The sequence below is a fragment of the uncultured Oscillibacter sp. genome (assembly GCF_910584465.1).
Lineage (GTDB): Bacteria > Bacillota > Clostridia > Oscillospirales > Oscillospiraceae > Oscillibacter.
The window spans coordinates 53353-162585 of sequence record NZ_CAJUBK010000001.1; the positions used below are offsets into that span (position 1 = coordinate 53353).

The following is a 109233-nucleotide window of genomic DNA, read 5'->3' on the forward strand; positions in this document are numbered from 1 at the left end:
GCCCCTGGCCCTGCCGCCGGGCATGGAGGAGGCGGTCCCTCCGGGCGTGGACCGGGGCCAGCTGCTGGCGGTCCTCCGGGAGGCGGGGGCCCTCAAGCGGGAGCAGATCGCCCTGGGCGGATAAAATGACCCGGCCGGGAGGCTTGACATTCGGAGGGTCCTTCTATATAATATCGATTTGTGAAATCACGCCGCAGGGGGGACCCTCCGGCGTGAAGCATATCGAAGGAAGGGACTACCGAACATGGCAAAAGGGTATAAGATGAGTCAGGCTCGCTATGACGAGCTGCAGGAGGAACTGAATTACCTCAAGACCACCCGTTCCGACGAGGTGGCGGAGCAGATCAAGGTCGCCCGGGGCTTCGGCGATCTGAGCGAGAACAGCGAATACGACGAGGCCAAGAACGAGCAGGGCAAGCTGTATTCCCACATCGCCGAGGTGGAGGAGATCTTGCAGCATGCGGTCATCGTGGACGAGAGCAGCAGCACGGACGTGGTGGCGATCGGCTGCAAGGTGACGGTGGCCGGGGCGGACGGGAAGGCCCTGCCGGTCTACACCATCGTGGGCTCTCAGGAGTCCGACCCCATGCACGGCATCATCTCGGAGGAATCCCCCTTCGGCAAGGCCCTGATCGGCGCGAAGGAAGGGGATGCCGTCACCGTGGAGGCGCCCAGGGGGAACATCCGCTACACCGTTTTGAAGATCGAGCGCTGAGCCGCTCCCCCTCCGGGGGAGCGGCCGGGAGAGCGCCCGGGCCCTCGGCCGGAGCGGCGGCGGAATGCTTACGATAAGGAGAGAGAGCATGGCTGAACGAATGAAGGACCAGCAGCCCGAGCAGGATCTGAGCCAGCAGACGAAGGTCCGCCGGGAGAAGCTGGCGGAGCTCCAGGCGGCGGGGGAGGACCCCTTCCAGCGGACCCGGTTCGATTGGGACGCCACGTCCCGTCAGATCAAGGACGACTTCGACGCCATGGAGGGCAGGCCCGTCAAGGTGGCGGGCCGCCTCATGAGCAAGCGGGGCATGGGCAAGGTGAGCTTCTGCGACCTCCAGGACCGGGACGGCCGCATCCAGCTCTACGCCCGGCAGGACGAGATGGACGAGGCGGTCTATAAGAAGTTCAAGAAGTTCGACATCGGCGACATCGTCGGCGTGGACGGCGAGGTCTTCCGCACCCAGCGGGGGGAGATGAGCGTCCGGGCGAAAAACATCACCCTGCTGAGCAAGTCCCTGCTGCCCCTGCCGGAGAAGTTCCACGGCCTCCGGGACAAGGAGCTCCGTTACCGCCAGCGGTATGTGGATCTGATGATGGACCCGGACGTGAAGCGGAACTTCCAGATCCGCTCCCGGTTCATCCAGTCCATGCGCCGCTACCTGGACGAGCGGGGCTATATCGAGGTGGAGACCCCCGTGCTGAACACCCTGGCGGGCGGCGCGGCGGCCCGGCCCTTCGTCACCCACCACAACACGCTGGACATCGATATGTACATGCGCATCGCCACGGAGCTGCCGCTGAAGCGGCTGATCGTGGGCGGCATGGACCGGGTGTACGAGATCGGCCGCATCTTCCGCAACGAGGGCATGGATCCCAAGCATAACCCGGAGTTCACCACCGTGGAGCTGTATCAGGCGTACACGGACTTCCACGGCATGATGGACGTGGCGGAGGGCATCCTCTCCGGCGCGGCCAAGGAGATCCTGGGGACTTATCAGGTGGAGTGGCTGGGCCAGCAGATCGACCTGTCCCCCGGCTGGCGGCGGCTGACCATGATCGACGCCGTGCGGGAGTACGCGGGGGTGGACTTCGGCGCCGTCTCCGACGACGCTGGGGCCGTGGCCGCCGCCAAGGCCATCGGCGTGGAGCTGGCGGACACGGCGGACAAGACCTGGGGCAATGCCCTGTATGCCTGTTTCGACCAGAAGGTGGAGGGGAAGCTGATCCAGCCCACCTTCATCACCATGTATCCGGTGGAGGTCTCCCCGCTGACCAAGCGGAGCCCCAAGGACCCCCGCCTGACGGAGCGCTTCGAGCTGTTCATCTGCTGCAGTGAGCTGGCCAACGCCTATTCGGAGCTGAACGATCCCATCGACCAGCGCCGCCGCTTCGAGAAGCAGGCGGAGCTCCGGGACCGGGGCGACGACGAGACGGAGATGCTGGACGAGGATTTCCTCACCGCCCTGGAGTACGGCATGCCCCCTACCGGCGGCATGGGCATGGGCATCGACCGCTGCGTCATGCTGCTGACCGGAGCGGACAGCATCCGGGACGTGATCTTGTTCCCCACGATGAAGCCGCTGGACTGACCCTGGAGATAGGGGAGGGCCCCGCCGCATGCAGCGGCGGGGCCTGCTGTCCCCCGGGCCGGGAGATCTTCCCCATGGCGGCGCGGCTCCCCGGGGAGCGGGGGATGTTTTCCGGCGGTCCGTATTGACGATCCCGTCCGCATCTGCTAGAATACTCATTACAGTGATGAAAAGGACCAGTACCCGTCACGATCCCCCCTCAAGAGAGCTCCCGGCTGGTGGAAGGGAGCGGGAGGCGGACGGCGAATACCCCTTGGAGCTGGCGCCCGAACGGGAGGGAGATCCCCAGTAGGCGCGCACCGGGTGCGCCCGTTACCGCGCCGCCGTGTGCCGGCACGGCATGAGGCGTCCGCCCGTGAGGACGGCGTGAACCAGAGGTGGTACCGCGGAAATGCTTTTCGCCCTCTGTCCCCATCGGGACGGGGGCGTTTTTCGTTCCGAAAAACACATCAAAAGGAGAATGAGACATGCAGATCTACGAAGAACTGAAGGCCCGGGGCCTGATCGCCCAAGTCACGGACGAGGAGGAGATCCGGGAGCTGGTGGACGGCGGCAAGGCCGTGTTCTACATCGGCTTCGACCCCACGGCGGACAGCCTCCATGTGGGCCACTTCATGGCCCTGTGCCTGATGAAGCGGCTGCAGATGGCGGGGAACCGGCCCATCGCCCTGATCGGCGGCGGCACCGGCATGGTGGGCGACCCCTCCGGCCGGACGGACATGCGGCAGATGATGACCCCCGAGACCATCCAGCACAACTGCGACTGCTTCAAAAAGCAGATGGAGCGCTTCATCGAGTTCGGTCCGGACAAGGCCATCATGGTGAACAACGCCGAGTGGCTGATGGAGCTGAACTATATCGAGCTGCTGCGGGAAGTGGGCGCGTGCTTCTCCGTGAACAACATGCTCCGGGCGGAGTGTTACAAGCAGCGGATGGAGAAGGGCCTGAGCTTCCTGGAGTTCAACTATATGATCATGCAGTCCTATGACTTCTACCATATGTTCCAGACCCTGGGCTGCAACATGCAGTTCGGCGGGGACGACCAGTGGAGCAACATGCTGGGCGGCACGGAGCTGATCCGCCGGAAGCTGGGCAAGGACGCCTACGCCATGACCATCACCCTGCTGATGAACTCCGAGGGCAAGAAGATGGGCAAGACCGCCAAGGGCGCGGTCTGGCTGGACCCCAACAAGACCAGCCCCTTCGAGTTCTACCAGTATTGGCGGAACGTGGGCGACGCGGACGTGCTGAAGTGCATCCGGATGCTGACCTTCCTGCCCCTGGAGCAGATCGACGAGATGGACCGCTGGGAGGGCAGCCAGCTGAACCGGGCCAAGGAGATCCTGGCTTACGAGCTGACCAAGCTGGTCCACGGCGGGGAGGAGGCGGAGAAGGCCCAGGAGACCGCCCGGGGCCTCTTCGCGGGGAGCGGCTCCACGGAGCACATGCCCTCTACGGAGCTGCCCGCCGCGAAGTTCGAGGACGGGAAGATCGGGGCCGTCGCGCTGCTGGTGGCCTGCGGTCTGTGCCCCTCCAACGGGGAGGCCCGGCGGCTGATCCAGCAGGGGGGCATGATGGTGGGCGACCGGAAGGTCACGGACATCGCCGCCGCCTTCGATCAGGCGGACTTCCAGGGGGAGGGCGTCATCATCAAAAAAGGCAAGAAGGTGTTCCACCGGGCCTATGTCCGGTGACCGGGGAAGGAGGGCGGGAGCCCTCCTTCCTTTTGACCGCTGAGGGAAGCGCCTGTCGTTCGACAGGCGCTTCCCTCACATCTCCCGCTGATACCGCACCACCAGATAGACCTCCAGCGCGCTTTTCGCGACAAAGGTCACGATCGCCGCCAGGGTCACCCAAAGAGGCGCGTCGAAGCCCAGAGACACCCACGCCGCTGCGATGACGGCCCATTGCAGCACGTCTCCGGACAGGGCCTTGGCCCGGCGGCGGATGGCCACGTTCCGCTCGTCGGTCTCCTCGATCTCCTTCTTCCGGGCCTGGGCCGGGTCCTTCTGGTCCAGGTGCAGCATCAGCAGCTGTGTCAGCCCGATGGCGGCCATGCCGCTGCCGGAGCCCATCAGCGTGCTGCCCGCGCTGTCGGGGACCGTCCCCCTCAAAAGCAGCGACGCAGCGGCCAGGAACAGACCCACGACGATGAAGCCAACGTACAGCGTCTTTTTCTTCTTCATGACGGCTCCTCCTCGTAAAGAAAGATCTCTTCGATCGCCACCCCGAAGTACCGGGACAGCTTGAACGCCAGCAGGATGGACGGGTTGTACCGCCCGTTCTCCAAGGACCCGATGGTCTGCCGGGAGACCGCCAGCGCGTCCGCCAGCTCCTCCTGCCGGAGCCCTCGGGCCTTCCGCAGCTCCTCCAGCCGGTTTTTCATGGACGACCTCCTCTCAAGGGCGATGGAAAGCCTGCTTTCCATCACGAGGATACCACGTCCCGGGCAAGATGTCAAGCGCGCTTTCCATAAAAATTTTTGGACAGACGGTCATAGAGTGGGACGGGCCCTCATAGAGTGGAGTAACGAAAGGAAGGGGGGACCTCCCTTGCAAAAAGACGAACGGGTCAGCCGCTATGACCAGGCCGCCGCCATCCTGCCCAGCCGCCTGCGGAAGGCGGCGTCGGTCCTCTCCGACGGGGAGAAGGCCGCGGCGGAGGAGATCCGTCTCCGGGCGGGGCGGCCCTTGTCCGTCCTGCTCCCCGCGGGGGAGCTGCCGCTGGAGGCGCTGGTAGAGCCGGAGGATCTGGAGACCCTGTGCGACATCGCCACGGAGTTCTCCCGCTACGCCGCCGCGGAGACCATCCGGGAGGGCTTCCTGCCCGTCCGGGGCGGCTTCCGGGTGGGGCTGTGCGGCACGGCGGTGATGAAGGACGGCGTGAACACGAACCTGAAGGACCTGTCCTCCGCCGCGATCCGCATCGCGCGGGAGCGGAAGGGGATCGCCCGGGACATCGCCCCGAAGCTGTTCCAAAACGGCGGCTTCGTCAGCACCCTGCTCCTGTCGCCGCCGGGAGGCGGCAAGACGACGCTCCTGCGGGACCTGGTCCGCTGCCTCTCGGAGGGCGGGCCGGGGCATCCGCCTCAGCGGATCTCCCTCATCGACGAGCGGGGGGAGGTGGCGGTGGTCCACCGGGGGGAGCCCCAGATGGACGTGGGGCCCCACACCGACGTACTGGACGCCTGCCCGAAGGCGCTGGGGATCCCCATCGTGCTCCGGGCCATGGATCCCCAGATCGTCGCCGTGGACGAGATCACCGTCCGGGAGGATCTGACGGCCATGAGCCTGGCGGCGGGCTGCGGGGTGGGATTGCTGGCGACGATCCACGCCGCCGACGTGCTGGAGCTCCTGCGCAAGCCCCTGTACCGGGAGCTCCTGGAGGGGCAGGTCTTCCGCCTGGCGGTGCGCATATCGCGGGACGAGGGCGGACGGTGCTATGAGCTGGAGGGACTGCCATGCTGAAGCTGCTGGGGAGCCTGTGCATCGCGGCGGGCGGCGCTCTGGCCTGGTACCTCCAGGCGGCGGAGCGCCGCCGGGAGAGGGACACGCTGTCCGACTTCCAGACGGCCTTCCGCCGGATGGGGGAGGAGATCCGCATGGCCCGGACGCCCATGCCGGCGCTGCTGCGCGCGCTGGCGGCGGGCCGGGGGACGGAGGCCGGGGCCTTCTTCGCCGCCGTCTCCGAGGCCGCGGCGCGGGGGGAGGACCTCCCGCGGGCCTGGCGGGAGCGGGCGGAGGCGTTGTCTTTGAACGAAGGGGACAAGTCCGCCGTCTCGGCCCTCGGCCAGGACCTGCAGGGCGACGAGGAGAAGGTCTGTAAAGCGATATCCCATGTCGCCTATACGCTGGCGAAGAGCGCCGAGCAGGCGGAGCGGGAGCGTCCCGAGAGGGAGAAACGGGCGGCGGCGCTGTGGTTCTCCGCCTCGGCGCTGCTGACGATCTTATTGATTTGAGGGACGAGAGCATGGATGTGGATCTGATTTTCAAGATCGCTGCCATCGGCATCCTGGTGGCGGTGCTGAACCAGCTGCTGGTCCGCTCCGGCCGGGAGGAGCAGGCCATGATGACGACGCTGGCGGGGCTGGTGGTGGTGCTCATGATGATGGTGCAGGAGATCAGCGACCTCTTCGAGCTCATCAAGGTCCTCTTCGACTTTTAGCCGTGGAGCTGTCGATCCAGGCGGCGGTGCTGTGCGTCGTCGCCGCGCTGCTGGCCGTGGTGGTCCGGCGGGGGAGCCCGGAGTCCGCCCTGCTGCTGACCCTGGGGGCCGCGGCGGTGGTCCTGCTGTCCCTGGCGGGGAGCCTGGAGGCCCTGATGGAGTTCCTGGGCCGGCTGGTGGAAGAGAGCGGGCTGTCCCGGGAGCTGTTCGTCCCCCTGTACAAGACCGTCGGCATCGCCCTGGTGGTGAAGCTGGGGGGCAGCCTCTGCCGGGACGCCGGGGAGTCGGCCCTGTCCTCGGTGGTGGAGACGGCGGGGGCGGTGTGCGCCCTGATCGCCGCGCTGCCGCTGCTCCAGGCGGTGCTGTCGCTGTTGATGGAGCTGATGCGATGAGACGATGGATGATATCGGTCCTGCTGTTCCTGCTGCTGCTGACGGGGGAGGCCCGGGCGGCGGAGCTGCCGGAGGACCTGACGGACGCCCTGCCGGAGGCGGCGGAGCGCGTCCTGGAGGCCGGCGACCTTTCCGGCCCGGCGGGCTTCTCCCAGGGGCTGGCGGGCATCCTGGAGCGCCTGACGGCGGAGGTCCAGGGGGTCCTGCGGCAGCGCCTGCGGGGCGCGGCGTCGATCCTGCTGGTGGCGGTGGCCTGCGGCGCGGTGGACGGCTTCGCCCGGGGGACCGGGGAGGGAGCGTCCTTCCTGCCCATGGCCGGGGCGCTGGCGGTCACCCTGCTGACGGCGGGGAGCCTGGAGGACCTCATCGGCCTGGGCGCGGAGACCATCCGGGAGCTGAACGTCTTCTCCAAGGCCCTGCTCCCGACCCTGGCGGCGGCCACGGCGGCCTCCGGCGCGGTGAGCACCGCCACGTTCCAGCAGGTGACCACCGTCTTCCTGGCGGACCTTTTGATGGAGCTCATCGACGGCCTCCTGATCCCGATGGTCTATCTGTACATCGGGGCCCTGACCGCCGCCGGCTGTCTGCCGGGGGACCGGCTGGGGGCCGTGGCCGAGGCGCTGAAGAAGGTCATCACGTGGATCTTGACCTCCTCGCTGCTGCTCTTCACGGTCTACCTCTCCACGGTGCGGGTCGTGGCCGGCGCGGCGGACGGCGCGGCGGTGAAGGTGGCGAAGGCCGCCGTCTCCGGCGCGGTGCCGGTGGTGGGGGGCATCATCGCCGAGGCCACGGAGACGGTCCTGGCCGGGGCGGGGATGCTGAAGAACACGATCGGCGTCTTCGGGATGCTGGCGATCCTGGCGGCCTGCGCGTACCCCTTTTTGCAGCTGGGGGTGCAGTACCTGCTGTACAAGCTGTCCGCCTTCCTGGCGGCGGCGGTGGGCGCGCCGGAGCTTTGTAAGCTCATCGACGGCCTGGGCGGGGCCTTCGGGCTGGTGCTGGGCATGACGGGGAGCTGCGCGCTGCTGCTGCTGGTGTCCGTGCTGTCCTCCGTGGCGGCGGTGACGCCATGATCGCGGCGGTGCGGGGCTGGGTCACCTCCATCGCGGCGGTGGCCCTGATCTTGACCGTGGTCCAGTCCCTGGTCCCGGAGGGGACCCTCCGGAAGATCGCCGGCTTCACCGGAGGGCTGGTGCTGCTGGCGGCGCTGCTCCAGCCGGCGCTCCGGACGGACCTGGGACGGCTGCGGCTGGACCCCTCCGGCTACGGCGAGGCCATCGGGGCGCGGGCGGAGGACCTGGCCGAGGCCGGGAAAGAAGAGCTGGCGGAGATCATAGCGGAGCGGACCGCGGCATATATATCGGACAAAGCGGACGCGCTGGGCCTCACGGTGACGGTCCGGGTGGAGACGGAGCTGGAAGCGGGGACGCCCATCCCGGCCTCGGCGGAGCTGAGGGGCCCCTATTCCCAGGGCCTGGCGGACTGGATCGCGGAGGAGCTGGGGATCCCGGCGGAGAGGCAGGTTTGGCATGACGGAAAAAACTAAAGGAGCGCGAAAGATATGGGACAGGTACAAATACGCGGCGCTGGTGGCGCTGATCGGCGCGGGGCTGCTGCTGTGGCCGGGGATCGGCGGACAGGAGGCCCCCTCCCCCAAACGCGGGGAGGAGGACCGGAGCGGCGGGGACGTGCGGCAGATCCAGCAGGAGATGGAGGAGATCCTGGGCGCCATGAGCGGCGTGGGGCAGGTGAAGGTGATGCTGACGGTGGACTCCGACGGGGAGCGGCAGCTGGCCCAGGACACGCAGCTGAGCTACAGCGGGGACACCGCCGCGCCGGAGGACTACTCCCGGCGCTCGGAGACCGTGTTGGTGGATGGCTCCGGCGGGGACGAGACGGTGGTGGTGCGCAGGACGTATCCCACCTACCGGGGGGCCCTGGTGGTGTGCCAGGGCGGCGGCGGCGCGGAGGTGCGGCTGGCGGTGACGGAGGCGGTGGCCGCCCTCACCGGGCTGCCTTCCGACCGCATCACGGTGGCAAGATGGCAGTGATCATTTGGAGGAGGAACGGATCTATGAGCGCGAGATGGAAGAGGAACATGGTCGTGGCAGTGATGGCGGTGCTGGTGTGCTCGGCGGTGGCGCTGAACTGGATGTACACCGGGCAGGAGGTCCAGGACGCCTCGGGGAAGCTGCTGGGAGAGGCCCAGCTGGTCTCCGGCAGCGGGGCGGACGGCCGGGCGGAGGACGGAGGGGCCCAGGAGGGCGCGGATCCCGCCGCGGCGGGGGACGCCGGGGCCCTGACGGACGAGGGGGCGGTATACGCCGGCTCGGACTACTTCGCCTCCGCCCGGCTGACCCGCCAGCAGGCCCGGGACAACGCCCTCTCCCTCCTCCAGGAGGCGGCGGGGCAGGAGGACGCCGACGCCGCCGTGGCCAACGAGGCGTCGGAGGGCATCCAGGCCCTGGCGTCCTGCACGCTGAAGGAGGCCCAGATCGAGAACCTGGTCACCGCCAAGGGGTACGCGGACTGCGTGGCCTTCATGGGGGACGAGAGCGTCAGCGTGGTGGTGTCCACCAAGAGCGGCGAGCTCACCGCCGAGGACGTGGCCAAGATCACCGACATCACCATGACGGAGACCGGCCTGCCGGCGGATGGGATCCGGATCATGGCGGCAAATTAGTAGTTGTATTTTCCGGCGGGATATGTTAGAATGGCGAGGTATGATCGGAACGATACCCGCCGTGGGATGGATGCCCATTTCACGAAGGAAGGACGAAGGAGAGTACAGCATGGCCGAGAGCAAGGAATACATGACCCTGCCGGAGGAGAACGGCAGCATCAACATCTCGGAGGAGGTCATCGCCGCCATCGCCGTGGGCGCGGTCCGGGAGGTGGAGGGCGTCTCCGGGATGATGACGAACATGGGCGGCAGCGTCACCGACCTGGTGAACAACCGGAAGAACGCCCAGAAGAGCGTCAAGGGCGTGAAGATCGACATGACCGGCGCGGCGCTGGTCCTGGACCTGTATCTGACCGTGCGGTACGGACACCCCATCCCCGAGGTGGCGGGCAGCGCCCAGAAGGCCGTGGCCTCCGCCGTGGAGGCCATGACCGGTTGCGCCGTGGAGGCGGTGAACATCCACGTGGGCGGCGTGACCCTGAATTGATGGACGAATGATGGAGGACGGGAAGGCTTATGGTACGGAACACCGCCCGGGAGATCGCCATCCATCTCTCTTATGAATCCAGCTTCACGGACAAGGGCGTGGAGGAGCTGCTGGACCAGCGGCTGACGGCGGCGTCCTTCGCCTCCCTGGCGGAGGAGGACGACCTCTACCGGGAGGCCCCCAACGCCAAGCAGGCGGAGTATATCCGCCGCCTGGTCCGGGGCGTGTGGGAGCACGGCGCAGAGCTGGACGGGTACATCGGGAAGTACGCCAAGGGATGGAAGTTCTCCCGGATCCCGCTGGTGGCCTCCGCCATCATGCGTGTGGCGATGTACGAGGTGATGTACATGCCGGACGTGCCCAACGCCGCCGCGATCAACGAGGCGGTGGAGATCGCCAAGAAGTATGAGACGCCGGAGACGGTGAAGTTCATCAACGGCATCCTGGGCAGCTTCTCCCGGCAGGAGCTTTCGGAATGAAAACAGCAGAGCGGGCATGGGGAGAGGACCATGTCCGGCTCTGCTTTTTCCCGTGGGGGCCGCCGGGCGGCGGAGGGGGGCCCGCGTCAGCCCTGCGGGCCGGCGGTCCCCGTCCCGGGGGAGCCGGAGGGCCCGCCGTGGTCCCTCGGCGTCCGGGGCGTCAGGCCCTCGCTGGTGCGGAAGCCCAGGAGGAACGCCTGGATCGCCGTGAACTCCAGGGCGTGTTTCAGGTTGATGCGGGCGGCGGGCGACAGGTCCTTTTCCACGAGGTGGAAATGAGGCTCGTATCCGTCTTTTTCCACGGCGTCGATCTGGGGGCGGATGTAGTTGGCGTAGAGCCAGAGCATGAAGTCCGACATAGTGAGCACTCTCCTTTGATCGAATCGATGGGGCACGAGATCGATTTCGCAAGCAAAGGATAACATGAAATCCGTTTCGTGTCAAGGAGTTGTCATGGATTTTTCAGAAAGATTGCGGGCCCTGCGGGCCGAGCGCAAAGAAACGCAGGTGCAGGCGGCGGCGGCGGTCGGGATGACCTCCCGCCAATACCAGGGGCTCGAGGGCGGGACCAGCGTACCGAACTTCCATAATCTCTGCGCCCTGGCGGACCACTTCGGCGTGAGCCTGGACTACCTGGCCGGGCGCACCGACGAGAGGTGAGCCATGGAGCAGCCTATTTTCGGCGTGTCCGAGGTGAACCAGCTGGTCAAGCAGCTGCTGGACGGGGAGCCCATGCTCCAGGGCATCTGCGTCCGGGGCGAGGTGTCCAACTATAAGATGTATCCCTCCGGGCACCACTACTTCACCTTGAAGGACCCGGGAGGGGCCCTCCGCTGCGTCATGTTCCGGGGGCAGGCGTCGAGGCTCCGCTTCCGCCCGGAGAACGGCATGGAGGTCATCGCCCAGGGGCGGATCGCCGTCTTCCCCCGGGACGGGGCCTATCAGCTGTACTGCGACGCCCTGACCCCGGTGGGGGCGGGGGACCTGGCGGCGGCCTTCGAGCAGCTCAAGGCCAAGCTCTATGCCGAGGGCCTCTTCGACCCCGCCCACAAGAAGCCCCTGCCGCCTTATCCGGAGAGGATCGCCATCGTGACCTCCGCCGCCGGGGCGGCGGTCCACGACATGATCCGCATCCTGCGGCGGCGCTGGCCGCTGACGAAGGTCGTCCTCCTGCCCGTCCGGGTCCAGGGGGCCGAGGCCCCGCCGGAGATCGCGGGGGCCATCCGCTACGCCGACCGGTGGAAGGTCGGGGACGTGATCGTCACGGGCCGGGGCGGCGGGTCCATGGAGGACCTGTGGGCCTTCAACGACGAGCGGGTGGCCCGGGCGATCTATGACGCCGGACTGCCCGTGATCTCCGCCGTGGGCCATGAGCCGGACGTGACCATCGCCGACTTCGTGGCGGACGCCCGGGCGTCGACCCCCTCCAACGCGGCGGAGATCGCCGTGCCGGACCAGGAGGCGATGCGGCAGTGGCTCCGGGGCGCGTCGGCGCGGCTGGAGCAGAGCGAGTCCGCCCGGCTGGCGGCCCTGCGGCAGAGGCTGGAGGCGCTGGCGGGGAAGCGGGCCCTGCGGGACCAGCTGGCCTATGTGCAGGACAAGCGCATGGACCTCGTCCACGTCCAGCAGCGGCTGGGGGACCTGTCGGCGGGGCTGGTGGCCCGGAAGGGCCGGCAGCTCTCCGTCCTGGGGGCGTCGCTGGACGCCATGAGCCCGCTGAAGGTCCTGGGCCGGGGCTACGCCGTGGCCCGGGGGGCCTCGGGGGAGATCCTGCGCTCCTGGCGGGACGTGGAGCCCGGCGGACGGGCCGCCGTGACCCTGGGAGAGGGCGGGTTCCTTTGCACGGTGGATGAGCCTTATGAAAAGGAGGAGCCGGTATGGCCGCGAAAAAGATGACGTTCGAGCAGCAGATCGCCCGGCTGGAGGAGATCGTCTCCGCCCTGGAGCAGGGGGACGTCCCATTGGCGGGCTCCCTGGCCCTCTTCGAGGAGGGGACGAAGCTGATCGCCGCCTGTTCCAAACAGCTGGACCAGGCGGAGCAGCAGGTCGTGAAACTGATGAAGGGCCCCGACGGCGCGCCGGTGGAGTTGCCCTTCGAGACGGCGGAGGAGGTCTGAGGGATGGAGTTTCAGCGGGAACTGGAGACGGCCCGGCAGATGGTGGAGGCCCGGCTGGCGGGGGCCTTCCCCGGCGGAGGGCTGGAGGAGGCCATGCGCTACAGCCTCCTGGCCGGGGGGAAGCGCATCCGGCCGGTGCTGACGATGAAGTTCTGCGAGGCCGCAGGGGGGACCATGGAGGAAGCCCTGGACTTCGGCTGCGCCGTGGAGATGCTGCACACCTATTCCCTGATCCATGACGACCTGCCCTGCATGGACGACGACGACCTGCGCCGGGGCAGGCCCACGAACCACAAGGTCTACGGCGAGTGCGTGGCGACCCTGGCGGGCGACGCGCTCCAGGCGGCGGCGTTCCGGACGATCTTGTCCGGCGCGGGTCCCGTCCGCGGCGGCGGGGAAGGGACCGGGGAGCAGGCGGCCGAGATCATGGCGGAGGCGCTGGCGGCGAAGATCCTGGCCAACGCCTCCGGGGAGCTGGGCATGTGCGGCGGGCAGTATCGGGACACCCTCGGGGACGGGGGGCCCCGCACCGCCGAGGACCTGACCGAGATCAACGATAAGAAGACCGGGGCCCTGCTCCGGGCGGCGTGCATGATGGGCGTGGCCGCCTCTATGGGCCGCCGGGAGGTGGACGGGGCCTGCATGGACGCCGCCCGGGAGTACGCGACGGCCCTGGGCCTCGCGTTCCAGATCCGGGACGACGTCTTGGACGCCGTCTCCACGAGGGAGGAGCTGGGCAAGCCCATCGGCTCCGACGAGGCGAACCGGAAGGCCACCTATGTGACGCTGCTGGGTGTGGAGGCCTGCGAGGAGCGGGTCCTGGGATACACCGCCCTGGCGAAAAAGGCGCTGGGCCGCTGCGCCTGGGCGGGGGACATCGCGTTCTTGCTGGAGCTGGCGGATCGGCTGGCGGTCCGGAAGAACTGACCGGGGGCCCGGAGGGGGAGAGACCATGGCAAAGGATATCCTGTGTTCCCTGGAGCGGGGGATGGACGGCTTCTCCAAGGGGCAGAAGCGCATCGCCGCTTACATCCTGGAGAACTACGACAAAGCGGCCTTCATGACCGCCAGCCGCCTGGGGAAGCTGGCGGGCGTCAGCGAGTCCACCGTAGTGCGCTTCGCCTCCGAGCTGGGCTATGACGGCTATCCCAGCATGCAGCGGGCCCTGCAGGACATGATCCGCAGCCGCCTGACCTCCACCCAGCGCATCCAGGCGGCGGGGGACCTGTTCTCCGGCCAGGACGTGCTGCCGGCGGTGATCCAGTCCGACATCGACAAGCTGCGCCAGATGATCAGCCACCCCAACCAGAGCGAGTTCGACCGGGTGGTGGACAAGATCGTGGCCGGCCGGCACATCTACATCCTGGGCGTGCGCTCGTCCTCCTTCGTGGCGGGCTACCTGCATTTCTACATGCACCTGCTGACGGAGAACGTGACGCTGATCCAGTCCAACGCGGCGGGGGAGATGTTCGAGCAGATGCTCCGCATGGGGCCGGGGGACGTGATGATCGCCATCAGCTTCCCCCGGTATTCCAGGGTCACGATCAACACGGTGAAGTTCGCCCGGGACCGGGGGGCCGGCATCATCGCCATCACGGACAACGAGCTCTCCCCGGTGTACCGGCTCTCCGACGCGGCGCTGCTGGCGCCCTGCGAGATGATCTCCTTCGTCGATTCCATGGTGGCGCCGCTGTCGCTGATCAACGCCCTGCTGGTGGCCCTGTCCAACCGGGCGGGGGCCGACGTCTCCTCCACCTTCGCGGAGCTGGAGGACATATGGAACGCCTACGGCGTGTTCGGGAGGGCGGACGATGAGTAGGGCGGTCGTGACGATCGGCGGCGGGGCCGCCGGGATGATGGCCGCGCTGTCGGCGGCGGAGCGGGGGGCCTCCGTGACGCTGCTGGAGCCCAACGAGCGCCTGGGCAAGAAGCTGAACATCACCGGCAAGGGCCGGTGCAACGTGACCAACGCCGCGGAGCTGGAGGAGCTGATGGCGAACGTCCCCCGCAATGGGAGATTCCTTTACAGCGCCTTCTCCCGCTTCGATGCCCGGGACGCCATGGCCTTTTTCGAGGACCTGGGCGTGCCATTGAAGACGGAGCGGGGGGGCCGGGTGTTCCCGGTGAGCGACCGGGCCTTCGACGTCAGCGCCGCGCTGGAGCGGAGGCTGCGGGCGCTGGGCGTGCGGATCGTCCGGGACCGGGCGCTGGCCCTGGAGGCGGAGGAGGGCGTCCTCCGCGGCGTCCGGGGGGAGCGGGGGGCCTACCCGGCGGACGCGGCGGTCCTGGCCACCGGCGGGGTGTCCTATCCCGCGACCGGCTCCACCGGGGAGGGCCACCGCATGGCCGCGGAGGCGGGGCACACGGTGACGCCCCTGCGGGGATCGTTGGTCCCCCTGCGGGACTTTGGCGTCGGGAAGGGCCTGCAGGGCCTCAGCCTGCGGAACGTGGGGCTGACGGTGTACGAGGACAGCCGGAAGATCTACGAGGACTTCGGGGAGCTGGTCTTCACCCACTTCGGCCTCAGCGGGCCGGTGATCTTGTCGGCCTCCGCCCATATGCGGCGCTTCGGGGAGCGGGCCTATCACCTGGAGATCGACCTGAAGCCCGCCCTGGACGAGCGGGCCCTGGACCGCCGGCTGCTGGGGGACTTCGAGAGGTACTGCAACCAGGACTTCTGCAACGCCCTGGACGACCTGCTGCCCAAGAAGATGATCCCGGAGATCGTCCGGGCCTCCGGCATCGACCCCCGGCAGAAGGTCCACGATATCACGAGGGAGCAGCGCCGGGGCCTGCTCCGGGTCTTGAAGCGGTTCCCCGTCGTCATCGCCGGCCCCTGCCCGGTGACGGACGCGATCGTGACCTCCGGGGGCGTGGCGGTCAAGGAGATCGACCCGGCCACGATGGAGTCGAAGCTGGTGCAGGGGCTGTGCTTCGCCGGGGAGATCATCGATGTGGACGCCTACACCGGCGGCTTCAACCTGCAGATCGCCTGGTCCACCGGGCGCGCTGCCGGGATCTTCGCGGCAGGAGAAGGATGATAAGATCGGAGGTCTCTCATGAGTACGGTTCGTGTTGCCATCGACGGCCCCTCCGGCGCAGGGAAGAGCACCCTGGCCCGCGCCGCCGCCGCCCGGCTGGGATTTTTATATGTAGACACCGGCGCGATCTACCGGACGATCGGGCTCTACGCCCGGGACCGCGCCCTCAGCCTCGACGGCGGGGACGCAATCGGAGCGGCGCTGCCCGGGCTCCGGGTGGAGCTGCGCTATGACGAGGCCGGGCAGCAGCGGATGTTCCTGAACGGCCGGGACGTCAGCGGCGAGATCCGCCGGCCGGAGATCTCCCGCTACGCCTCCGCCGTCTCCGCCCTGCCCGTCGTCCGGGCCTATCTGCTGGAGAAGCAGCGGGAGCTGGCCCGGGAGGACAGCGTCGTCATGGACGGCCGGGACATCGGCACGGTGGTCCTGCCGGACGCGGAGGTCAAGATCTTCCTCACCGCCTCGGCGGAGGTCCGGGCGGAGCGCCGCTGCCGGGAGCTGGAGCAGCGGGGGACGCCCCAGCCCTTCGAGGAGGTCCTCCGGGACATCGAGGCCCGGGACCATCAGGATACCCACCGCGCCGCCGCGCCCCTGCGGCAGGCGGCGGACGCGGTGCTGCTGGACACCTCGGCGCTGGACTTCCGGGAAAGCCTGGAGGCCCTGCTGGACATCATAAAGGGAAGGATGGCCGTATGAGACCCTTCAACCGTCTGTTCATCTTCATCTACTATGTGGTCGGCTTCGTCACGTCCATCCTGCACCCCACGTCCGTGGAAGGCATGGAGGGCCTGCCGGAGAGCGGCGTGCTGCTCTGCCCCAACCACGCCAGCAACTGGGATCCCATCCTGGTGGCGCTGCGGCTGCCCATCAACTACCGCCTCCACATCATGGCGAAGGAGGAGCTGTTCGAGAACCCGCTCCTGGGCTGGCTCCTGAGGAAGGTGGGGGCCTTCCCCGTCAGTCGGGGGAACAACGACATCAATGCCGTCAAGCAGTCCATCCAGGCCCTGAAAGACGGCGACAACCTGCTGATCTTCTCCGAGGGCACCACGATCCATGACGGCATCGGCTATGCCGACGGCCTGCCGGCCCATGCCAAGGCGGGGGTCGCCATGATCGGCGTCCGCACCGGGGCCACGCTGGTGCCGGTGTTCGTGGACGGGGAGAAGAGGCCCTTCCGCCGGACCCGCATCATCTTCGGCAAGCCCTACGAGCCCCGGTACACCGGCCGGCGGGGCACGGCCGAGGAGATGCAGAAGATCGCCGACGATCTGCTGGAGCGGGCCTATGCCTTAGGCGGCCAGGCCGTGGGGGGGAAGCCGCTGTGCAGGTGATCTTAGCGGAGAGCGCCGGGTTCTGCTACGGCGTGCGCCGGGCGGTGGAGCTGGCGGAGGAGACCGCCAGGGAGACGGGCGGCTGCTGGATGCTGGGGGACCTCATCCACAACCGCTATGCGGTCGAGGGGCTGAGGAGGCTTGGCGTCCAAAAGACGGCAAGCCCGGACGCTTTACATCCCGGGGACACGGTCATCCTCCGTTCCCATGGGGAATCGAAGCAGGTCCTGGACGGACTGGAGGCCAAAGGCGTCCGCTGTGTGGACGCGACCTGCCCGAACGTCCGCCGCATCCAGACCCTGGCGGCCCAGGCCGAGGCGGAGGGCCGGACCCCCGTCATCATCGGCGACGCGTCCCATCCGGAGGTGGCGGGGATCGCCAGCCGGTGCCGCCGCCCGCGGATCTTCAGCGGGCCGGGCGAGGTGGAGGCGTGGCTGCGGGACGAGCCGGAGGCGCGGGAGGGGCCCCTGACGATGATGGCCCAGACCACGTGCATTCGTGAACTTTTTGAAACTTCTTGGAAAATCGTAAAAAAAGAGTGTACAAACGCAAAAAAATTTGATACAATATGTACCGCTACGCATAAGCGTCAGTCTGAAGCGGCCATCCTCGCCGCGAAAGCGGACGTCATGGTCGTGGTAGGGGACCGTAAAAGCGCCAACACCAAACATTTGACGGAAATTTGTAAGGAGAGATGCCCCCGTGTGCTCCAGATCGAGGATGCGGACGAGCTCCCGCCGGATTTTTTCAGTGGTTGTTCTGTTGCGGGCCTTACGGCCGGTGCTTCCACGCCAGCGGGCATTATTAAGGAGGTATATGCAGCCATGAGTGAAGAGATCAGAGCGGTGGAGAACAACGAGGAGTCCTTTGAGGAACTGCTGAACCAGTCCTTCAAAACTTTAAATACAGGAGAGAAGGTGACCGGCATCGTCACCGCCATCACCCCGACAGAGGTGCAGGTGGACGTGGGCGCCAAGCAGGCGGCCTACATCAAGTTCAGCGAGCTTTCCGACGACCCCGGCGCCAAGCCGGAGGACGTGGTGAAGGTGGGCGACGAAATCGAGACCTACATCGTCCGCGTCAACGACGTGGAGGGCTATGCCGAGCTCTCCAAGAAGCGGCTGGACGCCGTGAAGGTCTGGGAGAACATCGAGCAGGCCGTCGAGGAGAAGACCGTGATGGAAGGCACCGTCACGGAGGAGAACAAGGGCGGCATCGTGGTGTCCGTCAAGGGCGTGCGGGTCTTCGTCCCCGCCTCCCAGAGCGGCCAGCCCCGGGGCGCGGACCTGTCCGCCATGAAGGGGCAGAAGGTCCAGCTCCGCATCACGGAGGTCAACCGTGCCCGCCGCCGCGTGGTGGGTTCCATCCGCTCCGTGTCCGATGAGGCCCGCCGGGCCGCCCAGGAGGAGATCTGGGCCAACATCGAGGCGGGCAAGCGCTATACCGGGACCGTGAAGTCCATGACCAGCTACGGCGTGTTCGTCGACATCGGCGGCGTGGACGGCATGGTACATATCTCGGAGCTGAGCTGGAGCCGCATCAAGACCCCCTCCGAGGTGTGCAAGGTCGGCGACACCATGGAGGTCTACGTGATCTCCTACGATCCCGAGAAGCGGAAGATCTCCCTGGGCGTCAAGGACCACAGCGTGGATCCCTGGCAGGTCTTCATGGACAAGTACGCGGTCGGCGACGTGGCCTCTGTCCGCGTGGTCAAGCTGATGACCTTCGGCGCCTTCGCCGAGGTCGTCCCCGGCGTGGACGGCCTGATCCACATCTCCCAGATCGCGGACCGCCGCATCGAGAAGCCGGAGGACGTGCTGTCCGAGGGCCAGATCGTGGACGCCAAGATCACCGCCGTGGACGAGGAGCGGAAGAAGATCTCCCTGTCCATCCGCGCCCTGTTGGCCCCCTCCGTGGAGGAGCCCGGCGAGGACGGCGGCATGGAGGAGTGAGCCTCCCCCAGGCGAGCGGCATGAGCGAAGGAGCGGGCCCCCACGGGCGCGCTCCTTTTTTTCAAAAAATATGTTATTTTTTTCACGTTTGGCATTGCAATATTTTCCAAGAGATGTTATACTATCGAACGTAGATGTCATACGACAGGAAGCGGCCCGTCGTTTCACGGGGAAACAGAAAATCATCAGATGTGGAGGAATCGACTATGAGCTATCAGGAGGAATACCGGCAGAAGCTGACTACCGCGGAGGAGGCGGTCAAGGCCGTCAAGTCCGGCGACTGGCTGGACTACGGCTGGACGGTCTGCTCTCCCAACGCCCTGGACAAGGCCCTCGCCGCCCGGATGGGGGAACTGAAGGACGTGAACATCCGGGGCGGCATCCTGACCCGCCGTCCCGCCATCTTCGACGTGCCGGACGCCGCCAGCCATTTCGCCTGGAACTCCTGGCACATGAGCGGCATCGAGCGCAAGGCCATCAAGGAGGGCTTCGCTTACTACATCCCCCTGCGCTATTCCGAGCTGCCGGGGCTCTACCGGGACTGCATCAAGACCCTGGACGTGGCCATGTTCCAGGTGGCCCCCATGGACGCGCACGGATGGTTCAACTTCGGCCCCGGCGGCTCCCACCTGAAGGCCGTCTGCGACTGCGCCAAGACCATCATCGTCGAGGTCAACCGGAACATGCCCGTCTGCCTGGGCGGGTTCGAGAACTGCGTACATATCAGCGAGGTGTCCATGGTCGTGGAGGGGGAGGATCCCCCGATGGAGACCCTGGGCGGGGCGGGGGCCGCTTCCGAGGTGGACCTGGCCGTCGCGAACCTGGTGGTGCCCGAGATCGAGGACGGCGCCTGCCTCCAGCTGGGCATCGGCTCCATGCCCAGCGCCATCGGCAAGATGATCGCGGAGTCCGACCTGAAGGACCTGGGCGTCCATACCGAGATGTACGTCGACGCCTTCGTGGACATGTCCAAGGCGGGCCGCATCACCGGCGCCTGCAAGCCCTTCGACCGGGGCCGGCAGACCTATGCCTTCGCCGCCGGCACGCAGAAGCTCTATGACTTCCTGGACAACAACCCCGAGTGCATGGCCGCGCCGGTCAGCTATGTCAACGACATCGCCCGGGTGTCCCAGATCGACAAGTTCACCTCGATCAACGGCGCGGTGGACATCGACCTTTACGGCCAGGTGTCCTCCGAGTCCTCCGGCATCAGCCACATCTCCGGCGCGGGCGGCCAGCAGGACTTCGTCATGGGCGCTTACCTGGCCAAGGGCGGCAAGAGCTTCATCTGCTGCTCGTCCTCCTTCCTGGACAAGAAGACCGGGGTGCTGAAGTCCCGCATCCGGCCCACCCTGGTGGAGGGCTCCGTGGTCACCGCCACCCGGACGAACCTCCATTGGATCGTGACGGAATACGGCAAGTTCAACGTCAAGGGCAAGTCCACTTGGGAGCGGGCCGAGGGCCTGATCTCCATCGCCCATCCCCAGTTCCGGGAGGAGCTCATCGCCGAGGCGGAGAAGATGCACATCTGGCGGCGGTCGAACAAGCGCTGAGCCACCGTTCTTTGCGGGGCCTCTGCTGTGTGGTGTTTGTCTCATCGGAACTTCGTTGGACAGCAGTCCCTTCCCAGGGCAGTCTTAGCACGGAATCGAGGAAAGAGCACGGAATCTGTAACTGGCATGGAACCGAGCGGATCGAGAGGCAGACGACACAGCGGCAGGGGCCGCGACAGAGAAAGGGGTGTCCATGTTCCAAATCGGGGACCTGATCGTGCATCCCATGCACGGTGCGGGTATCATCGATGATGTGGTCAAGGAGAAGGTGGCAGGCACGACGAAGGAATACTATGTGTTCAAAATGCCGGTAGGCGGTCTGGTGCTGAAGATCCCCACCGCCAACTGTCAGGCCATCGGCATCCGGTCCATCATCTCTCCAAAGGAGGCGGAGGCGTTCTTCGCCGGTATCCCCGCCTTGGAGGTAGAAGCGAACGCCAACTGGAACAAACGTTATCAGGAGAACCTCCTCCGGCTGAAGAGCGGGGACCTCAACGAGGTGGCCCGCGTGGTGAAGGGCCTGATGCGGCGGGACTCCCGCCGCGGGCTGTCCACGGGGGAGCGGAAGATGCTCCACAGCGCGAAGCAGATCATCATCTCGGAGATCGCGCTGGTGGAGGGCTGCGCGTATCAGGACGCGGAGGACCGGCTGGACCGGGCGGTGATGCAGAAGCCGCCGGTCCCGCAGTGACGCCGCCGGGGAGGAGAGGGAGGCCGTGATGCTGCCGTTTTTGAAAAAAGTACGGGAGGCCCGCCGGCCCCGCTGCACCGCCCTGGTGGCCGCGGCAGGCAGCTCCAGCCGGATGGGCGGCGTGGATAAGCTGCTCCAGCCGCTGGACGGCGTGCCGGTGCTGGCGCGGACGCTGACGGCGCTGCAGCTGGCCGCCGGGGTGGACGAGATCGTCATCGCCGCCCGGGAAGAGGACATCCTGGAGTTCTCCCAGCTCTGCCGGACCTATGGAATCTCGAAGTGCTCCAAGGTCGTCCGGGGCGGGGAGAGCCGGGCCCATTCCGTGCTGCTGGCGGCGCTGGAGGCCTCGCCGGAGGCGGAGCTCCTGGCGGTGCAGGACGGCGCCCGCCCGCTGGTGACGCCGGAGCTCATCGACCGTGTGATCGCCGCCGCCGCCCGCTGCTCCGCCGCCGTGCCCGCCGTGCCGGTGAAGGACACCGTCAAGCTCTCCCGGCAGGACGGCGCGGTGGAGGAGACCCTGGAGCGGGGGCGGCTCCGGGCCGCGCAGACGCCCCAGGTCTTCGAGGCCAGCCTGCTGAAGGCGGCCCTCCAGTCCGCCCTGGAGCAGGGGGCCCCCGTCACCGACGACGCCTCCGCCGTGGAGCGCCTGGGGAAGACGGTCTTCCTGGTGGACGGAGGAGAGGAGAACCTGAAGATCACCACGCCGCTGGATCTGGCGGTGGCGGAGGCCATCCTGCAGGGACGGGAGGGAGCGCGATGACGGCGCTGCGCATCGGACACGGTTACGACGTCCACCGCCTGGAGGCGGGCCGGAAGCTGATCCTGGGCGGGGTGGACATCCCCTGGGAGAAGGGGCTGCTGGGCCACTCCGACGCCGACGTGCTGGTCCACGCGGTGATGGACGCCCTGGCCGGGGCGGCCCGGCTGGGGGACATCGGGAAGCTGTTCCCGGACACGGACCCGGCCTATGAGGGCATCTCCAGCCTGGAGCTGCTGAGAGAGGTCGGGCGCCTCCTGAGGGAGCGGGGCTTCGCCGTGGCGGACATCGACGCCACGCTGCTGGCCCAGGCGCCGAAGGTCGCCCCCTATAAAGCCCGGATGGCGGAGAACATCGCCGGGGCCCTCGGCATCGAGGCGGAGCGCGTCAACGTCAAGGCCACCACCGAGGAGGGCCTGGGCTTCACCGGGGACGGCTCCGGCATGGCGGCCCACGCCGTGGCGCTGGTGGAGAAGGAGGGGCCGATCCTATGAGACGGCAAAAAGTTTCTTTTTTAACTTTATCGCTTATGACGCTGGTTTTGCTGGCCACGCCGGTTTTGGCCCTGGACTTCGCCTCCCGGCGGGGGAGTCCTACGACAGATGTTTCCATTGAAAACCTAGCCATAGAGGATGACCATTTCTCCATGACGGCAAGCCAGGAGAGAAAAAGTGCCACGACATTCCGCCGGGCCAACTGGGAAATAGAGGATGACACGTTGTATATCACCCTGTTCAGCGGGCTGGTCCGGGGTGGCTACTGCCAGGATGAACTGAATGTCGACATTGAGAACGATGCCCTGCGGGAGGTCCGGCAGGTCTGTCTGCGGGACCGTTCCTTTTCCAGGCTCATATACTCCAGATAGCGTTTTGCGCCCCGCCCTCCGGCGGGGCTTTCCCGTGCCCGCACCTTTCTCCGCGATCCCCATAGGATAGGAGGAAAGGAGGAGTGTTTGTGGAGCACTATATCATCCTTGCCCGCTCCGTCACCTACGCCCAGCGGATGCAGAAGTCCCTGGGGCGGGCGGGCATCCGCTGCCTGATCTTCCGGCCTCCCAGAGACCTGACGGACCTGGGCTGCGCCTACGCCGTGCGCGTCTCGATCCCCGACCTGCCGGGAGCGCTGGCCGCCCTGCGCCGGGACGGCCTGGGCCCCGTTCAAATATTCATCTACCAGCAGGGCCGATATGAGGAGGTGGAGCCATGATCTATCTCGACAGCGCGGCCACCAGCTTCCAAAAGCCGCCCGCCGTCGCCGCCGCCATGTGGGAGGCCCTGGCCTCCATGAGCTCGCCGGGGCGGGGGGGCTATCCCGCCGCCGCCAAGGCCGCGGATACGGCCTTCCAGTGCCGCTCGGAGCTGGCGGAGCTCTTCGGACTGCGGGACCCGGAGCAGGTGGTCTTCACCCTGAACGCCACCCACGCGCTGAACATCGCCATCAAGAGCCTGGTCCCGCCGGGCGGGGAGGCGGTGATCTCCGGCTATGAGCACAACGCCGTCACCCGGCCCCTGGCCGCCTTGGGGGCGAAGATCTCCGTGGCCGCGGCCCCGCTCTTCGAGCCGGAGGCCGTGACACGGGCGTTCGCGGAGCGGATCGGCAAAGATACCGCCGCCGTGGTGTGCAGCCATGTGTCCAACGTCTTCGGATTCATCCAGCCGGTGGAGGAGATCGCGGAGCTGTGCCGGAGCCGGGGCGTGCCCTTCATCATCGACGCGTCCCAGTCCGCGGGGGTGCTGCCCCTGGACATGACGGCCCTGGGCGCGGCGTTCATCGCCATGCCGGGGCACAAGGGGCTCTACGGCCCCCAGGGCACCGGCGTCCTGCTCTGCGGCGAGGGGGCCCCCACCGGGCCGCTGCTGGAGGGCGGCACCGGCAGCCAGTCCATCCAGCAGCAGATGCCGGAGTTCCTGCCGGACCGGCTGGAGGCCGGGACCCACAACATGCCGGGGATCGCGGGCCTGCTGGCAGGGGTCCGGTACGTCCGGGGCCGGGGGCTGGATAAGATCTTGGACCATGAGAAGTGCCTGACCTGCCTGGCGGTCCGGGGCCTGGAGACCGTGCCCGGCCTGCGGCTCTATGCCTCGCCGGGGCTGCGGGATCAGGCGGGCGTGCTGTCCCTGACCGCGGAGGGGATGGACGCGGAGACCCTGGGCGGGGCCCTGGCGGAGCGGGGGATCGCCGTCCGGACGGGCATCCACTGCGCCCCCTTCGCCCACCGCACGGCCGGGACCCTGGACACCGGCACGGTCCGCCTCAGCTTCTCCGACTTCAACACGGCGGAGGAGGTGGAGCGGCTGATCCCCGCCTTCCGGAGGGCCCTGTACGGATCTTTCTGAACAGTCCGTGAATTTTCCGGTAATTTTCCCTTGGATTACCTTGCTTTTTGGACGTAGGTCCTATATAATCTATAGTATTCGTGACCTGACGCCGGGCAGGGCTCCCGGCAGGACCGGGACGGCCGCTGCGGGAGCGGCCGGGGGAAAGGGATGACGAGGGCAAAATGAACGTGACGCTGAGCGAGCTGTTCACCACCATCGGCCGGTATCTGCTGACCATCGAGGCGGCGGATGTCCTGGATATCGCCATCATGGTGTTCGCTCTTTACAAGGTACTGACCCTGGTGCAGACCACCAAGGCCGCCAGCCTGCTGAAGGGGCTGTTCGTCTTTTTGGCGATGCTGCTGCTGAGCTACCTGTTCCACCTCAACGGCATCTACTACCTGCTGAGCCGGATGGTGGAGATGGGCGTGCTGGCCCTGATCGTCCTGTTCCAGCCGGAGATCCGGCGGATCTTGGAGGAGATGGGCAGCCGCCGCATCCTGGCCCTGTTCACCCGGACGGAGAACGCCAGCGTCCTGGAGCAGGCCGTGGAGCAGACCGTGCTGGCCTGTTCCGAGATGTCCCAGTCCCGCACCGGCGCGCTGATCGTGTTCGAGCGGGAGATCCTGCTGGACGATCTGGTCCGCAGCGGCACGATGCTGGACGCGGCGGTCTCCAGTGAGCTGCTGAAGAACATCTTCTTCGTCAAAGCGCCCATGCACGACGGCGCGGCGATCGTCCGCCATGGGCGGGTGCTGGGGGCGGGCTGCATGCTCCCCCTGAGCAAGAACGTGAACCTCTCCCGGGACCTGGGGATGCGGCACCGTGCCGGCATCGGCATGAGCGAGAACTCCGACGCGGTGGTGGTCATCGTGTCGGAGGAGACCGGCTCCATCTCCGTGGCCACCGGCGGGATGCTGAAACGGCACTTGAAGCCGGAGACCCTGGATAACCTCCTGCGGAACGAGCTGCTTCCGCAGGAGGAGACCGAGACGGACAAGCAGAAGTTCCGTCTCCCGGGCCTGCTGCGCTCCAGGAAGGACGGAGGTGCGTGACCATGGAGAACGGGAAGGCGGGGCGGCGCAGGCTCTTGTACCTGCTGCTGTCCATCCTGGTGGCCTGCGGCATCTGGCTCTATGTGGACCTGAGCAGCGGCCGGACGGTGACCCAGGAGTTCCAGGCGATCCCCATCGAGTTTTTGTATGAGAGCACCCTGACGGACCGGGGGCTGATGCTGGTGGAAGACGGCACGGACATGACCATCGACCTGAAGCTGTCGGGCACCCGCTGGCTCATCTCCGCCCTGGACCGCTCCGATATCCGGGTGACGGTCAGCCTCTTCGACGTGACCAGCGCCGGGGAGCAGCGGATCAACTGGAACGTGAGCTACGCGGACTCGAAGTTCAACCCCCCGGCCATCCAGACGGAGAGCGCCAGCATCCGCATGGCCACCGTGAACATCAGCGAGCTCTACAGCCGGACCATCGACGTCAGCTGCGAGCTGGTGGGCAACGTGGAGGAGCCCTATTCCGCCGGACAGGTCCAGCTCTCCCACACGGCGGTGGAGGTCCGGGGCCTCCAGGAGGACATCGACCCCATCCGCTACGCCAAGGTCACCCTGGACATCGGCGAGAGCGCGGTGGAGACGGTCTCCAGGGATCTGGAGCTCCAGTATTACGACCAGAGCGGCCAGCTTTTGGACAAGTCCGACATCCATCCCAACGTAGAGCTCATCCGGGCGACCCTGCCGGTGTTCGTGACGAAGGAGCTGCGGCTGGCGGTCGAGTTCGTCGACATGCCCGGCGCGCGTCTGCGGAACACGGACTATAAGATCGACCCCGAGACCATCACCGTCTCCGGCGACGCGGCCCAGCTGAAGGATGTGGAGACGCTGTTCCTGGACCGCTACGAGCTGGCGGAGCTGGGCACCACCGCCTCCGAGAGCTACACGACGACCAACTATCCCATCATCGTGCCCGACGGCTGCCAGAACATCAGCGGCGTCACCCGCGCCGCCCTGCGCATCCGCTTCAAGGACATGACCAGTGCGGTCATCGATACGGAGGACATCTCCTGGCTGGACCTCCCCGAGGGGAAGCGGGTGGAGATGATGACCTCCAGCCTGCCGGTGAAGGTCTTCGGCACCGAGGCGGACGTGGCCGCCCTGACGGGGGAGGACATCGCCGTGACCGTGGACCTGGGCGACTACTCCGCCGCCTCCGGCACCTACACGGTCCCGGCGCAGGTGAGCGTCCGCAAGGGCGACATCGGCGTCAGCGGGACGTATCAGATCCAGGTGACCATCCGGGAGGGCGGCGAGGAGCCGCCGCAGGAGGACGGGACGCCCGAGGAGGACGGCCCGGAGGCAGAGGGGTGACGGCCCGGCGGAGGGCTGAGTTTGGAGGGAATCATGACACAGATCGCGACCGTCGAACGGATCTTGGACCCCGGCCACGCGGAGATCTCCGTCCCCCGGAAGTCCGCCTGCGGGCATGACTGCGAGGAGTGCGCCGGATGCGGTGTCTCCGGCGCGGCGGTCCACGCCAGGGCGGCGAACCCCATCGGCGCGTCCCCCGGACAGAAGGTGGTGGTGGAGAGCAGCACGGAGAAGATGCTCCGCATCGTCGCCCTGGTGTATCTCATCCCGGTGGCCCTGTTCTTCCTGGGCTACTTCGCCGCCATGGCGGTGACGGCCAGCGTGGCGGCGCAGTACACCGCGGCGGTCGTGGGCTTCCTGCTGGGGATCCTGGCGGCGATCGGGTATGACCGCCGCCTCCGGGCCAGGGGGGGGCTGTCCTTCACCATCGTCCGGCTGTTCTGATGTTCGGCTACGTCAGGCCGGTCCGGGACCTGCCGGAGGAGGAGCGCAGGCGCTTCGGCCGGGCCTACTGCGGCCTCTGCCACGCGCTGGGGGAGCGGTACGGGACGGCGGCTCGCTTCATCTTGAACTACGACTTCACCTTCCTGGCCATCCTGCTCTCGGGACGGGAGGAGGGCCCCATCCGCCACGGCCGCTGCATCGCCCATCCCGTCCACGGGCGGGACCGGCTGGAGACCAGCGAGGCCCTGGCCCTGGCGGCGGACGAGAGCGTGATCTTGGCCTATTGGCAGGCGCGGGACGGCGTGGAGGACCACGACTGGCTCCACGGCCTGCGGTACCGGGGCGCCTCGGCCGTCCTGGAGCCCGCCTACCGCAAGGCGGCGGAGGCCCGGCCCGGTTTCGACGCGTCCACGCGGCGGCAGCTCGGTCTGCTATCGGAGCTGGAGCGGGGACGGTGCCCGTCCATGGACCGGGCGGCGGACACCTTCGCCACGCTGCTCCAGGGGGCCGCCCAGGCGGTGGACGAGCCCGTGCGGCGGCGGGTGCTGGAGCAGATGCTCTATCACCTGGGCCGCTGGGTCTATCTGGTCGACGCGGCGGACGACTTGGAGCAGGACGCCGCCGCCGGGCGCTATAACCCTGTGGCCCTGCGCTATGGGCTGGCGGAGGGCGTTTGGACGGAGGAGGGCCGCGTGAGCTTCGCCGCCACGCTGGACCACTCCATCCACATGATGGCCACCGCCTTCGAGCTGTGGGATTTCGGCGTCTGGACGCCGGTTTTGGAAACGACCCTCTATACCGGCCTTTTCCGCGTGGGGAAGGCGGTGCTGGACGGCACCTTCCACGGCAGGGGGGACAAGAGAGGAACAGATCAGACATGAACGATCCCTATCAGGTGCTTGGCGTCTCAGAGAGCGCCACGGACGAAGAAGTCAAGCGGGCGTACCGGGACTTGGCGAGGAGATACCACCCGGACAACTACCACGACAATCCCCTGGCCGATCTGGCCCAGGAGAAGATGAAAGAGATCAACGCCGCCTATGAGGAGATCAACCGGCGGCGCAGCGGCGGGGGCAGGACCGGCGGCGCGTCCGCCGGCTCCGGCTATGCCGGAGGCTGGCAGCGGCAGTACGGCCCGGGGGGCTCCTCGGTCCTCCAGCAGGTCCGCGCCGCCATCCAGATGGGCGACCTCGCCCGGGCGGAGGCTTTGCTGGACAACGTCCCGGACCGCGGCGCGGAATGGAACTTCCTCAAGGGCGCGGTGTGCTACCGGCGGGGCTGGATGGACGAGGCTTTGCGGCACTACCAGACCGCCTGCCAGATGGATCCCAACGATCCGGAGTACCGGCGGGCGCTGGACATGATGCGCAGCGGGTCGCCCTACCGCGCGGGGGGAGAGCCCTTCGGGACGCTGTGCGCCGGGAACCCCTGCCTGACCCTGTGCTGTGCCTATACGCTTTGCAACGGCGGCTATTGCTGCTTCATCTGACCGTGAGGGGGAGATCTGTTTTGATCAAGAGCATGACCGGCTATGGCCGGGCGAGAGAGACGCGGAACAGTCGGGATATCACCGTGGAGGTCCGGGCGGTCAACAACCGCTACCTGGACTGCACGGTGAAGATGCCCCGACTGTATATCTTTGCCGAGGACGCGCTGAAGCGGCGGGTCCAGCGGGCGGTCTCCCGGGGGAAGGTGGACGTGTTCGTCACCGTGGACGCCTCCGCCGCCGGGGCGACCAAGGTGGCCGTGGACCGGGAGCTGGCGGGGCAGTACGCCGCCGCCCTGGACGAGCTGGCGGGGATCTGCGGATCCACGGCCTACAAGGTCACGCCCGAGGTCCTGGCCCGGTTCCCGGACGTGCTGACCGTCACCAAGGCGGACGAGGACCTGGAGGCCGTCAGCGCGGACCTGTGCGCCGTGCTGGACACGGCCCTGGCCGCCTTCAACGAGATGCGGGGCGTGGAGGGGGCCCGCCTGGCGGCGGACATCGAAGAGCGCCTGCGCGCCATCGAGGCTCACACCGGCACGGTGGAGGCCCGCTCCCCGGAGACCGTGGCGGAGTACCGGGCCAAGCTCACTGCCCGGATGCAGGAGGTGCTGCAAAGCGCCACCATCGACCCCCAGCGGATCTTGACCGAGGCCGCGGTCTACGCCGACAAGGTGGCGGTGGACGAGGAGACCGTCCGCCTGCGGAGCCATACGGCCCAGCTGCGGGCCATGCTGGGGTCCACGGAGCCCATGGGACGGAAGATGGACTTCCTGATCCAGGAGGTCAACCGGGAGGCCAACACCATCGGCTCGAAGTGCAGCGACGTGTCCATCGCCCAGGTGGTGGTGGAGCTGAAGGCCGAGGTGGAGAAGATGCGGGAACAGGTGCAGAACATCGAGTGACTATGGAGTTCATCGATATCGGGTTCGGGAGCCTGGTCTCCCGGGAGCGGGTGGTGGCCATCGTCGGCCCGGACTCCGCCCCCATCCGCCGCATGACCCAGGAGAGCCGGGAGCGGGGGATGCTCATCGACGCCACCTATGGCAGGAAGACCGCGTCGATCTTCGTCATGGACAGCGACCATGTGATCTTATCGGCCCTGCCGCCGGAGGCCTTCGGCGCGGGGGAAAAGGAGGAAGCATGAAAAAGGGGAAGACGTTCATCGTATCCGGGCCCTCCGGCGTGGGGAAGGGCAGTGTGCTGAAGGTGCTGCTGGAGAAGAGGGAGGACGTGTACGTCTCCGTCTCCGCCACCACCCGCCAGCCCAGGCCCGGAGAGGAAAACGGTGTTCATTACCATTTCCTGGACGTGGACACCTTCCACGAGTGGATGGCCCAGGACGCGTTCCTGGAATACGCCGAGTACGTGGGCAATTTCTACGGCACGCCCAAGCGCTTCGTGGACGAGGCCATGGAGGAAGGGCGGGATGTGATCTTGGAGATCGACGTGCAGGGCGCGCTGCAGATCGCGCAGAAACGGCCGGAGGCCGTCCTCATCTTCATCGCCCCTCCCAGCTGGGAGGAGCTGGAGCGCCGGCTGAACCTCCGCGGCACCGACAGCCCGGAGAAGATCCAAAAGCGGCTGCTGCGGGCCAAGGTGGAGTGCCGGACCGCCGGCGCGTATCACTATTTCGTCATCAATGACACGATCGAGGCCGCGGCCATGGAACTGGACGCCATCATGACGGCGGAGCACTGCCGTTCCATGGACCGCATGGAGATCATCAGCGGCAAGTGACCGCCATATATCTTATCATCCAGAAAGGGAGCTGATCCATCATGATGCTGTATCCTGCTATGAGCAAGCTCAATTCCTATATCCCCAACCGCTATATGCTGGTGAACGTGGTGGCCCGCCGGGCCCGCCAGATCGCCGAGGAGGCCGAGGCCTCCGGCGCCCATCTGGACGAGAAGCCGGTGACCCTGGCCATCCACGAGGTGGCCGACGGCAAGCTCAGCGCCGGCGGCGTGGAGCTGGCCGCCGAGGAGGCGTGACGCTCACGGCATGGAGACCGCGGCCATCGTGAAAGTGGCGGTCAGCGCCGCGCCCTATCACATCGATAAACCCTATGACTATCTGGTCCCCGGGGAGATGGAGGGGCTGGCGGTCCCCGGCGTCCGGGTGACGGTGCCCTTCGGCCGGGGGAACAAGCTGTCGGAGGGGGTCGTCCTCGCCAGGGGCGAGGGGCCGAAGGTCCGGGGGCTGAAGGCCCTCTCCGCCGTGCTGGACCGAGAGCCGGTGCTGGGCGGCGAGGAGCTGGCGCTGGCCCTTTGGATGCGCCAGCGGTATTTCTGCACCATGTTCGAGGCGGTGAGGGCCATCCTGCCGGCGGGGCTGTGGTACCGGATCCGGGAGATCTGGCATCTCCGGGCGGAGCTGGACCCGGAGACGGCCAAGGCCGCCGCGGGGGGCGTCCGCCGCGGGGCCGAGATCTTGGAGGAGCTGTCGCGCGCCGGCGGCTCCGCCGGGCTGGAGGCCCTGCGGGACGCCTGCGGCGGGGAGGTCCTCCCGGCCCTCCGGGCGCTGGAGGAGGCGGGGGCCGTCTGGCATGAGACCGCGGCGAAGCAGAAGGTCTCCGACAAGACCCGCCGCATGGCGGAGCTGGCCCTCAGCGTCGAGGAGGCCCTGGCCCTGACGGAGAGGAAGCGCCGCTCCTCGCCCGCCCGGTATGAGGTCGTCAAGCTCCTGGCCGCGAACGGGAAGACCTCCTGCGCGGAGATCGCCTATTTCACCGGCGCGTCCATGAGGACGCTGAAGGGGATGGAGAGAGCGGGGCTGGTGGCCTTCTCCGAGGCGGAGGAGCTGCGGATCCCGCCGCCTGCCGGTGTGGAGCCGGGACCGCCCATCGTGCTGAACGGGGAACAGCAGGCCGCGTTCGAGCAGCTCCGCGGACTGGCGGAGGCGGGGCAGGCCGCCGGCGCGCTCCTGCGGGGCGTCACCGGCAGCGGGAAGACCCAGGTCTATTTGCGGCTGGTCCAGGAGATACTGTCCAAAGGGAAGACCGCCATCGTCCTGGTGCCGGAGATCGTGCTGACGCCGCAGATGATGGAGAAGTTCTCCTCCTACTTTGGGGAGGGAGCGGCCATGCTCCACAGCGGCCTGCGCATGACGGAGCGCTGCGATCAGTGGAAGCGCATCCGGCGGGGAGAGGTCCGGGTGGTGCTGGGCACCCGCTCCGCCATCTTCGCCCCCCTGCGCGATCTGGGGATCGTCATCCTGGACGAGGAGCAGGAGGGCAGCTACCGCTCGGAAGATCCGCCCCGGTATCACACCCGGGACGTCGCCAAATATCTCTGTGCCCGGGACAAAGCGCTGCTGGTCCTGGGCTCCGCCACGCCGTCCGTCGAGACGGCCTGGGCGGCGCAGGAGGGGCAGTACCACCAGGCGCTGCTCCGCCGCCGCTACAATGAGCAGAGCCTGCCCCAGGTGATCGTCGCCGACCTCCGCCGGGAGATCAAGGCCGGGAACCCCGGTCTGATCGGGGCGGACCTCCGGCGGGAGCTGGAGCGGAACCTCCGGGACGGGGAGCAGAGCATCCTGTTCCTGAACCGCCGGGGCAGCAGCCGGATGCTGCTTTGCGGGGAGTGCGGCCATGTGCCGGAGTGCCCCCGATGCAGCGCCCCGCTGACTTACCACTCGGCCAATGGGCGGCTGATGTGCCACCACTGCGGCCACTCCCAGCGGAGCTTCGACGCCTGCCCGGCCTGCGGCGGCATCATGAAGCATGTCGGGACGGGCACCCAGAAGGTGGAGGAGGAGCTGGCGGGCCTGTTCCCCGGCGTGGGGATCTTGCGGATGGACGCGGACACCGCGTCGGAGGGCCATGAGAAGCTGCTCCGCCGGTTCCAGCGGGAGCGGATCCCGATCCTCCTGGGCACCCAGATGGTGGCCAAGGGCCTGGATCTCGAGGGGGTGACCCTGGTGGGGGTCCTGGCCGCCGACCTCTCGCTGTATCTGGAGGACTACCGGGCGGCGGAGCGGACCTTCAGCCTGCTGACCCAGGTGGTGGGCCGGGCGGGCCGGGGCAGCAAGACCGGCCGGGCCGTCATCCAGACCTATACGCCGGGGAACGACGTGATTCAGTGCGCCGCCCGGCAGGATTACGACCGCTTCTATGACAGCGAGATCCGCCTGCGGCGGCTGCGCCGTCTCCCGCCCTTCGCGGACCTGTTCACCCTCACCATCTCCGGCCCGGAGGAGGGGGCGGTGCTGCGGGCGGCGATCGGCGTGCGGGACGCGCTGCGCCGGCGCTTCGGGGACGGCGAGGTGCTGGGCCCGGCCCCCGCCCCGGTGCTGAAGGTCAACAACCGCTACCGCTACCGCGTCCTGCTGGTGGGCAGGAACGACAAGGAGACACGGGAGGAGATCGCCGGGCTGCTGCGGGCCTTCGCCGGGGACCGCGCCAACCGTGGGTCCAATATTTTCGCGGAGTGCAACGCCGCGGAGTAGGAGGTTCAAAGATGGCATTGCGTAAGATCGTGGTGCAGGGGGAGGACTGCCTGAACAAGACATGCCGCCCGGTGACGGATTTCAACCGCCGTCTGCATATACTGATGGACGATCTGGTGGAGACGCTGGCGGAGGCCGGCGGCGCGGGACTGGCGGCGCCCCAGGTGGGCATCCTCCGGCGGGCCTGCGTGGTCATGGACGAGGAGACCGAGGGATATATCGAGCTGGTGAACCCGGAGATCGTCGCCCGGAGCGGGGAGCAGACCGGCCCGGAGGGCTGTCTCAGCGTCCCCGGCAAGTGGGGGCTGGTCACCCGGCCCAGCTATGTCCGGGTCAAGGCCCAGGACCGGGACGGCCGCTGGTTCGAGATCGAGGGCGAGGGCCTGATGGCCCGCTGCTTCTGCCACGAGCTGGAGCACCTGGACGGCCATCTCTACACCGAGCACATCGAACGCTTCCTGACCGATGAGGAAGTGGAGGGATACTTCAAACAGGAGGAGGGCGGCTGATGCGGATCGTCTTTATGGGCACGCCGGAGTTCGCCGTGGCCTCCCTCCGGCGGCTGGTGGAGGACGGGCATGAGATCTGCGGCGTCCTGACCCAGCCGGACAAGCCGAAGAACCGCGGGCATAAGCTGATGCCAACGCCTGTGAAGGAATATGCCCTTACGAAGGGGCTGACGGTCTCCCAGCCTGCGTCCCTGCGGGACGGGGAGGCCCTGGCGCTGGTCCGCTCCCTGAGGCCGGAGCTGATCGTGGTGGCGGCCTATGGCAAGCTGCTGCCGAAGGACATCTTGGACGTGCCGCCGCTGGGGGCCGTCAACGTCCACTCCTCGCTCCTGCCCAAGTACCGGGGGGCGGCCCCCATCAACTGGGCGGTGCTGGACGGGGAGGCCGAGACCGGCGTCTCCATCATGTATATGGAGGAGGGGCTGGACACCGGGGACGTGATCTTGCAAAGATCCACGCCCATCGGGGAGACGGAAGACGCCCAGGCCCTCACCGCCCGGCTGGCGGAGCTGGGGGCGGAGGCGCTGTCGGAGGCCGTGGAGGCCCTGGCCCGCGGCACGGCCTCCCGGACGCCGCAGGACCACGGACAGCACACCTATGCCCCCATGCTGAGCAAGGAGCTGTCCCCGGTGGACTGGGGCCGTCCCGCCCATGAGATCGGCTGTCAGGTCCGGGGGCTGATCCCCTGGCCCTGCGCCACCACCGATATCGTGAGCGGCGAGGAGATGAAGCTCTATGCCGTTTCGGAGACCGGGGAGGGGACGGAGGCCCCCCCGGGGACCATCGTGTCCGCGGGGAAGCAGGGGATCGGCGTGGCCTGCGGCGACGGGAAGGTCCTCCGGGTGACGGAGCTCCAGGCCAAGGGCGGCAAACGGATGTCTGCCGCGGCATATTTATTGGGACATCCCATCCAACGATGAGATTCGAGGGTGCTTATGCCTTATTATAGATTCGGCTACGGTGATTTCCTGGCGGACAACGTATACTGCCTCCTGCTGATCCCGGTGCTGCTCCTGTCCCTCTGGGCCCAGGCCCAGGTCAGCGGCAATTTCAAGAAGTACAGCCGGGTGCCCAGCCGGCGCCGGCTCACCGGGGCCCAGGCGGCGGAGGCCGTCCTGCGGGCCAACGGGGTCTATGACGTGCGGATCACGTCCACCTGGGGCGAACTGACGGACCATTACGATCCCAGGGACAATACCATCTACCTCTCCCAGGCCGTCTACAGCGCCGCCACCGTCGCGGCGGCGGGCGTGGCGGCCCACGAGGCGGGCCATGCCGTCCAGTACGCCGTGGGCTACGCGCCCATCCGCCTGCGCAGCGCCATCGTGCCCCTGACGAACATCGGGTCCCGCTGTTCCTTCCTCTTCCTGTTCATCGGGCTGATGCTGTACAGCCAGGGCCTGTTCCTGGCGGGCATCCTGCTGTTCTCCCTGACCACGTTCTTCCAGCTGGTGACCCTGCCGGTGGAGTTCAACGCCTCCCGCCGGGCCCTGGAGACCATCGAGGGCCAGGGGCTGCTGGACGGTGAGGAGCTGGACGGCGCCCGGAAGGTCCTCCGGGCGGCGGCGCTGACCTATGTGGCGGCGCTGCTGATGTCCGCCCTGCAGCTGCTGCGCTATGTGCTGATCTTCCTCGGGCGGAGCGATCGGGGCGGCCGCCGGGGCGGAGGCCGCGGATGAGCGCCCGCAGGGAGGCGCTGTCCGTCCTGACGGCCTGCCGCGTGCGGGGGGCCTGGGCGGATGCGGCGCTGGGCCCCCGCCTGGCGGGGCTCTCTCCCGCCGACGCGGGGCTGTGCAGCCGGATCGTCTACGGGGTCATCCAGAACGAGGCCCTGCTGGACTTCTACCTCTCCCGGTACTGCACCCAGAAGCTGGAGCGCCTCCAGCCGCCGCTGGCGGACATCCTGCGGATCGGGGCCTATCAGATCTTGTTCCTGGACCGGGTGCCGGACAGCGCCGCCGTCCATACGTCGGTGGAGCTGGCGAAGGATGCGGGCAGGGGACCGGCGGCGGGCCTGGTCAACGCCGTCCTCCGGCGGCTGAGCCGGGAGAAGGGGGCGCTGCCCGCCATCCCGGACCGGGACGAGGCGGGCTACCTCTCCATCCGCTACAGCCATCCCAAGTGGCTGGTGAAGCGGCTGCTGGCCCTGCTGGGCCGGGAGGAGGCGGAGGCGTTCTTGGCCGCCGGCAACAGCCAGCCCCCTATGGCCGCTCAGGTGAACACCTGCCGTTCCTCCGCCGGCGCGGCCCGCAGGGCCCTGGAGGACGAGGGCGTCCGGGTGGAGGAGCATCCCTGGCTGCCGGACTGCCTGCTGCTCTCCGGCACGGGGGACCTGGAGCGGCTGGCGGCCTTCCGGGACGGGGCCGTCTATATACAGGACCCTGCGGCCCGCCTCGCGGTGCTGGCGGCGGACCTGCGGCCCGAGAGCCGGGTGCTGGATGTCTGCGCCGCCCCGGGCGGCAAATCCTTCGCCGCCGCCATCGCCATGGGGGGGCAGGGGGAGATCCTCGCCTGCGACCTCCACGAGAACAAGCTCCGGCGCATCCAGGAGGGCGCGGCCCGGCTGGGCCTGGGGTGCATCCGCACCGCGGCCGCCGACGGGCGGGCCTTCCGGGAGGAGTGGCGGGACGCCTTCGACCTGGTCCTGGTGGACGCGCCCTGTTCCGGGCTGGGCATCCTCCGCAAGAAGCCGGACATCCGGCGGAAGGGGGCGGACAGCCTCTTCGCCCTGCCGGTGATCCAGAGCGCCATCCTGGAGAACGCCGCGCGGTATGTCCGCCCCGGCGGGACGCTGGTCTACGCCACCTGCACCATCCTGCCGGAGGAGGACGAAGAGGTGACGGACGCCTTCCTGGGGCTCCACCCGGGCTTTTCCCGGGAAAGCTTCGCTCTGCCGGGGCCCATCGGGGGGACGGAGGGCCAGGTGACGCTCTGGCCCCACCTCCACGGCACCGACGGTTTTTACATCTGCCGCATGACGCGGCGCGGTTGATTCGAGGCATGTATGTTCGATCTGAGATCTATGTCCCTCCCGGAGCTGCGGGAGGCCCTCCAAGGGATGGGGGAGCCCGCCTTCCGGGGCCGGCAGGTCTTCTCCTGGCTCAGCCGGGGCGCGGGCTCCTTCGACGAGATGTCGGACCTCCCCATCCCCCTGCGGGAGCGTCTGCGGGAGACCTGTACGCTGGGCGTCCCCAAGGCGGTCCGCCGGCAGGTGTCTGCGAAGGACGGCACCATCAAATATCTCTGGGAGCTGGCGGACGGCAACTGCATCGAGTCCGTCCTGATGCGCTACCGCCACGGGAACACCGTTTGCATCTCCTCCCAGGTGGGCTGCCGGATGGGCTGCGCCTTCTGCGCGTCCACCATCGCCGGGAAGGTCCGGGACCTGACGCCAGGCGAGCTGCTGGAGCAGGTGATCTTCGTCCAAAAGGACTCCGGCGCCCCCATCTCCAACATCGTGCTGATGGGCATCGGTGAACCGATGGACAACCTGGACGCCGTGCTGAAGTTCCTGGAGATCGTGAACCACCCCGACGGGCTGAACATCGGGATGCGGCACATCTCCCTCTCCACCTGCGGCGTGATCCCCGGCATCCGCCGCCTGGCGGAGCTGGAGCTGCAGCTGACGCTGTCCGTCTCCCTCCACGCGCCGGACGGCGAGACCCGCTCCAAGCTCATGCCCGTGGACCGGGCCTATAGCGTGGAGGAGCTGTTCGCCGCCTGCCACGACTATTTCCGCAGGACCGGGCGGCGGATCTCCTTCGAGTACGCCATGATCGACGGCGTGAACGACCGGGACTGGCAGGCGGACCTCATCGCGGAGCGTCTGCGGGGGATGCCGGGCCACGTGAACCTGATCCCGCTGAACGACGTGGCGGAGAGCCCCTTCCGGCCCTCCCGCCGGACGGCGGCGTTCCAAAAGCGCCTGGAGTCCCACGGCGTCACCGCCACGGTGCGGCGGAGCCTGGGCGGAGATATAGACGCCGCATGCGGACAGCTCCGCAGGAAGGCAGAGAAAGGGGAGTATCCTCAATGATGAACATATGGACCATGACCGATACCGGCCTCGTCCGCAAAGAGAACCAGGACGCCTACGCGGTGCAGACCGTGTTCGGCCATACGATCTGCGTGGTCTGCGACGGGATGGGCGGCGCCGCCGGCGGCCGGCTGGCCAGCCGCATCGCCGTGGAGACCTTTTCCGCGGAGATGGAGAAGCGCCTCTCCGCCGGCGCGAAGCCGGACCGCCTGCGGGAGGTCTCCGTGGTGGCGGTGGCCCTGGCCAACCGCGCCGTGCGGGAGGCCGCCCGGAGCTCGGAGGAATACCGCAGCATGGGGACCACCCTGGTCTCCGCCGTCTCCTTCGACGGCGGCGTGGTCATCGCCAACGTGGGAGACAGCCGGGCCTATCACATCAGCCGGGACCGCATCGTCCAGGTGACCCGCGACCACTCCCTGGTGGAGCACATGCTGGAGCGGGGGGACATCACCGCGGAGGAGGCCCGCCGCCACCCCAACCGGAACCTGATCACCCGGGCCCTGGGGCCGGACATCGACCCGGAGTGCGACTGCTACACCTGCCAGCTCTCTCCGGGGGACTTCCTCCTTTTGTGCACCGACGGACTGGTCAACACCGTGACGGACCAGGAGATCATGGCGGAGGTCCTCCGGGGCGACACGGAGACCTGCATGGACCGTCTGCTGGCCATCTCCAAGGGCCGGGGCGCGCCGGACAACGTCACCGTCGTTTTGGCGAGGGAACCGTAAGGGAGGAGGAGCTGTATGGATCAATACATCGGGAAGATGCTGGACAACCGCTATGAGATCCTGGAGCGCATCGGCACCGGGGGCATGGCCGTGGTCTATAAGGCGAAATGCCACCGGCTCAACCGCCTCGTCGCGCTGAAGATCTTGAAGAGCGATCTGGCCCAGGACGAGGATTTCCGCCGCCGCTTCAACGCGGAGTCCCAGGCCGTCGCCCAGCTGTCCCACCCCAACATCGTGTCGGTCTACGACGTGAGCCGGGGCGGCGACACGGAATATATCGTCATGGAGCTGATCGACGGCATCACGCTCAAGCAGTATATGCAGAAGCGGGGCCAGCTGAACTGGCGGGAGTCCCTGCACTTCATCACCCAGATCATGCGGGGCCTCAGCCACGCCCACAGCCGGGGCATCGTCCACCGGGACATCAAGCCCCAAAACGTCATGGTCCTCCGGGACGGCAGCGTGAAGGTGGCCGATTTCGGCATCGCCTGCCTGGAGAACTCCGCCCAGACCCTGACCCAGGAGGCCCTGGGCTCCGTCCATTATATCTCGCCGGAGCAGGCCAGGGGGGAGCGGACCGATTCCCGCAGCGATATCTACTCCGCCGGCGTGGTGATGTACGAGATGCTCACCGGGCGGCTGCCCTTCGAGGGGGACTCCGCCGTGTCCGTGGCCATCCAGCACCTCAGCTCCGTGCCCCTGGCCCCCCGGGAGCTGAACAAGGAGATCCCGGTCCAGCTGGAGCTGATCTGCATGAAGGCCATGACGCCGGCCCTGGAGCGGCGCTACGCCTCCGCCGACGCCATGATCGCCGACCTGGAGGATTTCCGGAAGGACCCCAACATCGATCTGGACTTCACCATGATGGACCTCCGCCCGGAGGAGCCGGTGGAGCCCACCCAGCCCATCCGCACCTATGACCGGACGCTCCACCCGACGCCGAAGGGCCGGGAGCCGGAGCGGCCCCGTGAGCGCCGCCGGGAGTATGAGGACGACTACGACTACGATCCGCCCCGGCGGGGCGGAGGCGCCGGGGTGAAGATCCTGGTCGGCGTGGCCGTCATGCTGGCGCTGGCGCTGGCCGTCGTGCTGGTCAAGACCATGTCGGATTCCATCGCCCAGCCCCAGGCGCCGGTGACCTACCCCGTGCCCTCCCTGCTGGGCTACACCCTGGAGCAGGCCGGCGATCTGACCGGCGTGAAGGACATCTTCACCCTGGTGGAGAAGGGCAGCGAGTTCAGCGAGGAATATCCTGCGGGGACCATCGCCCGGCAGGATCCCGCGGAGGGCCGGCACCAGAAGGGCGACAACCTGACCATCAGCGTCTGGATCAGCGCCGGGGAGGACACCGGCGAGATGGTGGATGTGGTGAACGACACCGTGCCCCAGGCGAAGGCGCGGCTGAAGAGCCTGGAGGAGAAATACGGGCTGGAGATCGTCAGCGATGAAGCGGATATGGAGTTCAGCGACGAGTACACCGAGGGCTATATCATCCGCAGCGAGCCCGCCGAGGGGGAGCCGCTGAAAAACGGCGACACCGTCCGCCTCATCGTCAGCAAGGGGCCGGAGAAGAAGCCCGTGGCGGTGCCCCGTTTCGTGGGGATGCAGATCGACGAGGCCCTGCGGTCCCTGGTGGACACCTGGCACCTGACCTGTACGGAGGCCGACATCGAATATGTGGAGAGCGCGGAGGAGCCCAACAGCATCATCTGGCAGAGCATCGATCCCGCCACGACCGTGACCGAATGGGACACCATCAAGTTCCAGGTCAGCGGGGGCATCACCGTCAAAGAGGTCGGGATCACCATCACTCTGCCGCAGGATGACCGCACCACCGTCCAGGTGGATGTCTACGTGGGCGACGAGGCGGATCCCCAGTATTCGGAGCGGGTCAGCTGCGCCGACGGGACCGTTTTCACGAACCCGCCGCTCAAGGGCTCCGGCACTCAGACGGTCAAGATCTATTTCGACGGCGTGCTGGATCAGAGCCAGATCCAAGACGTGCAGTTCAGCTGATATGACGGGACGCATCCAAAAAGCCCTCAGCGGCTTCTATTATGTGGACGTCGGGGAGGGGACCGTCCTGACCTGCCGGGCCAGGGGGAGGTTCCGGAAAGAGGGGATCTCCCCCCTGGTGGGGGACCGGGTGGAGGTCCGGGAGCTGGGCGGCGGGGAGGGCCTCGTGGAAGCGGTCCTCCCCAGGCGGAACGCCTTCGCCCGGCCCGCCGTGGCCAACATCGACCGGTTGGTGGTCATCGCCTCCAACGCGGTCCCCAAGACGGACCCCTTCCTCATCGACCGGGTGGCCGCCATCGCCGCCTTGAAGGGCTGTCAGGTCATCGTGCTGCTGAACAAGTGCGACCTGGACCCGGCGGAGGAGCTCTATGGCATCTACCGCGCCTCCGGCTTCCAGACCCTGCGGGTCAGCGCGGAGACCGGGGAGGGCCTGGAGGAGCTGAAGGGGGCGATCTCTGGGAAGCTGTCTGCCTTCACAGGGAACTCCGGCGTAGGGAAATCCAGCATCTTGAACGCGCTGGACCCCGGTCTCCGCCTGCCGGCGGGAGAGGTCAGCACCGCCCTGGGCCGGGGCCGCCATACCACCCGCCATGTGGAGCTGCACCGCCTGTCCTGCGGGGCGGAGGTGGTGGACACGCCCGGGTTCTCCTCCTTCGACACGGAGGAGCTGGACCTGGAGCTGAAGCGCCGCCTGCCGGAGACCTTCTTGGAGTTCGCCCCTTACTTGGGCGCGTGCCGCTTCGTGGGCTGCTCCCATACCCGGGAGCAGGGCTGCGCCGTGCTGGAGGCCCTGCGCCGGGGCGATATCCAGAAGAGCCGCCATGACAGCTACCTCCGCCTCTATGAAGAGCTGAAGCCCCTGCGGGAGTGGCAGGGGAAAAAGTGAGACGCCGCCTCCGGGGACCGGGGCGGCGTCCTCTTTTCACCAGGGACGGGCCCGCCGTATATACTGAGGAAGAAGGGAAGGAGGCGTGACGCAATGGGTCGCGGAAATTGGGGCTGTGGAGGCCAGGGCGGCGGCAGCCGCCTGCTGGGCATATGCGCCGTCGCCCTGGGCGCGGGGATCTTGATCGCCGCGGTGTTCCCGGTGGGCGTGCTGATGTTCCTGGTCGCGTTCCTGCTGATCGGCTGCGGCTGCGCCTGCTGCCGGCGATGAGGACAGGGAGGAGGCGTCTTATGAACATCGTCGTTTGGAAGTCCCCCAAAATGCTCCGGGGCATCCTGAAGAAGATCTTCAAGGTATGAGACATATCCTTTCCCGGCGGTTCATACACTAGGACATGGATCTTATGGATCGCCGGGAAAGGAAGGAGCCCTTCATGGAACTGGAATTGAAAAAAGTGTCCTTGGACACCTATGAAACGGGCGGGGAGCTGACCCTGACCCAAGAGGAGACGGCGGAGACCATCGTGCCGGACTACTGTCCCGATATCGCCCGCATCATCGAGACCGACGGGAAGGTATACCTCCACAGCCGGGAACTGCGGGACGGGAAGGCGGAGATCTCCGGCACGGTCCGGGTCACCGTGCTCTACACCCCGGACGGTGAGAGCGGCGTCCGGACGCTGGAGTTCGCCATCCCCTTCACCGCCGAGAGCGACAGCCGGGCGCTGCCGGGCTGCCAGCACCTGACCGCCGAGACGGAGACGGAGTTTTTGGAAGCCCGGATGCTGAACCCCCGGAAGATCTTCACCCACTGCAAGCTGGTGACGCGTCTGACCGGCTATCAGCGCAAGCCCCTGGAGTTCTGCACGGACACGGAGGCGGAGCCGGGGCTCCAGGTGGAGAAGCGGCAGGAGGGACAGCACGCGATCCTCCTGACCCACATCGCCGAGAAGGATTTCACCTTCACCGAGGAGGTGGACCTCTCCCCGGGACGGGAAGGCGCGGCGGAACTGCTGACCAGTCAGATCTCCAGCACCGTCACGGAGACGAAGATCGTGGGCAGCAAGCTGATCTTCAAGGGCATCTTCTCCATCAGCCTGCTCTACCGGGACAACGACGGCGCCTTCGCCTCCGCCGTTTCCGAGCTGCCCTTCTCCCAGATCATGGAGGTGGAGGGCGCCGCGGAGGGCGCCGCGGCCAGGCTGCAGCTGCAGCTCACGGGGACAGACCTCCAGATCGACGGCGACGACCCGGAGGGCCGGCAGATCGCGGTGACGCTGTACCTCCACGCCACGGCCCTCCTGCGGGAGGAGCAGGAGCTGACCCTGCTCAGCGACCTCTATTCCACGGCCTATGATATGACCTATGAGGCCGCGCCGCTGAACATCACCAGCTTCTGCGAGGATCTGACCCGCCGTCAGACCCTGCGGGAGGTCCTGGAGATCGGCGTGGTGGCGGAGTCCATCCTGGCGCTGTCCGCCAAGTGCGGCGCGGTGTCCGTCAGCCGGGAGGGGAAGATGGCGGTGCTCCGGACCGGAGTGACCGTCCGGGCCATGTACCTGGACGAGGGCGGCGTGCCGCTGGTGGCGGAGCGGAGCATCGACGCCGGATGCCAGCTGGAGCTGCCGGAGGACTGCCGGATCGCCGCCAAGGCCGTCTGTGCCGAGGAGATCCAGGGGACCCTGGGGGACCGGGGGATCGAGGTCCGCTTCCCGGTGGACTTCCATGTGGAGGCGGCGACCAGGGTGAAGAAGGTCTGCGTCTCCGCCGCGAAGCTGGACGCGGAGACCGCCAAGGATCCCAGCGGCGCGCCGTCCCTGGTCCTGCGGTGCATCGGGCGGCAGGAGAGCGCCTGGGACCTGGCGAAGAAGTACAACACCACCATCGCCGCGATCCTCTCGGCCAACCAGCTGGAGGGGGAGGAGTCGATCCCCCAGGACCAGCTGCTGCTGATCCCGAGGAAACGGGCATGAAAAGCGCGCGGGAGGAGATCTCCCGCGCGCTTCCCTCTGTGAAGCATATCTGCTTTATAGGATAGGCGTCTCAATCGTTCGAATACCGGGACAGGAACTGCCGGGTGCGCTCTTCCTTGGGATGGTCGATGACCTCCCGGGGGACGCCCTGTTCCACGATGACGCCGTCGTCCATGAAGATCACCTGGTCCGCCACGTCCCGCGCGAAGGCCATCTCGTGGGTGACGATGATCATGGTGGTCCGCTGTTCCGCCAGGGAGCGGATGACCCGCAGGACCTCCCCCGTGAGCTCCGGATCCAGGGCGGAGGTCGGCTCGTCGAAGCAGAGGATGTCCGGGTGCAGGGCCAGCGCCCGGGCGATGGCGACCCGCTGCTGCTGTCCGCCGGAGAGCTGGTGGGGGTAGTGGCCCTCCCGGTCGGCCAGGCCCATCTGGGCCAGCAGCTCCCGGCCCGCCTTGACGATGTCCTCCTTGTCCTCACCGCCCCGTTCTTTCGCCAGGAGCTCCCTGGCCAGGGTGACGTTCTGCAGGGCCGTATACTGGGGGAACAGGTTGAAGTTCTGGAACACCAAGCCGAAATGGAGGCGCTTTTTGCGGATCTCGCTCTCCAGCTGGGTCTTGGGGTCGGCGGCGTCGAAGAGCGTCTCGCCCTTCACGCAGATCCTGCCGTTGTCAGGACGCTCCAGGAAGTTCAGGCAGCGGAGGAGGGTCGTCTTCCCGGAGCCGGAGGAGCCGATGATGGACAGGGCCTGGCCCTCCTCCAGAGAGAAGCTGATGTCGGAGAGGACCTGCGTGGGACCGAAGTGCTTTTCGATGTGTCGGACTTCCAGGATGGACATGTTGGGCCCCCCTTATTTGAAATAATCCAGCTTCTTTTCGAACTGGTCCAGCAGGACGGTCAGGATGCCGCTGAGGAAGAGGTAGAAGACCGCCGTATAGAACAGGGGCCAGATCAGGCCCTTTTTGATGTACGTCTCGCCCATCCAGATCAGCTCATACACGGAGATGACCCGGACCAGGGAGGTATCCTTCACCAGGGTGATCATCTCGTTGCCCATGGGGGGGACGATGTGCTTGACCACCTGGAGCAGGGTGATCTTGAAAAAGATCTGGGACTGCGTCATGCCGAGGACCTGTCCCGCCTCGTACTGCCCCTGGGGGACGGATTGGATGCCGCCCCGGTAGATCTCGGAGAAATAGCAGGCGTAGTTGACGGCGAAGGCCACCAGGGCCGCGGTGAACCTGGGGAGCAGGGGGAGGCCGAAGAGCAGGCCGGGCCCGTAGAAGATGATGAGGATCTGGATCATCAGCGGAGAGCCCCGGACGATCCAGACCACGGTCTGTACCAGCCAGCGCAGGGGGCGGAAGCGGCTCATGGAGCCGAAGCTGATGATCAGCCCCAGGGGCAGGGCGAAGAGCAGCGTGAGGAAGAAGAGCTTCAGCGTGGTGATCATGCCCTCCAGCAGGCTCAGGGTCACGGGGATAAACATGGGGACTCTCCTTTCAAAGCCGGGAAGGGCAGAGGGCGCTGCGCCCTCTGCCCAAGCTCCGCGAGCCTCTTATTTTTCGATCACGGACTCCTGCACGCCGTAGACCGAGGCGGTCTCCATCACGGTGCCGGCGTCATAAGCTCCCTTCCACCAGGTGTTGAAGGCGTCGGTCAGATCGGACCCCTTCCGGAAGCCCACGCCGTATTCCTCGTCGTTGAGCTGCACGGTGTAGGTCAGATCGGGATAGCTGGTGCCCTCGCCGATCATGGCGCCGGCCATCAGCAGGTCGATGACCGCGGCGTCCGAGGCGCCGGAGGCCACTTCCATCAAAGCGGCGGCCTGGTTCTGCATGGCGGTGTAGGGGATGCCCAGCGCGTCCAGCTGCTCGGCGCCGGCAGAGCCGTTCTCCACGGCGAACTTCAGGCTGCTGAGGCTGTCCACGGTCTGGTACTGGTCGGCCACGCTCTTGTTGACCACCACCACCTGGCCGTTGAGGCAGTAAGGCTCGGAGGTGCTCATCAGGGCCTTGACGTCATCGGTGAGGGTCATGCCGTTCCACACCACGTCGATGGCCTTGGTGTCCAGCTCCATGGACTTGGCGTCCCAGTCGGCCAGCTCCAGGAACTCGGCGGTCACGCCCAGGCTCTCGGCGAAAGCCTTGGCCATGTCGGCGTCGAAGCCGATCCACTCGTCGCTGCCGTCCGCCTTATAATCCATGGGGGCGAAGTCGGTCATCCCGACGACCAGCGTGCCCTTGCCCTGGACATAGGCCAGATCGCTGTCGGCGGAGGGATCGCTCCCCGCGCCGTCCGAGGCGCCCGCCGCATCGGCAGGGGGGGCGCTGCTCCCGGCGGAGCCGCTGTCTTCGCCGCCGCAGGCGGCCAGGCTCAGGACCATGGCAAGGGCCAGCAGGAGGGCCCAGAGTTTTTTCCATTGCTTCATGTTCTCATCCTCCAAACAGGAGCGGGCGTCCCGCTCTTTTAATACGCTAGCAGTTTACCATATTAAAGAACCTGTGTAAAGCATGATTTCGACCAAATCAGCTCTTCGCGCCGGGCCCGTTCTTGTGCGCTTCCTCTAAAACGAGACGGGCCGTCATACTTTGGCCCCCTGGGACATAGAGTGAAGCATGAATATGGAGCGGAAAAAGGACGGGATACTATGAACACGACTATCTATCAGAATATCGCCACCCGCACGTCGGGAGATATCTACATCGGCGTGGTGGGCCCGGTGCGGACCGGCAAGTCCACCTTCATCAAGCGCTTCATGGAGACCCAGGTGATCCCCAACATCGAGAACGTCTACCGCAAGGAGCGGGCCAGGGATGAGCTGCCCCAGAGCGGATCCGGCCGGACGATCATGACGGCGGAGCCCAAATTCGTCCCGGAGGAGGCGGCCCAGGTCCAGCTGCCGGACGGCGCGTCCTTCTCCGTGCGGCTGATCGACTGCGTGGGCTACATGGTGCGGGGGGCCATCGGCCAGTATGAGGACGACGCGCCCCGGATGGTGACCACGCCCTGGTACGACCACGAGATCCCCATGACGGAGGCGGCGGAGATCGGCACCCGGAAGGTCATCTCGGAGCACTCCACCATCGGCATCGTCATCACCACCGACGGCACCGTCTCCGACATCCCCCGGGAGGACTATCTGGAGGCGGAGGAGCGGGTGGTCCGGGAGCTCCAGGAGCTGGGGAAGCCCTTCATCGTCCTGCTGAACTCCGTGGATCCCAGGTCCGACCGGGCGGAGGCCATCGCCCGGGACATCGCCTCCCGCTACGAGGTGAACTGCGTCCCGGTGAACTGCCTGGACCTGGGGGAGGAGGACGTGGCGGACATCCTCCGGGCGGTGCTCTACGAGTTCCCCATGCAGGAGCTGGATCTGTTCCTGCCCCCCTGGGTGGACGCCCTGCCCACGGACCACCCCATCAAGGCCAGCCTCTACGACGCGGTCCGCCAGGGGACCTCCCAGCTCCAGCACATCCGGGAGGTGGACGGCGTCATCGCCGCCCTGGGGAGCTGCGAGAACATCAGCGAGGCGAAGATCACCTCCATCGACCTGGGCACCGGCGTGGCCGCGGCCAGCCTCAGCCTGCCCCGGGAGCTGTTCTACCACACCCTGTCGGAGCAGTCCGGCTTCGAGGTGGCGGACGACGGCGACCTGATGAGCCTGCTGACCCGCCTGGCGGCGGTGAAGGCGGAGTACGACAAGGTGGCCGGGGCCCTGCGGGACGTGAAGGAGACGGGGTACGGCATCGTGGTCCCCAGCATCGACGAGCTGACCTTGGAGGAGCCGGAGATCATGAAGCAGGGGGGACGCTACGGCGTGAAGCTGAAGGCCAGCGCCCCCAGCATCCACATGATCCGGGCGGACATCGAGACGGCGGTCTCGCCCATCGTGGGGAACGAGAAGCAGTCGGAGGACATGGTGAACTACCTCCTCCAGGAGTTCGAGGGGGACACCAGCAAGATCTGGCAGTCCAACATCTTCGGCCGGAGCTTCCACGAGCTGGTCAGCGACGACCTCCAGGGCAAGCTGAAGCGGATGCCGGACGACGCCCGGAAGAAGCTCCAGGAGACCCTGACCCGCATCATCAACGAGGGCAGCGGGGGGCTCATCTGCATCATCCTGTAAGGGCGACGGGCATGGGGAGACCCCATGCCCGTTTCGTCACGGCAGTTCCTCCGGCAGGGGCTCCCGCGCGTATGGCAGGAACTCCTCCCGGACGGCTCCGAGCCTCTTATAAGCCTCCCGGCCTTCTGCCAGGGTCATGCCGTGATTTTCGTCGCTGGGCCGGTCCTCGCCGGGGTCGAAGACGTCGTTCTCCCAAAGGCACACCGGGCAGAGATAGGCCAGGGCGTCCTCCTTGGGGACCGGGAAGGTCTTATAGCCGCAGCAGGGGCAGGGCCATCTCCCCCGAGCGGGGACAGGCTCCTGCCCCTCAGGCTCCGGTACGGCCGGTCCGGGGACCGCTCCAAAGGTCCGGTCATGGGCCGCCTTTGGATAGGGCTTCCGTGTTTCCCTCACAGCGCCGTCCCTCTTTTCGGCGCGTAGAGCCCCGACAGGTCCGCGCCCTCCAGCTCCAGCAGGGCCCGCTTCTTCTCCACGCCCCCGGCGTAGCCCGTCAGGCTGCCGTCCGCCCCCACGACCCGGTGGCAGGGGATCAGGATCGAGATGGGGTTGTGTCCCACCGCGCCGCCCACCGCCTGGGGAGAGGCGGGGATCCCGGAGGATCTCAGCTCCTCCGTCAGCGCGCCGTAGGTCGTGGTCGTCCCAAAGGGGATCTCCAGCAGCAGCCCCCATACCCTCTGCCGGAACGCGCTCCCCTGGGGGGCCAGGGGCGGCAGGGGCGGGAGCTCCCTCTCCTCGAAATAGGCGTCCAGCCATGCCGCCGCCTGGCGGAAGACCGGCAGGTCCGGGCGTTCCTCCGGCTCCGCCGCCAGTCCGGCGGCGAAATACTTCTGGCCCTCCAGCCAAAGGCCGGTGACCGCCTCCCCGTCGGAGGCCAGGGGGCCCAGGGGGGAGGCCAGCCTTGTCGAATACGTCATACACGGTGCGCTCCTCTCGTTTGATGCATCCAGTATACCAGAACGGATGTGCGATGGCAAGCCCGTTTTGCGGGGCCGTCCTGGGGAGCCCCCGCGTTTTGCCTCCTCTTGCAAGGCGGCCCGACTCGTGCTAGTATATCTGTATGAGAAAGACTGGGACGAAAGGAGCGCTCTCCATGCTGCTTGCCATCGATGTGGGCAACTCCAATACCTCGGTCGGCCTTTTCGATAAGGACAAGGCCCTCCGCTTCCTGGCCTCCCTGGACACGGACAGCCGGAAGACCGCGGATCAGATCAGCATCGACCTGATGAACCTGTTCACCCTCTACCATTTCAGCTATAAGGACGTCACCGGGGCCATCCTGTGCAGCGTGGTGCCTCCGCTGAACTTCATGATGGAGAAGGCCCTGACCCGCCTCCTGGGCAAGCCCCCCATGGTGGTGGGCCCCGGCGTGAAGACCGGGCTGAACATCCGCCTGACGGTCCAGACCCAGGTGGGTGCCGACATCGTGGCGGACGCCGTGGCGGCGCTGGAGAAGTTCACGCCCCCCATCATCACCATCGACATGGGCACCGCCACCACCATCGGCGTCATCTCCGAGGGCCGGACCTACGAGGGCGGGCTGCTGCTGCCGGGGGTCAACGTGTCCCTGGAGGCCCTGAGCCGCCGGGCGGCCCAGCTGCCGGACATCTCCCTCCAGCATCCGAAGTCCCTCATCGGGAAGAACACCGAGGACTGTATGCGCTCCGGCATCGTCTACGGCACCGCCGGGATGCTGGACGGCATCATCGACCGGGTCCGGGAGGAGTTCCCGGGCCGGGAGGTCAGCGTGGTCGCCACGGGCGGCAACGCTCCGGTCATCGTGCGCTACTGCCGAAACCCCATCCTCTACGATAAGTTCTTGCTGATGGACGGGCTCTGGACCATCTATCAGAAGAACCGCTGAGGGGGGAGGGCCCGGGCAGGAGGAGGCCGTCCGCGGATCCGCGGGCGGCCTTTTCATGGAAGATCGGGCGGACCGGGAACGCCGGCGCTTTTTTCCCGTCTATACGATCGAGGGCCCAACGAAGGCCGAGAGGAGGAGCGCGGATGGAGGACCAAGCCATCGTAGATTTGTACTGGCGGCGGGACCCGGAGGCCATCCGGGAGAGCGGGCGGAAGTACGGCGCGTACTGCAAGACGATCGCCCGGAACATCCTGCATGACGGGAGGGACGCAGAGGAGTGCGTCAACGACACCTGGCTCAGCGCCTGGAACGCCATGCCGGAGGACCGCCCGGGACGGCTGGCCCCGTTCCTGGGGAAGATCGCCCGGAACCTGGCGTTCGACCGCTGGCGGGCCAGCCATGCGGAGAAGCGGGGCGGGGGAGAGCTGCCCCTGATCCTGGAGGAACTGGCGGAGTGCGCATCGCCGCAGGACACCGTCCAGACACTGGAGGCCGCGGAACTGGGGAGGGCGGTGGACCGCTTCCTGCATACGCTGCCGGAGCGGGAGTGCAGCGTCTTTTTGCGGCGCTACTGGGCCGCAGAGCCGGCGGCGGAGATCGCGGGACGGTATGGCATGCGGGAGGCGACCGTGCGGACCAGCCTCTTCCGCAGCCGGGAGAAGCTGCGGCGCTATCTGGAAAAGGAGGAGCTTTTATGAACCAGCAGGAGCGGCTGTTCCAGGCCATCGGCGAAGCAGATCCGTATTTGATCGCCCGCAGTGAAAAACAGCGGCGGAGCCGCCGGCCGGCGTACTGCTTTGCGGCGGCGGCTTATCTGGCGCTGGTGCTGGCGGCGGGGAGCGTCCTCTCCCACCAGCGGACGGGGCCGGTCACCGCGCCGCCGCATGGAGAGGCGCCTCCGGTGGGGGATGTGGCGGAGACGCCGCCCCATGACACCGGCGGGCCGGATGAGGGGGAGCTCTCCCTGCCGGCCCACGGCGGGGATATCGGGGGCCTGCGCCTGCTGAGCTACGCCCCGCAGGACCGGGAAGCGGCGGTGGACTTCCTCATCTACGTCAACGAGGAGCAGTTCGATATCCGTGAAGAGGATGGGCTTTACAGCATCCGGAACAAAGAGCGTTTGCCGGAGGGCTTCCCGGAGCTGGGGCTCGATATCCTCCACCTGCCCGGTACGTCCTGCGGAGCGGCCTCGTCGGAGGCGGAGGAGGCCCTGGAAGGCCGCTACACGGAGTTCCGTTTTGAAGAGATGTCCGCCGCCCTGCCGGGGAGCCTTTACCTCCGGGCCTCCGCGGGCACGGATTGGGACTCGGAGCAGGCGGAGCTCTGGTTCGTGGACGACAGACAGGGCGGGACCTTCGTCCTGGCCGCGCGCTATTTCCTGGAGGCGGAGGAGGGCATGGGCCAGTGCTTCCGGGACATGGTCTCCAGCTTCCGGCCGGTCTCCCTGGACGAGACGGTGCCCGACTGGATGCGGGAGCTCCGTGAGGCGGCGGACCGGCTCTTCCCGGCGCTGTTCGCCGACGACCTTTCCGGCGTCTCCGACCTCCTTGCGGGGGACGCCGAGGCGGACGCCTATGGAGAGGACGTCTGGGCAGACATCACCGTCGCCTCCGTGGATTATATGCCGGACAGCGACCGGGAGCCCTCCCAGGCCACGGTCTCTGTGAAGCACCGCCTGCATCGCGTGGAAGGGGACAGCTTCTGCTACCTGACCATGGAGATGATCCGCCGGGACGGCCGCTGGCTGCTGACCTGGTCCGGCATCGAGAAGTGACCGGGAAAGGGACAGCCCCGCTCTTTCGAGCGGGGCTGCTTCGGCTGTGGGGGGCTTACTTCGCCAGGACCTTCTTCAGCTTGGCGAAGCGGGGCAGGGAGTCCTGCTTGGGCAGCTTGGGCTCGCCCTGGATCAGGGGCAGGGCATAGTCGATGAAATCCTTGGTCACGCCGTCGTGGGTGGCGTTGATCCACTCCAGGGGGACCTTCTTCTCGGTGTTGGCCACGTCGGTGAGGCCCAGCAGCTTGGTCTTGCAGACATAGCGGCCGTCCTCATAGCAGCGCTCGAAGCCCACCATCTTGTCGGTGATGCCGGCCACGGCGTTCTCCACGGCGGCCTTGCCGGACATGAAGGACTCCTCGATGTCGGTCTCGGAGGCCAGGTGCGCGCCGCAGCGCTGGAGCAGGCTCAGCTCGATGCCGCGGACCTTGGCGCCGGTCTTCTGCTTGCAGGCATCGGCCAGCATAGCGGCCAGGCCGCCCAGCTGGGCGTGGCCGAAGCCGTCGGTGGCGGAGGTCTTCGCCTCGGAGACGAAGGCGCCGTCGGCGTAGTGGATGCCCTCGGAGACGGCGACCATGCAGTTGCCCTTCTCCTTATAGATGCGGTCCACATCGGCCAGGAACTTGTCCATGTCGAAGTCCACCTCGGGGAGGTAGACCAGGTCGGGGCCCGCGCCGTAGGCGGAGGCCAGGGCGGCGGCGCCGGCCAGCCAGCCGGCGTGGCGGCCCATGATCTCGATGATGCAGATCATGCCGGTGTCATAGACCCGGGCGTCCTGGTAGACCTCCATGCAGCTCGTGGCGATATACTTGGCGGCGGAGGCGAAGCCGGGGCAGTGGTCGGTGCCGAAGAGGTCGTTGTCGATGGTCTTGGGCACGCCCATGACCCGGCACTCATAGCCCACCTGCTGCATATATTTGCTGATCTTGTTGCAGGTGTCCATGGAGTCGTTGCCGCCGTTGTAGAAGAAGTAGCGGACGTCGTATTTCTTGAAGATCTCCAGGATGCGCTTGTAGTCGGTGTCATCCACATCGGGGTCCTTCATCTTATAGCGGCAGGAGCCCAGAGCGGAGGAGGGGGTGTACTTGAGCAGCTCCAGCTCGGCGGGGTCCTCCTGGCCCATGTCGAACAGGCGGTCGTTCAGCACGCCCTTGATGCCGTGCTCCGCGCCCAGGACGCGGGTGATGTTCGGGTCGTTCAGCGCGGTGCTGATCACGCCGTAAGCGCTGGCGTTGATGACGGAAGTGGGGCCGCCGGACTGGCCGAAGATGCACGCGCCTTTCAATTCACTCATGAGAAAAGCCTCCTCAAAATTTTTCTTCCTTTACCGATGGGACGGGATCCATAGCATTTTTATCATACCATCCAAAAAAAGAATTGTAAATACTTGCATTTTATTTTTTTTGTGATATTATCATAAAAGAAAATCGTTTTCGTCTGCGCAAACGAGCGGAAGAGGGCCAAGGGCCTTTTCCCGCCCGGACAGCGGGGGCGGGACAAATAAATTTGTCAGGAGATGATTGTTATGGCACTGGTCACTTCTACCGAGATGTTCAAGAAGGCTTATAACGGAGGGTACGCCATCGGCGCCTTCAACGTCAACAACATGGAGATCGTTCAGGGCATCACCGAGGCCTGCCGCGAGGAGAAGGCCCCCGTCATCCTCCAGGTCTCCAAGGGCGCCCGCGCCTATGCCAACCACACCTATCTCGTGAAGCTGGTGGAGTCCGCGGTCATCGAGTGCCCCGAGATCCCCGTCGTGCTGCACCTGGACCACGGCGACAGCTTCGAGACCTGCAAGTCCTGCATCGACGGCGGCTTCACCTCCGTCATGATCGACGCCAGCTCCAAGCCCTTCGCCGAGAACATCGAGATCACCAAGAAGGTCGTCGAGTATGCCCACGACCACGGCGTGGTGGTCGAGGCCGAGCTGGGCGCCCTGGCCGGCGTGGAGGACGAGGTCAACGTCTCCGCCGAGGAGTCCCACTACACCCGTCCCGAGGAAGTCGAGGAGTTCGTCTCCAAGACCGGCTGCGACTCCCTGGCCATCGCCATCGGCACCTCCCACGGCGCGTATAAGTTCACCGCCGCCCAGTGCACCCGCAACGAGAAGGGCGAGCTGGTCCCGCCCCCGCTGCGCTTCGACATCCTGGAAGAGGTCGTGAAGCGCCTGCCCGGCTTCCCCATCGTGCTCCACGGTTCCTCCAGCGTGCCCCAGGACTATGTGAAGATGGTCAACGCCAACGGCGGCAAGATGCCCGACGCCGTCGGCATCCCGGAAGAGCAGCTCCGCAAGGCCGCCCGCAGCGCCGTCTGCAAGATCAACATCGACTCCGACCTGCGCCTGGCCATGACCGGCACCATCCGGCAGTACTTCAATGAGCATCCCGACCACTTCGACCCCCGTCAGTATCTGAAGCCCGCCCGCGCCAACATCAAGGAGCTGGTCCGCCACAAGCTGGTGGACGTCCTGGGCTGCAACGGCAAGGCCTGATCTTCCCGGCGGCTGTCATCGAAAGGCGGAGACGTTTCGCGTCTCCGCCTTTCCGTCCCCTCCCCGGCGGGACGAGGAGGATCCGCCGTGCAGAGGGGCCTTGCCAGGGCCGCTCCGCCATGGTAAGATAAGGGAGCGGCCGCCCCGGGATAGGGGACACGATCCGGCCGGAGCGCTCGGGGGCCGGGGACGGCCGTCGAAGCGAGCAAGGGCCTGCCGGCGCATGGATGTGCCGCGGCCCGCCTGCGGGGCCCGCCGCCGGGCCGTTTCGTGGCCGCGGAGGCGATACGATCCAAAGGCGCGCAAGACCCCGCCCATGGGCGGGAAGGATAAGGAGCGACTCCTATGAGCTTTGAGGGATACCTGTCCTCTTTGAAAGACAAGACCGTGGCCGTCATCGGCATCGGCGTCTCCAACCGGCCCCTGATCGAGCTGCTGCTCTCCCGGGGCATCGCGGTGACCGCCTGTGACAAAAAGGACCGGGCGGCGCTGGGCGCTTTGGCGGGAGAGCTGGAGGGGAAGGGCTGCCGGCTCCGGGCGGGGCCGGACTATTTGGAGGGCCTGACCGAGGACGTCATCTTCCGTACGCCCGGCATGCGCCCGGACCTGCCGGAGCTCACCGCCGCCGTGGGGCGGGGGAGCGTCCTCACCAGCGAGATGGAGGTCTTCTTCCAGGTCTGTCCATGCCCCATCATCGCCGTCACCGGCAGCGACGGGAAGACCACGACCACCACCATCATCGCCCAGCTGCTCCGGACGGCGGGACGGACCGTCCATCTGGGCGGCAACATCGGCCACCCCCTCCTGGCGGAGGCCGGCGGCATGGATCCGTCGGACATCGCCGTGCTGGAGCTGAGCTCTTTCCAGCTGATGACGATGACGGAGAGCCCCCATATCGCCGTCGTCACCAACCTGGCGCCCAATCATTTGGACGTCCATAAGGACTATGCCGAGTATATCCGTGCAAAGGAGAACATCTTCACACATCAGGGGGCGGAGGACATCGCCGTCTTCAACGCGGACAACGAGGTCACCCGCTCCTTCATCGGCCGGGAGCGGGGGGGCCTCCGGACCTTCAGCCGCCGGGAGGCGGTGGGACGGGGGGCCTATCTCGCCGCGGGCCCTTCCGGCGAGGGGCAGGCCATCTGGATGGCCAATGAGCAGGGCCGGCGGCCCGTCCTGCCCTTGGCGGGGATCAAGCTCCCCGGCGTCCACAACGTGGAGAACTATATGGCCGCCATCGCCGCCGTGGACGGGGAGGTCCCCGATGAGACCATCCGGGCCTTCGCCGGGAGCTTCGGCGGCGTGGAGCACCGGATCGAGCTGATCCGGGAGCTGGACGGCGTGCGCTGGTACAACGACTCCATCGCCTCCAGCCCCAGCCGCACCATCGCGGGGCTGAACGCTTTCCCGGGGAAAGTGGTGCTCATCGCCGGGGGGAAGGACAAGGGCGTCTCCTATGACAGCCTGGGCCCCGTGGTCAACGAGCACGTGAAGCTGCTGATCCTCTGCGGCGCCACGGCCGGCGCCATCCGCGCCGCTGTGGAACAGGCGGAGGGCTACGCCGGGCTGGAGATCGTGGATGTGGAGGACTACCACCAGGCCGCCGCCCTGGCCAGGAGCCGGACGTCGGCAGGGGACGTGGTGATCTTGTCGCCCGCCAGCACCTCCTTCGACCGCTTCGCCAATTTCATGGAGCGGGGGAGGGTCTTCAAGGAGATCGTCAACGGCCTGAAATAAGACCAAGCCCGCCGCGCATAGGATGCCTGAGGGGGCGATCTCATGGGCTATCTTCATTACCGGCGGCGGGCGACCCGGCGGACGCTGCTGTCCGTCTTCGCGTTCTCCGCCGTGGCGCTGACGCTGGCCGCCATGCTCTTCGCCACGACGCAGATGCGGCCGATCTTGGCCAGCCTCGCCACGACCCGGGTCTCCAACATGGTCAACCGCATCGTCTCCGAGGCCGTCGACGAGGCCATCGAGAGCGGGAACATCAGCTACAGCGACCTGATCACCTTCGAAAAGGACAACGAGGGGCGGATCACGGCCATCTACAGCAATATGGCGGCGTTCAACCGCCTGCAGTCCAAGATCTTGGACATCATCCTGGCCCGGATCGACCAGGTATCCACCCGGGAGCTGTCCATCCCCGTGGGCAGCCTCACCGGCTCCGTCCTCCTGGCGGGGCGGGGGCCCGGGATCAACGTGCGGATGGAGTCCGTGGGCTCCTCTTCCGCCAATTTCGCCAACGAGTTCGCCTCCGCGGGCATCAACCAGACCAAGCACCAGATCGTACTGGATATCGACGTGGCCGTCAGCATCCTGCTGCCGGGGTTCTCCACGGCGACCACCGTCTCCAACTCCGTCACCGTGGCGGAGACCGTCATCGTGGGCTCCGTGCCGGACACTTACACCTATTTCAGCTCTACGCCGGGAAGCTATGAGAGCGACGCGAAGGACTATATCTTGAACTGACAGGAGGACCTCATGGACTACCGTGAAGAGATCGGACAGCTGCGGGAGGCGCTGAACGAGCATGGGTACCGATACTACGTGCTGGACGCGCCCGTCATCAGCGACTATGAATACGACATGCTCAACCGCCGCCTGGAGGAGCTGGAGGCCCAGCACCCGGAAGAGGTCACGCCGGACTCGCCCACTCAGCGGATCGGCGGGAAGACGCTGGAGGGGTTCTCCGCCTATACCCATGAGGCCCCCCTGGAGAGCCTGCAGGACGTGTTCAGCGCGGGAGAGGTGGCGGAGTTCTGTGAGCGGATGGACGAAGCGCTGGGCGGCGGGACGGTCTATTCTGTGGAACCGAAGGTAGACGGCCTGTCCGTGGCGCTGGAGTACCGGGAGGGCGTGTTCGTCCGGGGCGCCACCCGCGGGGACGGCCGGACGGGGGAGGACGTGACGGAGAACCTGAAGACCATCCGCTCGATCCCCATGACGCTGCCAGACAAGCTGCCCCGCCTCATCGTCCGGGGGGAGGTCTATATGTCCCGCACGGTCTTCGAGGAGCTGAACGCCCAGCGGGAGATCCAGGGCAGGGCCCTGCTGGCGAACCCCCGGAACGCCGCCGCCGGCTCCCTCCGCCAGCTCGATCCGAGGGTCTGCGCGGCGCGGAAGCTGGACATCCAGGTCTTCAACCTCCAGCTGGCGGAGGGGAGGGAGTTCGTCTCCCACCAGGAGACACTGGATTATCTGGCATCCCAGCGTTTCCGGGTCATCCCGCACGTGACGCTCTCCGGGACGGCCGCCTGTCAGGCGGAGATCGCCCGGATCGGCGATGGACGGATGGCGTACCCCTTCGATATCGACGGAGCGGTCGTGAAGGTAGATTCCTTGACAGACCGTGCGAGATTGGGCAGTACGGCGAAGTCCCCGAAGTGGGCGGTGGCGTTCAAGTACCCGCCGGAGAAAAAGCCTGCCCGGGTGGTGGATATCGTCATCCAGGTGGGCCGCACCGGCGTGCTGACGCCCAAGGCGGTGCTGACGCCTGTCCGCCTGGCGGGGACGACCGTCACCAACGCGACGCTCCACAACCAAGACCTCATCACCGAGAAGGATATCCGGATCGGGGACACTGTCATCGTGCAGAAGGCGGGGGAGATCATCCCGGAGGTGGTGGGCGTGGATATCTCGAAACGCCCCGAGGGGACGGAGCCCTATCGCTTCCCCGAGGTCTGCCCGGTCTGCGGCGCGCCGGTCCGCCGGGACGAGGACGGCGCCGCCATCCGTTGTACCGGGGCGGAATGCCCCGCCCAGCTTTTGAGGAACCTGACCCATTTCGCCAGCCGGGACGCCATGGATATCGACGGCTGCGGCCCCGCCGTGGTGCAGCAGCTCATCGACAGCGGCATGGTCGCTAACGCGGCGGACCTCTACGGCCTGGAGGCGGAGGGAGTGGCCAAGCTGGATCGGATGGGGAAGAAGTCGGCGGAGAACCTCCTGGCCGCCATCGAGCGCTCGAAAAAGAACGACCTCAGCCGCCTGATCTATGGCCTGGGGATCCGGCAGGTGGGGGAGAAGGCTGCGAAGGTGCTGGCCGCCCATTTCCGCACGATGGACGCCCTCTCCGCCGCCGGGGCGGAGGAGCTGACCGAGATCGACGACGTGGGCAGCGTGACGGCCCAGTGCGTGGTGGACCACCTCTCCTCGCCCCAGGCGAAGGACCTGATCGCCCGGCTGAAAGCCGCCGGCGTCAATATGGAGAGCAGGGAGGAGCTGGTGGACGAGCGCTTCGCGGGGATGACCTTCGTCCTCACCGGGACGCTTTCCCGGTTCGACCGCAAGGCCGCCCAGGCGCTGATCGAGGAGCGGGGCGGGAAGGCCGCCGGGTCCGTCTCCAAGCGGACCACCTATGTGGTAGCGGGGGAGGCCGCCGGCAGCAAGCTGAAAAAGGCAGAGGAGCTGGGCATCCCCGTCCTGACAGAGGACGAGTTCGCGGCGATGCTGGAGTGAACGCAGGGAGAGCGGCGGGCATGCCCGCCGCTCTCCTCGTTCATTTGTCGAAGGAAGGGTTCATATAATAGACGTTCTTCTCGTTCATCCGATCCTTCGCCAGCCGCAGGCCCTCGCCGAACCGCTGGAAGTGGACGACTTCCCGCGCCCGGAGGAACTTGATGACGTCGTTGACATCCGGGTCGTCGGAAAGGCGGAGGATGTTGTCATAGGTGAGGCGGGCCTTCTGCTCCGCCGCCAGGTCCTCCGTCAGATCCGCGATGAGGTCGCCGGTCACCTGCATCGTGGAAGCGGACCAGGGATAGCCGGAAGCGAACTGAGGGTAGACGCCCGTGGTGTGGTCCACGAAATAGGTGTCGAACCCGGCGGTCCGGATCTGTTCCTCATCGAGATCCCGGGTCAGCTGGTGGACCAGGGTGCCTACCATCTCCAGGTGGCCCAGCTCGTTCGTCCAATCAGGTTATCAACAGAGGCCGCCCCCGCAGGCGCGGGAACGGCCTCTGTTTCACTTTTTGGCAGGGGGGACGGACGGCGGGAGCCGGGGGTACAGCACCAGCTCAAAGCCGTCGTGGGAGCCGCCGTCCCGGACACCGCGCTCCTTGGTGTAGACGACCTTTTCGAGCACCCCTTTTAGCATATCGTTCTTATCCTTCGCGCTCGGAAGGTCGTCGTAGACGGCCAGCAGGTGCTCCACCTTCGGGATAATACTGCGGCGGGATTCCTCCCGCGCAGCGTCGAGGGCGATCTCCGTCTCGATGGCCTCAAGGCTTTCCTTCGCGGTCTGGATTTTCTCGGCGAGGACACGGGAGCGCTCAAGAAATTTCTCGGTGGAGTAGACCCCCTGCTCCAACAGGTCATGTACGTTGTCGAGCTGCTTATCCAGCGTGGCAAGCTCCCCGGAGAGGCGCTTGGCCGCCCGGCGCTTCTGCTCAAGCAGGGAGGTGTCCTGCGGAGCGTCGAGACCCCATTCGAGGCGGTAGTCCTCAAGCCACTCCCGGAGGCCGTCAAGGACGCGCTGCTCGACGAGGGAGAAGTAGGCGGAGACGTTGGTGCAGGAGGTAGCAGCACACATGAGGGTGGGCGGAGTGTTGTGGCTGTACGGGCGGCGCACCATCCGGCGGCCACACTTCCCGCAGATCACCAGTCCGGCGAGAGGGCTTTTGACTGTGTAGCGCTCCCCGATGGGGCGCGGGGGATTTTTCGACATCAGCTCTTGAGCGAGGTTGAACTGCTCCTCGGATATGATTTTGGGATGCAGGCCGTCCACGATAACACACTCCTCCACAGAGGCGCGGGGCCGCTCAACGACGAGCTGGCCGTCCACCATCCTCTTGACTTGGTGCCGCCAATTCCAGCGGATTTTCCCGCAGTACACGGGATTGATTAGAATATCCCGGATGGTAGCCACCACCCAATCCCCGCCCATCTTAGTTGGCACCTTGAGGGCATTGAGACGGCGCACGATCAGGGAGACACCGAGGCGCTTGCGGGTGCCGTCCGGCAGAAGCTCCCCAGCGGTGTAGAGGTCGTATATCAGCCGGATAACATCGGCCTCCTCTGGGACAACTTCGAGGGTAAAGCCCTTGTCGTGTTCCAGCTTCACGCGGCGGTAGCCGTAGGGGGCCTTGTTGCTGACATACTTGCCCTCCTTGACGGAGGCGACGCGCCCGCGCTGCAAGCGGCGGTTGATTGTCTTATACTCGCGCCGGGACATGAACAGGCCGAACTCGAAATACTCCTCGTCGTACTCGTTGGCAGGATCGTAGGTCTTGATGGGGGTGATTATCCGGGTGTCGGAAAACTTGAACGTCTGCGCGACGATGCCCTGGTCGATGGTGTCGCCACGGGCCAGACGCTCGACCTCCATCACCAGCACACCCTCCCACGCGCCCTGCTCCACCTCGGAGAGGAGCCGCTGCATGACAGGCCGGGCGGCGATAGTCTCGCCGGAGACGACTTCCCGATAAATCTCGGTGACGTTGAGGCGCAGGCGCTTAGACAGCTCCAAAAGGGCCTTTTCGTGCCGGGCCAGCGTCTCGCCCTCGCCACGGGCCTCGGCTTCCGCGTCGGCGCGGGACTTACGCAGGTACATACAGTACGGCACGGGAATCACCTCCTATGCGCCGTTCTACGGGGCCGGAAGAAGTCAACGTAGATCACACCGCCGACGACCTTGTAGACCCCGTATCGCTCCCGCCAGCGTCTTTCTTGACGTTAAACGCGACCTCCATATCCGCCTGCATGAGCTTGTCCAGCAGGGCGGAGACCTCGTTCTTGAGCTGGCCCTGCAAGGCCATGAGGTCAGACAGAGCCACCGGGTCGGTGATGGCACCGCCGGAGGATTCGATCAGCTTGCGGATGTCGGCCCGGAGGGATTGCAGGGTATGAAGCAGCTCTTGGTAGACGCGCAGGCGCTCGGGACGGGCAAGCTGCATATCCCGGTTGAGGAGCAGGTAGAAGTCGTCGAAGCACTTGGAGACGACCGGGCGCAGCTCCGCAGGCATGGCCTTGAAGTGTCGCTCGAAGTTCACGCGGTCGTTGTAGAAGACCTGCTCGGTGTGGTTCTTCTCGTCCGAATACCCCAGCAGGTAGTCGGTGGACACGTCGAAGTAATGGGCCAGAAAGCAGACCGTCTCAAAGTCCGGCTCCTTGTCCTCAATCTCGTACCCGGAGACGGTGGAGCGCTTCTTGTGTATGAGATTCGCCAAATCGGTCTGCGTCATTCCCCGCTCCTTGCGCAGGGAAATGAGCCGGGTGGAAAACTTTTGCATTTGCAGCACCTCCATGAAGTTTTATTATACTTGTTTTGCCCCGTTTTGTGTAGCCAATGACCCGATAAGCGGCAATCGAGGGTAAAAAATAAAGGCAGCCGAAGAAAATGGTTGACAATGACCCCAAAAGGGACTATAATGAGCTTGCAGGCCCGGAAAGGGACATCATGCGGAGAGGAGGAGACACCATGAGGGTGAAGCTGAGACGTTTGCGGGAGGCCCACGGGTACACGCAGCAGACGTTTAGCGCTGTGGTCGGGGCCAGCCGCACACACTACACGCAGATCGAGACCGGGGATAAGCAGCCGTCTTTGAAACTGGCCTTGCGCATCAAGCGGGCGCTGAACTACTACGGCGACGACATCTTCGACAACACCATGCCCGTCAGGAAGTAATTTTTTTACCGCAGAATGACCCGAAACGGGGCACAATGTGCGGGCAAGCACGAGGAGAAGCCGTCTTTTGCGTCAATCCCCTTGTTTCAACCTACGCCCATTTTACCGCAGGAGGAGGCGAAAATAAATGCCGAGGCAAGCCACAAAAGCCATAGGCAACAGGTACTTCGAGGCACGAATGAGGGCCGCAAAGTACAACGAAAAGCTCTTGACGAGAGCGGGAGCGGTCGAATACCTCCCCGGCGTGACCGAGGACAGCCTCAAGAAGTACGAGCTGGACATCACCCGTCCGCCGAACGTCGTGGTCGCGCTGATGGCCGACGCTTATAACGAGCCGGAGCTGCGAGCGTGGTATTGCTCCCAAGAGTGTCCGCTTGGGAAGGACTGCCGGGAGATACCCGAAATGCCGCCGGAGCGCGTACTTATCAGGCTGCAAAACGCAAAGACGGGGGTGAACGCCGTAGCCGCCAGCCTCTCCGAGATACTGGACGACGGGATGGTGGACGAGAGCGAGGCAAAGCAGCTACCCCAGCTTCGAGACGAGCTGCTGGAAGTCCGGCGGCGAATGGACGAGGCGCTGGCCGTGCTCGAAAAGCTCCAAAGCGAGCCTACTGCCGAATAGGGACGACCCCTCTCGGAATACAGTTGCGGGGGAGGAGGTTGGTAGCATGGCCGACACAGGGCAAGGCCCGCATATCGTGAGGGATTTTACTGTAGGCAACACCAGAATCAAGATCGCGGACGACTGCTGCCGGGACAAGACCCCGGAGGACGTTCGGAAAATACTCAAGGAAATCGCGCAGGCGGCGCAGGCGGCAATTTCAGCGGCGGCGCTCGCAGCGGATTAAAAAACAAGCGGCGCAGGGAGCGCCGCACACCCGGCAGGCGGACAAGCCTGCCACCACAAAGGAGGACACCATGAGACACAGAAAGAAACGGCTGTATATGCCTGCCGTTGTGACGGCGCTGGTGGCGCTGTTGTTCACGGCAGCAGCAGCGGCGGCGGTATTTTCAGTCTTCACGGAGGCGGAACAGCAGACAGCGGAGCCGACGGTCGTAGAGGCCCAGCCCACAGCGGCTATGACGGAGCCGCAGCCCACGCAGGAGCCGGAGACTACATACACCAGCGCGATTTATAGCTACGACTGGGACGGCGAGGACGCTGAAATGCTGATGAAGATAGCCATGGCCGAGGCGGAGGGCGAGAGCGTCGAGGGAAAGGCGCTGGTTATGCTCGTCGTACTCAACCGGGTATGGAGCGATCAGTTCCCAGACAGCATCGAGGCGGTCATTTTCCAGCACTACGGAAACGTCTGGCAGTTTTCCCCTGTTGCCGAGGGCGGCAGATATTGGACGACGGAGCCGGACGAGGAGTGCGCAGAGGCGCTTGCGCTGGTGGAGAGCGGATGGGACGAGAGCCAAGGGGCCTTTTACTTCGAGAGCACTGGGAAAGACGGCTGGCACAGCCGGAACCTTGAGTTCCTGTTTGAGTATGGCGGCCACAAGTTTTACCGATAGGAGGCAGGGGCCGTGAACGAATTGAGACCGGGCGATAAGGTCACGATGAACGACAACTACCACGTCAGCGAGGCCAACAGGGGAAAGGTTTGGACGGTCAAATCTGAACCGTGGAATTGCTGCGGCACGATGGTCGTTAAACTGGAAGGAAAGTCCGGGGGCTATGCCGTGGATGGCCTTGACTTGGTGAAGGAGGGGTAGAACAGGTGGCATATTACAGGATTTGCCCGTACTGCGGCGATCACCTCGACCCCGGAGAGCGGTGCGACTGCCTTACCCGGAGGCCAGACGACGCAGAGGACAAGCCTGCGACGGGAGGTGATTCGGCGCATGGCAGAACCGATGCAGCAGCAGGCAGAGCGTTACCTCGGGGCGGCGATAGAGCCGCAGGAGTGGCGTAGGGCCTGCGAGAGCGCGGAGCGAAAGCTCCAATACATCATCGACAGAGAGGGGGATGCAAACGGCGAGAGGCGGGAGCCGTACTATCTCGCCCAGCTTATCGCGGAGGCCGTTCGTAGCGACCGCCTCCGGCGGCTCACAGCAGAACTCGCGGACAGCTATGAAATAACAGGGACAAAAAAAGACAGCCCGTGCAAAGCACAGGGCCGCCTCTCAACCACCCCTATTGTAGCATAGAAGTCCGACAAATGCAATAGGAGGATTCACAAAATGGCAACCGATTTAGCGACGCAGGGAGCCGGGAACGCCCTGATGATTACCCAGCAATATCCGGCAGAGCGGTATAACCTCCTCGTCCCGATGCAGACGGTGGCGGAAATCGCCGACATCCATAAGCCCGTGATGAACGCGGTGCAAATTTCCACCAACCTCGCGGACAAGGAAATCTACGAGCAGGAGAAGGCCAAGAGCGCGTGGAAAGACCGCCCGGCCACCCCTGCGGGCTACGCCCTCACCAAGAAGGGCCTCAACAAGCTCATGCGGGCGGCGGGCATCAAGATTTTGGGGACGCGCCCCATCATCCCATCCACCTGCCAGAAATGCGCGGAGGTCAACCGCAGCATTGGCCGCCCGGTCAACTGCGGGGCTTGCGGGAACAAGGATGTGAAATTCGAGGCCCGCATTTCCGTCCCCCAGCTTACCGGGGAGAGCATCGAGATCGTCGCACACAAGGAGATCATCGTGCAGGACGTGACCGACGGCATGAGCGACGCGCAGCGCAAGGAATTTCTAAAGTTCCGCTCGGAAATGTGCGAGACCAAGGCGATCAACCGGGCACTCCGGGCGGCCATGCACATCAAGAGCACCTACACCATCGAGGAGCTGCGCAAGCCCTTCGTGGTGGCCTACCTCGTCCCGAACCTCAACAACGAGGCCGTGAAAGCGGAGGCGATCAGGCACATGTTCACCTCGGCGCAGGAGCTTTACGGCGGCCACACGCCGGACGCTCGCAAGGCCATCTTCGTCGAGGACGACGTGGAGGAGGGTATGGAGTACGAGGCCCCCGGCAAACCCATCACGGGAAGCCACGCCTACGAGGAGGCCCCGCCGGAGCCTCCCCGCCAGCAGCAGCAGAGGCAGCAGCGGGCAGCGGAGACGGCCCCGGACTTCGACCCGACCATCTGTACCGAGTGCGGAGCCAAGTGCAGCAACGGCGTAGTGAAGTACAGTCAGGAGCAGTACGGGCGGACGCTCTGTATGAACTGCCAGAGGAAGCAGGGAGGTAATCAGTAATGGGAATCAAGGTTTTACATACGGGAGACCTGCACATCGGCAACTTCCCCGGCCCGGAGAAGGACGGCGAGAACGCCCGTTTCCTCGACATCTGCCAGTGCCTCGACGCGCTGGTGGCCGGGGCGCGAGAGCAGCAGCCGGACATTGCGGTTATCGCCGGAGACATCTTCCATCAGGCGCGGGTATGGAGCGACCGGGGCCTCAAGGAGCAGCAGACGGCGGTGAGCTTCCTCCGGGAGCTTTCTTTCATCTGCCCGGTGGTCGTCATGCGGGGCACCCCGAACCACGACAGCGCGGAGCAGTTCGCCACGCTGACAAGTACCTTCGCGTTCGACAACCGGGTACAGATCATCACCGAGCCGGGGGTACACCTCGTCAAGGGGAACAGTGGCGGATGGTTGAATGTCGCCTGCGTCCCCGGATTTGACCGGGGGTACTACCGGGCGCAGCACCCCGGCCTCTCCTCAGAGGAGGAGAACGAGGTGTTCACCAAGGCCATTGAGGACATCATCATCGGTCTCAAGGCCAAATGCGAGCCGGGGATTCCCTCGGTGCTGATGGGGCACTTCACCATCACCGGGGCCAACATGGAGAGCGGGCAGACGGCGTTCTTCTCCCAGTTTGAGCCTGTGGTCTACCCGGACACCCTCACGGCGGCGGACTTCGACCTCGTTTGCTTCGGCCACATCCACCGCCCGCAGCAGCTCGACGGCTGCAAAAACACCTTCTACTGCGGGGCCGTCTCCCAGCTAAATTTCAACGACGAGGGGCAGGAGAGGGGCTACTACATCCACGGCATCGACGACGGGGCCGTGGTCTCCAACTTCCACCAACTCCCGACACGGGAACACCTCACCATCCGTCTGAACGACGAGGACATCGGGGAGATCACCAGCACGGGCGACTGGCTCTTTACCGAGCCGCTTCTCAAGTATCAGGAGGAGGCCAAGGACAAGATCGTGCGCGTCCTCTACGACTGCACCGACGAGCATAACAAGGCGTTCAACCATGGCACCCTCGAAAGCTGGCTGCGGGATGTGGCCGGGGCTTTTTGGGTGCAGGAGATCACCCCGCAGAAAATCACCATCACGGTAGACCGCCAGAGCATGGACGCAGACGGTACCCCGGAGAGCAACCTCACGGACTACCTCACCGAGAAGGGCATGGAGCCGGAGCGCGTCGGAGAGCTGGTGGAGCTGGCCCGGCCCATTATCTCGGAGGCTACGGAGCGGGCCACGGCGGAACGGCACACGGGGTTATTCGTCCCGGTGGAGATTGAGGTCAAGAACTACCGCAACTACCGGGAGGAGAAATTCAGCTTCGACCCCATCCGCTTCTGCACCATCAACGGCAGCAACGGCGTAGGAAAGAGCAGCCTTTTCATGGACGCTATGCTTGACGCTCTTTTCGAGGAGCCGCGAGAGGGCGAGCTGACGGGCTGGATTTGCAATGACCCGGAGGCCCGGAGCGGGGCCATCAAGTTCACCTTCAAGCTGGGCGACCGCCTCTACCGGGTGACGCGCACCCGCATGAAAAGCGGCAAGGCCACCATCAATATCGCGGAGCTGGTGGACGGCGAGTGGGCCGACCGCTCCAAGGAGAAGATCAAGGACACACAGCAGGAAATCGAGAACATCATCGGCATGGACAGCCTCACCCTCAAGGCCTGCGCCCTTATCATGCAAGACCAGTACGGCCTCTTTTTGCAGGCCGACAAAGAAGCCCGCATGAACATCCTCGGCAGCATTTTGGGGCTGGGTATCTACGCGGGCATGGAGGAGCTGGCGGCGGAGCGGGCAACCGATACCAACCGGGCCGTCCGCAGCCTCATGGACAAGGCGGAGGCGATCACCGCAGGGCTGCCCGACCGGGCGGAGCTGGAAGCTCAAATCGCCTATCAGGAGCAGAGCCGACAGAACTATGAGGCGGGGGCGCAGGAAAAGGCGGCAGCCGTAGACGGCCTCAAGGTCAAGCTCAACACGCAGCTCGAAGCGGCTGGCCGGGTAATGCGGCTCAACAGCAAGATAACCACCCTCACGGGCCAGAAAGCCACCAAGGAGGCCACCAAGACCTCGCAGGTAGGGATTATCACGGCGGCAGACACCATCCTCGCGGCGGAGGCGGAAATCACCGCAGGCGTGGCGAGTTACAACGCCCTGTTGGAGCGCGAGAAGGAGCTGATTGGAGGCAAGGCGACCTACGACAGCCTTATTTCCCGGAAAGGGCAGCTTATCGACGCGATCAATCAGGCTGACTACACAGCGGCAGAGGCGAGAAGGAAGAAAGCCGCCGTCACCGCAAAGACTACATCGGTGGCGCAGGCCCTCTACCGTGAAGCGGAGCTGGCCGGGAAGCACACCGAGTACACGGTCAAGGCCCAGCGGCTCGCGGAGCAGGAGAGCCATGAGACCGAGTACAGGAAAGCGGAGCAGGAGGCGGCGCTGGCACAGGCGGAGGTGGATAAGCTCGACCGGGAACACAAAACGGTCGTTTGGCAGGCGGAGCAGCAGCTCTCCTCCCTCAAGGATAAGGCCGCCATGCTGGAAAACAGCGGGTGCCCGGACGTTGAGCGGGCTACCTGCAAATTCCTCAAGGACGCGCTCGCGGCCAGAAATTATATCCCGGAGAAGGAGGCTCAGCTCGCAAGGCTTGAGGAGGAGTACCAGAAAGGCCGTCAGGCGGCCCTCGAAGCCCTCTCTCTGGCGCAGACGGCCTTGGCCGACAGTTTATACCACCCGGAGGAAGTCGCCTCTTTGCGGGCCTCTCTGCGCTCCCTCGAAGCCGCAGAGCGGGAGTACCAGAACCTCGCCGCGCAGCGGAGCGAGCTGAAGCTCTTGGAGGAGCGGGCAGCGGAGCTGGCAAAGGCTGTATCAGACGCGGAGGACACGGCGGCGAAGAACCGGGAGGAGCTGGCGGCGGTAGAGAAGCAGATCACCAGCGCGGAGACGGCCAATGCGAGCTACACGCGCCTGCAATCCGAAATCGCCGTGGCCCGGCTTTGGCTGGACAAGGAGAAGCAACTCCCCGTGGCGCGGGAGCAAAAGTCGGCGGCGGCGCAGCGCGTCCTTGAGCTGGGCGAGGAGATCGAGGCCATCGAGAAGGAGATCACCGAGGCCCGGACAGAGCTGGCGGTGGAGCAGAGCAAGACCGTCGGCAGGGAGGAGCTGCAAGCGCAGGTTGACAGGGCGGAGGCCGAAATCAGGAGCTTGCAGGAGGCGGCGCGGAGCGCGGACATTGCGCTGGGCGGCCTCAAGGCACAGATGGAGCAGGCGGAAAAGAAGCTGGCGGAGGCGGCGGAGCTGCAAGAGCAGGTCAACGCGCAGTCGGTCAAGGCCGCCGGATACGAGGAGCTGAAAAAGGCGTTCTCGCAGGACGGCATACCCCACAACATCATCCGCAGCATCATCCCCATCTTCGAGGCCACGGCCACCAATATCCTCGGCCAGATGTCGCAGGGACACATGAGCGTCGAGTTCGTCACCGAGAAGGTGCTCAAGAGCAACGCCAAGAAAGAGGTCACGACCCTCGACATCATCATCAACGACAGCGACACCGGGCGGCTCCCGTACATGAGCCGGAGCGGCGGAGAGCGCGTCAAAGCGGCCCTCTCGGTCATTCTGGCACTCTCGGAGATCAAGAGCAGCAAGGCCGGGGTGCAGCTCGGATTCTTGTTCATCGACGAGCCGCCCTTCCTCGACTCGCCCGGTGTACAAGCCTACTGCGACGCGCTGGAAGCCATTCAGCAGCGGTACGGCAGCCTCAAGGTCATGGCGATCACCCACGACCCGGCCATGAAGTCGAGATTCCCGCAGAGCGTGGACGTGGTGAAGACCGCAGAGGGCAGCAAGGTCATTTACGAGTAATAACCGGGGCTATCCGGGGTGAAAATCCCCGGATATGCCCGGAAAAGGAGGTGTAGTCGTTGGGACGACCGCGCAAGCAGACGGTTGACTATTTCCCGCACTTTGTCAGTACGGACAGCCGGACGCGATTTATTCTTGAGCAGAACTGGGGCAACGACGGGTACGCCTTTTGGTTTAAGCTCCTTGAGCTGCTGTGCCGGAGCGAGGGGCACTACTACGACCTCTCGGAGGCCGCCAACGGGAAATACCTTGAGGCCCTGATGAAGGTGGACGCAGAGACGGCCAGCAATATACTCGACACGCTGGCAGACCTCGGGAACATCGACAGAGACCTATGGGAGGAGCGGAAAGTCGTCTGGTGCCAGAGCCTCGTGGACAACCTACAGGACGTTTACTCCAAGCGGACGGTCTCGGCCCCGGTGCGGCCCTTTACAGAGGGCCAGCCGGAGGAAGACCCGGAGCCGGAGCCGCCCGCGAGGAAGCGGGGGAGGCCCCCGAAGCCGCAGGAGGGCAGCCAGGGCAGCCAACGGGGGGTATGCGACGAGGTTGCGGCGCTCTACAACGAAATCTGTGTCTCATTCCCTCGGCTTAGAAGTCTCTCGGAGGCCCGGAGAAAGGCGATCAAAGCGCGGCTGGCGAACGGCTATACGGTCGAGAGCTTCAAAGAGCTTTTCCAAAAGGCGGAGGCCAGCAGCTTCTTGAAGGGCCAGAACGACAGGAATTGGCAGGCGACCTTCGATTGGCTGGTTAAGGACAGCAACATGGCGAAGGTCATTGACGGGAATTACTCAGACGAAAGAGGTATCAGCTATGGGACTGGAACCAATAGGGGCGGTGCTGGCGGCCAGCCAACAGCCCCCGGAGCCTTCAAACCGTCGGGAGGCTTCAAAGGACAATAACAACTTCATCACGCCGACACAGGCGCAGGAGCGCGGTATTCACTGGAAGCAGCCTCCCCCGGCGACGGGGAAGTGCGAATACTGCGGGAAGACGCTGGAACCCCGTGGGCTGGTGTTCGGCGACACGATAGCCATTTGGAACCCGGTACTCCCGCGCTGCGACTGCGAGCAGGCGACGGCATACTGGCAGGAGCAGGACAGGCAGGCGGCAGAGGAGGCCCAGCGTGAAGCGGAGATCAAACGCCGGAGGGCCATGCAGAGGAGGGTAGAACAGCTCCTCGGACAGAGCGGCATCAAGAAGCGCTTCCAGCAGCGGACATTCCCGAACTTCCGCACAGACACGCCGGGGCGCAAGAAAAACTATGGGATAGCCAAGGAGTACGCAGACAACTGGGTCTACCATCAGGCCAGAGGCGACGGCCTCTACATAGAGGGCACCAACGGCACAGGCAAGACGCACCTCGCGGCAGCCATAGCCCTACAGCTTATCCATGAGGGTGTCCCCGTGATATGCAAGACCTCAAGCGACCTCCTCCTCGACATCAAGAAGTCGTTCGACGGCGACGGAATGAGGGAGAGCGACGTGCTGGACATCTACAAGAGGGTGGATTTGCTTATCATCGACGACCTCGGGAAGGAGCAATGCAGCGATTGGAGCATGAGTACGCTCTACTCCATCCTCAACGACCGCTATGAGGATATGAAGCCCACCATCGTCACCACCAACTACAACGCCGACGCGCTCGTGGCGGCGCTCACCCCGAAAGGCTTCGACAACACCAAAATCGTGGCGATCATCAGCCGCCTCCGGGAGGTCAGCACCGTTATGACGATGGCGTGGGCGGACATCCGAGGGAAGGAGGAGACGCAGCCGTGACTACGGAGAGGAGGACGCACATGGACAAGCAGCCGGAGAGCGAGGTATTCACCATCCCGGCCCGGCGCTGTAAGCGGTGCGGCGGCCTCCTCACCAGCGCACAGGCCATCAAGGACGGCTACGGGAGCTGCTGCCTGCGGAAGGTACGGCAGGAGGCGCGAGCCAAGGAACAGCTCAAGAATCAGTGCAGCCTATTTGACGAGGAGGAGAACCAGTGAATGACATATACCGGGACATCTGCGAAAAACTCGATTGGAGCGTCACCGACACCGGGGACGGCAACATTGAGCTTGAGAAGTACAGTCCAGCCGGGGAGGACTTTATTATCACCGTCGGCGCGGAGAACTTCGTGGACAACGTAAAAGCCTATGCCGCCAGCTTCGACAAGGACGAGCATATCGAAATGTGGATTGAGGCCCGGCGCAGCGGGACGAGAGGCGTACCATCCGCCCGCGAGCTGGTGGAGGACGCGCAGGCCATTGACGATATGCTGCGGGAGCTGGCCTGTGCCCTCTTTGAGGCGGAGTTGGAGGCGGTGGGCGCATGAACAAAGACGAGTTTAGGCAATGGATTTACGACAACTACAACGTGCCGGGGAACAACTGCACTATGGCCCCGGATATGCTCGACGGCATACTCGAATGGGCGGAGAGCATGGAGCCGGAGGAGAAATACCGATTCTTCTGCGTTGTTTTCCCCGCATTGCCGGAAAGCGTTATCCGGCGCGTTGATTATTGAGGAGGCGGCCATGCAGTACATGAGACTTACCAAGGGAGAGAAAGCACGGCACCCCTCCATTCATCACACGGGCAGCGTCCGTGGCATGAAGAAAAACGGCGGCTGGGGGAAGAACGACCGCTGTGTACGCTGCGGGCAGTACATCTACAATCTTTCCATCACGGTCAAATGAACAGGAGGACGAAACAATGGCACAGGTAAAAATCAAGGCCGGGGCAATCGAATTTACGGCAAATGGCGGCGCGGAGCTTATCGCGCAGGAGCGGGAGGCTTTTATCGGCTTCCTCAAGCACAAGATGGGGGAGGACATTCTGGCCGCCCAGCGGCGGCGCAAGGCGCAGCGGCTCCATTCGGAGCCGGACGACACCATGAACGCCCGGCGCATCCTCACCTGCAACATCACCCCGGAGACGCTGAAATGGGCCATCAGGGAGGGGCGCTTGGACGGGATTATCAAGCCATTCGACGAGATCGACATCCCCCTCGACACGGGCGGCACCGTCACGGCGGTATGCGGCTACAGCGACAGTTGTGCGGCCCGGTTTGTCCTCAAGGACTGCTGGGACGAGGCCGTGATGAACGAGGAGGCCACCAATAAGGGCGGCTACTTCAAGAGCAAGGGCCGGGCGCACGTCCTCGTTGACATCCTCCCCCATATCGCGCAGGAGTGGCGGGCCATCTTCAAGCCGCGCAAAATGGCGGAGATCATCGACGGGGAGCGGGTGGAGTACGAAGACCTTATGTGGCTCCCCTCTGCCACCGACGTATTTGGCCCCTCGGAAAACGGCTGGTGGAAGGACGAGGACGACAGCTTCCGGCTCGCCATCTTCGACAGGGAGCGCGACCGCGTGAAGGAGTGTGGGGACAACGGGACGTACCCGTACTGGCTCCGCTCGGTCGGTGCGGGCTCCGCGAACTACTTCTGCCGTGTCGACACGTGCGGCGGCGCGAGCAGCTACTACGCCTACTACTCGATTGGCTTCGCGCCGGGCTTTGACATCTAATCGAAAATCGACAGAATCCCCGGCGCGAAAGCGCCGGGGAGGAGAAAGGAGCGAACCACATGGACGAAATCGGAATCTGCAAGGCGGCACTCAAACAGTGGGGGCCGGACGCGCAGACGCTCATGGTATTCGAGGAAATGAGCGAGCTGCAAAAGGAGCTGTGCAAGGCCGCGAGGGGCAAGCAGAACAAGGACGCTATCGCGGAGGAGATCGCCGACGTTTACATCATGCTCACGCAGATGATTCTCCTCCACAAGTGCGCGGAGGAGGTCGAGGAGCAGAAAGCCCGGAAGCTGGAACGCCTCGAAGCCCGGATTGCCGAGGCGCAGGAGACCACGGGCCGGGACTACGACGAGCAGGACAAGCATTGCCGGGAGTGCATCTGCCCCTCCTGCGACATTTTCAAGACGGCGGACTGCCTTTACGGGCCTGACGGCTGCAAGAAGTGTGAGCCGGATTCTCACGTCGGGCATTGCTGGTGGCACCCGGAAGAGAGGGGAGAGCAGGAATGAGGCTCGGTGACGCTATCAGGATTTTTGCGGACATCGACAGCGAGGAATACACCGACGAGCAGAAAGGGGCGGCCATACTCGCAGTTATAGGAATGGAGACGCACAACAGCATCAAAAAGACTGCTATGCTCAAGGTTATCCGCTACCTACTCAACCTTGCTTTCGAGGTGCCGGAGGGCGGGGGATGAAGGTTTTCAGCGCAGCGGCTTTCCTTGCCTCGGAGAGTGGGAAGCACCTCAAAACGATTCTCGGCGGTCACATCAGTCTCTTGGACGGCAGGCAGGTACAGGAAACCGGGGATGGATTTGGGCGGATAGATTATGAGGCAGACGGCCAGAGCTGGGAGCTGTACCCGGTTATGCCGGAGTGGTGCGCAGAGGACACGCAGGAGCGGCTATTTTGACGGGAGGCAACTATGTATAAAAATTCGGAGGGCTACCCCGACCCGACCGCAGGCGCGGCCTACAGCGCCATCCGGCAGGAGGAGCGTCAGCGGGAGGCAGACCGTCTCGCTGCAATCAGCGCCCTTATCCCGGTTATGAAGGGAGCGGCGGAGCTGGCGGGCTTCGAGGTGGTCGGCAGGATTACCCTCAAGGACAAGGCCACAGGAAAGGAGTACAGATAGGAAGGAGGCCAGCGTGAGTGAAAGCCTATGTAGCGTGGGACAATGCGGCGCTGGAAAACTACGAAACCATTGTTTTCGCAGAAAACGCGAGAGAGGCCAAGAAAATCGCCTTTACCTGCGACGTTTGCGAAAACGCGGACTATATACAAGTCCGGGTGAAGCGCCTGCCGGAGGCGGACAAGCTCTACAAGGGCCACCCGGAAATCGACTGGTGGGACGAGGAGACACGGCTGGCGCTCGTAAAAGAGCTGGGATGGGCCTGCGAGGACACCTCCTATGAGTGCGACACCTGCATCGCCAAGGGATATTGCAGCCATTGGGAGGAGGACGAGTAGCCATGGCAGAGTGGAAGGACTTCGGGGACGGTATTTACTGCTGCTCTCGTTGCGGTATGCCAAGCGGCTGGGCGCACCCGGCGATTATGAGGCAAATGCTCGGAGACTACTGTAGCTCCTGCGGGGCAAAAATGGACAACCCGGACACGGGCAACAGAACACCGAGGGAGAATTTGAGGGCCTACTGGCGGCAGGAGCGCCGTGGCAGGCATCAGTATTTTTGCTCCGTTTGCGGCGGCAAAGAATCAGCCCCGCGAGTGTGGTGCCCGCGCTGCGGGGCGCACATGGACGACGGAGCTTGGGAAAAGCGCTACGCGATAAGGAAGGAGTGGGAAAATGAACAAAACTGACATCGAATGGGCCGACATGACATGGAACCCGGTCGTAGGCTGCAAACACGGCTGCGAATACTGCTACGCCCGGAGGATTGCCAAGCGCTTCGGCGGCTACGACAAAGCAGACGGCACGATCACCACGCACAACCCCCTGCCTCGGGCGGAGCTTCACCAGCCGCTCACCATCACCCGGAGCAGCGGGAAGACCGTCAACTCGCCGTTCCCCTTCGGCTTCGAGCCGACGCTCCTCTACTATCGGCTTGAGGAGCCGCAGCACATCAAGAAACCGCATACCATTTTCGTTTGCAGCATGGCCGACCTGTTCGGGAACTGGGTGCCGACCAACTGGATAAAGCTGGTGCTGGACGCTTGCGAGGCGGCCCCGCAGCACCGCTATATGTTCCTCACCAAGAACCCGGAGAGGTACGCGCAGCTCGACAGGCTGGCGCTGCTGCCTCACAAGGACAATTTCTGTTACGGCAGCACAGTCACGGGGAAGGACGGAAGACGATTCAATGGCTCGGTGCTTCTGAACACGTTCTTGAGCATTGAGCCGCTGCACGAAAACCTCGACGCGGGCCTCGGCAGCTTCGGCGGCGACCGCCTTATCATCATTGGGGCAGAGACGGGGAACCGGGCCGGAAAGATCATCCCGGAGAAAGCGTGGGTGGACAACATCTGCGAGGCGGCAGACATCACCCATGCAGCAGTCTTTATGAAGGACAGCCTCAAGCCCATCGTCGGCAAGGGGAATATGCGGCGGGAGCTGCCGTGGGAGAGATAGGAGGAGCGGTATGGACAGCAGGAAAAAGACCGACAGGCTCATTAACGCTATTGGGACGGTAGCAGAATCCTCGCTCGTCTTTTACCGGGCGGCGATTGGAGCGGGGGCCACAGAGGGAGAGGCGACCCGCCTCTTGCAGGCCTATATCGCGGCCATGTCGTTCGGAAAGGGCCAGCAGGCGCAGGCACAGAACACGACCGCCCAGCAGCAGGGGGGCCAGCAGACATGACCATCGACTTCTGCAAGCCGTGGAGCGACGAGGAGTGCAGGCTATTCCTCGACGCGATCAGGAAAAGGAAGACGGAATACTGCGAGGAGCGCGGCCTGCCCGTCCCGGCCTTTGACAAGGTGGAGGACTTCTACATCGAGCCGGAAATGCTGCCCGGCCATCAGACCACAGAGGAGAGACTGGAAGCAGAGCAGCACCAAAAGCTCAAGGAGCTTCGTGCAAAGCTCGGAGACGTTCTCTACCATGAACCCGCAGACAGCGGCAGCGAGGCGGAGGACGATATTTGGGCGCGGGCGAACAGCCTCAAGGAAGCGCTCGACGACTTTTTCGAGGAGGAGCAGCCATGAAGGAGAAAGTTACCTCCACCGACATCAAACGCGCCCTCGCAGAGAAGCATTGGAGAGACTTTTTCCTCACGGAGGTCAAGAGCGGGCCGACACAGCTCGCCGTGCCCGGCGGCCTCAAGATTCTCGACGGTCTTGCCATCCGAAAGAGCTGGACGGCCCCTTGCTTCACTGGCTACGAGGTGAAAATCAGCCGCAGCGACTTCCTGCGGGACGCGAAATTCTACACCTACGAGGAGCTTTGCAACTGCCTTTACATCGTCTGCCCCAAAGGGATGATTGAGCGGACGGAGCTGCCGGAGAGCGTCGGCCTCATGTACTACGACCCGGAGAAAAAGACCATCACCACCCGAAAAAAGGCCATTTTCCGCAAAATCGAGTACAGCCCGGAGCTGTTGCTCTACATCATCTTCTCCCGCCTCGACAGCGACCGCTACCCGTTTTTCTCCACAAAGCAGGAGTATTTCAAGGAATACCTCGCCGGAAAGCGGGACAATCGGGAGCTTGCGCAGGCAGTCAAGACCAAACTGGTACAGGACAACGCTCGGCTCGAAAGCGAGCTTGGGAATGTCGAGGCGTTTCGCCAGAACTATGAGATATACAAGGCAGTACAGGACGTTATGCACAAACACGGCATCTGGATATTCCGGGCCAGCGACGCAGCAAAAGAGCTTGACAAAGCCCTCACCAGAAAGTGCCCGGAGGATATTTCCAGCGTCCGGCAGAGCTTGGAGGGTATCTTATATCGGCTGAAACGGATGGAGGAGGCCGGGGAGAAGACGGGGGACGGGAAGAAGCCGGAGCAAGGGGAGGGTTAGAAATGAGAGGGCCGAAATACCCGAAAATCAAAGAGGAACCGGGAACCTGCGGCGGCTGCGGGCACTTCGACAGGATTTATAACAGCGTCGGCCCTTCGGCAACTGGGGTATGCCGGGCCAAGCCGAACAGGTGGGCGCTTTCCCAGTGCGCCAAAGCCTGCAAAAAGTACAGGTGGAAGGGAGACACCCATGACAATTAAGGATTTTAAGGTCGGCCAGACCGCCTATATCCTCGGAGACAGGCGGGGAAAGGACGCGGGCCTCGCAACAGAGGCGGAGGTCGTAAAAGTTGGCCGAAAATATGTCACAGTTGCTCCGGGGGCGCGGCAAGAGATTCGATTCTTTGAACCGCACACAGAGACAACCTTCCTTTATGAGGACAAGGACTATGGCACAAAGCGCCTCCTGTTCCTGACAACAAAGGACGTGGACGAGTATAACGAGCTGAACGACCTGCGGAGCTGGGTGCAGGAGGCCACAAACTGGATGAAGGTCAAGGACTACACCCTCGCCCAGCTTCGGGCGGTCAAGAAGATTCTGAAGGGAGACAACCATGGAGGCGTGGCTCAAGAAAGCGATCAAGGCGATTGAGGCCGATGCACAGTGCGCCTACGGTATGTGCAAAGACACGGCGCTGAAAGAGCAGGTGGAGCTTGACTTTGTCCTTGAGAAGTTTTTGGCAGCGTTCAGAAAAATCGTGGAGAAGGGAGACAACCATGAGTAAGAAAAAGAATTGCAGGCGCACCCCGGCGGAGCAGGCCCTCCACCGGGAGGCCGTGCGCCTCCGCAACATGACGGACAGGCAGCTCGTCGAGCAGTTCCACCGGGCGGCGGAGCCGGAAATGGCCGTCAGCGTCCCCAGCGTGGCGCAGGATGGCGCGGAGGCCACCACCCCTATCGGGAACACCTCGGCGGTGCAGACGCTCCTCACGGCCCTCTCGGAGGGCAAATGCAAGGGCATCAAGGGGGCGACCGCCTACAAGGTCGCGCAGTTCGCGGCCGAAATGGGACTGGTATGATGGACATGGCTGATGTAATGGACGCGCAGCACTACCGGGCCATCGTAATCGGGCGGCAGAACAAGGCCGCCGGGGAGGAGTGGGAGCGCATACTCGAAGCCTCCTGCCAGCACTACCGCCTCACAGGGGAGGCAGAGATCGAGAAGACCCCGGAGCCGATCAAGCAGCTCGGCCCCAAAAACCGTCAAGGGAAGTTCACGGCCTGCTACACCAAAAAGGCGCAGCCGGACTACAAGGGGACGCTCAAGGGCGGGCGGTCAGTCGTATTCGAGGCAAAGCACACGGCCAGCGACCGCCTCCAACAGAGCGCCGTCACACCCGACCAAGAGAAGCGGCTCAACCGCCACATGGCACTCGGCGCGGAGTGCTTCGTGATGGTCTCCTTCGGTTTCCGGGAGTTCTTCAAGGTGCCCTGGGCGACCTTCCGGGCCATGAAGGAGCACTACGGCAGAAAGTATATCACGCCGGAGGACGTGCAGGAGTACAAGGTCAGGTACATAGGCGGCGTTCTCCATTTTCTTTAACAGGCAGCAGAGCCGGAAAGGAGCCAACATGGACGAAAAGCACGAAATGGACAAGCGCATTGAGGCCGCCGTCAGGTCTGCTATCGAGGCAGGAATCACCGACATCGAGGGGAAGATACGGGCGGCAATCGAGGTCGGGGTGGAGGTAGGTGCGGCGGCAGCAGCAGAGGCCGCAGCCACGGCAGCGGCAAAAGCGGCAGAGCGCGAGCGCAAGCGGCTCCAACGGCAGCAGACCGACAAGAGATACCACGACACCAAGCTCCTGATACGGAAGTACCGCCAGCTCAACGAATACTACCAGAACGCCGTATTCGACGAGGACGGGGCAGAGGAGACAGACGAGGACTTCGAGGAGATCATGCGCAGTTTCGGGGTGAGCTTCCGGGACAAGAAGATCACCGCAGACAGCATAAAGCGCAACTACCTCGTCACCCGCGTCGTCATGGCCCACGTCAACAAAATGCTGGACGTGTTTCAGACCATGTGCGAGGAGAGCAACCGGGCCTCGGACAAAAGGCGGTGGAGGATTCTATACGGCCTGCACCTCGCGGAGGTACCTGTCACGGCGGAGGAGCTGGCCCGGCAGGAGAATATCGGAAAGAGGGCTGTCTACGACATTGTGGACAGGTGCATACCAGACTTGAGCATACTTTTTTTCGGCATCAGCGGTCTTGAGTAGCTTCCAGAAGCGGGGAAAATTCACAAATGGGGCACTTGACATTCATTCCATAAGATGCTAAACTGTACCCTGTAATATAGCGACGACAGGACACCGCTCATTGCAGGAAGCAGAGAGCGGTGTCTTTTTTTGCGGGGATTTTTGCCCCGAAAAGGGCCGGAAAGGAGATAAAAGTGGAAATTCGGACGCTGAAAGCGGCACAACTCGCGGCGGCGGGCTACAACCCCCGGAGAGACTTGCAGCCGGAGGACGCAGAGTACCAGAAACTCCGCCGGAGTATTGAGACGTTCGGCTACATTGAGCCGATCATCTGGAACGAGCGCACCGGGCGCGTCGTAGGCGGCCACCAGCGCCTCAAGGTGCTGCTCGAACAGGGCCGGGAGGACATCGAGGCCGTGGTCGTAGACCTCGCGGAGAAGGACGAAAAGATACTCAACGTCCTGCTCAACAAGGTCAAGGGCCGCTGGGACATCGGGAAGCTGGCCGACCTTTTGCAGCAGCTCGACGAGACCGGGGACATGGAGGTTACAGGCTTCGAGGACTGGGAGCTGCAAAGCCTCCTCATGCAGTACGACCACATAAAAGACCTGATGGAGGAGGATTTTTCCGACTACTCCGACAGCAAGGAAAAGGACACCTTCACCATGACCTTCTCCCTCCCGGAGGGAGCGCGGGAGACGGTCGAGAAGTACATCGAGAACACCGAGAACGCCAAGGCGGAGCTTGCCACGGCGATCATCAATGTGGTAAAGGGGGTATCGTGATGGAGATAGCGCGGAAAAAGATACGCGATCTCGACCGGGCCACCTACAACCCCCGGATAGACCTTATCCCAGGCGACACCGAGTATGAGAACCTGCGCCGGAGCATCATCACCTACGGCATGATTATCCCCGTCGTCTGGAACCAGCGGACGAACAGGGTGGTAGGCGGCCACCAGCGGCTCACCGTCCTCGAAAACGAGGGGGAGACCGAGGTGGACGTGTCGGTGGTAGACCTCGACGAGACGCAGGAACGGCAGCTCAACGTGGCCCTCAACAAAATCGAGGGCGGATGGGACGAGGAGAAGCTGGCCGCCCTGCTCGCGGAGCTGGGGGACGACGCACCGCTCACGGGCTTCACGCAGGCGGAGATCGACAGCCTCACCAACGACATCGACAGCCTGATAGACGGCGACACCGTGGACGAGGAGCTGCGGGCGATAGAGGAGTTCTTCAACGTCAGCCTCACCTTCAACAAGGCCGACCGGGAGGAGCTGAAAGCCTACGTCAAGGACTACGGCAAGGAAGCGCTCATTGAGGCGATCATCCAGAAAGCAAAGGGGGAAATCTGATATGGGATGCAAATGCGGCTCGCAGGTGATTTTGTGCAACCTCCCCATCCGCTTCGACACCTACAAGGGGTGCAGCCACGGGTGCCGCTACTGCTTCGCGCAGAAAAAGCGGAATATCGGGAAGATCGAGCGGGACGAGACCGTGGAGGCCATGCGCTCCTTCATCGAGGGGAAGCGCAGTCGGGAGACGGCGTGGTGCGACTGGAATATCCCCATCCACTGGGGAGGCATGAGCGACCCCTTCCAGCCCATCGAGAAGAATATCCGGGCCAGCTACGAATGCCTCAAGCTGCTGGCGGAGACCAAATACCCCTTCGTCGTCAGCACCAAGGGCAGGCTCGTCGCCGACCCGGAATACCTCGACCTGCTGGCACAATGCAACTGCGTCGTGCAGGTCTCCATGGTATGCAGCAAGTACGACCAGCTTGAACCGGGCACACCGCCCTACGAGGAGCGGCTGCAAATCGCCGGGACGCTCGCCAAGAGGGTACAGCGGGTAATCGTCCGCGCACAGCCCTATATGCCGGAGGTCTTCAACGACGTGATGAAGAATATCCCCCGGCTGGCGGAAGCGGGAGTGTACGGCGTGGTCGTCGAGGGCATGAAGTTCTACAAGAACAAGCCCGGCATGGTGAAGGTGGGCGGAGACGTATGCTACCCCCTCCACGTCCTCCGGCCACACTTCGAGGCCATCAAAGCAGAGTGCCACCGCCACGGCATGAAGTTCTACTCCGGGGAGAACCGTCTCCGGGCCATGGGCGACAGTATGACGTGCTGCGGTATAGACGGGCTTGAGGGCTTCAAGGGGAACGAGTACAACCTCTGTATGCTGGTGAACGGGCAAACCCCGGAGCCTACCGCGCTGATGAAGGAGATCGGGACGGGCGGCCCGTTCCAGAGCCTCAATCAGGCCGCAGGCTATAACAAGAAGATCAACAGCCAATCATTCTACGGCCTCATGCAGGAGGAGCTTTCCACCCGCCTCGACTACTACAAACGTCTGTTCGGGTTAGAAGAATGACGGCCCACGACCTGACCCCAGTACAGGAAATCGCCGGAATGTACTTCAAGCGGGACGACCTCTACACCCCGTTCGGGGCCGGAGGGGTGAACGGCGGGAAGCTCCGACAGTGTATGCTACTGGTGGAGGCAGCGCTGGGAAGGGAGCCGGGCACAAAGGGAGTAATCACCTACTGCTCGCTCCACTCCCCACAGGGGCCGATCACAGCGGCGACGGCGCGGCACTACGGCCTCCCCTGCGTGGTGGCCTACGGCGGGGCCAGCGATATGTCGGTAGCGACCGGGAGTATGCCAAGGCTCGCCATGAGCTACGGGGCCGGTGTCCAAGTGATAGCAAAGAGCGGCAGGCACAACGTCCTCAAGCAGAGGGCGGAGGCGCTGGCAGAGGCGCGGGGCCTTTTCGTCGTCCAATACGGGATAAACCTCGACGACTACGGGGAAGTCCTTTTGAGCGCGGTAGCGGAGCAGGTACAGAACATTCCCGACGAGCTGGACGACCTGTATATCACCTGCGGCAGCGGAATCACCGCCAGCGGCGTAATCGTCGGCATAGAGCGGTACGGCAAAGCTGTAAAAAATATCCATCTAATCTCTACGGCGTATGACCGCCGGGAGAAGGTGAGGGCGACACTCCGGCGGTACGGGGTGGAGCGGCCCTTCCAGTACCACGACCTTTTCCACACCCCCGGATTCGTCTATGAGAAGCAGCAGAAAATGAGGGTGGGAGGTGTGAAGCTGCACCCGCAGTACGAGGCCAAGAGCATGAAATACCTCTTGGAGCACGACCTCAACAGGAGGAACGCGCTATTCTGGATTGTGGGAGCAGAGCCAAGGGAGCGATAAGGAGAGGAGGACATGGGAAAGTGGACTGACAAGCCATGGGAGCGTCAGAAAGGCGAAAGCGCACAGGCATACGAGGCTTTTTCCATCTACCTCGGCATGGGCGCGGAGCGGAGCACACGGGCGGTAGCGCAAAAGTTAGGCAAGAGTGCGTCGCTCATTCAGCGTTGGAGCCGCGAAAAAGAGTGGCAGGAGCGTGTCAGGGCCTACGACAACGACGTAGAGAAACAGGCCCGGAAAAAGGTCATAGCTGACCGAAAGGCCATGACCGAGCGCCATATCGGTATCGCCATGCAGCTCCAAAAGAAAGCACTCGAAGCCCTCGGCAGCTTGTCAGTCGAAGACATGACCCCCAAAGACATTAAGGAGTATATCAAGATGGCGACCGACCTTGAGCGGCTGAACAGGACGCTTGAGGAGGAGAGCGCAGCAGCCAAGGACGACGGCCCGGCGCAGCTCGCGGACACCATCATAGCGGCATATCAAAGGCGGAAGGAGAGCGGCAATGCTTGACAGCGAGGCGATACTCTACTACGCAGATCATCCCGTAGAGTTCGTGGAAGATGTGATACGGGTGACACCAGACCCGCAGCAGGCAGCCATACTCCGCAGCGTAGCCGGGAATAAAATGACGAGCGTTCGCAGCGGCCACGGCGTAGGCAAGAGCGCCGTCGAAGCGTGGTCGGTAATATGGTTTATGAGTACCCGGCCCTTCCCCAAAATCCCCTGCACAGCCCCGACGCAGCACCAGCTATTTGACATCCTATGGGCGGAGGTGAGCAAGTGGCTCCGCAACAACCCCGCCCTCTCCCGCGAGCTGATGTGGACAAAGGAAAAGGTCTACATGAAGGGCTACCCGGAGGAATGGTTTGCCGTGGCGCGGACGGCCAGCAAGCCGGACGCGCTGCAAGGCTTCCATGCGGAGGACTTGCTATTTATCATCGACGAGGCCAGCGGCGTAGACGATGTGATATTCGAGCCTGTCCTCGGCGCTCTTTCAACGCCGGGGGCGCGGCTTCTTATGTGCGGCAACCCGACGCAGCTTTCCGGCTTCTTCTACGACAGCCATAACAAGAACCGGGCCAGCTACTCGACCTTCCATATCGACGGGCGCAAGAGCGGGCGCGTCCCGCAGGACTTCGTGCAGACGATCATCAATATGTACGGAGAGGACAGCGACGTTTTCCGCGTCCGCGTAGCCGGGGAGTTCCCCCTACAGGAGGACGACATCTTCATCCCCCTGTCTCTGGTGGAGGCCTCCATTATGACGGAGTACACGCCCAGGGCACGGCCCACGCTGGTACATATCGGCTGCGACGTGGCCCGCTTCGGCGACGACAAGACCGTAATCGGCTACAAGGTCGATGAACAGGTCACGCTCCACAAAAAGCGGCAGGGGCAGGACACCATGAAGACCGCAGATGACATTATCCTGCTGGGGGAGGAGCTGGTAGCCCGCTACAAGCTCCAAGACCCCATCCCCGTCAAGGTGGACGACGGCGGCGTGGGCGGCGGTGTGGTAGACCGCCTCCGGCAGGTGAAGCGCAACGACCCGGAGCGCTTCTGGTGGATGGAGGTCTACCCGGTAAAGTTCGGCGAGCGCATACGCCACAGGCACTACCACGACACCACCACCTACATGATGGCCGTCGTCAAAAAGCTCCTATCCCCCTACGACGAGGAGACCGGGCTGCGAAAGCCCGTGGAGCTGATACTCCCGGACGACGACGACCTCGTGGCCCAGCTCTCCGGCAGGAAGTACGGCCTCACCGAGGCCAGTAAAATCAAAATCGAAAGCAAGGACGCAGTAAAGAAGCGCGGCCAGCCCTCTCCCGACGAGGCTGACTGCGTTTTGCTATTGTGTCTGCCAGTAAAACCGCCCAAACGAAAGAAGGAGGCGAAACGCCATGGGTAAGGGAAGGGCGCAGGTGCGCATTATCAAAGGGCAGACGGCAGCGCCTATTGAGAAAGCGGACACCTCCGTACAGCTCACTACGTCGGAGGCGTACAACGCCGGGGACTGGATAACCCCGCCAAACGATATGCGCGGCCTCCGGCAGATGGTGAAGCACAGCACCATCCTCCCCCAGTGTATCAGGGCATACAAGAACAATATCGCCGGATTCGGAATCGGCATCCGCTACGTCGAGGACGTGGAGGAAACGCCGGAAATGGCGGCGGAGTTCAAGCGGGCGGAGGAGATCGTCGAGCTGCTGAACACAGAGCAGGACACCAAAGAGGTGTTTGAGGACGTGATAGAGGCGCGGGAGACCTACGGCATAGCCTATCTTGAGGTAATCCGCAACCTTGCCGGAGAGGTCGTGCAGGTCGAGTTCATCAAAGAGACCCCTTCCGTCACCAAGACCAAACCGCTCGACCCCTATATCCCCTCCATCTACTATCACCACGGCCAGCAGGTGGAGCGGAAAAAGCGCTACTGCAAGTACAAGCAGGAGATAGGCGGCAAGACCGTCTACTTCAAGGAGTTCGGCGACCCGCGCATTATGGATAAGCGGGACGGCCTCTACCTCCAAGAGGGCCAGACCATCGACCTCGACGATCAGGCAAATGAGCTTATGGAGTTCGCCATCGGGACAGAGCCATACGGGGAGGTGCGGTGGATAGGGCAGGTGCTCGGCGTTGACGGCAGCCGGAGAGCGGAGGGGCTGAACAACAACTACTTCATCAATGGGAGGCATACCCCGCTGATGATTATCCTCAAGAACGGCACCCTCACAGACGACAGCTATGCCAAGCTCCAATCCTACATGAACGACATCAAGGGGGAGGCCGGGCAACACGCTTTTATCCTCCTCGAAATGGAAAGCCCGGACGGGAAAACGGACTTCGACACCGACGAGCAGCAGGATGTTGAGATAAAAGACCTCGCCAGCATACTCCAAAAGGACGAGCTTTTCCAAGACTACCTCGACAACAACCGCCGAAAGGTGCAGTCCGCTTTCCAGCTTCCCGACCTCTATGTGGGCTACACGACCGACTTCAACCGGGCCACGGCGCAGACCGCGCAGGAGGTCACAGAGCAGCAGGTATTCCAGCCGGAGCGCAAGAGCCTCGCGTGGGCCATCAACAACCGCCTCCTCAATGAGTACCAGTTCAAGTACGTCGAGTGCTACTTCCTTGAGCCGGACATCAGCAACCCGGACGACCTCTACAAGCTCCTGACCGTCTGCAACAACGCCGGGGGCCTCACCCCCAATAAGGCGCGGCAGATCATTTTTGAGGCCTACGGAGAGGTCGCGGAGGACTACCCGGAGGAGTGGGGCGAAATACCGCTGGCCTACAGCAAGACGCAGGGAGGCGGCGGGGGCGGCTTTGACATTGGCACCCTCACCGAGAGCCTGCAAAAGCAGATCACAAAGGCGGCCAGCCGGAACGACGACGAGGTGGTGGCAGTGATGAAGGAGGTCAAGCGCCTCCTCATGAAGATGGACAAGGGGGCCTGATTATGTGCATGGCGTGTCAACCCCTGATAAAGGCCATCGACGCATACCTCGCCAAGGCGGACGGCGATCTCGCCGACGCGCTGGAAGTGGAGGGCTATGCGGAGCCGCAGGCGACCATCGACTATATGCATGGCATAGAGGACGACGTGGCGGAGGCGCTGGTGGACGAGACCGACTATTTTGTGGCGGAGGCAGAAAAGGCAGCAGACCTTGAGACCTTCGCGGCGGACATCTGGCCGAGGGTAAAGCTCAACGACCGCCTCAAGGCCAAGCTCGCCACCGTTTTCACCGAAAGCCTTTCAGAGTTCGTGCCGGAGTTCGTTGGCTACTATATCGCGCAGACCGACAGGAGCCTCAAATTGGAGGTGGTGTCGAAGCGGACGACGGCGTGGGTGAAATCGTGGAGTGAACAGCTCGGCGAGATCATGCAGCTCAACAGCCACAAGGAAATCGAGACCATCCTCACCAAGGGCCTCAAGAAGGGCACAGGCATAGCCTCTTTTACCCGCGACATCCTCGACAGTGGCATACGGGACGAATACTACAAGGCCCGGCGGGTGGCGCTCACAGAGGTTTTGGGGGCGCACAGCGTAGCGCAGCAGGAGGCATTTATGCAGTCTCCGGCGGTTGCGGAAAAGGCGTGGAAGCACACCGGGGCATACAGGAATGAGCCACGGCAGAATCATGTGGACATGGACGGCCAGCGCGTAGCCAAAGACGCGCCCTTCACCCTCACAGGGATAAAGGGCGGCACCTACGAGCCGATGTACCCACGCGACGTTATCCTCCCGCCGGAGGACCGTATCAACTGCCACTGTATCTGCCAGCCCGTCGTCAATGAGGACATTCTCGGCCTCCCCCTTGAGGAGCGGCAGAGGCTCCAACAGGAGGCCGTAGACAAAATGGACGACGAATGGGAGCGGGAGCTGGACGCGAGGAACAAGGCAAAGGCAGGAATCGACGAGGAATAGCGCTCCTGCCTCCTCTCGTGGCGCAGGAGCGCCCCGGCGCGTCTATGTAGACAGTTTACCAGTCAGAAAAACAACGGCCATTTCGGGCCGTTCAGAGCCGTTCTGTGGCACAACACGGTAAAGGGCAGCGGAGACGCTGCTTTTTATATTTCCTAAAGCCCGGACATGGAAAGGAGGTGAGCAGGGCATGAGAACGAGCTTGCGGAAAGCATACGAAATCACCGACGCGAAAATCCAATTCGTCTCTCTCGTGGACAAGGCGGCCAACCTGCGGAAATTCCTGTTGACAAAGGCCGACGGCGGCAAGGCGAGCTTTACCACCTACGGCAGAATCATCAAGGCGGACGCAGAAAACCACTACGTCACCGGGATTGTGTACGAGCCGATGGCGGAGGACAGCCACGGCAACTACATGACCGAGGCGGAGATCACCAAGGCCGCCTACTACTTCGCCAAGAACGGCGACAAGGTGGACTTGCAGCACAGCTTCGAGCCGCTTGAGGGCGCGACCGTCGTAGAAACGTGGATTGCGAAAGCGGACTTCGACATCGGCGGCGAGGCGGTCAAGAAGGGCACATGGCTTATGACCGTCGAAGTGACCGACGAGAGCGTGTGGGATAGCATCGAGAAAGGCGACATCACAGGCTTTAGCATGGGCGGTATCGGAAACTACAGCGAGGAGGACGTAGAATTGGACGACGTAACAAAGCAGGATTCCAGCGGGAAGAAAGGGCTATTCAAGCAGTTAGCGGAGGCGTTGGGCTTCAAAGTGGTGGAGAAGGGGGCTATGGCAGAGCTTTACGAGGAGCGCAGCAAGGGTACGCTCTTTTGGAACGCTTTTAACTCCCTTGAGGAGGTTTTATACGCCTACGACCCCATCACAGGACGCTGGCGGTATGAATCGGACGAGGGCAAGGTGCGCGAGTGCCTTGAGGACTTCGGCGAGATCATTACCAGTATTCTCACTGGCGGCCAGAGCATCACCAAGGCTATCTCGACAGACCGTCCCGTGGAAAAGGCCGGAAAGAAAATGAGCAGCAAGAACCGGGAAACGCTCGCGGGCATTTGCGACAGCCTCACGGCGTTTCTCAAGGAGTTCGACGACCCGGAGCCGGAGGGCACCGAGGGGAAGCCGGACGACACCAAAACCAAGAAGGAGGACAAAGAAGTGACTAAGCAGGAAATCGAGCAGGTCGTGGAAGCGGCCATCACCAAGGCACTGGGGGCAGCGCAGGGGCAGGGGCAGGCAGCCCCGGAGACCACCCCGGCCACCGCGCCGAATGCGGTGGAGAAGGCCGCAGGCGAGGGCACCGCTCCCGCCACTGACACCGCGATCACCCCGGAGGCCATCGAGAAGATGGTCGCCAGCGCCATCGAGAAGGCCATGCAGCCCAAACAGGAGACTTTCACCATGGAGCAGGTGGCCGACATGATTCAGTCCGCCGTCACCAAGGCGGTCGAGCCTGTGCTGAAAAGCAGGGGCCTCCCCAGCAACCTCGGCGGAGACGGAACCGTGGAGAAATCTGCGGAGGAGCAGCACTATCTCCACGGGATTATCTAATAAAACGAATAGGAGGATAACACACCATGGGAAACGACAACAGCAGCATCATCCGCAAGGCGGCCATTCAGACGACCTCGCTTTCCAACGGCGGCCTGCTTAACCCGGAGCAGGCGCGGAAGTTTTTGCAGCAGACCTTCGAGGCCACCAACCTCGGCCCTCTGGTGCGCCACGAAATGCGCACCGCCAAGACGGGCGAGGTCGATAAGATCGGCATTGCCCGGCGTATTCTGCGGAAGAAGACCGAGAACACGGACGACGGCTACCGCGCAGGCGTGAAGACCAGCCAGATCGAGTACGCCACCACCGCTGTCCGCCTGCCTTGGGAGATCACCGAGGAGACGCTGCGGGAGAATATCGAGGGCCAGAACCTCGAAGCGATCATCACCAACCTCATGACGACCCAGCTCGGCATTGACCTTGAGGATTTGTACCTCAACAGCGACGAGGACACGGGGGATGCCGAGGCGTTCAGCGCCACCGGGACGTATGCCGCCGGGGATTTTGTTACCTACAGCGGCGGCCTCTACCGCTTCACCACCGCTCATGCGGCGGGAGCATGGACGGGAACCGATGTTGAGGAGATCGGCGAGCAGGACGACACCGACTTCCTCAAGGTCAACGACGGCTGGATTAAGCAGCTCAAGAACGGCGGGCACGTCCACGACGCTTCCAGCGAGACGGCTATGAGCCTTGACCTGTTCTACAAGACGCTGGCACAGATTCCCAACAAGTACAACAACGGCAAGCTCCGCTGGATGATGTCTCCCCGCCGGGCGCAGGAGTGGGAGCTGTTCCTGCTGAATCAGGTTATCGGCAAGGGCGGCGCGGTGCCGGAGAGCATTTACAACTCCCCCGCCAAAATCCCCACGGTACAGTGCCCCTCCCTCGACGACGGCACCATCATCCTGACCGACCCGAAAAACCTCATTGTCGTCAACACCTACTCCATGCAGATTCGCAAGACGACCGAGGGCAAAGAGGCCATCATGCAGGATAAGCGCTTCTACGTCGTCCACCTGGACTTCGACCCCATCATCGAGGAGCTGGACGCTGCGGCCATCATCACTGGCCTCAAGTAAGAGAAGGAGAGAGCTATGTATCATCTGAAACTTTGCAAGGGCCTCTCCTACTACGGTATGGGCGGGGCACTCAAGGCCACCAGAAAGCAGCCGGACGTGCATATCGAGGACAAGGCCACCGCCGACGCTGCGGTGGCCTCCGGCTTCTTCAAACTGGCCGGGGAGGCAACGGTCTTCCCGCCTGCCGGGGAGTTGCTGGGCCACCTCGACCCGGAGCAGCTTGACAGCATGACCATCCCGGAGCTGAAGAAGCTGGCCGGGGAAATGGGAGTGGACATCAAGGGCCTCAAGGACAAGGCGGCCATTATCGCGGCTATCGTCGCCGTCGAAGTCAGCGCCCCGGCCTTTGACGCGGAGGCGCTGGCCGCAATGTCCGACGACGAGCTGAAAGCCCTCGTCGAGGAGAAGGGCATCGACCTGACTGGCTGCAACACCAGAGAGGACGCGCTTGAGGCCATCAGCGTGGCCCTCGGCGGCAGCTACACCATGCTCGACCTCATGCGCGAGTAAGGAGGTGGGCGGTATGGCTACAAGGCCGTGGGTGCTTCCCAAAGAAGTCAAGGCGTACACCGATATTGAGGCCGTCCAGCAGCGCAAGAAAGAGAAGCTGGAAATGGACATAGCGCGGGCGGAGCAGTATGTTATCACCTATACGCGCAACCGCTTCGAGGGCTACACCGAAATCCCGGCCCCGGTCAAAACCGCCGTTATCCTGCTGGCGGAGGCGTATGCCTCTTATGCCAATCAGCTCAAGAAGACGGGCGGAGGCGCAGTCAAGTCGGAGACCTTCGACGACTACTCCTACACCGCAGGCGAGGGCACCTTCGAGGACTTCGTAAAGGCCCTTGACCTCGCGGCCCTGCTGGACGACTTTGTTATCAAGCAGGCCAGCGGAACTATCACTATGCGTATGCGCAGGCTTTAGGAGGTGCGGATATGAGCTTGGAGGCCCTACTTAACCACACCTGCGACATCTACCATATCCAAAAGGAGGGCAAGTCCCCCGGCTTTGGGCTGGCGGCCTCGCCCTCCTTTGATTACCCGGAGAAGCCGGACATCAGCAAGCAGGCGTGTCACTTCGGCGTGAAGCCCGCAAACGTCACCGTCACGCAGACAGCCCCGGCGAACCTTTTGGAGGCGAAAACAAAGCTCACCCTCCCCATCGGGACGGACGTGCGGATTAACGACAAGATCGTGGACTGCGACACCAAACTGGAATACACGGCGGAGCAGCCCGTCAATGTCAGGAATCACCACATTTTCGTCTACATCAAGAGGAACAAGGGGCAGGAGGCGCTTTAGTGTCTACCGTGACGTTCGACATGAGCGAGTTCAGAGAGTTTTTCCAGCGCATGGAGCGGGCAGCGCGGGGCGACTTCCGGGCAGAGTTCGAGCTTTACGTCGAGGCTTTAGGCTCCGAGTTCCTGCGGATATTGCAGGACGAGATCGTGCGGCGCAAGGTTATAGACACCCGGCTCCTCCTCGCCAGCTTTGAGAGGGGCGCGGACGGCAACATCTGGAACCTTTCAGACGGCGGCCTCACGCTGGAAGTCGGGACGAACCTTGAGTATGCCGCCTTTGTGAATGACGGCCACTGGACAAACCCGAAAGGGGTAGCCCGGCGCTGGGTGCCGGGCTACTGGGATGGCGACCGCTTCATTTATGACCCGGAGGCAAAGACGGGCATGGCGCTCAAGCAGCACTGGGTAGAAGGGGCGCACTACTTCGAGGGCGCTCTACGGGCCTTTGAGCCTGTTTTCAAGGCCAGCGCGGAGGCCAAGCTCCGGGAGTGGCTTCAAAAGTATTTCGAGGGGGTGTAGGCCGTGGCAGCAGAAATCGAATTGGAGCAGGAGGTAGCGAGCGTTATGGCGTTTGCCCTCCACAAGGCGGGAGACCCGCACCCGTACTACTGGGATGTGCCGGAGGACTTCAAGCGCCCGGCCATGTACTTCCCGCAGCCGGAGATCGACACGGGCGGCGACACCCTCGGCACCTATGCTTCGGAGTACGCATGGTACATCAATGTCTTTGCGGACACGACAGAGGAGGCCCACGGAATCGCCCGCAAGGTGCTCACCGCGCTCAAGAGGGCGAAAAACTATGTTCCCCTGCTGAATGAGGACGGGACGGAGAGCGGCAAGAAACTCCGGCTCAAAGACCCCGGCCTCAAACGCGGAGATACTGGCGTGGCGCAACTCACAATCGGGTGGACGAGCCGCAGGAGCTACGCCGACGACGAGCCGCCCAAAGTGAAGATCACTCAAATTCTATTTTCCAAAAAGGAGGATTCACCAAATGTCGAATAAAACCAAGGCTGCGCCCCCTGCCGAGAAAACGGCGGAGGGGCGCAAAATCCCCATCGAGAAGCTGCGCCGGGGCTGCGTCAACCTGTTCGGGGTAACTCCCAGCACCTTTGACGGGGCCACCGTCGGCATCCCGGCGGGCAGCAAGTTCACCGTGGAGGAAATGCAGGCTCACATCGACAAGTGGCTTAACACCCCTGTCTCGCTGGGCCGGAGGAAGGAGGGCTAAGTTATGGCAGGAGGAACGTGGAGCAAACTCTCTCTGAAAGAGCGGCCCGGTACTTATATCAACTGGCAGACCACCGAGCAGAACATCATCGGTATCGCCGAGCGCGGCACCGTCATTATGCCTCTGCTGGGCCACAACTACGGGCCTGCCAAGGAGTTCATCACCATCGAGAACAGCTCTCCCGACGCGCAGTACGCCAAGCTGGGCTACAGCGTTTATGAGCCTCCGCTGCTGCTGGTGAAGGAGGCGCTGAAAAGCGCCAAGACCATCATCCTCTACATCCCGGCGCAGGGCGAACGGGCACACGCCGATGTCGCGGTTGACTTGCCGGAGCCGGAGGAGGACGAGTACAACGATCTCCTGCTGGCGAAGGTCAAGACCACGCTGGGGAAGAAGCCCGACATGACCGGGTGCAATCTTTCCTACGACAGACGGGGCCACACCTACACCGTCACGCTCACGGGCGAGCTTTCCGCTGTGAAGAACACGGGCATCATCGACACCCTGACCGCCCTCGTCGGCGGCGGCTACGCCCTCTCCATTGGAGGTACCGCGCTCACCGACGTTGCGAGCGTCAAGGAGACCGCGCTCTACACCAAGGCCGTCGTCATGAAGCCGGGCGACAGCGACATCAGCGACACCATCAAGGTCAGCAAGGACGGGCAGGAGCAGGACTACGCCATCGTCATTTCCTATCCCAGCACCGCGCCGGAGGCGCAGCAGGGGCTACAGGATGCTACGGTGATGCAGGGCAATATCTCCGCGACCGCCATGTACGGCGGCGAGCGCGGCAACGATTTGAGCTTCGACTGCGTTGCCAATGAGGACGGCGGCTATGATGTCACCGTCTACCTCGACAACTCCGCCGTGGAGGAGTTCGAGGGGCTGAACACCGTGGGCGACCTGATTGCCGCAGGCTCCTCGTGGATCACCTTCAAGGGGAGCGCGGAGGCGGAGCTGACTGACTTCTCCGCGATCAGTCTCGCGGGCGGCACCAGCGGCACCACCAACACCATCGACATCACCAGTTTCCTCGACGCTTCGGAGGCGATTCACTGGAACACGATGGCTTTCCCGCTGGACAGCAAGGAGAACAGCAGCCTCATGACCGCCGTGGTGAGCAAGATCAAGTACCTGCGGGAGGATGTCGGCAAGTACCGCAAGGCCGTCCTCGCCAACTATGCCCCGGACTACGAGGGCATCATCAACGTCAGCAACGGCTACGTCTTGAGCGACGGCACCGTTGTTGACGCGACTATGGCGACCGCATGGGTAGCCGGGGCGGACGCAGGGGCGGACTGCATCACCAGCAACACCTACAAGCCCGTGGAGGACGCAGCGGACATCTATGGTCTGCTCTCCCATACCGAGGCCGTGGCCGCGATCAAGGCCGGGAAGTTCTTCTTCTCCTTCAACGAGAGCAATGAGGTCGTGGTGGAGTACGACATCAACAGCCTTGTTTCCTTCGCAAGGCAGAGAAAGGCCAAGAGCTGGCGCAAGAACCGGGTGCTCCGCGTCATGGACAGCTTCGGCGAGAGCGTCCAGCTCAATTTCCCGCCCAACCGCTTCGACAACGACGACGACGGTTGGAACGCCATGGAGGGCATCGGCAAGACCATCCTCAAGCTGTACGGCCTCAAGTCCGAGGGCGGCGTAGGGGCCATCCGGGGCATCGACTACGACAAGGACTTCCTCGTTGACCGGGAGGAATCCCACGGTGACGAGGTTTTCGTCAATGTCGGCATCCAGCCCGTGGACAGCGCGGAGAAGTTCTACTTCACCGTCACCACGCGCTAAGAAGGGAGGTAAAGCGATATGTCTCTCATGCAGTACAATAAAAACCCCATTTCCGTCAGAGAGGGCAAGGCGTTCATTGACGGCGTGGAGGTGCTGGACAGCGTTAAGCTGGAAATCAAGTTCACGCCGGATGTCTGGACGGGGCGGCAGCTCGGGGAGCGCACCCCCAGCTCCCGGTGGCTTGGCTGCCAGATCACCGGCAGCATGACCCGCAGGCGCAGCACCCCTTGGCTCCGCGAGGCCATCAAGCACTACAATAAGACCAAGGAAACGCCGGAGTTCACCATCCAAGGGATTATGAACGACGAGAACAGCGAGTTCTTCGCCAACAACGGCGCGGAGACCATCACCTGCGTCGGCTGCGTCCTTACGGGCGACCTCAACCTCATTAACCTCGACAGCGGCGGCAACGTCGTTGACGATGTTATCGCGTTCAACATCAAGGACATCGTTTAAGCAGCAGCCCCGCCCCCTCCGGGCGGGGCCTGCATTATTTGAAGGGAGCGATCATTATGGCAACGAAGAAAGACCTCAAATATTTCATGCGCAGCAAGGAGCCGGAGGTTGTCACCGTCCCCGGCCCGGACACCATCAGGGACGAGGATGGCAACGTCCTCCCGCTGGAAATCAAGGTGCTTTCGCAGGGGGAGATCACCAAAATCAACGATATGTACCGCACCAAGGTCATGGCGACCGACAAGAAGGGGAACCCCCTGATTGCCAACGGTGAGGTGGTCTGGAAGGTTGAGAAAGACCCCGGCAGAGCCTCCCGGCACATCATCGTCGAGGCTTTGCAGTTCCCCGACCTCCGGGACAAGGAGCTGATGGAATACTATGGCTGCGTGGACATCACCGAAATGCCGCTCAAGGTGTTCCCCAAAGCCGACGAGTACCAGCACGTCTCCCGGATGGTGATGCAGGCCCTCGGGCTGGCGGCCCCGGTCAGTGACGACGAGGACATCGAAGCTGCAAAAAACTCATAACTGACCGGGGCGGAACAGCCTATTGGTGTAGCGTCCTCTGGCAGAGGCACAACCTCCGCCCGGAGGAGTTCTATGCTATGCCAAGGCCGCTACAGCTCTTTTATATCGCCTCCGAATTAGTGGAGGATTCCAACCCGGTCAGGCATGACACAATTCGCATCAAGAGAAAATGACAGGCACAAAATCAGCAGAAAGGATTGATATATGTGTTGGTAGAAATCAAGAAGTTTGGACACGAGGAACGGGCCATCTGCACCAGCCTGGACGTGGCGGAGACATTCGGGAAGGAACACAAGCACGTTCTGCGCGACATTCGGGAATTGGGGTGTAGTGCAGGGTTTAATCAGTCCAATTTTGGGCCGATCTCCTACACAGACAGCATGAACCGGCAGCAGGAAGCTATTGTCATGACCCGCGACGGCTTCACCCTCCTGGTGATGGGATATACTGGCGAACTGGCCATGAAGTTCAAAGAGGCGTACATCAAGCAGTTCAACGCCATGGAGGCGGCGCTGAGAGGAAAACTGATTGAGCGGGAAAAGGGTATCGCCGTCCGGCAAGCGCTGACGAAAGCCCTCCAGCAGTCCAACGAGGATGCCAGAATGCACGGTCATGCGTACTCGACCTATACCAACTGCATCTACAAAGCTCTGTTTGATATGAATGCTAACCAGCTTCGGGAAAAGTTCGGCATAAGCAAGAAGGAAAATTTGCGGGACTGCTTCACACAGGAGGAGATGCGGGCAGTGCAGTCAATGGAGTGCCTTGTCAGCGGGCTTGTAGACTGCGGGTGGGATTATCATCAGATAAAGACGTTCATCCAGCAGAACAACACGCAGAGGATACTCGCGGCTTAAAAGATTGCCGCAACCCCATCCGGCGTGACACGATACGGATAAAAAAATAGGTTAGAAAAAAACTTGACTTTTTGCCTTTCACAAAATATAATAAATGCAAGGCAAAAAGTGAGGTGATGAAATGAGCCCACGCACAGGTCGTCCAAAAGTAGATAATCCCAAAGGAATTAACCTTACCATCCGCCTTGACCCGGAGACGGACAAGAATCTTTTGGCATATTGCATTCAGCATGATATGTCAAAAGGAGAAGCAATTCGGAAAGGAATCCATCTGCTTTTGGCACAAGAAAAATAAGAGTTTCGCCCCCTCCACCACGAGAAAAGCGAAACCCTTACTCAACCAAACCGCAAAGGGCTTGATAAATCCATTATATCAGGCTTTCTGTGGTACGTCAACAGAAAAGGAGAGCTATATAATGGATTTTAGGGCAATTTTTGATTTCTACGAGGAGCGGATTCCTCAAATCTCGGAAGTTACCACAGCGGAGGAAAACGCCCGGAAGATTTACGACAAAATCGCGGCCTACAACACGGAGTTGGCCGACAGCGTAGACACGATTATCGGTGCCCTCGCAAGAGCATACGAGGCGCAGGGCTTCAACGGCGGGCTGGCAGTAGCCAGAGGTACGCTATGATTTGCCCGGTGTGCGGCAAAAAGTATTCGTTCTTCGGCAGCGCGGGGGGGGGGTATATTGCTCCCCCGCCTGCGCGGAGGCCGCGCAGAAAGAGCTTGAGGAGCTGTTGCAAAGCATGATGAAAGAGGAGGACGAAGATTCCGAGGAGGGACACGACGATTAAAGAGTTCCAGCCGGGGTAGAAACCCGGCTGAAACTTTACCTTGCTGATTATCGGGACATTCTCTAAAAACTATTGCAAAAGTATAGTTGATATCGGATAATAGAATTGCATTTTAATTTTATGGAGGTGCCAACCGTGCAACAATTAACCCCGGAGGAAATACGATTCCTTTATAAAACAAACGGGCATCGAGTGGACGATACAGCATACATCAAAACAAACGGAGGTGTAGTTGAAAAGCTGACATCCTGTGGCTATCTTATAATAGGCACCAAAACACAGAGCCTTTCCTGCTCTGACATTAGCATAATCCGCAAATTACTGAAAGACAAAGGGCTGAAAGCGGGAGGGAAAAAAGTAGACCTTGTTCAGCGCATTCTTCAAAGCTATTCTGCAAGCGAACTTGAAAACGCAGACATCCCCAAAAGGTTCGTATTAACCGTCTCTGGTGAGCAGGTTATAAACGAAAACAGTGCGCTTCTATACTACTTTGACGCTTTTGGAGCAACAAATATCCTTGAGCCGGAGCAAATTATTAGCGCACAAAATTTGCACCATTCCGAAAATAAACTTGATATTTTAATCGCGCTATTTAAAGAAAGGGCCGCAACAGAAAACGATACAGGAAAGAAAAGGGCAATAACGGAACATCTTAGACGGCTCTATTCGTTAAATCACGATGATGCTCTTGCGAGAGAAGCTGAGCTTGAGGTTGAAAGACTTGATAAACTGTGGGAGGAAGAAAGAGAACAAGAAGTGAGAAAACTTGATTCTGTCCTTGGAATATCATCAGAGGAAAGAAGAAGGTTAGCACAAAAAGCTATAGAAGAAATGGGAGACGAATGGGAAAAAGAGCTTGACGCAAAAAACCGGGCAAAGGCCGGAATTGAATATTGAATGACGAGAAAAGGGCCTCGCGGCTATGCGAGGCCCTTTTTTGTTGCCAAAATCAGAGAGGAGGTAGAGCATTGGAAAACTTAACCGCAAGATTTAGTGTTCTGGACGAAATGAGTGCAGCCATTGAACGAATAGCCCAAAGCGGACAGGAAATGGCCGGGCGGATAGAGCGGGCGGGTGCCGCTGTTGACAGTTCCTTTGTCAATGTTTCGTTGCGGATTGCGTCGGTATCACGGACGATAGACGGCGTAGCCACCTCCATCGACGAAGCGGAGCAGGCCCAAGCAGACCTGACGGCGGCTATGGACAAAGCCTCGCAGACGATGGAGGAACTGGCCGAAAACGATAAAGTCTCCGCAGAGACCAAAGAGGAGCTGGCAAGGGCAAGCGAGGCCGCAGAGGAGGCCATGAACAGCCTAACCGCAGCACAGGAGCGGGCGCAGCAAGCCATGGATGAATACGATCAACTTCTCGCCTCTGGTTGCGGCGACCTCGACGAGCTTGAGGAGGCGGCCCAAAATGCGGCGGACGCTGCGAGGGAGCTGGACGAGGCGAACAGGAGGGCCGCAAATGCTACAGACGAGCTTGCAGATGCCACAGAAAGGGCAGCGGATGAAGCAGAAAACGGCGGTAAAAAAGGAACAGAGGCGTTGGAACAGCTTTCCTCTGCGCTGACATCATTAGGGATAGTCAAGACGGTAGAGCAACTGGCAGACGCTTTTATGGAAGCGTCCGATGCAGCCGCAGAGTTCCAGCTCGGCGTAATGAAAATATCCACTATCGCCGACACCACGCAGGTCTCCCTCTCCACCATTTCCAGCGACCTTATGGCCCTCTCCATGGAGACGGGCGACAGCGTGAACGAGCTGGCAGAGGCCACATACTCCGCGATCTCCGCGAGCGTGGAAACAGCATCTGCCGTCGAGTTTACCGCCACGGCGACCAAGCTAGCCGCAGGCGGTTTCACCAGCTCCGCAACGGCGGTGGACGTACTCACGACGGCCCTCAATGCCTATGGGCTGGAAGCGAGCTATGCGGAGAACATTGCCGATATGCTCATTACCACCCAAAACCTCGGCAAAACCACCGTGGACGAGCTGGCTGCTTCTGTCGGTAAAGTTATCCCCCTTGCCTCGGCCTACGGCGTGGAAATGGATAACCTTTCGGCAGCCTACGCGGAGCTGACCAAGGGCGGCATTGCCACGGCGGAGGCCGGGACGTACCTCAAGTCCATGCTGAATGAGCTGGGAGACAGCGGCAGCACCGTCTCCACCGTCCTGATGGAGGAGACGGGCAGCTCGTTCTCCGAGCTGATGGACATGGGCTATTCGCTGGGCGACGTGATGGACGTTCTTGGTACAAGCGTAGGCGGGAGCGCGGGCGCGTTCAACGAATTGTGGAGCAGTTCGGAGGCCGGAATCGGCGCTCTGTCCCTCTACAACGCCGGGGCGGAGCAGTTCAACACTACCCTTGACGCTATGCAGACCTCCGCAGGGGCCACGGCAGCGGCCTACGAGACCATGAACAACACCACGGCGGACGCAGCGGAGGACTTGTCCAACGCGGCGGCCAACCTGCAAATCTCCATCGGCCAGCAGATCAACCCGCTCATTGAAAAGCTCTACGGGCTTGGGACGGATATGCTGAATTTCATGACGGAGTTCACGCAGGAGCACCCCGGCGTGGTCAAGGCAGTTACAGCGATTACGATTGGACTTGGTGCTGTTGCGGTAGCTATTGCCGCTGTTGGTGCCGCCTCCGTTGCCCTTCAAACAGCAATCCCGGCGATCATATCTTTCGGGACGGCAGTAAACGCGGCTCTTGGCCCAATCGGTTGGGTAGCCATCGGAATTACAGCGCTCACCGCAGCGGTCGCGGCCTTTATCGCCATGAACGAGGAGAATTTGGGCGAGACCGAGGGAATGACGGCAGCAACCCGCGCCCAGTATTATGAGCTGCAAGACCTCAACGCGGAGTACGAGAAAGCCTGTGAGCAGTACGGGGAGACCTCCGAGGAGGCCAGCAGGCTCAAGTATCAGGTGGACGACCTCTCGGCGGCATTTGAGGCCAACAGGCAGACCGTGGAGGAGTTCACCGCAGAGGTGGACGCGCTCTGTGAGAGCGTCCGTTCTGTATCGGCTGACTTCAACAGCGCCCTCGCCGATATAAATGCCAATGAAGTCGGGGCCATGTCTCTTATCCAGAAATACGACGACCTGGCTTCTAAGGCGGACAGAACGGCAGCAGAGGAGGAGGCCCTGCAAGCCATCAACAAACAACTCGCAGCTTCCTACCCCGAAATTGCCGACAAGATGAATACCGCCTCTATGAGTACGGAGGACTATGTTGAGGCTATGAAGCGGGCCTGTGAACAGGAGGCGGAGTTACAACGCCGACAGCAGGCGCAGGATACTTGGATAGAGGCAACAAAGAAGCATGATGCCCTTCAAGCGGAAATAGACAAAACAAAGGAACTTATAGACCTTGAGCAGCAGCGCATGGACGACATGAGCGGCTGGGATCACTTTTGGACTGGCGGCGAGTGGGACGACCTTGAGGCATACCAAGCGGCCCTTGAGGAGCTTGAAGCAGCCATGGCCGAGAACGACGCGACCATTGCGGAAATCGAGCAGGGCTGGGAAGACCTCGCGGAGGCGGAGGCAGAGGCGGCGGAGGCCACCGTCAGCTATGAGGACGCGGTAAACACGGCCCTATCCTCGGTACAGGCGGATATAGACGCGCTGTGCGAAGCCTACGACGCAGCCTATGAGAGCGCCCGGAGCAGCATTGACGGACAAATCGGCCTGTTCGATACCATGGCGACGGAGACGGAGCTTAGTATCACGGATATGCAGGCGGCTTTTGACAGCCAAATTGAGTATCTGAACACCTACTCCGAGAACCTGCGCAAGGCGGCGGAGTACGGCCTTGATGAAGGGCTGGTTGCCTCCCTGTCTGACGGCAGCGAGGAGAGTGCTGGCTACCTCAATGCGATCATCGAGAATATCGAGGCGCTGGGGGATAGCAGCGCGGAGGCACAAGCGTTCGTGGACGACTTCAATTCCTCCTTCCAAGAGGTCGAGGACGCAAAGGACGAGTTCGCCACCACCGTCGCCACAATGGAGACCGACTTCAACGAGAAGATGGCCGAAATCGAGGGGCGGCTGGACGAGGCCATTGACAATATGAACATGGAGACGGACGCAGCAGCGGCAGCCAAGCAGACGATGGAGGCATACACGCAGGCCATCCGGGACGGCACCTCTAACGCCGTCAGCGCGGCGGAATCGGCGGCCAGCGCTGTTTCTGCGGCTCTAAGTAGCTCCCCCAGCGGCGGGAACGTCACCACAGTCACAGGCCACGCCAACGGCACCACATACGCAGAGGACGCTTTTATCGCTGGCGAGGATGGGCCGGAGCTTATTCTCGGCAAGGCTGGCAGCACCGTTTTCCCCGCCGACGAGACAGACCGCATCATTGACGCTGTTACCTCAGACGGGGGAGGCGGCGAGCCTGCCGTCAGCAGGGCGAGCAGCGGTCTATACTCCACAGATGAAGCGGAGCGCATCTTCGGCGCGTTCACCACCAACAACGACAACCGCACAACCAGCTACACCCTCACGCCCCCGGCTGCTGAATCCGGGAATGAAGGGGGAGGGGAGCAGACCAAGCACATCACCCTTGAAATCGCAGGCGGCTCCCCCATCGAGGTCAACGGCGGCGGAGGAACCAGCAAGGAGGAGATCGTGGAAATCCTCGTGTCGAATCTCCGCCCGGCGCTGCTAAACCTCGTCAAGGACGAAATCTTCGAGGAAGGGGATGGCAGCTATGAACACTAACTACCAGATGTGGATAACGGGGAACGCAGAGCAAGAGAAGCTGCAAATCCCCGTCCTGCCCCAAAAGTTCAGCGTCTCTATCGGCAGCAAGAACACCTCCGTTGACGTGACCGGGCTGGGCGAGATCACCATTAAGCAGTCTCGCCCGGCCTACCAGTTCTCTTTCAGCAGCTTCTTCCCGCGCACCAATTTCCCCGGCATTGAGAACGTGCCGCTCACCGACCCGCAGCAATGCGTGGAGCGGATAAACGGGTGGATTGACAGCAAGAAGCCCGTCCACATCATCATAACCGGGGCCGGGATAAACGAATACTGCACAATCGAGAAATTCAACCACTACGAGGAGGGCGGGGACGTAGGCACTATCCATTATGACCTCACCCTCAAGGAGTACAGAGAGGTCACCGTCCGGCAGGTCTCGGTGGCGGGCAGCACGGCCACAGTGCAGCCCGCAGAGACCCGCGTAGACAACACCACCACCCCGAAAACCTACACGGTCAAGAAGGGCGACTGCCTATGGAATATCGCCAAGTCCCTTTACGGCAGCGGCGCGGACTACACCAAAATCTACGACGCGAATAAGGGGACGGTAGGGAGCAACCCGAACAGGATATACCCCGGACAGGTTTTAACCATACCAGAATAGGAGGCGAGCAGCTATGGGACAGGGCATCAGCCTCACGGTCTACAAGAACGGCGGAGGCGGAGGGCTGGACATCACGCAGCTCGTCCAAAGCATCACATGGGCCGGGCGCAGAGGCAGCCCGGCCCGCACCCTTTCCGTCAGCCTCCTCGACGACGACGGCTACTGGCATGAGCGCAGCGGTATCGACGTGGAGGACGGCTGGCAATGCCTTTTCCGCTATGACGGGGAGGAGCTTTTTCGCGGCACCTTTATGAACCAATCCGCCAGCCAAAGCAAGACCCTCACCCTCAAGGCATACGACAACGGCATTTACTTGAGCAACAACCGGGACACCTTCGTATATGAGAGCAAGACTGCCGACGCAGTTTTCCGGGACGTTTGCAACCGCTTCGGGCTTCCGACCGGGGACGTGGCGGGCTGTAGCTACACCATCCCCGACCTCACCAAAAAGAAGACCACGGGCTGGGACGCTATCGCGGACGCATTGAGCCTTGAGTTCGACAACACGGGGACGCGCTTTTTCGTCGTCAGCGACAAAGGCTCCCTCTGTCTGCGCAAGCGGCAGGAGAACATACTCCAATGGGTACTGGAAACCGGGGCCAACGTCTCCAAGTACAAGTACACCAAGTCCATCGAGAACGTCCGTACCCGCATAAAGCTGTTGAGCAGCGAGGGGACGGTGCTGGCGCAGGCCAGCGACCCGGCTCTTGAGCAGAAAATCGGCATTATGCAGGAGGTGGACACCCCGGACGAATCCCTCAACAGCGCTCAAATCAACGCACTGGCGAAGTCCATGCTACAGGAAAAGAAGACACCGCAGCGCACCCTCTCCCTCAATAACCTGCTGGGAATACCAGACGTTATTGCAGGCGTGGGGGTGTTTATCATTATCCCACATATCGCCATCAACAGGACGCTCTACGTGGATTCAGACAGCCACACCTTCAAAGATAACCTACACACCATGTCGCTCGACCTATCGTGGGCGGCGGATATTGCATAAGGGGAGGTGATTATGTGGCGGAGACCAACAGCAGCGGCAACGAAACCAGCCTCAAGCAGCTTTTCCAAAGCATGATACCAGACGGCGACGAGCTTATGGAGGGGACGGTCATTCAGACCGGGCCGCTCAAAATCCAAATGACCAACGACGAAAAGCTCATTATCAACGAGCGCATCACCATCGTCCCGTGGCACCTCACCGACTACAAGACCCGCGCCACCTACCGCAAGATGGACGGCACACTGGATAGCTGGACGAAAAACGACGGCTCCCACGCCGACCCCATCGGCGGAACGCACGTCCACCACGGGGAGGACTTCAACCTCTACAAGGGCATCATCGTCGTCCACAACGCCCTCCGCGTGGGCGACAAGCTCCATATCCTCGCCCTCAACCACGGGAAGCTCTACTATGTCCTCGACCGCGTGGCCGGGCAGGAGGTGATTTAGTGAAGGAGAGCGTATATATCCCCCTCCTCGTAACAAAGGTTGAGGAAGCAGCAGAACCGCCCTCCAAGACCTACCGCCTCGACTTGGAGGAGGGGCGCATACTCGGCATGGTAGACGGCCAAGAGGCCGTCCGGCAGGCCATCCACAAGGCGATCATCACCCCGCGCTGGAAGTGCCTGATATACGACAATCAGTACGGGAGCGAGATAGAAGCGGCGGTTATTCAGAGCCAAGGACGCGCCTCTCACGATTACATAGAGGCGGTCGTCCCTGGCTTTGTCAGGGACGCGCTGCGCCCGGACAGGCGCATCACGCTCGTCTACAACTTCGTCTTCGCGTTCACGCCGGAGGACAAGGCGCAGCTATTCCCCGACCTCTTTGAGGCCGTAGGAGACGACGGGGACGCGGTTTTCGTTTCCTTCGACGCGGACACCATTTACGGCACAGTACAGGTGAAGGAGGTGATTTGATGTTTGAGGACAGAACCGAAAAAAAGCTGATGGAAGAAGTTCTTGCCATGGCCCCGGAGGGCATCGACACCCGGCAGGGCAGCATCTTCTTCGACGCAGTATCGGCGACGGTCAATAAGATAGCCAAGCTCTACACCGACCTCGACCGGGTATTTGAGACGGTCTTTATCGTCACAGCCCACGACGAATACCTCGACCTGCGGGCGGCGGAGTACGGCATGAGCCGGAACGCAGCCACCAGCGCAAAGTACCTCTTTGTCTACACGGGCACCCGCCCGGCGGTCGGCTGGCGGTTTTTCCACAATGACAGCGGTTACTACTTCACCCTCTGCGAGGACGAGGACGGGAGCCTCTACCTTGAGGCGGAGACACCGGGGACGGAATGCAACTACATCCAGAACGGGGATATTGCCGTCCCCTGCGACACAGTTCAAGGCATGACCTCGGCCAGCTTCGGCCCGATCTACGGGGAGGGCTACGGCACCGACACAGAGGACGACGAACACCTCCGCGCCCGCATTTTCGAGAAGATAGCAGGCCCGGCGGAGAACGGCAACCGACAGCACTACAAAACGTGGTGCGAGAGCATCGACGGCGTGGGCCGGGCCATCATTTTCCCCCTCTGGTACGGGCAGAACACCGTCAAGGCGGTGCTTATCAGTCCCGACGGCCTCCCCGTGGCGGATAGCGTGGTGGAGGAGACGCAGCGGTACATTGACCCGGCAGACGAGGGCATGACCGTTGAGGTGGACGGGAAAACCTACGTCTTCGGCGACGGCAGAGGCAACGGGCAGGCGAACATCGGTGCGCACTTTACCGCAGTTGCGGCCACAGCCCTCCGCGTCAACCTCTCCTTCACGGCGGAGCTTTCGGCCAGCCAAACGGCGGAGAACGTGCAGCAGGCCGTCACAGAGGCCATCACAGCATACCTCAAGGGCCTCGTGCTGGACGCAGCGGACGGCACCACGATCATCGTCCGTATCAGCGCCGTCGGCGCTATCCTCGCGGGCCTCACCACATACCTCGTTGACTATGCCGACCTCACCATAAACGGGGAGGAGGGCAATATCCGGCTGGCGGCGGACGAGGTGCCTGTGCTGGGGGAGGTGAGCGTCAATGTCCTATCTTAACCCTCCATACCCGAACAACTTCCAAGAGCTTTGCGCGGCCATGCCGCTTTTCTACCTTGACGTGTTTGAAATGCGGGCCATCCTCCGGGCGCAGGGCCGCCTATTGGACGGCGTTTGCGGCGGCGTAGAGAATGTGGTCGATTTTAACTTTATTCTCACGGCGGACGACGCAACGATACGAATGTGGGAAAAGGCCCTCAAGATCACCTACAAGGGCAAGCTCACGCTCGACCAGAGGAAGCGCGTGGTTATCGGGTACATCATCGGCCTCGGCCATATCGGGGAGCCGGAGATACGGGGAATCATCGGGCAGTACACGCCGGGCCATGTGGACTTCGACTTCATGCGCGGGACGATCACCGTCGTCGTGGAGGGCGAGATACCCGGAGAGGAGAACCTGCTTGAAACGCTCTTGCGGCGAATCCCCGCGCACCTCACGCTGAAAATCTATATCCACATCCGCAAGCAGTACCGCCAGACCATCCCGTTCGCGCAGGGCGGAGCCGTGGGAAGCTACTTCCTTTTCGAGCCTGTCACGCAGGGGCACATCACCGACACCATGCCGCTGCCAATCTCGCAGGCCGCAGCAGCCGCGCCGTGGCTCGACGGCATACCTCCCACGCCATCGGAGACCGTCAGAACGGCCCTCCCGTTTTCCCACAGCGGGGAAGTCGGCTCCAAGCTGGCGGGAGATACCCCCACGCCGGAGCAGACGTTACGGACGCGCTACAAGGTCTGGCAGGGCGGTACAAACACCTCTGATATGGCAGGAGATACGCCGCAGGTGCAGAGAACCGCCCACAAGCCCGTCAGCGTGGCGCAGGGTGCCTTTGACAGGCCTGGTATAACCACGGACACCCCGGAGGTCAGAGGGGCCTCTATGAGCCGGGAAAAGGCCGCAGGAGGGCTTTTCTGTCATACGCATATCAAATCAAAACGAATTGATTAGGAGGTACGAAGATGTCTAAATTTGAAGACGGCAGCTACCAGTGCTTGCCGGGGCCTGCCCTGATAGCCAAGGTGCTGGCCGGACGGTGCAAGATGAACTACACACGGGCAGCGGTCGGGCAGGGGATTATCCCGGAGGACGTTTCCCCCAAAAGCCTCACCGAGCCGCCGGACTATGTGATGGACGCGAAAATCGCCGCAGTCACGAACCCGGTGGACGGCGAGTGTCAGGTTACGGTGCAGATCAAGAGCGACGATGTGGAGACGGGCTTCTATGCCATGGGAATCCTGCTCTATGCGGAAGACCCTGACCTGGGCGAGGTGCCCTATACCTACCTCAAGCTGGAAGACGGGCTGGAATGGATTCGCCCGGCCAGCAGCGCCGTCGGGAAGCTGGCGACGTTCGACCTTATCGCGGCGGTCGGGGCCGTGGACGCAGTATCGGCCAACATCGACCCGGACGCTATCGCCACCTACGCTGCAGTCAAGCAGCTTATCGCCGACGCGACCGCCGTGCTGGAAATCACCATCCCGAAGGACGGGTGGACGGACGGCACCGGGCACATCGGCGAGGGAGACGGGGAGGCGGAGGAGCCGGACATGGAGGACGGCTTTGGCCTCCGGGTGGATATTCCCATCAAGGACGTTACGGAGGCTATGCAGCCGTTCTTGAGCGTCCACCCCGCGCACCTTGAAACAGCCAAGGGCTGCGAGCTTTCCACCACGGCCCGGACGATGGACGGGGCCTTGCGGCTCTATGCAAAGTCCGCGCCCACGGCTGATATGACCGCCACGCTGACGCTGCTTTGCGCCACGTCCGGCGCGATCAGCGGAGGGGTTGTCTCTGGCGCGGGATATTCCCTGCCTGCGGCCACGGCGACCCGGCTGGGCGGCGTGAAGGTGGGCGACGGCCTCAACGTGGGGCCGGACGGCACTCTTTCGGTCAACGCCGACAAGGTCGTGACCGACGAAGACCTCGTTGACGAGGGCGAGGTCGCTGAATCTGTTGCTAACATCCTCAACGAGGGTGAAGCAAAATAAATTTTTTACAGGAGGAATCCAAAATGAGTACCAAGAAGAACCTCACCACCAAGACCACCATCGAGAATCTGGCTGCCGAGCTGAAGAAGCGCTTCGCGGCCACCGACACCCGCCTCGCTGCGGCGGAGGCGCAGAACGCGCTCGCGTTCAAGTCCGGCAAGGTGGACGGCAACACCGTCAACTTCTACACCAGCGCCGACAAGTCCGGCACCCCCGTCTTCACCATGGACTTCCCCGTGGACATGGTGCTCGATCAGGCCAAGACCGCTTTCGTGGACAAGTTCACCTTCTCCACCGAGACCTACCCCGGCGCGACCGACCCCAACCTCACCAACAAGCCCGTGATGGTGCTGGCCGTCAAGGGCGAGGGCGACACCGTCAGCTACTCCTTCCTCAACATGGCGAAGCTGGTGGACACCTACAAGGCCAAGACCGAGGGCAAGGACGCTTCCACCACCATCGAAATCTCCGGCTACGAGGTGGAGGTCAAGGTCAACATTTCCGCCGAGGCGGGCAACCAGCTCCAGCTCAAGGCCGACGGCCTTTACGTCCCCGCGCCCGCTGCTGTTGACCTGTCCGGCAAGGCCGACAAGGTGGCCGAGGCCACCGCTGGCAACTTCGCCGGGCTGGACGAGAACGGCAATCTGACCGACAGCGGCAAGAAGCCCAGCGACTTTGTGGAGAAGGTCATGGTGGACGGCGTGGAGGACGTTGTTATCCACGCCAGCGACATCAGCGACTACACCGCTGAGGAGATTGCGGCCCTGCTGGGCGCGAGCGAGACTGCGGAGTAATCGCCACAGACAGGAGGTAGACCCGGATGGGGAAGAAAATCAAGCTCCCCCTCGAAAACGGGCTTGCCGCACTTTGTAACCACATAAAGGCCATCAAGCAGACGGCGGAGCAATCTGGCTCCGCCGTCTCTGCTTTGGCACAGGCTACGGCGGGAAGCATCGAGGAAATCGAGGGAATTTTGAGCGAGAAGCAGGACGCGAGCAATGCCGTCCCGTTTACTGTCCCGGCGGCGGGATGGGCCTCCGAGGAAATCGACGAGAACGGCGAGGGAGAGGCGGATATGCACGAATATTCGTACTACTACGACCTCGCCGTGGGCGGCATTACCGCGAAAGACCGGGTAGACGTGACAATCTCGCCCGGCAGCATCGGCACGGCCACGGTCTGCGGACTGTGCCCGACGACCGAAACCCTCGCGGGGAAAATCAGGCTGCGGTCAGCGAGCAGGCCGAATGAGAATATCGCGGCTGAATACTGGCTTTGCAGCGGGAAGGAGTAACAGATGGCATACGGACAGGTAAACACCCCCGGCTCTGCCGGAGCAGAGCTTGTGGCCGCAAGACAGCTCGCGCAGACGGCCATGGACAAGGCACGGGAAGCCTATAACAAGGCTGGCAGCGCACAGTCCACCGCCAACGCCGCGCTGGAAAAGGCTAATGCCGCCGACACCACCGCCAACGCCGCGAAGACCACGGCGGAGGCGGCCATGGAGAAGGCCACGGCCAATGAGACCGCTATCGCGGAGGTCAGCGAGACCGCCACCACCGCCCTCAACACCGCGAACACGGCGAACCGGGAGGCAAGTGCGGCAAAGACGGCGGCGCAGAACGCGCAGAAAGCGGCGGAGGACGCTGCAAAGGCCGTCACAGACCTCAACAGCACCATCAACACCGTGCCGACGCAGAACGGCACTCTCTACTACACCGGGGCGGCGCAAAGCCCCACATGGAACGGGCTGGACACCTCAAAGGTCACGCTTGGGGGCACTACCAGCGGGACGAACGTTGGGACATACAACGCCACCGTGACCCCGAAAGAGGGCTTCAAGTGGCCGGACGGCACCACCACGGCCAAGACGATCTCGTGGACGATCAGCCGGGCGGTCGTCAGCGTTCCTACTGCGAAGGGCGGCCAGACGTACACGGGCAGCGAACAGGCCGCGCAGTTCAACGGCTACGACAGCAGCAAAATGACCGTCGGCGGCACCAATAAGGCGACCAACGCCGGAAACTACAGCGCCAGCTTCACGCCGGGGGCCAACTACCAGTGGCCGGACGGCACCACCACTGCGAAAACGGTCTCTTGGAGCATTGGCAAGGCCGCAGGCAGTTTGAGCCTCAACAAGACCTCTATGATCCTCAACGTCTCTGCCCTCACGGGCACTATCGCCGTCACCCGCGCAGGCGACGGCGCGATCACCGCCAGCAGCTCCAATACCAGTATCGCCACGGTCAGCGTCAGCGGCACCACCGTCACGGTGACGGCCAAGGCCAAGGGCAACGTCACCATCACCATCAATGTGGCCGCAGGCACGAACCACACGGCCCCGGCCTCCAAGACCTGCGCCGTCACCGTCACCATGCCCAGCACCTCGCTCGCCGACAACACCCCGGAGACCATTCAGGCGGCGGCCAAGGCTGGCACAGCCTCCAACTATTGGAGCGTGGGCGACAAGATGGGGATTGCGGTCAACGGCTCCTTCGGCGGCCTCTCCTACAACAGCACCGTCTACGCCTTTATCCTCGGCTTCAACCACAACAGCAGCGTAGAGGGAGGCAACAGCATCCATTTCCAGTTCGGCAAGACGAGCAACGGCACTGACATTGCTTTCGTCCAGAGCTACGGCAGCACCGGGACGGGCTTCTGCATGAACACCAGCAATACTAACAGCGGCGGATGGAACAACAGCTATATGCGGAAGACCATCTGCCCGGCGTTCCTCTCCGCCCTGCCGACGGCGTGGCAGAACGTGATTGTGGCCTGCACCAAGTACAGCGACAACACGGGCGGCACCAGCAACCCGGCCAGCAATGTCACGGCCACGTCGGACAAAATCTGGCTGCTCTCTGAATTTGAGGTGCATGGCACCCGTTCTTACGCCAACACCGCAGAGCAGAACTACCAGAAGCAGTACGACTACTACAAGAACGGCAACAGCAAGGTCAAGTACCAGCACAGCGCGACGACTTCCGCCTGCCCCTGGTGGCTCCGCTCGGTCTATGCGGGCAGCACGAACGTCTTCTGCATTGTCAACGCGGGCGGCGGCGCGGACGACATCAACGCCTACTACTCGTATGGCTTCGCGCCGGGCTTTAAGGTGGCCTAATCCAAAATCAACCAAACAGGGGGAGCAGCAAGCGGCAGGGGCGCAAGCCCCGCCGCGCCCCCCGACAAATGCCAAGGAAACGAGGGAGCGAAATGTCGGTCTACAAATCCCGCAGGAAGGACGCGGCGGCGCAATTTGTGGCGGACGCGAGGGAGCTGCGGAAATTCACCGTCCGCATTGTGCGGCGATTCCCCAAAAGCTACCGGGACACCACCAACTGCCTGTGCGAGCTGGCGCGGGAAATCTACATCAACGCGCTCAAAGGCAACGCCATATTTGTCCACAAGGATTTGAGCGAGCACGACTACGACCTGCGGCACCGCTATCTGATGATAGCTACCAGCAGCGCCGACGCGATTTGCGGCGAGATCACATTCTGCTACGAGCTGGTGGACGAGGGCAACAACTTCTTCGACAGCAAGCAGCAGTATGACGCGGCTTTCCAGACGTGGACGACCCTCGCCAACACCGCGCTCTCCCGGCTCCGTGGCGTACTCGACAGCGACAAAAAGCGGTGGAATACCTACCGCAAGCAGCAGGGTGGCAAAAAGCCCGGCTAAACGGTATTAGGGCAAGCTCTGACGGCCCCGCCTG

134 protein-coding genes and 1 other annotated feature (2 of these 135 cut by a window edge) are annotated in these 109233 nt (G+C 63.6%); of the genes, 122 read left to right on the forward strand and 12 right to left on the reverse strand.

Annotated features, from left to right (window positions below; genetic code table 11):
* From QZ332_RS00295 to tyrS, 4 genes are all read left to right on the forward strand, one after another.
* A protein-coding gene (locus QZ332_RS00295; RefSeq protein WP_295760949.1) for a hypothetical protein crosses the window boundary here: on the forward strand, positions 1-124 show its 3' end. Its footprint begins 605 nt before the window's first position; only the last 124 of its 729 coding nucleotides appear in the window; its start codon lies beyond the left edge, outside the window; its stop codon occupies positions 122-124.
* 120 nt (positions 125-244) lie between these two features.
* Positions 245-715, forward strand: a complete 471-nt coding sequence (gene greA, locus QZ332_RS00300) for a transcription elongation factor GreA (protein ID WP_295760951.1) — start codon at positions 245-247, stop codon at positions 713-715.
* A gap of 88 nt (positions 716-803) precedes the next feature.
* Positions 804-2303, forward strand: a complete 1500-nt coding sequence (lysS, locus tag QZ332_RS00305) for a lysine--tRNA ligase (protein ID WP_295760952.1) — start codon at positions 804-806, stop codon at positions 2301-2303.
* Between the two features lie 157 nt (positions 2304-2460).
* Positions 2461-2712, forward strand: a binding site (T-box leader).
* Positions 2713-2770: 58 nt separating this feature from the next.
* Positions 2771-3997: a tyrosine--tRNA ligase gene (gene tyrS / locus QZ332_RS00310; protein WP_295760954.1), complete on the forward strand. Its 1227-nt coding sequence runs from the start codon at positions 2771-2773 to the stop codon at positions 3995-3997.
* A 75-nt stretch (positions 3998-4072) separates the two neighbouring features.
* On the opposite strand, the gene QZ332_RS00315 is transcribed toward tyrS, so the two are convergent.
* Both QZ332_RS00315 and QZ332_RS00320 read right to left on the reverse strand, forming a co-directional pair.
* Positions 4073-4489, reverse strand: coding sequence for a hypothetical protein (locus QZ332_RS00315; RefSeq protein ID WP_295760956.1), 417 nt, complete (start codon positions 4487-4489; stop codon positions 4073-4075).
* Positions 4486-4689 (reverse strand): helix-turn-helix transcriptional regulator, encoded by a 204-nt coding sequence (locus QZ332_RS00320; protein WP_295760958.1) that lies wholly within the window; start codon positions 4687-4689, stop codon positions 4486-4488. The genes QZ332_RS00315 and QZ332_RS00320 overlap by 4 nt, the downstream gene beginning before the upstream one ends.
* A 166-nt stretch (positions 4690-4855) precedes the next feature.
* Here QZ332_RS00320 and QZ332_RS00325 point away from each other — a divergent pair, with 166 nt between their 5' ends.
* The 10 genes from QZ332_RS00325 (at position 4856) to nusB (ending at position 10508) form a co-directional block, all read left to right on the forward strand.
* Complete coding sequence (locus QZ332_RS00325; protein ID WP_295760960.1) at positions 4856-5770, forward strand: stage III sporulation protein AA; 915 nt, start codon at positions 4856-4858, stop codon at positions 5768-5770.
* Positions 5764-6261, forward strand: a complete 498-nt coding sequence (locus QZ332_RS00330; protein ID WP_295760961.1) for a stage III sporulation protein AB — start codon at positions 5764-5766, stop codon at positions 6259-6261. The genes QZ332_RS00325 and QZ332_RS00330 overlap by 7 nt, the downstream gene beginning before the upstream one ends.
* An 11-nt stretch (positions 6262-6272) precedes the next feature.
* Positions 6273-6467 (forward strand): stage III sporulation protein AC, encoded by a 195-nt coding sequence (gene spoIIIAC, locus QZ332_RS00335; protein WP_295760964.1) that lies wholly within the window; start codon positions 6273-6275, stop codon positions 6465-6467.
* A 2-nt stretch (positions 6468-6469) separates the two neighbouring features.
* Positions 6470-6859, forward strand: coding sequence for a SpoIIIAC/SpoIIIAD family protein (locus QZ332_RS00340; RefSeq protein WP_295760966.1), 390 nt, complete (start codon positions 6470-6472; stop codon positions 6857-6859).
* Positions 6856-7932, forward strand: a complete 1077-nt coding sequence (locus QZ332_RS00345) for a stage III sporulation protein AE (RefSeq protein ID WP_295760969.1) — start codon at positions 6856-6858, stop codon at positions 7930-7932. The genes QZ332_RS00340 and QZ332_RS00345 overlap by 4 nt, the downstream gene beginning before the upstream one ends.
* Positions 7929-8405, forward strand: coding sequence for a stage III sporulation protein AF (locus QZ332_RS00350; RefSeq protein ID WP_295760971.1), 477 nt, complete (start codon positions 7929-7931; stop codon positions 8403-8405). Before QZ332_RS00345 ends, QZ332_RS00350 begins: the two co-directional genes overlap by 4 nt.
* A complete protein-coding gene (locus QZ332_RS00355) occupies positions 8389-8910 on the forward strand; it encodes a hypothetical protein (RefSeq protein WP_295760973.1) in 522 nt (173 codons plus the stop codon). Before QZ332_RS00350 ends, QZ332_RS00355 begins: the two co-directional genes overlap by 17 nt.
* Before the next feature lie 23 nt (positions 8911-8933).
* Positions 8934-9542: a SpoIIIAH-like family protein gene (locus tag QZ332_RS00360; RefSeq protein ID WP_295760974.1), complete on the forward strand. Its 609-nt coding sequence runs from the start codon at positions 8934-8936 to the stop codon at positions 9540-9542.
* A gap of 109 nt (positions 9543-9651) precedes the next feature.
* Positions 9652-10029, forward strand: coding sequence for an Asp23/Gls24 family envelope stress response protein (locus tag QZ332_RS00365; protein ID WP_295760976.1), 378 nt, complete (start codon positions 9652-9654; stop codon positions 10027-10029).
* 29 nt (positions 10030-10058) lie between these two features.
* Positions 10059-10508, forward strand: a complete 450-nt coding sequence (gene nusB, locus QZ332_RS00370) for a transcription antitermination factor NusB (protein WP_295760978.1) — start codon at positions 10059-10061, stop codon at positions 10506-10508.
* Between the two features lie 86 nt (positions 10509-10594).
* On the opposite strand, the gene QZ332_RS00375 is transcribed toward nusB, so the two are convergent.
* Positions 10595-10867, reverse strand: coding sequence for a hypothetical protein (locus tag QZ332_RS00375; protein ID WP_295760980.1), 273 nt, complete (start codon positions 10865-10867; stop codon positions 10595-10597).
* Between the two features lie 94 nt (positions 10868-10961).
* On the opposite strand from QZ332_RS00375, the gene QZ332_RS00380 reads away from it, so the two are divergent.
* From QZ332_RS00380 to QZ332_RS00555, 36 genes are all read left to right on the forward strand, one after another.
* Positions 10962-11168: a helix-turn-helix domain-containing protein gene (locus QZ332_RS00380; RefSeq protein WP_295760982.1), complete on the forward strand. Its 207-nt coding sequence runs from the start codon at positions 10962-10964 to the stop codon at positions 11166-11168.
* 3 nt (positions 11169-11171) lie between these two features.
* Positions 11172-12404: an exodeoxyribonuclease VII large subunit gene (gene xseA / locus QZ332_RS00385; protein WP_295760983.1), complete on the forward strand. Its 1233-nt coding sequence runs from the start codon at positions 11172-11174 to the stop codon at positions 12402-12404.
* On the forward strand, positions 12386-12625 hold the full coding sequence (xseB, locus tag QZ332_RS00390; protein WP_295760986.1) for an exodeoxyribonuclease VII small subunit: 240 nt from the start codon (positions 12386-12388) through the stop codon (positions 12623-12625). Before xseA ends, xseB begins: the two co-directional genes overlap by 19 nt.
* 3 nt (positions 12626-12628) lie before the next feature.
* Positions 12629-13552: a polyprenyl synthetase family protein gene (locus QZ332_RS00395; RefSeq protein ID WP_295760988.1), complete on the forward strand. Its 924-nt coding sequence runs from the start codon at positions 12629-12631 to the stop codon at positions 13550-13552.
* A 25-nt stretch (positions 13553-13577) separates the two neighbouring features.
* The gene (locus tag QZ332_RS00400) at positions 13578-14444 is read left to right on the forward strand and encodes a MurR/RpiR family transcriptional regulator (RefSeq protein ID WP_295760990.1); all 867 of its coding nucleotides are present in this window, start codon (positions 13578-13580) and stop codon (positions 14442-14444) included.
* A complete protein-coding gene (locus QZ332_RS00405) occupies positions 14437-15666 on the forward strand; it encodes an NAD(P)/FAD-dependent oxidoreductase (RefSeq protein ID WP_295760992.1) in 1230 nt (409 codons plus the stop codon). The genes QZ332_RS00400 and QZ332_RS00405 overlap by 8 nt, the downstream gene beginning before the upstream one ends.
* 18 nt (positions 15667-15684) lie before the next feature.
* Entirely contained in the window at positions 15685-16362 is a 678-nt protein-coding gene (cmk, locus tag QZ332_RS00410; protein ID WP_295760994.1) for a (d)CMP kinase, read from the forward strand.
* Positions 16359-17000, forward strand: coding sequence for a 1-acyl-sn-glycerol-3-phosphate acyltransferase (locus QZ332_RS00415; protein WP_295760996.1), 642 nt, complete (start codon positions 16359-16361; stop codon positions 16998-17000). Before cmk ends, QZ332_RS00415 begins: the two co-directional genes overlap by 4 nt.
* Positions 16991-18952 carry a bifunctional 4-hydroxy-3-methylbut-2-enyl diphosphate reductase/30S ribosomal protein S1 gene (locus tag QZ332_RS00420; protein WP_295760998.1) on the forward strand — a complete coding sequence of 654 codons (1962 nt, stop codon included), beginning with the start codon at positions 16991-16993 and terminating at the stop codon, positions 18950-18952. Before QZ332_RS00415 ends, QZ332_RS00420 begins: the two co-directional genes overlap by 10 nt.
* A gap of 206 nt (positions 18953-19158) precedes the next feature.
* Positions 19159-20505, forward strand: a complete 1347-nt coding sequence (locus tag QZ332_RS00425; RefSeq protein ID WP_295760999.1) for a butyryl-CoA:acetate CoA-transferase — start codon at positions 19159-19161, stop codon at positions 20503-20505.
* Between the two features lie 193 nt (positions 20506-20698).
* Positions 20699-21196 carry a CarD family transcriptional regulator gene (locus QZ332_RS00430; RefSeq protein ID WP_295761002.1) on the forward strand — a complete coding sequence of 166 codons (498 nt, stop codon included), beginning with the start codon at positions 20699-20701 and terminating at the stop codon, positions 21194-21196.
* A gap of 28 nt (positions 21197-21224) precedes the next feature.
* On the forward strand, positions 21225-21956 hold the full coding sequence (gene ispD / locus QZ332_RS00435) for a 2-C-methyl-D-erythritol 4-phosphate cytidylyltransferase (RefSeq protein WP_295761252.1): 732 nt from the start codon (positions 21225-21227) through the stop codon (positions 21954-21956).
* The gene (gene ispF, locus QZ332_RS00440) at positions 21953-22447 is read left to right on the forward strand and encodes a 2-C-methyl-D-erythritol 2,4-cyclodiphosphate synthase (RefSeq protein ID WP_363323964.1); all 495 of its coding nucleotides are present in this window, start codon (positions 21953-21955) and stop codon (positions 22445-22447) included. Before ispD ends, ispF begins: the two co-directional genes overlap by 4 nt.
* Positions 22448-22482: 35 nt before the next feature.
* Positions 22483-22818 (forward strand): hypothetical protein, encoded by a 336-nt coding sequence (locus tag QZ332_RS00445; protein ID WP_295761004.1) that lies wholly within the window; start codon positions 22483-22485, stop codon positions 22816-22818.
* A gap of 89 nt (positions 22819-22907) precedes the next feature.
* The gene (locus QZ332_RS00450) at positions 22908-23159 is read left to right on the forward strand and encodes a DUF3343 domain-containing protein (protein ID WP_295761006.1); all 252 of its coding nucleotides are present in this window, start codon (positions 22908-22910) and stop codon (positions 23157-23159) included.
* Complete coding sequence (locus tag QZ332_RS00455; RefSeq protein WP_295761008.1) at positions 23156-24289, forward strand: aminotransferase class V-fold PLP-dependent enzyme; 1134 nt, start codon at positions 23156-23158, stop codon at positions 24287-24289. The genes QZ332_RS00450 and QZ332_RS00455 overlap by 4 nt, the downstream gene beginning before the upstream one ends.
* Before the next feature lie 164 nt (positions 24290-24453).
* Positions 24454-25326, forward strand: a complete 873-nt coding sequence (cdaA, locus tag QZ332_RS00460) for a diadenylate cyclase CdaA (RefSeq protein ID WP_295761011.1) — start codon at positions 24454-24456, stop codon at positions 25324-25326.
* 2 nt (positions 25327-25328) lie between these two features.
* Complete coding sequence (locus tag QZ332_RS00465; RefSeq protein WP_295761013.1) at positions 25329-26648, forward strand: YbbR-like domain-containing protein; 1320 nt, start codon at positions 25329-25331, stop codon at positions 26646-26648.
* Between the two features lie 33 nt (positions 26649-26681).
* Positions 26682-27092 carry a SoxR reducing system RseC family protein gene (locus QZ332_RS00470; protein WP_295761015.1) on the forward strand — a complete coding sequence of 137 codons (411 nt, stop codon included), beginning with the start codon at positions 26682-26684 and terminating at the stop codon, positions 27090-27092.
* The gene (locus QZ332_RS00475; RefSeq protein ID WP_295761017.1) at positions 27092-27973 is read left to right on the forward strand and encodes a DUF5685 family protein; all 882 of its coding nucleotides are present in this window, start codon (positions 27092-27094) and stop codon (positions 27971-27973) included. Before QZ332_RS00470 ends, QZ332_RS00475 begins: the two co-directional genes overlap by 1 nt.
* Positions 27970-28581 (forward strand): DnaJ domain-containing protein, encoded by a 612-nt coding sequence (locus tag QZ332_RS00480; protein ID WP_295761019.1) that lies wholly within the window; start codon positions 27970-27972, stop codon positions 28579-28581. The genes QZ332_RS00475 and QZ332_RS00480 overlap by 4 nt, the downstream gene beginning before the upstream one ends.
* Positions 28582-28601: 20 nt before the next feature.
* A complete protein-coding gene (locus QZ332_RS00485) occupies positions 28602-29483 on the forward strand; it encodes a YicC/YloC family endoribonuclease (protein ID WP_295761021.1) in 882 nt (293 codons plus the stop codon).
* A gap of 2 nt (positions 29484-29485) precedes the next feature.
* Complete coding sequence (locus QZ332_RS00490) at positions 29486-29725, forward strand: DUF370 domain-containing protein (RefSeq protein WP_295761023.1); 240 nt, start codon at positions 29486-29488, stop codon at positions 29723-29725.
* Positions 29722-30318, forward strand: coding sequence for a guanylate kinase (gene gmk / locus QZ332_RS00495; RefSeq protein ID WP_295761025.1), 597 nt, complete (start codon positions 29722-29724; stop codon positions 30316-30318). The genes QZ332_RS00490 and gmk overlap by 4 nt, the downstream gene beginning before the upstream one ends.
* A gap of 59 nt (positions 30319-30377) precedes the next feature.
* Positions 30378-30575, forward strand: a complete 198-nt coding sequence (gene rpoZ / locus QZ332_RS00500; RefSeq protein WP_295761027.1) for a DNA-directed RNA polymerase subunit omega — start codon at positions 30378-30380, stop codon at positions 30573-30575.
* 10 nt (positions 30576-30585) lie between these two features.
* Complete coding sequence (gene priA, locus QZ332_RS00505) at positions 30586-33030, forward strand: primosomal protein N' (RefSeq protein ID WP_295761029.1); 2445 nt, start codon at positions 30586-30588, stop codon at positions 33028-33030.
* Positions 33031-33041: 11 nt separating this feature from the next.
* Complete coding sequence (gene def, locus QZ332_RS00510) at positions 33042-33539, forward strand: peptide deformylase (protein ID WP_295761031.1); 498 nt, start codon at positions 33042-33044, stop codon at positions 33537-33539.
* Complete coding sequence (gene fmt, locus QZ332_RS00515; RefSeq protein WP_295761034.1) at positions 33539-34459, forward strand: methionyl-tRNA formyltransferase; 921 nt, start codon at positions 33539-33541, stop codon at positions 34457-34459. Before def ends, fmt begins: the two co-directional genes overlap by 1 nt.
* Before the next feature lie 15 nt (positions 34460-34474).
* On the forward strand, positions 34475-35218 hold the full coding sequence (locus QZ332_RS00520) for a zinc metallopeptidase (protein ID WP_295761036.1): 744 nt from the start codon (positions 34475-34477) through the stop codon (positions 35216-35218).
* Positions 35215-36531, forward strand: a complete 1317-nt coding sequence (rsmB, locus tag QZ332_RS00525; protein WP_295761039.1) for a 16S rRNA (cytosine(967)-C(5))-methyltransferase RsmB — start codon at positions 35215-35217, stop codon at positions 36529-36531. The genes QZ332_RS00520 and rsmB overlap by 4 nt, the downstream gene beginning before the upstream one ends.
* Before the next feature lie 12 nt (positions 36532-36543).
* Positions 36544-37575 carry a 23S rRNA (adenine(2503)-C(2))-methyltransferase RlmN gene (rlmN, locus tag QZ332_RS00530; RefSeq protein ID WP_295761041.1) on the forward strand — a complete coding sequence of 344 codons (1032 nt, stop codon included), beginning with the start codon at positions 36544-36546 and terminating at the stop codon, positions 37573-37575.
* Positions 37572-38303 (forward strand): Stp1/IreP family PP2C-type Ser/Thr phosphatase, encoded by a 732-nt coding sequence (locus QZ332_RS00535; protein ID WP_295761043.1) that lies wholly within the window; start codon positions 37572-37574, stop codon positions 38301-38303. Before rlmN ends, QZ332_RS00535 begins: the two co-directional genes overlap by 4 nt.
* Before the next feature lie 15 nt (positions 38304-38318).
* Positions 38319-40319 carry a Stk1 family PASTA domain-containing Ser/Thr kinase gene (gene pknB, locus QZ332_RS00540; RefSeq protein WP_295761045.1) on the forward strand — a complete coding sequence of 667 codons (2001 nt, stop codon included), beginning with the start codon at positions 38319-38321 and terminating at the stop codon, positions 40317-40319.
* 1 nt (position 40320) lies between these two features.
* Entirely contained in the window at positions 40321-41205 is an 885-nt protein-coding gene (rsgA, locus tag QZ332_RS00545; protein ID WP_295761047.1) for a ribosome small subunit-dependent GTPase A, read from the forward strand.
* Positions 41206-41298: 93 nt separating this feature from the next.
* A complete protein-coding gene (locus QZ332_RS00550; protein ID WP_295761049.1) occupies positions 41299-41475 on the forward strand; it encodes a hypothetical protein in 177 nt (58 codons plus the stop codon).
* A 163-nt stretch (positions 41476-41638) separates the two neighbouring features.
* The gene (locus tag QZ332_RS00555) at positions 41639-43177 is read left to right on the forward strand and encodes a DUF3794 domain-containing protein (RefSeq protein ID WP_295761051.1); all 1539 of its coding nucleotides are present in this window, start codon (positions 41639-41641) and stop codon (positions 43175-43177) included.
* Between the two features lie 70 nt (positions 43178-43247).
* Here QZ332_RS00555 and QZ332_RS00560 read toward each other — a convergent pair whose 3' ends face one another.
* The 3 genes from QZ332_RS00560 to QZ332_RS00570 form a co-directional block, all read right to left on the reverse strand.
* Complete coding sequence (locus QZ332_RS00560) at positions 43248-44015, reverse strand: amino acid ABC transporter ATP-binding protein (protein WP_295761053.1); 768 nt, start codon at positions 44013-44015, stop codon at positions 43248-43250.
* Positions 44016-44027: 12 nt separating this feature from the next.
* Positions 44028-44666: an amino acid ABC transporter permease gene (locus QZ332_RS00565; protein ID WP_295761055.1), complete on the reverse strand. Its 639-nt coding sequence runs from the start codon at positions 44664-44666 to the stop codon at positions 44028-44030.
* A gap of 69 nt (positions 44667-44735) precedes the next feature.
* Positions 44736-45608, reverse strand: coding sequence for a transporter substrate-binding domain-containing protein (locus QZ332_RS00570; RefSeq protein ID WP_295761057.1), 873 nt, complete (start codon positions 45606-45608; stop codon positions 44736-44738).
* A 219-nt stretch (positions 45609-45827) separates the two neighbouring features.
* Here QZ332_RS00570 and spoIVA point away from each other — a divergent pair, with 219 nt between their 5' ends.
* The gene (gene spoIVA / locus QZ332_RS00575; protein WP_295761060.1) at positions 45828-47303 is read left to right on the forward strand and encodes a stage IV sporulation protein A; all 1476 of its coding nucleotides are present in this window, start codon (positions 45828-45830) and stop codon (positions 47301-47303) included.
* Between the two features lie 36 nt (positions 47304-47339).
* Here the strand turns inward: spoIVA and QZ332_RS00580 are convergent, their stop codons facing one another.
* Both QZ332_RS00580 and QZ332_RS00585 read right to left on the reverse strand, forming a co-directional pair.
* The gene (locus tag QZ332_RS00580; protein WP_295761062.1) at positions 47340-47696 is read right to left on the reverse strand and encodes a CPCC family cysteine-rich protein; all 357 of its coding nucleotides are present in this window, start codon (positions 47694-47696) and stop codon (positions 47340-47342) included.
* A complete protein-coding gene (locus QZ332_RS00585; RefSeq protein WP_295761064.1) occupies positions 47693-48217 on the reverse strand; it encodes a methylated-DNA--[protein]-cysteine S-methyltransferase in 525 nt (174 codons plus the stop codon). The genes QZ332_RS00580 and QZ332_RS00585 overlap by 4 nt, the downstream gene beginning before the upstream one ends.
* 143 nt (positions 48218-48360) lie before the next feature.
* On the opposite strand from QZ332_RS00585, the gene QZ332_RS00590 reads away from it, so the two are divergent.
* The 3 genes from QZ332_RS00590 (at position 48361) to QZ332_RS00600 (ending at position 50938) form a co-directional block, all read left to right on the forward strand.
* On the forward strand, positions 48361-49164 hold the full coding sequence (locus tag QZ332_RS00590; protein WP_295761066.1) for a type III pantothenate kinase: 804 nt from the start codon (positions 48361-48363) through the stop codon (positions 49162-49164).
* A gap of 143 nt (positions 49165-49307) precedes the next feature.
* Complete coding sequence (locus tag QZ332_RS00595) at positions 49308-49862, forward strand: RNA polymerase sigma factor (RefSeq protein ID WP_295761068.1); 555 nt, start codon at positions 49308-49310, stop codon at positions 49860-49862.
* Positions 49859-50938, forward strand: coding sequence for a hypothetical protein (locus tag QZ332_RS00600; protein WP_295761070.1), 1080 nt, complete (start codon positions 49859-49861; stop codon positions 50936-50938). The genes QZ332_RS00595 and QZ332_RS00600 overlap by 4 nt, the downstream gene beginning before the upstream one ends.
* Positions 50939-50993: 55 nt before the next feature.
* Here the strand turns inward: QZ332_RS00600 and QZ332_RS00605 are convergent, their stop codons facing one another.
* The gene (locus tag QZ332_RS00605; protein WP_295761072.1) at positions 50994-52232 is read right to left on the reverse strand and encodes a 6-phosphofructokinase; all 1239 of its coding nucleotides are present in this window, start codon (positions 52230-52232) and stop codon (positions 50994-50996) included.
* A 231-nt stretch (positions 52233-52463) separates the two neighbouring features.
* Between QZ332_RS00605 and fba the strand changes: the two genes are divergently transcribed.
* From fba to ligA, 4 genes are all read left to right on the forward strand, one after another.
* On the forward strand, positions 52464-53432 hold the full coding sequence (gene fba, locus QZ332_RS00610; protein ID WP_295761073.1) for a class II fructose-1,6-bisphosphate aldolase: 969 nt from the start codon (positions 52464-52466) through the stop codon (positions 53430-53432).
* A 345-nt stretch (positions 53433-53777) separates the two neighbouring features.
* Entirely contained in the window at positions 53778-55172 is a 1395-nt protein-coding gene (gene murD, locus QZ332_RS00615; protein ID WP_295761074.1) for a UDP-N-acetylmuramoyl-L-alanine--D-glutamate ligase, read from the forward strand.
* A gap of 42 nt (positions 55173-55214) precedes the next feature.
* Positions 55215-55907, forward strand: coding sequence for a sporulation protein YunB (yunB, locus tag QZ332_RS00620; RefSeq protein WP_295761075.1), 693 nt, complete (start codon positions 55215-55217; stop codon positions 55905-55907).
* A 12-nt stretch (positions 55908-55919) separates the two neighbouring features.
* Positions 55920-57896 carry an NAD-dependent DNA ligase LigA gene (ligA, locus tag QZ332_RS00625; RefSeq protein ID WP_295761077.1) on the forward strand — a complete coding sequence of 659 codons (1977 nt, stop codon included), beginning with the start codon at positions 55920-55922 and terminating at the stop codon, positions 57894-57896.
* A gap of 40 nt (positions 57897-57936) precedes the next feature.
* Here the strand turns inward: ligA and QZ332_RS00630 are convergent, their stop codons facing one another.
* The 3 genes from QZ332_RS00630 to QZ332_RS00640 form a co-directional block, all read right to left on the reverse strand.
* The gene (locus QZ332_RS00630) at positions 57937-58338 is read right to left on the reverse strand and encodes a manganese catalase family protein (RefSeq protein ID WP_295761257.1); all 402 of its coding nucleotides are present in this window, start codon (positions 58336-58338) and stop codon (positions 57937-57939) included.
* Positions 58339-58401: 63 nt separating this feature from the next.
* Positions 58402-59988 (reverse strand): recombinase family protein, encoded by a 1587-nt coding sequence (locus QZ332_RS00635; protein ID WP_295761078.1) that lies wholly within the window; start codon positions 59986-59988, stop codon positions 58402-58404.
* Between the two features lie 64 nt (positions 59989-60052).
* A complete protein-coding gene (locus QZ332_RS00640; RefSeq protein ID WP_367116640.1) occupies positions 60053-60682 on the reverse strand; it encodes a helix-turn-helix domain-containing protein in 630 nt (209 codons plus the stop codon).
* Positions 60683-60855: 173 nt separating this feature from the next.
* Here QZ332_RS00640 and QZ332_RS00645 point away from each other — a divergent pair, with 173 nt between their 5' ends.
* The 64 genes from QZ332_RS00645 to QZ332_RS13780 all read left to right on the forward strand — a co-directional run.
* Complete coding sequence (locus tag QZ332_RS00645; protein WP_295761079.1) at positions 60856-61062, forward strand: helix-turn-helix transcriptional regulator; 207 nt, start codon at positions 60856-60858, stop codon at positions 61060-61062.
* Positions 61063-61189: 127 nt separating this feature from the next.
* A complete protein-coding gene (locus QZ332_RS00650) occupies positions 61190-61684 on the forward strand; it encodes a hypothetical protein (protein ID WP_295761080.1) in 495 nt (164 codons plus the stop codon).
* Between the two features lie 46 nt (positions 61685-61730).
* A complete protein-coding gene (locus tag QZ332_RS00655; RefSeq protein WP_295761081.1) occupies positions 61731-61910 on the forward strand; it encodes a hypothetical protein in 180 nt (59 codons plus the stop codon).
* Positions 61911-61980: 70 nt separating this feature from the next.
* Positions 61981-62580 carry a cell wall hydrolase gene (locus tag QZ332_RS00660; protein ID WP_295761082.1) on the forward strand — a complete coding sequence of 200 codons (600 nt, stop codon included), beginning with the start codon at positions 61981-61983 and terminating at the stop codon, positions 62578-62580.
* A gap of 12 nt (positions 62581-62592) precedes the next feature.
* Positions 62593-62781, forward strand: a complete 189-nt coding sequence (locus QZ332_RS00665) for a hypothetical protein (RefSeq protein WP_295761083.1) — start codon at positions 62593-62595, stop codon at positions 62779-62781.
* A gap of 129 nt (positions 62782-62910) precedes the next feature.
* A complete protein-coding gene (locus QZ332_RS00670) occupies positions 62911-63216 on the forward strand; it encodes a hypothetical protein (protein ID WP_295761084.1) in 306 nt (101 codons plus the stop codon).
* Positions 63217-63249: 33 nt separating this feature from the next.
* Positions 63250-64272 (forward strand): hypothetical protein, encoded by a 1023-nt coding sequence (locus QZ332_RS00675; RefSeq protein ID WP_295761085.1) that lies wholly within the window; start codon positions 63250-63252, stop codon positions 64270-64272.
* On the forward strand, positions 64272-68135 hold the full coding sequence (gene sbcD / locus QZ332_RS00680; protein ID WP_295761086.1) for an exonuclease subunit SbcD: 3864 nt from the start codon (positions 64272-64274) through the stop codon (positions 68133-68135). The genes QZ332_RS00675 and sbcD overlap by 1 nt, the downstream gene beginning before the upstream one ends.
* 59 nt (positions 68136-68194) lie before the next feature.
* Positions 68195-69034, forward strand: coding sequence for a DUF4373 domain-containing protein (locus QZ332_RS00685; RefSeq protein WP_295761087.1), 840 nt, complete (start codon positions 68195-68197; stop codon positions 69032-69034).
* The gene (locus QZ332_RS00690; RefSeq protein WP_295761088.1) at positions 68946-69911 is read left to right on the forward strand and encodes an ATP-binding protein; all 966 of its coding nucleotides are present in this window, start codon (positions 68946-68948) and stop codon (positions 69909-69911) included. Before QZ332_RS00685 ends, QZ332_RS00690 begins: the two co-directional genes overlap by 89 nt.
* Before the next feature lie 20 nt (positions 69912-69931).
* The gene (locus QZ332_RS00695) at positions 69932-70129 is read left to right on the forward strand and encodes a hypothetical protein (RefSeq protein ID WP_295761089.1); all 198 of its coding nucleotides are present in this window, start codon (positions 69932-69934) and stop codon (positions 70127-70129) included.
* Complete coding sequence (locus QZ332_RS00700; RefSeq protein ID WP_295761090.1) at positions 70126-70458, forward strand: hypothetical protein; 333 nt, start codon at positions 70126-70128, stop codon at positions 70456-70458. Before QZ332_RS00695 ends, QZ332_RS00700 begins: the two co-directional genes overlap by 4 nt.
* On the forward strand, positions 70455-70649 hold the full coding sequence (locus QZ332_RS00705) for a hypothetical protein (protein ID WP_295761091.1): 195 nt from the start codon (positions 70455-70457) through the stop codon (positions 70647-70649). The genes QZ332_RS00700 and QZ332_RS00705 overlap by 4 nt, the downstream gene beginning before the upstream one ends.
* A 19-nt stretch (positions 70650-70668) precedes the next feature.
* Positions 70669-70821, forward strand: a complete 153-nt coding sequence (locus tag QZ332_RS00710) for a hypothetical protein (protein ID WP_295761092.1) — start codon at positions 70669-70671, stop codon at positions 70819-70821.
* Positions 70822-70837: 16 nt separating this feature from the next.
* Positions 70838-71653: a DUF6273 domain-containing protein gene (locus QZ332_RS00715; RefSeq protein ID WP_295761093.1), complete on the forward strand. Its 816-nt coding sequence runs from the start codon at positions 70838-70840 to the stop codon at positions 71651-71653.
* A gap of 59 nt (positions 71654-71712) precedes the next feature.
* Positions 71713-72165 carry a hypothetical protein gene (locus QZ332_RS00720; protein ID WP_295761094.1) on the forward strand — a complete coding sequence of 151 codons (453 nt, stop codon included), beginning with the start codon at positions 71713-71715 and terminating at the stop codon, positions 72163-72165.
* Positions 72162-72353 (forward strand): hypothetical protein, encoded by a 192-nt coding sequence (locus QZ332_RS00725; RefSeq protein ID WP_295761095.1) that lies wholly within the window; start codon positions 72162-72164, stop codon positions 72351-72353. Before QZ332_RS00720 ends, QZ332_RS00725 begins: the two co-directional genes overlap by 4 nt.
* Complete coding sequence (locus tag QZ332_RS00730; RefSeq protein ID WP_295761097.1) at positions 72350-72568, forward strand: hypothetical protein; 219 nt, start codon at positions 72350-72352, stop codon at positions 72566-72568. The genes QZ332_RS00725 and QZ332_RS00730 overlap by 4 nt, the downstream gene beginning before the upstream one ends.
* A gap of 12 nt (positions 72569-72580) precedes the next feature.
* Positions 72581-72790 (forward strand): hypothetical protein, encoded by a 210-nt coding sequence (locus QZ332_RS00735; protein WP_295761098.1) that lies wholly within the window; start codon positions 72581-72583, stop codon positions 72788-72790.
* Positions 72791-72807: 17 nt separating this feature from the next.
* The gene (locus tag QZ332_RS00740; RefSeq protein ID WP_295761100.1) at positions 72808-73125 is read left to right on the forward strand and encodes a hypothetical protein; all 318 of its coding nucleotides are present in this window, start codon (positions 72808-72810) and stop codon (positions 73123-73125) included.
* A gap of 336 nt (positions 73126-73461) precedes the next feature.
* Entirely contained in the window at positions 73462-74244 is a 783-nt protein-coding gene (locus QZ332_RS00745; RefSeq protein ID WP_295761102.1) for a DUF5131 family protein, read from the forward strand.
* Positions 74245-74254: 10 nt separating this feature from the next.
* Complete coding sequence (locus QZ332_RS00750) at positions 74255-74473, forward strand: hypothetical protein (RefSeq protein ID WP_295761103.1); 219 nt, start codon at positions 74255-74257, stop codon at positions 74471-74473.
* A complete protein-coding gene (locus QZ332_RS00755; protein ID WP_295761104.1) occupies positions 74470-74820 on the forward strand; it encodes a hypothetical protein in 351 nt (116 codons plus the stop codon). The genes QZ332_RS00750 and QZ332_RS00755 overlap by 4 nt, the downstream gene beginning before the upstream one ends.
* Positions 74817-75635, forward strand: coding sequence for a hypothetical protein (locus tag QZ332_RS00760; protein ID WP_295761105.1), 819 nt, complete (start codon positions 74817-74819; stop codon positions 75633-75635). The genes QZ332_RS00755 and QZ332_RS00760 overlap by 4 nt, the downstream gene beginning before the upstream one ends.
* Before the next feature lie 189 nt (positions 75636-75824).
* Positions 75825-76226: a hypothetical protein gene (locus tag QZ332_RS00765; RefSeq protein WP_295761106.1), complete on the forward strand. Its 402-nt coding sequence runs from the start codon at positions 75825-75827 to the stop codon at positions 76224-76226.
* Positions 76189-76359, forward strand: a complete 171-nt coding sequence (locus tag QZ332_RS00770; protein WP_295761107.1) for a hypothetical protein — start codon at positions 76189-76191, stop codon at positions 76357-76359. The genes QZ332_RS00765 and QZ332_RS00770 overlap by 38 nt, the downstream gene beginning before the upstream one ends.
* Entirely contained in the window at positions 76352-76654 is a 303-nt protein-coding gene (locus tag QZ332_RS00775) for a hypothetical protein (protein WP_295761108.1), read from the forward strand. The genes QZ332_RS00770 and QZ332_RS00775 overlap by 8 nt, the downstream gene beginning before the upstream one ends.
* Positions 76655-76659: 5 nt before the next feature.
* On the forward strand, positions 76660-77178 hold the full coding sequence (locus QZ332_RS00780; RefSeq protein WP_295761109.1) for a Holliday junction resolvase RecU: 519 nt from the start codon (positions 76660-76662) through the stop codon (positions 77176-77178).
* Between the two features lie 28 nt (positions 77179-77206).
* Positions 77207-77857: a hypothetical protein gene (locus tag QZ332_RS00785; RefSeq protein ID WP_295761110.1), complete on the forward strand. Its 651-nt coding sequence runs from the start codon at positions 77207-77209 to the stop codon at positions 77855-77857.
* Between the two features lie 173 nt (positions 77858-78030).
* Positions 78031-78621: a ParB N-terminal domain-containing protein gene (locus QZ332_RS00790; RefSeq protein ID WP_295761111.1), complete on the forward strand. Its 591-nt coding sequence runs from the start codon at positions 78031-78033 to the stop codon at positions 78619-78621.
* Positions 78621-79190: a ParB N-terminal domain-containing protein gene (locus QZ332_RS00795; RefSeq protein ID WP_295761112.1), complete on the forward strand. Its 570-nt coding sequence runs from the start codon at positions 78621-78623 to the stop codon at positions 79188-79190. The genes QZ332_RS00790 and QZ332_RS00795 overlap by 1 nt, the downstream gene beginning before the upstream one ends.
* Before the next feature lies 1 nt (position 79191).
* Complete coding sequence (locus tag QZ332_RS00800; protein WP_295761113.1) at positions 79192-80211, forward strand: radical SAM protein; 1020 nt, start codon at positions 79192-79194, stop codon at positions 80209-80211.
* 38 nt (positions 80212-80249) lie between these two features.
* Positions 80250-81053, forward strand: coding sequence for a pyridoxal-phosphate dependent enzyme (locus QZ332_RS00805; protein WP_363323961.1), 804 nt, complete (start codon positions 80250-80252; stop codon positions 81051-81053).
* Positions 81054-81065: 12 nt separating this feature from the next.
* Positions 81066-81563, forward strand: coding sequence for a hypothetical protein (locus QZ332_RS00810; protein WP_295761115.1), 498 nt, complete (start codon positions 81066-81068; stop codon positions 81561-81563).
* Positions 81556-82965, forward strand: a complete 1410-nt coding sequence (locus QZ332_RS00815) for a terminase B (RefSeq protein ID WP_295761116.1) — start codon at positions 81556-81558, stop codon at positions 82963-82965. The genes QZ332_RS00810 and QZ332_RS00815 overlap by 8 nt, the downstream gene beginning before the upstream one ends.
* Positions 82958-84514, forward strand: a complete 1557-nt coding sequence (locus tag QZ332_RS00820; RefSeq protein WP_295761117.1) for a phage portal protein — start codon at positions 82958-82960, stop codon at positions 84512-84514. The genes QZ332_RS00815 and QZ332_RS00820 overlap by 8 nt, the downstream gene beginning before the upstream one ends.
* Before the next feature lie 2 nt (positions 84515-84516).
* On the forward strand, positions 84517-85485 hold the full coding sequence (locus QZ332_RS00825; protein ID WP_295761118.1) for a phage minor head protein: 969 nt from the start codon (positions 84517-84519) through the stop codon (positions 85483-85485).
* A gap of 187 nt (positions 85486-85672) precedes the next feature.
* A complete protein-coding gene (locus QZ332_RS00830; RefSeq protein WP_295761119.1) occupies positions 85673-87046 on the forward strand; it encodes an XkdF-like putative serine protease domain-containing protein in 1374 nt (457 codons plus the stop codon).
* 26 nt (positions 87047-87072) lie between these two features.
* Positions 87073-88128 carry a carbohydrate-binding protein gene (locus tag QZ332_RS00835; protein ID WP_295761120.1) on the forward strand — a complete coding sequence of 352 codons (1056 nt, stop codon included), beginning with the start codon at positions 87073-87075 and terminating at the stop codon, positions 88126-88128.
* A gap of 15 nt (positions 88129-88143) precedes the next feature.
* Complete coding sequence (locus tag QZ332_RS00840) at positions 88144-88638, forward strand: hypothetical protein (protein ID WP_295761121.1); 495 nt, start codon at positions 88144-88146, stop codon at positions 88636-88638.
* A gap of 13 nt (positions 88639-88651) precedes the next feature.
* The gene (locus QZ332_RS00845) at positions 88652-89053 is read left to right on the forward strand and encodes a DUF3199 family protein (protein WP_295761122.1); all 402 of its coding nucleotides are present in this window, start codon (positions 88652-88654) and stop codon (positions 89051-89053) included.
* An 11-nt stretch (positions 89054-89064) separates the two neighbouring features.
* On the forward strand, positions 89065-89430 hold the full coding sequence (locus tag QZ332_RS00850) for a DUF3599 family protein (RefSeq protein WP_295761123.1): 366 nt from the start codon (positions 89065-89067) through the stop codon (positions 89428-89430).
* The gene (locus tag QZ332_RS00855) at positions 89430-89948 is read left to right on the forward strand and encodes an HK97 gp10 family phage protein (RefSeq protein ID WP_295761124.1); all 519 of its coding nucleotides are present in this window, start codon (positions 89430-89432) and stop codon (positions 89946-89948) included. The genes QZ332_RS00850 and QZ332_RS00855 overlap by 1 nt, the downstream gene beginning before the upstream one ends.
* Positions 89949-89951: 3 nt before the next feature.
* A complete protein-coding gene (locus tag QZ332_RS00860; RefSeq protein WP_295761125.1) occupies positions 89952-90434 on the forward strand; it encodes a hypothetical protein in 483 nt (160 codons plus the stop codon).
* Positions 90424-90660, forward strand: a complete 237-nt coding sequence (locus QZ332_RS00865) for a hypothetical protein (RefSeq protein WP_295761126.1) — start codon at positions 90424-90426, stop codon at positions 90658-90660. Before QZ332_RS00860 ends, QZ332_RS00865 begins: the two co-directional genes overlap by 11 nt.
* Before the next feature lie 3 nt (positions 90661-90663).
* The gene (locus QZ332_RS00870; RefSeq protein ID WP_295761127.1) at positions 90664-92457 is read left to right on the forward strand and encodes a phage tail sheath family protein; all 1794 of its coding nucleotides are present in this window, start codon (positions 90664-90666) and stop codon (positions 92455-92457) included.
* A gap of 18 nt (positions 92458-92475) precedes the next feature.
* A complete protein-coding gene (locus QZ332_RS00875) occupies positions 92476-92913 on the forward strand; it encodes a phage tail tube protein (RefSeq protein ID WP_295761128.1) in 438 nt (145 codons plus the stop codon).
* 56 nt (positions 92914-92969) lie between these two features.
* Positions 92970-93440: a phage tail assembly chaperone gene (locus QZ332_RS00880; RefSeq protein WP_295761129.1), complete on the forward strand. Its 471-nt coding sequence runs from the start codon at positions 92970-92972 to the stop codon at positions 93438-93440.
* A 209-nt stretch (positions 93441-93649) separates the two neighbouring features.
* Positions 93650-94297, forward strand: a complete 648-nt coding sequence (locus QZ332_RS00885) for a Rha family transcriptional regulator (RefSeq protein WP_363323960.1) — start codon at positions 93650-93652, stop codon at positions 94295-94297.
* Between the two features lie 230 nt (positions 94298-94527).
* Positions 94528-94932 (forward strand): hypothetical protein, encoded by a 405-nt coding sequence (locus QZ332_RS00895; protein WP_295761261.1) that lies wholly within the window; start codon positions 94528-94530, stop codon positions 94930-94932.
* Between the two features lie 298 nt (positions 94933-95230).
* On the forward strand, positions 95231-95992 hold the full coding sequence (locus tag QZ332_RS00900; RefSeq protein ID WP_295761133.1) for a hypothetical protein: 762 nt from the start codon (positions 95231-95233) through the stop codon (positions 95990-95992).
* 71 nt (positions 95993-96063) lie between these two features.
* Positions 96064-99831, forward strand: coding sequence for a phage tail tape measure protein (locus tag QZ332_RS00905; protein ID WP_295761135.1), 3768 nt, complete (start codon positions 96064-96066; stop codon positions 99829-99831).
* On the forward strand, positions 99821-100477 hold the full coding sequence (locus QZ332_RS00910) for a LysM peptidoglycan-binding domain-containing protein (protein ID WP_295761137.1): 657 nt from the start codon (positions 99821-99823) through the stop codon (positions 100475-100477). Before QZ332_RS00905 ends, QZ332_RS00910 begins: the two co-directional genes overlap by 11 nt.
* A gap of 13 nt (positions 100478-100490) precedes the next feature.
* Positions 100491-101480 carry a hypothetical protein gene (locus QZ332_RS00915; protein ID WP_295761139.1) on the forward strand — a complete coding sequence of 330 codons (990 nt, stop codon included), beginning with the start codon at positions 100491-100493 and terminating at the stop codon, positions 101478-101480.
* Between the two features lie 14 nt (positions 101481-101494).
* A complete protein-coding gene (locus tag QZ332_RS00920) occupies positions 101495-101929 on the forward strand; it encodes a DUF2577 family protein (RefSeq protein WP_295761140.1) in 435 nt (144 codons plus the stop codon).
* Positions 101929-102399 (forward strand): DUF2634 domain-containing protein, encoded by a 471-nt coding sequence (locus QZ332_RS00925; RefSeq protein WP_295761142.1) that lies wholly within the window; start codon positions 101929-101931, stop codon positions 102397-102399. The genes QZ332_RS00920 and QZ332_RS00925 overlap by 1 nt, the downstream gene beginning before the upstream one ends.
* Positions 102399-103529, forward strand: coding sequence for a baseplate J/gp47 family protein (locus QZ332_RS00930; RefSeq protein ID WP_295761144.1), 1131 nt, complete (start codon positions 102399-102401; stop codon positions 103527-103529). Before QZ332_RS00925 ends, QZ332_RS00930 begins: the two co-directional genes overlap by 1 nt.
* Positions 103516-104478, forward strand: a complete 963-nt coding sequence (locus QZ332_RS00935) for a hypothetical protein (RefSeq protein ID WP_295761146.1) — start codon at positions 103516-103518, stop codon at positions 104476-104478. The genes QZ332_RS00930 and QZ332_RS00935 overlap by 14 nt, the downstream gene beginning before the upstream one ends.
* Before the next feature lie 11 nt (positions 104479-104489).
* Positions 104490-105518 (forward strand): hypothetical protein, encoded by a 1029-nt coding sequence (locus QZ332_RS00940; RefSeq protein WP_295761148.1) that lies wholly within the window; start codon positions 104490-104492, stop codon positions 105516-105518.
* 23 nt (positions 105519-105541) lie between these two features.
* Positions 105542-106312: a hypothetical protein gene (locus QZ332_RS00945; RefSeq protein ID WP_295761150.1), complete on the forward strand. Its 771-nt coding sequence runs from the start codon at positions 105542-105544 to the stop codon at positions 106310-106312.
* A 26-nt stretch (positions 106313-106338) separates the two neighbouring features.
* On the forward strand, positions 106339-106812 hold the full coding sequence (locus QZ332_RS00950; RefSeq protein WP_295761152.1) for a hypothetical protein: 474 nt from the start codon (positions 106339-106341) through the stop codon (positions 106810-106812).
* Positions 106813-106863: 51 nt separating this feature from the next.
* Entirely contained in the window at positions 106864-108639 is a 1776-nt protein-coding gene (locus QZ332_RS00955; RefSeq protein WP_295761154.1) for a DUF6273 domain-containing protein, read from the forward strand.
* A 92-nt stretch (positions 108640-108731) separates the two neighbouring features.
* Complete coding sequence (locus tag QZ332_RS00960; RefSeq protein WP_295761156.1) at positions 108732-109199, forward strand: hypothetical protein; 468 nt, start codon at positions 108732-108734, stop codon at positions 109197-109199.
* A protein-coding gene (locus tag QZ332_RS13780) for a DUF6273 domain-containing protein (protein WP_367116642.1) crosses the window boundary here: on the forward strand, positions 109154-109233 show its 5' end (the start). It continues 148 nt past the right edge of the window; the window shows 80 of its 228 coding nt (coding positions 1-80); its start codon is at positions 109154-109156; the stop codon falls past the right edge of the window. The genes QZ332_RS00960 and QZ332_RS13780 overlap by 46 nt, the downstream gene beginning before the upstream one ends.

Excerpts from the sequence above, each read along its gene's own strand:
- QZ332_RS00595 (WP_295761068.1), top strand. The coding sequence starts at position 49,308 with ATGGAGGACCAAGCCATCGTAGATTTGTACTGGCGGCGGGACCCGGAG.
- QZ332_RS00640 (WP_367116640.1), bottom strand. The coding sequence starts at position 60,682 with ATGGAGGTGCTGCAAATGCAAAAGTTTTCCACCCGGCTCATTTCCCTG.
- QZ332_RS00695 (WP_295761089.1), top strand. The coding sequence starts at position 69,932 with ATGGACAAGCAGCCGGAGAGCGAGGTATTCACCATCCCGGCCCGGCGC.
- QZ332_RS00320 (WP_295760958.1), bottom strand. The coding sequence starts at position 4,689 with ATGAAAAACCGGCTGGAGGAGCTGCGGAAGGCCCGAGGGCTCCGGCAG.
- rlmN (WP_295761041.1), top strand. The coding sequence starts at position 36,544 with ATGTTCGATCTGAGATCTATGTCCCTCCCGGAGCTGCGGGAGGCCCTC.
- spoIVA (WP_295761060.1), top strand. The coding sequence starts at position 45,828 with ATGAACACGACTATCTATCAGAATATCGCCACCCGCACGTCGGGAGAT.
- QZ332_RS00810 (WP_295761115.1), top strand. The coding sequence starts at position 81,066 with ATGGGAAAGTGGACTGACAAGCCATGGGAGCGTCAGAAAGGCGAAAGC.
- QZ332_RS00765 (WP_295761106.1), top strand. The coding sequence starts at position 75,825 with ATGACAATTAAGGATTTTAAGGTCGGCCAGACCGCCTATATCCTCGGA.
- QZ332_RS00815 (WP_295761116.1), top strand. The coding sequence starts at position 81,556 with ATGCTTGACAGCGAGGCGATACTCTACTACGCAGATCATCCCGTAGAG.
- QZ332_RS00780 (WP_295761109.1), top strand. The coding sequence starts at position 76,660 with ATGGCTGATGTAATGGACGCGCAGCACTACCGGGCCATCGTAATCGGG.
- QZ332_RS00870 (WP_295761127.1), top strand. The coding sequence starts at position 90,664 with ATGGCAGGAGGAACGTGGAGCAAACTCTCTCTGAAAGAGCGGCCCGGT.
- QZ332_RS00565 (WP_295761055.1), bottom strand. The coding sequence starts at position 44,666 with ATGTTTATCCCCGTGACCCTGAGCCTGCTGGAGGGCATGATCACCACG.
- greA (WP_295760951.1), top strand. The coding sequence starts at position 245 with ATGGCAAAAGGGTATAAGATGAGTCAGGCTCGCTATGACGAGCTGCAG.
- fmt (WP_295761034.1), top strand. The coding sequence starts at position 33,539 with ATGCGGATCGTCTTTATGGGCACGCCGGAGTTCGCCGTGGCCTCCCTC.
- QZ332_RS00820 (WP_295761117.1), top strand. The coding sequence starts at position 82,958 with ATGGGTAAGGGAAGGGCGCAGGTGCGCATTATCAAAGGGCAGACGGCA.
- QZ332_RS00675 (WP_295761085.1), top strand. The coding sequence starts at position 63,250 with ATGGCAACCGATTTAGCGACGCAGGGAGCCGGGAACGCCCTGATGATT.
- QZ332_RS00360 (WP_295760974.1), top strand. The coding sequence starts at position 8,934 with ATGAGCGCGAGATGGAAGAGGAACATGGTCGTGGCAGTGATGGCGGTG.
- fba (WP_295761073.1), top strand. The coding sequence starts at position 52,464 with ATGGCACTGGTCACTTCTACCGAGATGTTCAAGAAGGCTTATAACGGA.
- QZ332_RS00480 (WP_295761019.1), top strand. The coding sequence starts at position 27,970 with ATGAACGATCCCTATCAGGTGCTTGGCGTCTCAGAGAGCGCCACGGAC.
- QZ332_RS00750 (WP_295761103.1), top strand. The coding sequence starts at position 74,255 with ATGGACAGCAGGAAAAAGACCGACAGGCTCATTAACGCTATTGGGACG.
- QZ332_RS00800 (WP_295761113.1), top strand. The coding sequence starts at position 79,192 with ATGGGATGCAAATGCGGCTCGCAGGTGATTTTGTGCAACCTCCCCATC.
- QZ332_RS00845 (WP_295761122.1), top strand. The coding sequence starts at position 88,652 with ATGGCTACAAGGCCGTGGGTGCTTCCCAAAGAAGTCAAGGCGTACACC.
- def (WP_295761031.1), top strand. The coding sequence starts at position 33,042 with ATGGCATTGCGTAAGATCGTGGTGCAGGGGGAGGACTGCCTGAACAAG.
- sbcD (WP_295761086.1), top strand. The coding sequence starts at position 64,272 with ATGGGAATCAAGGTTTTACATACGGGAGACCTGCACATCGGCAACTTC.
- QZ332_RS00830 (WP_295761119.1), top strand. The coding sequence starts at position 85,673 with ATGAGAACGAGCTTGCGGAAAGCATACGAAATCACCGACGCGAAAATC.
- QZ332_RS00840 (WP_295761121.1), top strand. The coding sequence starts at position 88,144 with ATGTATCATCTGAAACTTTGCAAGGGCCTCTCCTACTACGGTATGGGC.
- QZ332_RS00960 (WP_295761156.1), top strand. The coding sequence starts at position 108,732 with ATGTCGGTCTACAAATCCCGCAGGAAGGACGCGGCGGCGCAATTTGTG.
- QZ332_RS00940 (WP_295761148.1), top strand. The coding sequence starts at position 104,490 with ATGTCTAAATTTGAAGACGGCAGCTACCAGTGCTTGCCGGGGCCTGCC.
- QZ332_RS00950 (WP_295761152.1), top strand. The coding sequence starts at position 106,339 with ATGGGGAAGAAAATCAAGCTCCCCCTCGAAAACGGGCTTGCCGCACTT.
- QZ332_RS00730 (WP_295761097.1), top strand. The coding sequence starts at position 72,350 with ATGAAGGTTTTCAGCGCAGCGGCTTTCCTTGCCTCGGAGAGTGGGAAG.
- QZ332_RS00650 (WP_295761080.1), top strand. The coding sequence starts at position 61,190 with ATGCCGAGGCAAGCCACAAAAGCCATAGGCAACAGGTACTTCGAGGCA.
- QZ332_RS00550 (WP_295761049.1), top strand. The coding sequence starts at position 41,299 with ATGGGTCGCGGAAATTGGGGCTGTGGAGGCCAGGGCGGCGGCAGCCGC.
- gmk (WP_295761025.1), top strand. The coding sequence starts at position 29,722 with ATGAAAAAGGGGAAGACGTTCATCGTATCCGGGCCCTCCGGCGTGGGG.
- QZ332_RS00600 (WP_295761070.1), top strand. The coding sequence starts at position 49,859 with ATGAACCAGCAGGAGCGGCTGTTCCAGGCCATCGGCGAAGCAGATCCG.
- tyrS (WP_295760954.1), top strand. The coding sequence starts at position 2,771 with ATGCAGATCTACGAAGAACTGAAGGCCCGGGGCCTGATCGCCCAAGTC.
- QZ332_RS00315 (WP_295760956.1), bottom strand. The coding sequence starts at position 4,489 with ATGAAGAAGAAAAAGACGCTGTACGTTGGCTTCATCGTCGTGGGTCTG.
- QZ332_RS00535 (WP_295761043.1), top strand. The coding sequence starts at position 37,572 with ATGATGAACATATGGACCATGACCGATACCGGCCTCGTCCGCAAAGAG.
- pknB (WP_295761045.1), top strand. The coding sequence starts at position 38,319 with ATGGATCAATACATCGGGAAGATGCTGGACAACCGCTATGAGATCCTG.
- QZ332_RS00475 (WP_295761017.1), top strand. The coding sequence starts at position 27,092 with ATGTTCGGCTACGTCAGGCCGGTCCGGGACCTGCCGGAGGAGGAGCGC.
- QZ332_RS00570 (WP_295761057.1), bottom strand. The coding sequence starts at position 45,608 with ATGAAGCAATGGAAAAAACTCTGGGCCCTCCTGCTGGCCCTTGCCATG.
- QZ332_RS00825 (WP_295761118.1), top strand. The coding sequence starts at position 84,517 with ATGTGCATGGCGTGTCAACCCCTGATAAAGGCCATCGACGCATACCTC.
- QZ332_RS00555 (WP_295761051.1), top strand. The coding sequence starts at position 41,639 with ATGGAACTGGAATTGAAAAAAGTGTCCTTGGACACCTATGAAACGGGC.
- cdaA (WP_295761011.1), top strand. The coding sequence starts at position 24,454 with ATGAACGTGACGCTGAGCGAGCTGTTCACCACCATCGGCCGGTATCTG.
- QZ332_RS00585 (WP_295761064.1), bottom strand. The coding sequence starts at position 48,217 with ATGACGTATTCGACAAGGCTGGCCTCCCCCCTGGGCCCCCTGGCCTCC.
- QZ332_RS00760 (WP_295761105.1), top strand. The coding sequence starts at position 74,817 with ATGAAGGAGAAAGTTACCTCCACCGACATCAAACGCGCCCTCGCAGAG.
- QZ332_RS00705 (WP_295761091.1), top strand. The coding sequence starts at position 70,455 with ATGAACAAAGACGAGTTTAGGCAATGGATTTACGACAACTACAACGTG.
- lysS (WP_295760952.1), top strand. The coding sequence starts at position 804 with ATGGCTGAACGAATGAAGGACCAGCAGCCCGAGCAGGATCTGAGCCAG.
- QZ332_RS00915 (WP_295761139.1), top strand. The coding sequence starts at position 100,491 with ATGGGACAGGGCATCAGCCTCACGGTCTACAAGAACGGCGGAGGCGGA.
- ispF (WP_363323964.1), top strand. The coding sequence starts at position 21,953 with ATGACGGCGCTGCGCATCGGACACGGTTACGACGTCCACCGCCTGGAG.
- QZ332_RS00350 (WP_295760971.1), top strand. The coding sequence starts at position 7,929 with ATGATCGCGGCGGTGCGGGGCTGGGTCACCTCCATCGCGGCGGTGGCC.
- priA (WP_295761029.1), top strand. The coding sequence starts at position 30,586 with ATGGAGACCGCGGCCATCGTGAAAGTGGCGGTCAGCGCCGCGCCCTAT.
- QZ332_RS00445 (WP_295761004.1), top strand. The coding sequence starts at position 22,483 with ATGACGCTGGTTTTGCTGGCCACGCCGGTTTTGGCCCTGGACTTCGCC.
- rsmB (WP_295761039.1), top strand. The coding sequence starts at position 35,215 with ATGAGCGCCCGCAGGGAGGCGCTGTCCGTCCTGACGGCCTGCCGCGTG.
- QZ332_RS00375 (WP_295760980.1), bottom strand. The coding sequence starts at position 10,867 with ATGTCGGACTTCATGCTCTGGCTCTACGCCAACTACATCCGCCCCCAG.
- xseB (WP_295760986.1), top strand. The coding sequence starts at position 12,386 with ATGGCCGCGAAAAAGATGACGTTCGAGCAGCAGATCGCCCGGCTGGAG.
- QZ332_RS00745 (WP_295761102.1), top strand. The coding sequence starts at position 73,462 with ATGAACAAAACTGACATCGAATGGGCCGACATGACATGGAACCCGGTC.
- QZ332_RS00400 (WP_295760990.1), top strand. The coding sequence starts at position 13,578 with ATGGCAAAGGATATCCTGTGTTCCCTGGAGCGGGGGATGGACGGCTTC.
- QZ332_RS00690 (WP_295761088.1), top strand. The coding sequence starts at position 68,946 with ATGGGACTGGAACCAATAGGGGCGGTGCTGGCGGCCAGCCAACAGCCC.
- ispD (WP_295761252.1), top strand. The coding sequence starts at position 21,225 with ATGCTGCCGTTTTTGAAAAAAGTACGGGAGGCCCGCCGGCCCCGCTGC.
- QZ332_RS00635 (WP_295761078.1), bottom strand. The coding sequence starts at position 59,988 with ATGTACCTGCGTAAGTCCCGCGCCGACGCGGAAGCCGAGGCCCGTGGC.
- QZ332_RS00490 (WP_295761023.1), top strand. The coding sequence starts at position 29,486 with ATGGAGTTCATCGATATCGGGTTCGGGAGCCTGGTCTCCCGGGAGCGG.
- ligA (WP_295761077.1), top strand. The coding sequence starts at position 55,920 with ATGGACTACCGTGAAGAGATCGGACAGCTGCGGGAGGCGCTGAACGAG.
- xseA (WP_295760983.1), top strand. The coding sequence starts at position 11,172 with ATGGAGCAGCCTATTTTCGGCGTGTCCGAGGTGAACCAGCTGGTCAAG.
- QZ332_RS00795 (WP_295761112.1), top strand. The coding sequence starts at position 78,621 with ATGGAGATAGCGCGGAAAAAGATACGCGATCTCGACCGGGCCACCTAC.
- QZ332_RS00425 (WP_295760999.1), top strand. The coding sequence starts at position 19,159 with ATGAGCTATCAGGAGGAATACCGGCAGAAGCTGACTACCGCGGAGGAG.
- spoIIIAC (WP_295760964.1), top strand. The coding sequence starts at position 6,273 with ATGGATGTGGATCTGATTTTCAAGATCGCTGCCATCGGCATCCTGGTG.
- QZ332_RS00935 (WP_295761146.1), top strand. The coding sequence starts at position 103,516 with ATGTCCTATCTTAACCCTCCATACCCGAACAACTTCCAAGAGCTTTGC.
- yunB (WP_295761075.1), top strand. The coding sequence starts at position 55,215 with ATGGGCTATCTTCATTACCGGCGGCGGGCGACCCGGCGGACGCTGCTG.
- QZ332_RS00785 (WP_295761110.1), top strand. The coding sequence starts at position 77,207 with ATGGACGAAAAGCACGAAATGGACAAGCGCATTGAGGCCGCCGTCAGG.
- QZ332_RS00355 (WP_295760973.1), top strand. The coding sequence starts at position 8,389 with ATGACGGAAAAAACTAAAGGAGCGCGAAAGATATGGGACAGGTACAAA.
- QZ332_RS00865 (WP_295761126.1), top strand. The coding sequence starts at position 90,424 with ATGTCGAATAAAACCAAGGCTGCGCCCCCTGCCGAGAAAACGGCGGAG.
- QZ332_RS00710 (WP_295761092.1), top strand. The coding sequence starts at position 70,669 with ATGAGACTTACCAAGGGAGAGAAAGCACGGCACCCCTCCATTCATCAC.
- QZ332_RS00755 (WP_295761104.1), top strand. The coding sequence starts at position 74,470 with ATGACCATCGACTTCTGCAAGCCGTGGAGCGACGAGGAGTGCAGGCTA.
- QZ332_RS00415 (WP_295760996.1), top strand. The coding sequence starts at position 16,359 with ATGAGACCCTTCAACCGTCTGTTCATCTTCATCTACTATGTGGTCGGC.
- QZ332_RS00395 (WP_295760988.1), top strand. The coding sequence starts at position 12,629 with ATGGAGTTTCAGCGGGAACTGGAGACGGCCCGGCAGATGGTGGAGGCC.
- rpoZ (WP_295761027.1), top strand. The coding sequence starts at position 30,378 with ATGAGCAAGCTCAATTCCTATATCCCCAACCGCTATATGCTGGTGAAC.
- QZ332_RS00380 (WP_295760982.1), top strand. The coding sequence starts at position 10,962 with ATGGATTTTTCAGAAAGATTGCGGGCCCTGCGGGCCGAGCGCAAAGAA.
- QZ332_RS00770 (WP_295761107.1), top strand. The coding sequence starts at position 76,189 with ATGGAGGCGTGGCTCAAGAAAGCGATCAAGGCGATTGAGGCCGATGCA.
- QZ332_RS00470 (WP_295761015.1), top strand. The coding sequence starts at position 26,682 with ATGACACAGATCGCGACCGTCGAACGGATCTTGGACCCCGGCCACGCG.
- QZ332_RS00835 (WP_295761120.1), top strand. The coding sequence starts at position 87,073 with ATGGGAAACGACAACAGCAGCATCATCCGCAAGGCGGCCATTCAGACG.
- QZ332_RS00895 (WP_295761261.1), top strand. The coding sequence starts at position 94,528 with ATGATATGTCAAAAGGAGAAGCAATTCGGAAAGGAATCCATCTGCTTT.
- QZ332_RS00560 (WP_295761053.1), bottom strand. The coding sequence starts at position 44,015 with ATGTCCATCCTGGAAGTCCGACACATCGAAAAGCACTTCGGTCCCACG.
- QZ332_RS00590 (WP_295761066.1), top strand. The coding sequence starts at position 48,361 with ATGAGAAAGACTGGGACGAAAGGAGCGCTCTCCATGCTGCTTGCCATC.
- QZ332_RS00645 (WP_295761079.1), top strand. The coding sequence starts at position 60,856 with ATGAGGGTGAAGCTGAGACGTTTGCGGGAGGCCCACGGGTACACGCAG.
- QZ332_RS00715 (WP_295761093.1), top strand. The coding sequence starts at position 70,838 with ATGGCACAGGTAAAAATCAAGGCCGGGGCAATCGAATTTACGGCAAAT.
- QZ332_RS00880 (WP_295761129.1), top strand. The coding sequence starts at position 92,970 with ATGGCAACGAAGAAAGACCTCAAATATTTCATGCGCAGCAAGGAGCCG.
- QZ332_RS00725 (WP_295761095.1), top strand. The coding sequence starts at position 72,162 with ATGAGGCTCGGTGACGCTATCAGGATTTTTGCGGACATCGACAGCGAG.
- QZ332_RS00720 (WP_295761094.1), top strand. The coding sequence starts at position 71,713 with ATGGACGAAATCGGAATCTGCAAGGCGGCACTCAAACAGTGGGGGCCG.
- QZ332_RS00910 (WP_295761137.1), top strand. The coding sequence starts at position 99,821 with ATGAACACTAACTACCAGATGTGGATAACGGGGAACGCAGAGCAAGAG.
- QZ332_RS00520 (WP_295761036.1), top strand. The coding sequence starts at position 34,475 with ATGCCTTATTATAGATTCGGCTACGGTGATTTCCTGGCGGACAACGTA.
- QZ332_RS00660 (WP_295761082.1), top strand. The coding sequence starts at position 61,981 with ATGAGACACAGAAAGAAACGGCTGTATATGCCTGCCGTTGTGACGGCG.
- QZ332_RS00465 (WP_295761013.1), top strand. The coding sequence starts at position 25,329 with ATGGAGAACGGGAAGGCGGGGCGGCGCAGGCTCTTGTACCTGCTGCTG.
- QZ332_RS00655 (WP_295761081.1), top strand. The coding sequence starts at position 61,731 with ATGGCCGACACAGGGCAAGGCCCGCATATCGTGAGGGATTTTACTGTA.
- QZ332_RS00365 (WP_295760976.1), top strand. The coding sequence starts at position 9,652 with ATGGCCGAGAGCAAGGAATACATGACCCTGCCGGAGGAGAACGGCAGC.
- QZ332_RS00945 (WP_295761150.1), top strand. The coding sequence starts at position 105,542 with ATGAGTACCAAGAAGAACCTCACCACCAAGACCACCATCGAGAATCTG.
- QZ332_RS00330 (WP_295760961.1), top strand. The coding sequence starts at position 5,764 with ATGCTGAAGCTGCTGGGGAGCCTGTGCATCGCGGCGGGCGGCGCTCTG.
- QZ332_RS00875 (WP_295761128.1), top strand. The coding sequence starts at position 92,476 with ATGTCTCTCATGCAGTACAATAAAAACCCCATTTCCGTCAGAGAGGGC.
- QZ332_RS00405 (WP_295760992.1), top strand. The coding sequence starts at position 14,437 with ATGAGTAGGGCGGTCGTGACGATCGGCGGCGGGGCCGCCGGGATGATG.
- cmk (WP_295760994.1), top strand. The coding sequence starts at position 15,685 with ATGAGTACGGTTCGTGTTGCCATCGACGGCCCCTCCGGCGCAGGGAAG.
- QZ332_RS00605 (WP_295761072.1), bottom strand. The coding sequence starts at position 52,232 with ATGAGTGAATTGAAAGGCGCGTGCATCTTCGGCCAGTCCGGCGGCCCC.
- rsgA (WP_295761047.1), top strand. The coding sequence starts at position 40,321 with ATGACGGGACGCATCCAAAAAGCCCTCAGCGGCTTCTATTATGTGGAC.
- QZ332_RS00850 (WP_295761123.1), top strand. The coding sequence starts at position 89,065 with ATGAGCTTGGAGGCCCTACTTAACCACACCTGCGACATCTACCATATC.
- nusB (WP_295760978.1), top strand. The coding sequence starts at position 10,059 with ATGGTACGGAACACCGCCCGGGAGATCGCCATCCATCTCTCTTATGAA.
- QZ332_RS00345 (WP_295760969.1), top strand. The coding sequence starts at position 6,856 with ATGAGACGATGGATGATATCGGTCCTGCTGTTCCTGCTGCTGCTGACG.
- QZ332_RS00455 (WP_295761008.1), top strand. The coding sequence starts at position 23,156 with ATGATCTATCTCGACAGCGCGGCCACCAGCTTCCAAAAGCCGCCCGCC.
- QZ332_RS00430 (WP_295761002.1), top strand. The coding sequence starts at position 20,699 with ATGTTCCAAATCGGGGACCTGATCGTGCATCCCATGCACGGTGCGGGT.
- QZ332_RS00805 (WP_363323961.1), top strand. The coding sequence starts at position 80,250 with ATGTACTTCAAGCGGGACGACCTCTACACCCCGTTCGGGGCCGGAGGG.
- QZ332_RS00735 (WP_295761098.1), top strand. The coding sequence starts at position 72,581 with ATGTATAAAAATTCGGAGGGCTACCCCGACCCGACCGCAGGCGCGGCC.
- murD (WP_295761074.1), top strand. The coding sequence starts at position 53,778 with ATGAGCTTTGAGGGATACCTGTCCTCTTTGAAAGACAAGACCGTGGCC.
- QZ332_RS00930 (WP_295761144.1), top strand. The coding sequence starts at position 102,399 with ATGTTTGAGGACAGAACCGAAAAAAAGCTGATGGAAGAAGTTCTTGCC.
- QZ332_RS00775 (WP_295761108.1), top strand. The coding sequence starts at position 76,352 with ATGAGTAAGAAAAAGAATTGCAGGCGCACCCCGGCGGAGCAGGCCCTC.
- QZ332_RS00670 (WP_295761084.1), top strand. The coding sequence starts at position 62,911 with ATGGCAGAACCGATGCAGCAGCAGGCAGAGCGTTACCTCGGGGCGGCG.